This window comes from Nocardiopsis codii (genome assembly GCF_036327455.1).
Lineage (GTDB): Bacteria > Actinomycetota > Actinomycetes > Streptosporangiales > Streptosporangiaceae > Nocardiopsis > Nocardiopsis codii.
In genome coordinates this window covers 57,672-173,014 of sequence record NZ_JAUZMY010000016.1, presented here as the reverse complement: position 1 = coordinate 173,014, position 115,343 = coordinate 57,672, and the positions used below count along the sequence as shown (strand labels likewise).

At 68.1% G+C, this 115,343-nt stretch carries 98 protein-coding genes, 1 tRNA gene and 3 pseudogenes (2 of these 102 cut by a window edge); 58 read left to right on the top strand and 44 right to left on the bottom strand.

Translation table 11 applies throughout. The features are described from left to right. The 4 genes from Q8791_RS17460 to Q8791_RS17445 form a co-directional block, all read right to left on the bottom strand. Positions 1–138, bottom strand: partial view of a M23 family metallopeptidase gene (locus tag Q8791_RS17460; protein WP_330092780.1) — the beginning only. The gene continues 411 nt to the left of window position 1, outside the view; only the first 138 of its 549 coding nucleotides appear in the window; it begins with the start codon at positions 136–138; its stop codon lies beyond the left edge, outside the window. A gap of 313 nt (positions 139–451) precedes the next feature. Next, complete coding sequence (locus tag Q8791_RS17455) at positions 452–1,585, bottom strand: glycine amidinotransferase (protein WP_330092779.1); 1,134 nt, start codon at positions 1,583–1,585, stop codon at positions 452–454. A gap of 103 nt (positions 1,586–1,688) precedes the next feature. Then, positions 1,689–3,023: a preATP grasp domain-containing protein gene (locus Q8791_RS17450; protein ID WP_330092778.1), complete on the bottom strand. Its 1,335-nt coding sequence runs from the start codon at positions 3,021–3,023 to the stop codon at positions 1,689–1,691. An 82-nt stretch (positions 3,024–3,105) separates the two neighbouring features. Continuing rightward, positions 3,106–4,383 (bottom strand): MFS transporter, encoded by a 1,278-nt coding sequence (locus tag Q8791_RS17445; protein ID WP_330092777.1) that lies wholly within the window; start codon positions 4,381–4,383, stop codon positions 3,106–3,108. Positions 4,384–4,842: 459 nt separating this feature from the next. On the opposite strand from Q8791_RS17445, the gene Q8791_RS17440 reads away from it, so the two are divergent. The 3 genes from Q8791_RS17440 (at position 4,843) to Q8791_RS17430 (ending at position 9,311) form a co-directional block, all read left to right on the top strand. Then, positions 4,843–5,922, top strand: a complete 1,080-nt coding sequence (locus tag Q8791_RS17440; protein ID WP_330092776.1) for an RNA ligase (ATP) — start codon at positions 4,843–4,845, stop codon at positions 5,920–5,922. A gap of 192 nt (positions 5,923–6,114) precedes the next feature. Then, the gene (locus tag Q8791_RS17435; RefSeq protein ID WP_330092775.1) at positions 6,115–6,864 is read left to right on the top strand and encodes an ABC transporter ATP-binding protein; all 750 of its coding nucleotides are present in this window, start codon (positions 6,115–6,117) and stop codon (positions 6,862–6,864) included. Then, a complete protein-coding gene (locus tag Q8791_RS17430) occupies positions 6,861–9,311 on the top strand; it encodes an ABC transporter permease (RefSeq protein WP_330092774.1) in 2,451 nt (816 codons plus the stop codon). Before Q8791_RS17435 ends, Q8791_RS17430 begins: the two co-directional genes overlap by 4 nt. Before the next feature lie 35 nt (positions 9,312–9,346). On the opposite strand, the gene Q8791_RS17425 is transcribed toward Q8791_RS17430, so the two are convergent. Both Q8791_RS17425 and Q8791_RS17420 read right to left on the bottom strand, forming a co-directional pair. Beyond that, positions 9,347–10,015, bottom strand: a complete 669-nt coding sequence (locus tag Q8791_RS17425) for a response regulator transcription factor (RefSeq protein WP_330092773.1) — start codon at positions 10,013–10,015, stop codon at positions 9,347–9,349. Between the two features lie 87 nt (positions 10,016–10,102). Further along, complete coding sequence (locus Q8791_RS17420; RefSeq protein ID WP_330092772.1) at positions 10,103–11,605, bottom strand: sensor histidine kinase; 1,503 nt, start codon at positions 11,603–11,605, stop codon at positions 10,103–10,105. 122 nt (positions 11,606–11,727) lie between these two features. Here Q8791_RS17420 and Q8791_RS17415 point away from each other — a divergent pair, with 122 nt between their 5' ends. Both Q8791_RS17415 and Q8791_RS17410 read left to right on the top strand, forming a co-directional pair. Then, a complete protein-coding gene (locus tag Q8791_RS17415; protein WP_330092771.1) occupies positions 11,728–12,195 on the top strand; it encodes an NADPH-dependent FMN reductase in 468 nt (155 codons plus the stop codon). Then, positions 12,152–12,307: a hypothetical protein gene (locus Q8791_RS17410; protein ID WP_330092770.1), complete on the top strand. Its 156-nt coding sequence runs from the start codon at positions 12,152–12,154 to the stop codon at positions 12,305–12,307. Before Q8791_RS17415 ends, Q8791_RS17410 begins: the two co-directional genes overlap by 44 nt. Before the next feature lie 105 nt (positions 12,308–12,412). Here Q8791_RS17410 and Q8791_RS17405 read toward each other — a convergent pair whose 3' ends face one another. Next, complete coding sequence (locus Q8791_RS17405; RefSeq protein WP_330092769.1) at positions 12,413–13,252, bottom strand: DeoR/GlpR family DNA-binding transcription regulator; 840 nt, start codon at positions 13,250–13,252, stop codon at positions 12,413–12,415. 165 nt (positions 13,253–13,417) lie between these two features. On the opposite strand from Q8791_RS17405, the gene Q8791_RS17400 reads away from it, so the two are divergent. The 4 genes from Q8791_RS17400 (at position 13,418) to Q8791_RS17385 (ending at position 18,236) form a co-directional block, all read left to right on the top strand. After that, complete coding sequence (locus Q8791_RS17400) at positions 13,418–14,788, top strand: homoserine dehydrogenase (RefSeq protein WP_330092768.1); 1,371 nt, start codon at positions 13,418–13,420, stop codon at positions 14,786–14,788. Between the two features lie 19 nt (positions 14,789–14,807). After that, on the top strand, positions 14,808–16,250 hold the full coding sequence (locus tag Q8791_RS17395) for a GntP family permease (RefSeq protein WP_330092767.1): 1,443 nt from the start codon (positions 14,808–14,810) through the stop codon (positions 16,248–16,250). A gap of 97 nt (positions 16,251–16,347) precedes the next feature. Then, positions 16,348–17,589 carry a 3-oxo-tetronate kinase gene (gene otnK / locus Q8791_RS17390; RefSeq protein ID WP_330092766.1) on the top strand — a complete coding sequence of 414 codons (1,242 nt, stop codon included), beginning with the start codon at positions 16,348–16,350 and terminating at the stop codon, positions 17,587–17,589. Then, complete coding sequence (locus Q8791_RS17385; protein ID WP_330092765.1) at positions 17,586–18,236, top strand: class II aldolase/adducin family protein; 651 nt, start codon at positions 17,586–17,588, stop codon at positions 18,234–18,236. Before otnK ends, Q8791_RS17385 begins: the two co-directional genes overlap by 4 nt. A 105-nt stretch (positions 18,237–18,341) precedes the next feature. Here the strand turns inward: Q8791_RS17385 and Q8791_RS17380 are convergent, their stop codons facing one another. Then, entirely contained in the window at positions 18,342–19,961 is a 1,620-nt protein-coding gene (locus Q8791_RS17380; protein WP_330092764.1) for a COG1361 S-layer family protein, read from the bottom strand. Between the two features lie 226 nt (positions 19,962–20,187). On the opposite strand from Q8791_RS17380, the gene Q8791_RS17375 reads away from it, so the two are divergent. Together Q8791_RS17375 and Q8791_RS17370 are read left to right on the top strand one after the other, a co-directional pair. Next, on the top strand, positions 20,188–20,598 hold the full coding sequence (locus tag Q8791_RS17375; protein WP_330092763.1) for a VOC family protein: 411 nt from the start codon (positions 20,188–20,190) through the stop codon (positions 20,596–20,598). A 239-nt stretch (positions 20,599–20,837) separates the two neighbouring features. Continuing rightward, positions 20,838–23,231: an excinuclease ABC subunit UvrA gene (locus tag Q8791_RS17370; RefSeq protein ID WP_330092762.1), complete on the top strand. Its 2,394-nt coding sequence runs from the start codon at positions 20,838–20,840 to the stop codon at positions 23,229–23,231. 114 nt (positions 23,232–23,345) lie between these two features. Here Q8791_RS17370 and Q8791_RS17365 read toward each other — a convergent pair whose 3' ends face one another. Then, entirely contained in the window at positions 23,346–23,735 is a 390-nt protein-coding gene (locus tag Q8791_RS17365; protein ID WP_330092761.1) for a TraR/DksA family transcriptional regulator, read from the bottom strand. Between the two features lie 178 nt (positions 23,736–23,913). Next, the gene (locus tag Q8791_RS17360; RefSeq protein WP_407942019.1) at positions 23,914–24,795 is read right to left on the bottom strand and encodes a CPBP family intramembrane glutamic endopeptidase; all 882 of its coding nucleotides are present in this window, start codon (positions 24,793–24,795) and stop codon (positions 23,914–23,916) included. A gap of 39 nt (positions 24,796–24,834) precedes the next feature. Between Q8791_RS17360 and Q8791_RS17355 the strand changes: the two genes are divergently transcribed. Continuing rightward, positions 24,835–25,518 (top strand): TetR/AcrR family transcriptional regulator C-terminal domain-containing protein, encoded by a 684-nt coding sequence (locus Q8791_RS17355; protein WP_330092759.1) that lies wholly within the window; start codon positions 24,835–24,837, stop codon positions 25,516–25,518. Positions 25,519–25,592: 74 nt separating this feature from the next. On the opposite strand, the gene Q8791_RS17350 is transcribed toward Q8791_RS17355, so the two are convergent. Beyond that, complete coding sequence (locus tag Q8791_RS17350) at positions 25,593–26,159, bottom strand: TetR/AcrR family transcriptional regulator (protein ID WP_330092758.1); 567 nt, start codon at positions 26,157–26,159, stop codon at positions 25,593–25,595. Positions 26,160–26,250: 91 nt separating this feature from the next. Between Q8791_RS17350 and Q8791_RS17345 the strand changes: the two genes are divergently transcribed. The 7 genes from Q8791_RS17345 (at position 26,251) to Q8791_RS17315 (ending at position 33,368) form a co-directional block, all read left to right on the top strand. After that, positions 26,251–27,258: an alpha/beta hydrolase gene (locus tag Q8791_RS17345; protein WP_330092757.1), complete on the top strand. Its 1,008-nt coding sequence runs from the start codon at positions 26,251–26,253 to the stop codon at positions 27,256–27,258. Positions 27,259–27,636: 378 nt separating this feature from the next. Beyond that, positions 27,637–29,376 carry an outer membrane protein assembly factor BamB family protein gene (locus Q8791_RS17340; RefSeq protein WP_330092756.1) on the top strand — a complete coding sequence of 580 codons (1,740 nt, stop codon included), beginning with the start codon at positions 27,637–27,639 and terminating at the stop codon, positions 29,374–29,376. Between the two features lie 210 nt (positions 29,377–29,586). After that, on the top strand, positions 29,587–30,474 hold the full coding sequence (locus tag Q8791_RS17335; RefSeq protein WP_330092755.1) for a glycoside hydrolase family 19 protein: 888 nt from the start codon (positions 29,587–29,589) through the stop codon (positions 30,472–30,474). A 318-nt stretch (positions 30,475–30,792) separates the two neighbouring features. Further along, positions 30,793–31,260 carry a MarR family winged helix-turn-helix transcriptional regulator gene (locus Q8791_RS17330; protein ID WP_330092754.1) on the top strand — a complete coding sequence of 156 codons (468 nt, stop codon included), beginning with the start codon at positions 30,793–30,795 and terminating at the stop codon, positions 31,258–31,260. A gap of 421 nt (positions 31,261–31,681) precedes the next feature. Beyond that, entirely contained in the window at positions 31,682–32,440 is a 759-nt protein-coding gene (locus tag Q8791_RS17325) for a hydrolase (protein WP_330092753.1), read from the top strand. 312 nt (positions 32,441–32,752) lie between these two features. Continuing rightward, positions 32,753–33,061, top strand: coding sequence for a GNAT family N-acetyltransferase (locus Q8791_RS17320; RefSeq protein ID WP_330092752.1), 309 nt, complete (start codon positions 32,753–32,755; stop codon positions 33,059–33,061). A 37-nt stretch (positions 33,062–33,098) separates the two neighbouring features. Continuing rightward, positions 33,099–33,368 (top strand): (4Fe-4S)-binding protein, encoded by a 270-nt coding sequence (locus tag Q8791_RS17315; RefSeq protein ID WP_330092751.1) that lies wholly within the window; start codon positions 33,099–33,101, stop codon positions 33,366–33,368. Between the two features lie 282 nt (positions 33,369–33,650). Here the strand turns inward: Q8791_RS17315 and Q8791_RS17310 are convergent, their stop codons facing one another. The 3 genes from Q8791_RS17310 to Q8791_RS17300 all read right to left on the bottom strand — a co-directional run bounded on the left by Q8791_RS17310 (position 33,651) and on the right by Q8791_RS17300 (position 35,261). Then, positions 33,651–33,845, bottom strand: a complete 195-nt coding sequence (locus tag Q8791_RS17310) for a hypothetical protein (protein WP_330092750.1) — start codon at positions 33,843–33,845, stop codon at positions 33,651–33,653. Positions 33,846–34,144: 299 nt separating this feature from the next. After that, the gene (locus Q8791_RS17305) at positions 34,145–34,846 is read right to left on the bottom strand and encodes an AAA family ATPase (protein WP_330092749.1); all 702 of its coding nucleotides are present in this window, start codon (positions 34,844–34,846) and stop codon (positions 34,145–34,147) included. A gap of 70 nt (positions 34,847–34,916) precedes the next feature. Continuing rightward, positions 34,917–35,261 (bottom strand): DUF397 domain-containing protein, encoded by a 345-nt coding sequence (locus tag Q8791_RS17300; RefSeq protein ID WP_330092748.1) that lies wholly within the window; start codon positions 35,259–35,261, stop codon positions 34,917–34,919. 544 nt (positions 35,262–35,805) lie between these two features. On the opposite strand from Q8791_RS17300, the gene Q8791_RS17295 reads away from it, so the two are divergent. Continuing rightward, a complete protein-coding gene (locus Q8791_RS17295) occupies positions 35,806–36,150 on the top strand; it encodes an SUKH-3 domain-containing protein (protein WP_330092747.1) in 345 nt (114 codons plus the stop codon). 355 nt (positions 36,151–36,505) lie between these two features. Here the strand turns inward: Q8791_RS17295 and Q8791_RS17290 are convergent. From Q8791_RS17290 to Q8791_RS31840, 4 genes and pseudogenes are all read right to left on the bottom strand, one after another. Next, positions 36,506–37,255: pseudogene (locus Q8791_RS17290) on the bottom strand (IS5 family transposase). A 125-nt stretch (positions 37,256–37,380) separates the two neighbouring features. After that, positions 37,381–38,013, bottom strand: a complete 633-nt coding sequence (locus Q8791_RS17285) for an ATP-binding cassette domain-containing protein (protein WP_330092746.1) — start codon at positions 38,011–38,013, stop codon at positions 37,381–37,383. Positions 38,014–38,024: 11 nt separating this feature from the next. Next, entirely contained in the window at positions 38,025–40,079 is a 2,055-nt protein-coding gene (locus tag Q8791_RS17280) for a hypothetical protein (protein ID WP_330092745.1), read from the bottom strand. 71 nt (positions 40,080–40,150) lie between these two features. Next, entirely contained in the window at positions 40,151–40,471 is a 321-nt protein-coding gene (locus Q8791_RS31840; protein WP_407942018.1) for a lactococcin 972 family bacteriocin, read from the bottom strand. A 308-nt stretch (positions 40,472–40,779) separates the two neighbouring features. On the opposite strand from Q8791_RS31840, the gene Q8791_RS17275 reads away from it, so the two are divergent. Together Q8791_RS17275 and Q8791_RS17270 are read left to right on the top strand one after the other, a co-directional pair. Continuing rightward, a complete protein-coding gene (locus Q8791_RS17275) occupies positions 40,780–41,295 on the top strand; it encodes an IS630 family transposase (RefSeq protein ID WP_330092744.1) in 516 nt (171 codons plus the stop codon). Between the two features lie 180 nt (positions 41,296–41,475). Continuing rightward, positions 41,476–41,868 (top strand): transposase, encoded by a 393-nt coding sequence (locus Q8791_RS17270; RefSeq protein ID WP_330092743.1) that lies wholly within the window; start codon positions 41,476–41,478, stop codon positions 41,866–41,868. A gap of 8 nt (positions 41,869–41,876) precedes the next feature. Here the strand turns inward: Q8791_RS17270 and Q8791_RS17265 are convergent, their stop codons facing one another. From Q8791_RS17265 to Q8791_RS17235, 7 genes and pseudogenes are all read right to left on the bottom strand, one after another. Beyond that, entirely contained in the window at positions 41,877–42,194 is a 318-nt protein-coding gene (locus Q8791_RS17265) for a hypothetical protein (RefSeq protein ID WP_330092742.1), read from the bottom strand. 594 nt (positions 42,195–42,788) lie between these two features. Further along, a complete protein-coding gene (locus Q8791_RS17260; protein ID WP_330092741.1) occupies positions 42,789–43,535 on the bottom strand; it encodes a hypothetical protein in 747 nt (248 codons plus the stop codon). A gap of 574 nt (positions 43,536–44,109) precedes the next feature. Then, on the bottom strand, positions 44,110–44,523 hold the full coding sequence (locus Q8791_RS17255) for an ISAs1 family transposase (protein WP_330092740.1): 414 nt from the start codon (positions 44,521–44,523) through the stop codon (positions 44,110–44,112). Then, positions 44,433–44,738: a transposase family protein gene (locus tag Q8791_RS17250; protein ID WP_330092739.1), complete on the bottom strand. Its 306-nt coding sequence runs from the start codon at positions 44,736–44,738 to the stop codon at positions 44,433–44,435. Before Q8791_RS17250 ends, Q8791_RS17255 begins: the two co-directional genes overlap by 91 nt. 562 nt (positions 44,739–45,300) lie before the next feature. Continuing rightward, positions 45,301–45,537 (bottom strand): annotated as a pseudogene (locus Q8791_RS17245) (IS5/IS1182 family transposase); the annotation flags it as partial. Between the two features lie 18 nt (positions 45,538–45,555). Next, entirely contained in the window at positions 45,556–45,918 is a 363-nt protein-coding gene (locus tag Q8791_RS17240; RefSeq protein WP_330092738.1) for a hypothetical protein, read from the bottom strand. A 17-nt stretch (positions 45,919–45,935) separates the two neighbouring features. After that, on the bottom strand, positions 45,936–50,666 hold the full coding sequence (locus Q8791_RS17235; protein WP_330092737.1) for a DUF6531 domain-containing protein: 4,731 nt from the start codon (positions 50,664–50,666) through the stop codon (positions 45,936–45,938). A gap of 1,110 nt (positions 50,667–51,776) precedes the next feature. Between Q8791_RS17235 and Q8791_RS17230 the strand changes: the two genes are divergently transcribed. Continuing rightward, the gene (locus Q8791_RS17230; RefSeq protein WP_407942017.1) at positions 51,777–52,061 is read left to right on the top strand and encodes a tyrosine-type recombinase/integrase; all 285 of its coding nucleotides are present in this window, start codon (positions 51,777–51,779) and stop codon (positions 52,059–52,061) included. A 322-nt stretch (positions 52,062–52,383) separates the two neighbouring features. Here Q8791_RS17230 and Q8791_RS17225 read toward each other — a convergent pair whose 3' ends face one another. The 4 genes from Q8791_RS17225 to Q8791_RS17210 form a co-directional block, all read right to left on the bottom strand. After that, positions 52,384–54,510: a GmrSD restriction endonuclease domain-containing protein gene (locus Q8791_RS17225; RefSeq protein ID WP_330092736.1), complete on the bottom strand. Its 2,127-nt coding sequence runs from the start codon at positions 54,508–54,510 to the stop codon at positions 52,384–52,386. Positions 54,511–55,048: 538 nt separating this feature from the next. After that, entirely contained in the window at positions 55,049–58,606 is a 3,558-nt protein-coding gene (locus tag Q8791_RS17220) for a DUF3856 domain-containing protein (RefSeq protein ID WP_330092735.1), read from the bottom strand. A 60-nt stretch (positions 58,607–58,666) separates the two neighbouring features. Continuing rightward, the gene (locus Q8791_RS17215; protein WP_330092734.1) at positions 58,667–59,005 is read right to left on the bottom strand and encodes a trypco2 family protein; all 339 of its coding nucleotides are present in this window, start codon (positions 59,003–59,005) and stop codon (positions 58,667–58,669) included. Positions 59,006–59,413: 408 nt separating this feature from the next. Beyond that, entirely contained in the window at positions 59,414–60,562 is a 1,149-nt protein-coding gene (locus tag Q8791_RS17210; RefSeq protein ID WP_330092733.1) for a protein kinase family protein, read from the bottom strand. Positions 60,563–60,781: 219 nt separating this feature from the next. Between Q8791_RS17210 and Q8791_RS17205 the strand changes: the two genes are divergently transcribed. Together Q8791_RS17205 and Q8791_RS17200 are read left to right on the top strand one after the other, a co-directional pair. Then, positions 60,782–62,455, top strand: coding sequence for an Eco57I restriction-modification methylase domain-containing protein (locus tag Q8791_RS17205; protein ID WP_330092732.1), 1,674 nt, complete (start codon positions 60,782–60,784; stop codon positions 62,453–62,455). A gap of 9 nt (positions 62,456–62,464) precedes the next feature. Beyond that, the gene (locus Q8791_RS17200) at positions 62,465–63,199 is read left to right on the top strand and encodes a PaeR7I family type II restriction endonuclease (protein WP_330092731.1); all 735 of its coding nucleotides are present in this window, start codon (positions 62,465–62,467) and stop codon (positions 63,197–63,199) included. 97 nt (positions 63,200–63,296) lie between these two features. Here the strand turns inward: Q8791_RS17200 and Q8791_RS17195 are convergent, their stop codons facing one another. The 12 genes from Q8791_RS17195 to Q8791_RS17140 form a co-directional block, all read right to left on the bottom strand. Continuing rightward, positions 63,297–64,382, bottom strand: coding sequence for a hypothetical protein (locus Q8791_RS17195; protein ID WP_330092730.1), 1,086 nt, complete (start codon positions 64,380–64,382; stop codon positions 63,297–63,299). Continuing rightward, on the bottom strand, positions 64,379–66,406 hold the full coding sequence (gene fxlM, locus Q8791_RS17190; protein ID WP_330092729.1) for a methyltransferase, FxLD system: 2,028 nt from the start codon (positions 66,404–66,406) through the stop codon (positions 64,379–64,381). Before fxlM ends, Q8791_RS17195 begins: the two co-directional genes overlap by 4 nt. Continuing rightward, the gene (locus tag Q8791_RS17185; RefSeq protein ID WP_330092728.1) at positions 66,399–67,637 is read right to left on the bottom strand and encodes a lanthionine synthetase C family protein; all 1,239 of its coding nucleotides are present in this window, start codon (positions 67,635–67,637) and stop codon (positions 66,399–66,401) included. Before Q8791_RS17185 ends, fxlM begins: the two co-directional genes overlap by 8 nt. Further along, positions 67,634–69,835 (bottom strand): lantibiotic dehydratase family protein, encoded by a 2,202-nt coding sequence (locus Q8791_RS17180; protein WP_330092727.1) that lies wholly within the window; start codon positions 69,833–69,835, stop codon positions 67,634–67,636. Before Q8791_RS17180 ends, Q8791_RS17185 begins: the two co-directional genes overlap by 4 nt. A gap of 62 nt (positions 69,836–69,897) precedes the next feature. Next, on the bottom strand, positions 69,898–70,056 hold the full coding sequence (locus Q8791_RS17175) for an FxLD family lanthipeptide (RefSeq protein WP_330092726.1): 159 nt from the start codon (positions 70,054–70,056) through the stop codon (positions 69,898–69,900). Positions 70,057–70,167: 111 nt separating this feature from the next. Further along, on the bottom strand, positions 70,168–71,025 hold the full coding sequence (locus tag Q8791_RS17170; RefSeq protein ID WP_330092725.1) for a helix-turn-helix domain-containing protein: 858 nt from the start codon (positions 71,023–71,025) through the stop codon (positions 70,168–70,170). Next, positions 71,026–71,550 (bottom strand): DUF6879 family protein, encoded by a 525-nt coding sequence (locus Q8791_RS17165; RefSeq protein WP_330092724.1) that lies wholly within the window; start codon positions 71,548–71,550, stop codon positions 71,026–71,028. Further along, a complete protein-coding gene (locus Q8791_RS17160) occupies positions 71,534–71,728 on the bottom strand; it encodes a hypothetical protein (protein ID WP_330092723.1) in 195 nt (64 codons plus the stop codon). Before Q8791_RS17160 ends, Q8791_RS17165 begins: the two co-directional genes overlap by 17 nt. A gap of 187 nt (positions 71,729–71,915) precedes the next feature. Continuing rightward, positions 71,916–72,173, bottom strand: a complete 258-nt coding sequence (locus Q8791_RS17155; RefSeq protein ID WP_330092722.1) for a hypothetical protein — start codon at positions 72,171–72,173, stop codon at positions 71,916–71,918. A gap of 13 nt (positions 72,174–72,186) precedes the next feature. Continuing rightward, positions 72,187–72,546 (bottom strand): hypothetical protein, encoded by a 360-nt coding sequence (locus Q8791_RS17150; protein WP_330092721.1) that lies wholly within the window; start codon positions 72,544–72,546, stop codon positions 72,187–72,189. Positions 72,547–73,263: 717 nt separating this feature from the next. Next, positions 73,264–73,491 (bottom strand): hypothetical protein, encoded by a 228-nt coding sequence (locus Q8791_RS17145; RefSeq protein ID WP_330092720.1) that lies wholly within the window; start codon positions 73,489–73,491, stop codon positions 73,264–73,266. Next, a complete protein-coding gene (locus tag Q8791_RS17140) occupies positions 73,488–73,970 on the bottom strand; it encodes an ATP-binding protein (protein WP_330092719.1) in 483 nt (160 codons plus the stop codon). Before Q8791_RS17140 ends, Q8791_RS17145 begins: the two co-directional genes overlap by 4 nt. A 221-nt stretch (positions 73,971–74,191) precedes the next feature. On the opposite strand from Q8791_RS17140, the gene Q8791_RS17135 reads away from it, so the two are divergent. From Q8791_RS17135 to Q8791_RS16985, 31 genes are all read left to right on the top strand, one after another. After that, positions 74,192–74,953 carry a helix-turn-helix domain-containing protein gene (locus Q8791_RS17135; protein ID WP_330092718.1) on the top strand — a complete coding sequence of 254 codons (762 nt, stop codon included), beginning with the start codon at positions 74,192–74,194 and terminating at the stop codon, positions 74,951–74,953. Continuing rightward, positions 74,950–75,141 (top strand): DUF397 domain-containing protein, encoded by a 192-nt coding sequence (locus Q8791_RS17130; protein ID WP_330092717.1) that lies wholly within the window; start codon positions 74,950–74,952, stop codon positions 75,139–75,141. Before Q8791_RS17135 ends, Q8791_RS17130 begins: the two co-directional genes overlap by 4 nt. Before the next feature lie 722 nt (positions 75,142–75,863). Continuing rightward, complete coding sequence (locus Q8791_RS17125) at positions 75,864–76,700, top strand: sigma-70 RNA polymerase sigma factor region 4 domain-containing protein (protein ID WP_330092716.1); 837 nt, start codon at positions 75,864–75,866, stop codon at positions 76,698–76,700. Between the two features lie 85 nt (positions 76,701–76,785). Further along, positions 76,786–77,208 (top strand): hypothetical protein, encoded by a 423-nt coding sequence (locus tag Q8791_RS17120; RefSeq protein WP_330092715.1) that lies wholly within the window; start codon positions 76,786–76,788, stop codon positions 77,206–77,208. Then, on the top strand, positions 77,205–79,178 hold the full coding sequence (locus tag Q8791_RS17115) for a hypothetical protein (protein WP_330092714.1): 1,974 nt from the start codon (positions 77,205–77,207) through the stop codon (positions 79,176–79,178). Before Q8791_RS17120 ends, Q8791_RS17115 begins: the two co-directional genes overlap by 4 nt. 41 nt (positions 79,179–79,219) lie before the next feature. Beyond that, the gene (locus tag Q8791_RS17110) at positions 79,220–80,176 is read left to right on the top strand and encodes a PrgI family protein (RefSeq protein WP_330092713.1); all 957 of its coding nucleotides are present in this window, start codon (positions 79,220–79,222) and stop codon (positions 80,174–80,176) included. Continuing rightward, positions 80,176–82,023 carry a VirB4 family type IV secretion system protein gene (locus tag Q8791_RS17105; protein ID WP_330092712.1) on the top strand — a complete coding sequence of 616 codons (1,848 nt, stop codon included), beginning with the start codon at positions 80,176–80,178 and terminating at the stop codon, positions 82,021–82,023. Before Q8791_RS17110 ends, Q8791_RS17105 begins: the two co-directional genes overlap by 1 nt. Continuing rightward, positions 82,023–84,368: a type IV secretory system conjugative DNA transfer family protein gene (locus Q8791_RS17100; RefSeq protein WP_330092711.1), complete on the top strand. Its 2,346-nt coding sequence runs from the start codon at positions 82,023–82,025 to the stop codon at positions 84,366–84,368. Before Q8791_RS17105 ends, Q8791_RS17100 begins: the two co-directional genes overlap by 1 nt. Beyond that, positions 84,365–85,249 carry a replication-relaxation family protein gene (locus tag Q8791_RS17095; RefSeq protein ID WP_407942016.1) on the top strand — a complete coding sequence of 295 codons (885 nt, stop codon included), beginning with the start codon at positions 84,365–84,367 and terminating at the stop codon, positions 85,247–85,249. The genes Q8791_RS17100 and Q8791_RS17095 overlap by 4 nt, the downstream gene beginning before the upstream one ends. Beyond that, positions 85,246–86,313, top strand: coding sequence for a C40 family peptidase (locus Q8791_RS17090; RefSeq protein ID WP_330092710.1), 1,068 nt, complete (start codon positions 85,246–85,248; stop codon positions 86,311–86,313). The genes Q8791_RS17095 and Q8791_RS17090 overlap by 4 nt, the downstream gene beginning before the upstream one ends. A gap of 1,289 nt (positions 86,314–87,602) precedes the next feature. Continuing rightward, positions 87,603–88,136 carry a hypothetical protein gene (locus Q8791_RS17085; RefSeq protein WP_330092709.1) on the top strand — a complete coding sequence of 178 codons (534 nt, stop codon included), beginning with the start codon at positions 87,603–87,605 and terminating at the stop codon, positions 88,134–88,136. 326 nt (positions 88,137–88,462) lie between these two features. Beyond that, the gene (locus tag Q8791_RS17080; protein WP_330092708.1) at positions 88,463–88,981 is read left to right on the top strand and encodes a hypothetical protein; all 519 of its coding nucleotides are present in this window, start codon (positions 88,463–88,465) and stop codon (positions 88,979–88,981) included. 33 nt (positions 88,982–89,014) lie between these two features. Next, a complete protein-coding gene (locus Q8791_RS17075; RefSeq protein WP_330092707.1) occupies positions 89,015–89,773 on the top strand; it encodes an SAF domain-containing protein in 759 nt (252 codons plus the stop codon). A gap of 83 nt (positions 89,774–89,856) precedes the next feature. Beyond that, positions 89,857–90,654 carry a hypothetical protein gene (locus tag Q8791_RS17070; protein ID WP_330092706.1) on the top strand — a complete coding sequence of 266 codons (798 nt, stop codon included), beginning with the start codon at positions 89,857–89,859 and terminating at the stop codon, positions 90,652–90,654. Between the two features lie 5 nt (positions 90,655–90,659). Next, positions 90,660–91,964, top strand: coding sequence for a CpaF family protein (locus tag Q8791_RS17065; protein WP_330092786.1), 1,305 nt, complete (start codon positions 90,660–90,662; stop codon positions 91,962–91,964). A gap of 209 nt (positions 91,965–92,173) precedes the next feature. Further along, a complete protein-coding gene (locus Q8791_RS17060) occupies positions 92,174–92,857 on the top strand; it encodes a type II secretion system F family protein (protein WP_330092705.1) in 684 nt (227 codons plus the stop codon). Next, positions 92,854–93,735, top strand: coding sequence for a type II secretion system F family protein (locus Q8791_RS17055; RefSeq protein ID WP_330092704.1), 882 nt, complete (start codon positions 92,854–92,856; stop codon positions 93,733–93,735). Before Q8791_RS17060 ends, Q8791_RS17055 begins: the two co-directional genes overlap by 4 nt. 59 nt (positions 93,736–93,794) lie before the next feature. Beyond that, on the top strand, positions 93,795–93,953 hold the full coding sequence (locus Q8791_RS17050; RefSeq protein WP_330092703.1) for a hypothetical protein: 159 nt from the start codon (positions 93,795–93,797) through the stop codon (positions 93,951–93,953). Positions 93,954–94,021: 68 nt separating this feature from the next. Continuing rightward, positions 94,022–94,354, top strand: coding sequence for a hypothetical protein (locus tag Q8791_RS17045; RefSeq protein WP_330092702.1), 333 nt, complete (start codon positions 94,022–94,024; stop codon positions 94,352–94,354). Beyond that, the gene (locus tag Q8791_RS17040) at positions 94,351–94,794 is read left to right on the top strand and encodes a TadE/TadG family type IV pilus assembly protein (RefSeq protein WP_330092701.1); all 444 of its coding nucleotides are present in this window, start codon (positions 94,351–94,353) and stop codon (positions 94,792–94,794) included. Before Q8791_RS17045 ends, Q8791_RS17040 begins: the two co-directional genes overlap by 4 nt. Beyond that, on the top strand, positions 94,791–95,228 hold the full coding sequence (locus tag Q8791_RS17035) for a pilus assembly protein TadG-related protein (RefSeq protein WP_330092700.1): 438 nt from the start codon (positions 94,791–94,793) through the stop codon (positions 95,226–95,228). The genes Q8791_RS17040 and Q8791_RS17035 overlap by 4 nt, the downstream gene beginning before the upstream one ends. An 82-nt stretch (positions 95,229–95,310) precedes the next feature. After that, a complete protein-coding gene (locus Q8791_RS17030; protein WP_330092699.1) occupies positions 95,311–97,803 on the top strand; it encodes an OmpA family protein in 2,493 nt (830 codons plus the stop codon). Positions 97,804–99,020: 1,217 nt separating this feature from the next. Continuing rightward, positions 99,021–99,644 (top strand): hypothetical protein, encoded by a 624-nt coding sequence (locus Q8791_RS17025; protein WP_330092698.1) that lies wholly within the window; start codon positions 99,021–99,023, stop codon positions 99,642–99,644. A 109-nt stretch (positions 99,645–99,753) separates the two neighbouring features. Next, positions 99,754–100,365 (top strand): hypothetical protein, encoded by a 612-nt coding sequence (locus Q8791_RS17020; protein WP_330092697.1) that lies wholly within the window; start codon positions 99,754–99,756, stop codon positions 100,363–100,365. 100 nt (positions 100,366–100,465) lie between these two features. Then, positions 100,466–101,140 carry a hypothetical protein gene (locus Q8791_RS17015; RefSeq protein WP_330092696.1) on the top strand — a complete coding sequence of 225 codons (675 nt, stop codon included), beginning with the start codon at positions 100,466–100,468 and terminating at the stop codon, positions 101,138–101,140. An 82-nt stretch (positions 101,141–101,222) separates the two neighbouring features. Next, a complete protein-coding gene (locus Q8791_RS17010) occupies positions 101,223–101,951 on the top strand; it encodes an ArsR/SmtB family transcription factor (RefSeq protein WP_330092695.1) in 729 nt (242 codons plus the stop codon). Between the two features lie 76 nt (positions 101,952–102,027). Next, positions 102,028–102,396: a hypothetical protein gene (locus tag Q8791_RS17005; RefSeq protein WP_330092694.1), complete on the top strand. Its 369-nt coding sequence runs from the start codon at positions 102,028–102,030 to the stop codon at positions 102,394–102,396. A gap of 302 nt (positions 102,397–102,698) precedes the next feature. Then, on the top strand, positions 102,699–103,340 hold the full coding sequence (locus Q8791_RS17000) for a hypothetical protein (RefSeq protein ID WP_330092693.1): 642 nt from the start codon (positions 102,699–102,701) through the stop codon (positions 103,338–103,340). Between the two features lie 68 nt (positions 103,341–103,408). After that, the gene (locus Q8791_RS16995) at positions 103,409–104,341 is read left to right on the top strand and encodes a TRM11 family SAM-dependent methyltransferase (RefSeq protein ID WP_330092692.1); all 933 of its coding nucleotides are present in this window, start codon (positions 103,409–103,411) and stop codon (positions 104,339–104,341) included. After that, the gene (locus Q8791_RS16990; RefSeq protein ID WP_330092691.1) at positions 104,338–104,751 is read left to right on the top strand and encodes a hypothetical protein; all 414 of its coding nucleotides are present in this window, start codon (positions 104,338–104,340) and stop codon (positions 104,749–104,751) included. The genes Q8791_RS16995 and Q8791_RS16990 overlap by 4 nt, the downstream gene beginning before the upstream one ends. Positions 104,752–105,344: 593 nt before the next feature. Next, complete coding sequence (locus tag Q8791_RS16985; RefSeq protein ID WP_330092690.1) at positions 105,345–106,844, top strand: tyrosine-type recombinase/integrase; 1,500 nt, start codon at positions 105,345–105,347, stop codon at positions 106,842–106,844. A 225-nt stretch (positions 106,845–107,069) separates the two neighbouring features. Here Q8791_RS16985 and Q8791_RS16980 read toward each other — a convergent pair whose 3' ends face one another. Continuing rightward, complete coding sequence (locus tag Q8791_RS16980) at positions 107,070–111,125, bottom strand: NACHT and WD40 repeat domain-containing protein (RefSeq protein ID WP_330092689.1); 4,056 nt, start codon at positions 111,123–111,125, stop codon at positions 107,070–107,072. Between the two features lie 474 nt (positions 111,126–111,599). After that, positions 111,600–111,675: transfer RNA gene (locus Q8791_RS16975), tRNA-Arg, on the bottom strand. Positions 111,676–112,234: 559 nt separating this feature from the next. On the opposite strand from Q8791_RS16975, the pseudogene Q8791_RS16970 reads away from it, so the two are divergent. Then, positions 112,235–113,116 (top strand): annotated as a pseudogene (locus tag Q8791_RS16970) (cobalamin biosynthesis protein); the annotation flags it as partial. A 544-nt stretch (positions 113,117–113,660) separates the two neighbouring features. Here the strand turns inward: Q8791_RS16970 and Q8791_RS16960 are convergent. Further along, positions 113,661–114,173, bottom strand: coding sequence for a hypothetical protein (locus Q8791_RS16960; protein ID WP_330092688.1), 513 nt, complete (start codon positions 114,171–114,173; stop codon positions 113,661–113,663). 333 nt (positions 114,174–114,506) lie between these two features. On the opposite strand from Q8791_RS16960, the gene Q8791_RS16955 reads away from it, so the two are divergent. Beyond that, positions 114,507–115,343: the 5' portion of a penicillin acylase family protein gene (locus tag Q8791_RS16955; protein ID WP_330092687.1), read on the top strand. The gene runs 2,094 nt beyond the window's last position; only the first 837 of its 2,931 coding nucleotides appear in the window; the start codon lies at positions 114,507–114,509; its stop codon lies off the right edge, out of view.

Sequence of the window (115,343 nt, the reverse complement as noted above, 5' to 3'; positions counted from 1 at the left end):
CGGGGTGCGGAGGTTGACGGCCGTGATCGCCAGGTCGTCGGCTGCGGCGCCGACCGGGGCGAGCACGGTCAGGAGCATGCCGGCGGCCACGGCGGCGCCGAGCCTTCTGAGAGCGGCTGTGAGACGGGGGGTCTTCAACGGGGGTCCTTTCCTCGCACAGCGGGGGGCTGCGAGATACCAGAGGGACAGGTACCCCGTAGGGAAGTTTCAACTCCCGCCCCGCCATGGAAAAAAACCGCAGCGACACCGTACGTCACCACCGGGACGGGGCGGAGGCCGTGACCTGGTCCGCTCCGGCGGGTCCCCGCCCCGGGTGCGGGTCCGCCGTGGCGGAACGGCCTCGCGCCCGGGGGCGGCCACCGGGCGGCGCGCCGACGCGGCGCCGGCGTCCCGGACCCCGCGCGCCCCTCCTCTCCCGGTGCCGGGAACGGGGCGGCCGTCACCCCGCCGCTCACCCCAGGTAGTCCTGCGGACCCCCTTCCCGCACCGTGTCGAGGGTGACGCAGTGGAACCCCCCGCCCAGGACCCGGGAGTGCCGCAGGCGCCGGGGGACCACCGTGATGCCCCGCCCCTCCAGGAGCCGGACGAGGTCGGTCTGCTCCCCGTCGACGACGGCCGTCTCCTCGTCCACCATCAGGAGGTTCATACCGACCCAGGGTGTGCTGAGCGTGTGCGGCACCGCGGTCGGGCCGACCTCCATCGGCGGACACCACAGCACGTCCCAGCCCTTCAGCGCCTCGGGCACGGTGGCCGGGGTGACGCGCTCGGGGTTGAGCAGCACCAGCCCGGGCCGCAGCAGGCAGATGGTGCTGTCGATGTGGGTGCCCTCGTAGAGGCCGCGCAGGGGGTGCACCCGCACGTCGCCGAGCAGCCGCAGGGTCGACTCCAGCCAGCGCAGCCCCAGCTCGTTGCCGCTGCGGGAGACCTGGTAGAAGACGTCCCGGCCGAGTCTGAGGCAGTTCGCCGCCTCGAACGCGGGCTCCGACTCGCCCAGTACGGGGAAGCCGTCCGCGTCGGACCCGTACAGGGAGTCGTCGAGCATGGGCCGCGGGGCCGAGATCCAGTGGGCGCCCCGCAGGAGGTAGTCCTGGAACAGCGGACGCCAGCCGAACGTCTCGAAGTAGCGGGCCCGCATCGGGCTGGGACTCTCGATGAGGGCGGACCCCACGACGAGGGTGAGGTCCCGGGGGCAGTACGAACTGCGGCCGGTCGTCCGCCAGCCCGGGCCGCCGTACTCGGCGCCGTGGTCGACGGCGGGCGGCCGGTGGACGGTGACGCCGAGGTCCCGGAGAGTGTCGGCCAGGACCGCGAGGTCCTCGTTCGACTCCTCGATGACGTGGCGGGGGAAGAGGCCGGCACGGATCCCGAGCAGCTCGGAGCGCGTCAGCTCCGGGTAGCAGTTCAGCCAGGCCGACGGATCCGACAGCGGGGGGACCCGTGAGTGGGTCGCGTCTCCGACGACCACCTCCCTCAGCCGGGTGAACTCGTTCCACGAGTGGACGGCCGGCAGCACCGGCGGGGCGGAGGGGGCGGGCACGGGAAGGTCCGGACGCACCACCGGTGCGTCCGCGGTTCCAGAGCTCATGTGTTCCTTCCGGGTGCGGGGCTCGCGCCCCCGGGGGACGGCCTCCGGGGCCGCCTCCCCGGGCGGTCGGGTCCGGAGTGCCGGACCGGTGGGGGAGGGGCGCTCAGGACACCGGGTCGCTCAACAGGGTCGCGACGCGCTCCTCCAGGCCGCGTGCGGCGTCGAGGTCCTCCGCGACCGCGCAGTAGGTCACCCGGCCCGTGACCGGCGCGTAGTCGGCGGTGACCACGACGCCCAGCCCGGAGCGCGGATCGTAGCCGAGCCCGGCCCCGTCGAGCCTGCTGAGCGCCTCAGCGAAGGAGGGGACGGCCCATCGCCCCGCGCGCTCCAGGAACACGCGGTCGTCCCGGCGCTCCCGGCCGACGACCCTGTCGACCAGGTTGACGTGCAGGTGCGTGGAGGCCGTGAGCCTGCCGTTGACCTCGGTGAAGAGGAGCTCGCCGTCCGGAGTCCGGATGGCGTCGGCGCACAGCGTCCCCCGGTACCCCATCACCCGGAAGGGCTCGCACGCGCGTCGGCCGATCTCGACCAGTTCCGCGACCTCCCCCGGCCGGACGGACTGGGGCGGGATGACCTCGCCGGTGGCCACGGGCTCCATCAGGATCTCCCCGGCCCCGCGGAACACGCAGCCGTCGTCGTCGGCGACGAACTCCGCGTAGACCGTCGTGGAGTCGGGGAAGTAGCGCTCGATGATCAGGCTGTGGCCCTTGTGTCCCGTGAGCCATTCCCAGCGGTCGGAGACGTAGCGCCGCACGGCCTCCCGGTCCTCCAGGACGACCACGCTGCCCGCCCCCGCCGGACGGACGCCCCCGGTTCGGCTGAGGATCTCGTTGCCCAGGCCGCCTCCGGCGAACTGCTGCTTGACCATCACCGGGGCCCCGTCTGCCAGCAGGGACTCGATCGTGGCCTCCGCGTGCTCGGGCAGGTCCGTGATCACCCCGGGTGCGATGGGGATGCCGTTGCCCGCGGCCACGGCGCGGAACACCGCCTTGCTGTTGACCAGCGCGCCCCCGCCCTGGGCGCTGAAGGCGTGCCCGGGCAGGGCGTCCTGCGCACCGACCGCCGAGGCCATGGCCGTCACCGCGAGGTCGCCGTAGGTGCAGATGATCCGGTCGACGGGCCGGTCCGCGAGGGCCTTCCCCAGGTCCCGGAGGAAGACCGGGTCGACCAGGCGGTCGGCCGTGAGGATGTCGGGGCCGAAACGGCCAGGGGGAGGGATCACGAACCGCAGGGTCGAGGCCCGGGTCCCCGTCAGGCCGGTCACGTAGTCCATGAAGTCCCTGCTCGGGGGAGAGGGCAGAACCAGCACGTCCCCGTCCTCGGCGTACCACAGCATGCGCTGCGCGCCGAGGCCGAAGGCGCGCCGCTTATCCACGGGAATCCTGCCGATGTCCCCGACCATTTCCTCGGGAACGTTGACAATGATCATGGTGGCCATGGAATTCTCCTCTTCCGGGATTCGTCTCGAAACCGGGAAAGGGGAGTCCCGGTTCGACGGAAAGTACGTGCGGACGTCCTGGTCAGGTCCGCATATCGCGATCCGCCTCTTCGGGGGAACGTTTTCCGGAACGCCGTGGAGCCACGCGGAAAAGCAGGGCGGCCACCCCCAGGGCGGTCAGACAGGCGGCGGAGGCGAGCAGGGTGGCCTGCGCGCCGACCGCGAGGACGAGCGGAGCCCCCGCCATGGCGCCGAGCGGGACCGCGACCCCGGTGACCGCCCCGCGGGCCGCCAGGACCTGCGGGAGCGCGGCCGCGGGCGCGGAGCCCTGGAACAGGGCCGTCGTGGTCGAGGGGAACGGGCCCCAGAAGAGGCCGCACACACCGAAGGAGATCCAGGAGACGACCACGGGCAGGCCGAGCCCGAGCGGTGCCAGGGCGAGGCCGAACCCCAGGACGATGCAGATCGTGGTGGGCATCAGGGGCAGGTCGCGCAGGTAGCCGGTGAGGAGCGCCCCCACGACGGCGCCGATCCCGAAGGCCGTGTAGAAGCCCGCGAGGGTGGCCGCCGAGGCTTCCAGGTCCTCCACGACGTACAGGGGGATCGCCACGCTCGACGGGCCGAAGAAGAGGAAGAAGCCGAACGAGAGAGCCAGCAGCCCCAGGAGCCCGGGGTCGCGGGCGATGGCCCTGAAACCCTCGGAGCGGGACGCCCCGGCCCGGACCCCGCCCCGGTCGGAGTCGCGCGGGATCGCGAAGCGGTAGGTCGCGGCGAGGACCGCGAAGGAGAGCGCGACGAGGGCCAGGACGTACTCGGGTCCTCCCCTCGCGATGACGATCGCGGCGAGGAGCGGACCGACGACCGTGGACAGTTCCAGCATCACGTTGACGACGGAGTTCCCGGCCAGGTGGTCCTTCTTGTCGAGGAGTTCGGAGAGCATCGTGTAGCGGCCGGCCTTGCCCCAGGCGCTCAGGACCGAGGACAGGCCCAGCAGCACGACGTACAGCGGGATGCTCAACGAGCCCAGCGCGTGGACCAGGGGGATCAGCGCCAGCGCGCCGGCGCGCAGGAGGGCGTCCCAGCCGGCCAGCTGGGCGCCGCTGCGGCCGTTCAGCAGGCCGCCGAGGAGGAAGGCCCCCACCGCCCCGGGCAGGGTGTACGCCGCGACGGCGGCGGCCACCCAGGCCGCGCGGTGGTCGGCCGGGGCGAGTTCCATGGCCAGCCAGCTGACGGCGATGGAGCTCATACCGCCGCCGAGCGCGGACACGCCGATGCCGGGGAGGACGCGCCGGAGGAGCGGATGGGTGAGCACGGGCCAGTAGGGGGACCTCGTGACCGCTCGTACCACCAGAGACTTCATGGGCGTCCTCGGGATCCCCTTCTCGCCGTGTGGCGGCGGACCGCGGATTTCTCCGCGCCCAAAGGGGCCGGGGCGGCGAAGATGGAATGCCGCCCCGACCCGGACCGTTGATCATTCCGCGTTTTCGCGGAGGAAGAAGGCGTGCTCTAGTACGGCATCTTCATCATGTCGTCCTCCCAACGATTCCGGGATCCCGCACCGATGGTGCGACGTGAAGAATATAAGTCTCCCGGGATCCCGTGACAAGGGTCCCTTCTTTTTTCGAGAACGCGACGAGTGGTGGATGATCATTTACCCGGGCAATTCAGGCGCTGAATCTCCAGGTCACGCATGGGCGCATCCGCGGACACCGGGCCGGGGTATCGCGAAAAGGCGTTGCCCGGCCGGATGCGGTCGCGCCATGGTGAACCGGCCGCGGGAGCGCCGTCCGAGGACGCTCCCCCACCACGGAGGAACAGCATGTCCACCCTGAGGGTCACCGCCGAACGCCTCACGATCCACCCGCACCCCGACGCCGACGCACTGGAGCTCGCCCAGGTGGGCCTGTTCCGGGCTGTGGTGGCGAAGGGGGCCTACCGGACCGGTGACTGGGCGGTCTACGTCCCCGAGAACGCCCTGCTGCCCGACGCCCTCATCGACGAACTGGGGCTCACGGGCAGACTCGCGGGCTCCCGGCGCAACAGGGTGAAGGCCATCCGGCTGCGGGGAGAACTGTCCCAGGGCATCGTCTGCCGCCCCGGGCGGCTGGCGGACGTCGACCTGGCGACGGCGCACGACACGGGGGCCGACTTCGCCGGGGACCTCGGCATCACCAAGTGGGTGCCGGAGGTACCCGTGCACATGAGCGGCGATCTCGTGCCCGCGCCCGACCTGATGCGGTGGATCGAGGTGGAGAACGCCAAGCGCTACCCCGACGCCTTCGTGCCGGGGGAGCGGGTCGTGGCGACGGAGAAGATCCACGGCACCGCGTGCCTGTTCACCCTGGTCGCGGGGTCGGGGGAGGAGTTCGTCTCGTCCAAGGGCCAGGGCGCGCGCAACCTGGGACTGGAGTTCGCCGAGGACAACCTGTACTGGCGGGCGGTGGCCGCCCACGGTGTGGCCGACGCGGCGCGCGAGGTGGCCGAGCGGTTCGGGGCGGACCGGGTGGGCGTGTTCGGGGAGGTGTTCGGCTCGGGGGTCCAGGACCTGGCGTACGGCGAGACCGGCCGCAGCGCGGCCCCCGGCTACGCGGTGTTCGACATCGCCCTCGACATCGGCGGCGCCCGCACCTGGATCGACGCGGCCGACCTGCCGGGGCTCCTCGCGTCGGTGGGTCTGCCCGCGGCGCCGGAGCTCTACGACGGCCCCTACGACGAGTCCGCGCTCCTGGCGGCCGCGCAGGGGCCGGAGACCTGGAGCGGCGCGGCCCTGCACCTGCGTGAGGGCCTCGTCGTCCGACCGGCGCGCGAACGGGAGTCCGGGGTCCTGAGGGGGAGGGCGATCGCGAAGTTCGTGTCCGACGCCTACCTCACGCGCAAGGGCGGCACCGAGTACGAGTAGCCGACCGGGGCCCGCCACCCGAGGCGGGCCCCGGGGCGGCACAGGGGTGCCCCGCCCCTGCCGCGCACACGGCCGCCGGGCGGGGCCGCCCCTGACGAACGTCGGGGCTCCACCCGGTCGGGCGACACTGTCGTCGCCCGACCGCCGCTTCCTAGCGTGGTCGTCACACGACCACCGCGCGGGGAAGGCGACATGAGCGCACCGACCAGGCAGCCAGACCACACACTCCAGGCGTTCGACCTGGTCAAACGGTACGGAGAGGGGGCCTCCGCCGTCACCGCCGTCGCGGGGGTGTCCGTCGGGTTCCGACGGGGGGAGTTCACCGCGGTCATGGGGGCCTCGGGCTCCGGCAAGTCCACCCTCATGCACCTGCTCGCCGGCCTGGACACCCCCACCAGCGGCCGGGTGGCGGTCGAGGGACGCGACCTGTCCCGGCTCGGCGACAGGGAACTCACCGTGCTGCGCCGCGAGCGGATCGGGTTCGTCTTCCAGGCGTTCAACCTCCTGCCCACCCTGACCGCGGAGCAGAACATCCTGCTCCCGCTCACCCTCGCCGGCCGCAGACCGGACCGGTCGCTCCTGGAACAGCTCGTGCGCTCCCTGCACCTCGGCGACCGGCTCCGGCACAGGCCGGGGGAGCTCTCCGGCGGACAGCAGCAGCGGGTCGCGGTCGCGCGCGCCCTGATCACCGGGCCCGCAGTCGTCTTCGCCGACGAACCGACCGGCGCCCTCGACACCGCGACCGGCCGTGAACTCCTCACGCACCTGCGCGCCGCCTGCACGGAGCTGGGCCGCACCGTCGTCATGGTGACCCACGACCCCGGCGCGGCCGCCTACGCCGACCGGGTGCTCCTGCTGTCCGACGGTGCGCTGTGCGGCACCGTCGAGGACCCCACGCCCCGCAGCGTCCTCGACGCCCTGGCCCGGACGGGGGAACGTTGACCGCCCTCGCCTGGTCACAGGTCCGCGCCCACCCCGCCAGGCTGGCGGCGGTCCTCCTGGCGATCGTGCTGGGAACGGCCTTCCTCGCGGCCACCTCGGTCTTCGCCGCCACCTCCGCCGCCGGGCTGCGGGTCGTGGCCGCCGCACCGCTCACCGCCGCCGACGTGGTCGTGGACCATGACCCGGAGGCCGACGACCAGGAACCGGCATGGCCCGGGCTGGTCGCCGACCACCCCGACGTCACCGCGGTCACGCCCGTCCACGCGCGCACCGTCGAACTGGCCACCGACGACCAGCGGGCCACCGCCAACGTCTACAGCGTCGCCGACGCGCCCTCGCTCCGCTGGTTCGACCTCGCGGCCGGCGCCTGGCCCGCCGCCGCCGACGAGGTGGTGGCCGACACGGCGACCCTGTCGACGGCGGGCCTCACCGTGGGCGACACGGTGCGGCTCACCGCCGCGCGGGGGACGGGGGAGGAGTCCCGTGTCACCGTCGTCGGCGCCGCGGACCTGGGTTTCCGTCCACTGACCGGGGTCCAGTACCAGCTCTACGCCTCCGAGGACTTCTTCGGGACGGATACCCCCGTGAGCGCCCTCGCGCGCGTCGCGGACGGTGCGTCCGCGGAGGCGACGGCGGCGGAACTGGACACCGACCTGCCCCGGGGCCTGAGCGCCATGACGGCCGAGGAGCAGTCCGAGATGGCGGCGGACAGGTTCGCCGGAGGGGCGAGGCAGCTCGACCTGCTCCTCCTCGCGTTCGCGCTCGTCGCACTGCTCGCCGCGGCGGTGGTCATCACCAACACCTTCACCGTCGTTCTCGCGCAGCGCAGACGGGACACGGCGCTCCTGCGGCTCGTGGGGGCGACCCGGTCACAGGTGCGCGGGCTGGTCGTCGCGGAGGCGTCGATCACCGGTACGGCCGGGGCCCTGCTCGGAGTCGCCGTCGGAGCGGGGGCCGGGTACGCGGGCGCCTCCATGATGGGGCTCACCGGTGCCGGCCTCCACGTCAACGCCCCCGCCCTGGCCGGATCGTTCCTGGTCGGCGTGGCCGTGACGGTGTGCGCGGCGTGGTTCCCCGCGCGCCGTGCCGCCGGGACGCCCCCGGTCGAGGCCCTGCGCTCGGCGTCCGTCGCGGGCGCGGCCCGGCTCGGTCCGCTCCACGCCGTCGGGGCCGCGACCGCACTGCTGGGCACGGCGGCGATGGTCGCAGGCGCGGCGTCCCACTCACTGCCCTGGGCCGTAGCCGGGGGCTCCGCCGGTGCGATCGGCCTTCTCATGGTGCTGCGCCACGTGATATCGCGCCTCCTGGCGGCGGCGTACCCCCTGCTGCGCCGGGTGGGCGGCGTCGCCGGTCTGGCCGGGGCCAACCTGCGGCGCGACACGGGCCGGGCGGCGACGGCCACTCTCAGCCTCGTTCTCGGGCTCGCACTGATCAGCGCGCTCGCCACCGCCTCGGCCACCGGCCGGGCCACCATCGACAGCGACCTGCGCGACCGCTACCCCGTGGACGTGAGCGCCCGCGCGGACACGGGCAGCGTCGCCCCCGGCACGCTGGACTCCATCGCGGGACTCGACTCCCTGGAGACCGTGGAGGCGGTCCGCACCGCGGAGTCGGAGGTCGGCGGGCTGGGCCCCGTCCTCCTCGTCGGGCTCTCCCCTCACCTGGCGCGCACCACCGGAGCCGACGAGCTGACCGGGGGAGGCTCCGGACCCCCCGTCATGCTCGTGTCCGGCGACCAGTTGACCGCCCTCGGAGCCGCTGCCGGGGAGACGGCGTCCGTGACCGTCGACGGCGCCGCCCGGACCTTCACCCTCGTTCCGTCGGCGCTGGCGACCGCCTCGGGCGTGCCCGCCCCGGTGGTCCGCGCCGACGTCCTGGAGGCCCTGGACCCCGGGGCCGACCGAGGCATGGTGTGGGGTGTCGCCGCACCCGGAGCCGACCGCGACGCGCTGGCCGAACAGATGAGCCGGATCGCCGCCGCCGACTCCGCCGTCACGCTCAGCGGGGCGCTGAGCGAGCGCCGCGACATCACCGAGATCCTCGACGTCCTGGTCGGCCTGTCCCTCGCGATGCTGGCCGTCACCGTGGTGATCGCGGCCGCCGGGGTGGCCAACACCCTCGGGCTGTCGGTCCTGGAGCGCACCCGTGAGTCGGCGCTGCTGCGGGCCCTGGGGCTCACACGCTCCGGGCTCCGGGGGGCGCTCGCGGTCGAGGCCGTGGTCATCACCGTGCTGGGCGCGCTCCTGGGAGTCCTGATCGGGGTGCCCTACGGGGTGGTCGGTGTGGACGCCGTCGTCGGGGACACCGCGCCGCTGGTCGTGTCGGTGCCCTGGGACGGACTGGGACTGGTCCTGCTCGCCTCCCTGGCCGTCGGCGCCGTCGCGACGGTGGCCCCGGCCCGCAGGGCCGTCCGCGTCGCCCCCGCTGAGGGGCTCGGCGGAGCCTGAACGCCGGCGCCCGCCCCGCCCGGCCCGGGCGGGGCCTACCCGGCCCCGCCCCGGTCCGCGACCAGTCCGGCGTCGTGCGCCAGCACCGCCGCCTCGACCCTGTTCCGCACCCGCAGACGCCTGAGGATCGTGCTCACGTGCCCCTTCACCGTGCCCTCCACCAGGAAGAGCCGACGGCCGATCTCCCCGTTGGACAACCCCGCCCCCAGGAGGGACAGCACCTCGCGCTCGCGGACCGTCAACTCCCCCACCCGCTCCCGGGAAAGCAGGCGACCCGTCGACCGGCCGTGGTCCAGTCCGTCGAGGACCCGGCGTGCCACCTTCGGAGACAGGAACGCGCCGCCCTCCGCGACGGCCCGCACTCCCAGGAGCAGTTCCCGCGGGTCACCCGTCTTCAACAGGAATCCGTCCGCGCCCCCGGCCAGCGCACGGACCACGTACTCCTCCTCACCGAACGTGGTCAGGATGACCACGCCCGTGCCCGGTGCCGCCCGCCGTATCCCCGCGGCCGCGTCCAGGCCGTTCATCCCCGGCATGCGGATGTCGACGAGGGCCACGTCCGGTCGGTGGGTTCGCGCGGACTCCACACCCTCCCGGCCGTCGGACGCCTCGGCCACCACCTCGATGCCGGGGTCGGCGGCCAGAATCGCCCTCACCCCCGCGCGGATCATCGCCTCGTCGTCCACCAGCAGAACCCGGATCACCACGGCCCCTCTCGTCAGTGCGTCTGTTCTTCCCGCGGTCGCTGCACGGCGGACGCCCGGCGGACCCGGTCCGCCACCGTGCCCGGATCAGTCGCCCGCGACCTCGGCCGACACCAGGACCCCGGCGTCGAAGCACAACCGGTAGCGGTCGTATCCGCCGCCGAACACGTCGGCGCTCGACCGGTAGTCGGCGCACTCCAGCCCCTCCGGAGCGGCGGGCCGCCCGTACTCCCAGAAGGGTCCCTCGTACAGGTCGCCCTCCGGCAACAGGGCCTCCACCTCGGCCCGGTCCTGGCCGGGGCGCAACCGCTCGAACACCGACGGTTCCAGCGTGGCGGTCGCCGCCTGGTGCGCGGTGAGCGCCACCGTCAGCCCGTATCCCGCCAGCACGAGTGCGACGGGGAGCCCCACCGCGCAGCCGATCGCCCGCCTCGCGCGCCTGCGCGCCCGGCGGTGCGACTCCGGGCTCCCCGGCACGCCGGAGCGGGAGTCCGTCGGCGCACCGCCGTGCCGCGGGCGGTCCCCGCCGAGCTCCGCTCCCGGCCCGCGTGCCGGGATGCGCGCCGACACGGCCCAGCCGTTCCCGTCCGGCCCGGCCTCGAACACGCCCCCCACCAGGCGGACCCGCTCCCGAAGGCCGACCAGGCCGGTACCGCCGCCGGGCGCACGCACCGCGGCGGCCCCCTCCGGTCGGAGCGCGTCATCCGCCCGGGACGCCCGCGGGGCCGCACCGCGCCCCGGCTGCCCCGGCGGCGCCGTGTCGGCCACCAGCACGGTCGCCTCGTCCGCCGACCCGCCGACCACCACGCGCACGGCCGATCCGGGCGCGTGCCTGGCGGCGTTGGTCAGCGACTCCTGGACCACCCGGTGGACGGCCCGGTCCACCATCACCGGGAGGGCGGGGCGCCCGTCCTCCCGCTCCAGGGTCACGTCCATGCCTGACGCGCGGGCCCGCTCCACCAGGGCGGCGACACCGTCCCCGTGGGGGGCGAGGGGCGCGGGACCCGCGTCGGAGCGCAATACTCCGACCGCCTCCGTCAACCGTTCGGCCGCCCTGCCTGCCGTCTCGCGCAACCGGCTGATCTCCTCGCGGCGACCGCCCGGCTCCGCCGCCATCTCCAGGGCGCCCGCGTGCAACGACAACAGGCTGAGTTCGTGCCCGACGGCGTCGTGCAGGTCCTGGGCGATGCGCGACCGCTCGCGCATCCGGGCCCGTTCGGCCACCAGCAGCGCCTCCCGCTCCAGCGTCCGCGCGCGCTCCCACCCCGCCGCCTCCAGGGCGGCGGTGCTGCGCAGGTACAGGCCCACCAGCCAGGGCAGGAGCACAGTGAACAGCACCAGCACGGCGCCCGTCACCCACAGGCCCAGGGGTCGTTCGCCGAGTGCGAGCCACCCCGCCCCGGCGACCGCCCCGGCCGCGCACACGGCCGCCGCCGGACGCGGATCCTCCGCCAGGCGCCCGGTCAGCAGAGCGGGGGCGGGGAGGACCAGGAGCAGGAGCGGCCACCGCGGAGCCAGGAGCGCCACCGCCGCCGCACAGGTCAGGGCGAGGTGGCCGCGGGTGAGGAGCCGGGCCGTGAGAACGCGCATGCCTGGGAAGCTAACCCGTGCCGGCGCCCCACGTCATCTGTCGAAGGACAGGGTGCGGTCCCGCGAGAGCGGTGGACCGGTGTACAGCGGGGGGGGCACTCGCCGACAGGGAGGGACGGGACATGGCGGATCGTGTGGTTCTGGGGCTGTGCGGGAGTCTGAGGCAGGGCTCGCTCAACGCGGCGCTGCTGAGACTGGTCCAACGGGTGGGCACCGGGATCACCGTGGTCGGCGGCGACGTGGCGGGCCGCCTGCCCCTGTTCAACCCCGACGTCGAGAACGACGAGGGTTCCTGGCCCGCGTCGGTACGAGAGCTCCGCGACCTGGCCGCGCGCGCCGAGGGCGTGGTGGTCGCCACCCCGGAGTACGCGCACGGCCCGGCCGGGGTCACGAAGAACGCCATCGACTGGCTGGTGGGTTCGGCGGGGCTGGCGGGGAAGCCGACGCTGCTGGTCAGCGCGTCTCCGGGGCAGGCCGGAGGCATGCGCGCCCACGCACCGCTGATGCCGACGCTGACACTCCTGGGAGCGGTGCTGGTCGAACTGCGTGGTCGTCTCCCGCGCGGGCTCGCGGACGGACGCCGCCGGTGAGTACGACGACCCGTCGGTGGTGGAGCGGATGCGGCTCGCGGTGGCCGAACTGGAGGACGCCCTGGACCACGCCGCCGCGAGGAGCGCGTGGAACCCCGCCGATCCCCGGTGAGCGGTTCCGCTCCGACGGACGGACCACGGGGGAGCCCCGGGTCACGGGGCTCCCCCGGCCGCCGACGGCCGACCGCGCCCGCCGCCGACGGGCGCGGTCCGAAGATCAGACGGAGGCCGTCGGGGCGGGCGCCGCCTCGGTGCCGGGGGCGGACTCCACCTCCGGCTCCGCGTCCCCGCGGGGCGTCACGATGTCCAGGTCGACCCCCAGCTCCCGGATCGCCCGTACGGACGAGTCGGAGAGCCGGTCGTCGGTGATCACCGACGCGAAGCTCGTGAGCGCGGCGACCTTGAAGGTGCCGAAGGCGCCGTACTTGTCCGCGCCGGCGACGAGCACCGACGCCGAGGCCGCCGCCATGGCCGCGCGCTTGACCGCCACCTTCGCCCGCGACGGCGTGGTCGAGCCCCTGCTGAGGTCCCAGGAGCTCGTCGAGACGAAGGCGACGTCGATGTTGAACTCGGAGATGGTGGCCGCCGCGATGTCACCGACGGAGGAGCGGTTCTCCCGGTCGACCTGCCCGCCGATGAGGAAGAGCGTCACGTCGGGGTGGTCGGTGAGGGAGGCCGCGGTGGTGATGTCGTTCGTGATGACGGTGAGGCCGGTGACGCTCCACAGCGACGGCACCAGGTGCCCCAGGGTCGTTCCCGCGTCCAGGTAGATCGTCTGGCCCTCGCTCACGAGGGTCGCCGCCGCGCGCGCCATCGCGCGCTTCTCGTCCACGTCCACGCGCGACTTGTCGCGGTAGGAGGGTTCCGAGCGCACCTGGGAGACCAGTTCGACGCCGCCGGGCACGGAGCGGACGCGCCCCTCCTCCTCCAGTGTCATGATGTCGCGACGCACCGTCATGTGCGAGACGTCGAGGATGTCGCACAACTCCTTCACGCTCAGCACTCCCGTGCCGCGCAGCTCCCGCAGGAGCAGGTCTCGCCGTTGCGCCGGAATCATCGTCCTCCTTAGGGGGTCACCCAGAGGAACCATGGTACCGATAGTTACCAGATGATCCCAAGCGTGAAAATTGTTGACTCATATGTTCCGAGAGTGTTAAACATGGCGAGTTGCCTTCGCGGCCTGCGCATACGCGCCCCTCGCGAGGCGAAAGAAGGAGAAACCATGCAAGGCACCGACGCCACCGCCACACCGCCAGCACCCGTGCGCTACGCCCTCACAGGGGCGCGGGGCGGCTTCGCGCGCACACTGCTCGCCCAGACGCTGCGGATGGACCGCCTGCACCCCTCGGTGCTGTGCGACCTGGACGCCGAGGGGACCGTCGCACTCTGCGCCGAACTCGGCTACGCCCCCGACGACCTCAGGGTCTGCACCGGCCCGGACGAGGTGTCCGCGCTGGCCGACGGCCAGATCGCCGTCATCGCCGACGCGGGCCTCCTCGCCGGGGCCGACTACGACGTGCTCGTCGAGGCCACCGGAAGCCCGGAGGCGGGAGCCGCGGCCGCGCGGACCGCGATCGAGACCGGCCACCACGTGGTCATGGTCTCCAAGGAGGTCGACTCGGTCGCCGGAGTCTCCCTCGCCGACGCCGCCCGGGCCCGGGGCGTCGTGTACACGCCCGGGATCGGGGACCAGCCCGCCAACCTCATCGAGTGGTACGACCGTGCCCGCGTCCTCGGACTCGACGTCGTCGCGATCGGCAAGTCCGGCGAGTACGACCTGGTGTTCGACCCCTCCACGGGACGCGTCCGCCAGCTCGACCAGGAGATCGACGCCCCTGAGCTGGCGGACCTGCTGGCCCTGGGAGAGGACGTGCCCGCCACGCTCGCCGCGCGCGCCCGGGCCGTCGACGGCCTCCAGCGCTCGGCCGCGGCCGACTACTGCGAGATGGGCGTCGTCGCGAACAACACGGGCCTCGTCCCGGACGTGGAGGCACTGCACTACCCGGTCGCCCGCGTCGCCGAACTCGCCGACGTCTACTCCCTCGCCGAGGACGGGGGCATCCTCGGCGGCCCCGGCGCCGTGGACGTCTTCAGCGTGCTCCGCCTCCCCGAGGAGGCCTCCTTCGCCGGAGGGGTCTTCGTCGTCGTCCGCACCGGGGACCCCGTCTCCTGGGACCTCCTCGCGCAGAAGGGCCACGTGGTCTCCCGCTCGGGACGCTACGCCTGCCTCTACCTGCCGTACCACCTCATGGGCGTCGAGACGCCCCTGAGCCTGCTCGACGCCGTCGACCACCGCCGCGCGGTGACCTCACGCCCCCCGGCCCCGCACGCGATCCTCGCCGGACGGGCCAAGGAGGACCTCCCCAGGGGCACCCGGCTCGACATGGGCGGGCACCACCACGACGTCCGGGGTGTGGCGCCGGTCCTGCTGGACGCCGCTCAGGCGCCCGCCGACGCGGCCCCGCTGTACCTGGCCGCCCACACCACGCTCGCCCGCGACGTCGCCGCCGGAGAGCTCCTCCGCCTCGACGACCTCGCGGACCCCAGTGCATCCCTCCTGGACGCCTGGCGTCACACACGCACCTACCTGTGAACGTGAGGATCCAGTCATCATGTCGGACATCTACATCCTGCTGGCGTTCCTCGCCGCCATCGCCGTCCTCGTTCTCTTCATCGCACGGTTCAAGGTCCACCCCGTGGCCACGCTGTTCATCGTGGTCGTGGCACTGGGGCTCGTCCTGGGCATGGGCGGCACCGGAACCATCGAACTCGTCACGACCGGCTTCGGCAACACCCTCGCCAACGTCGGACTGCTGATCATCTTCGGCTGCGTCCTCGGCAAGATGCTCGAACTGAGCGGCGCCGCGCTGAAGATCACCGAATCCGCCCTGAGCCTGTTCTCCCGGAACAAGGTGCCCTGGGCGATCGCCCTCGCGTCGACCGTCCTCGGCATCCCCCTCATCGCCGACACCGCCGTCGTCATGCTCATCCCGATCGTCTCCGCCCTGGCCTACCGCACGGGCATCTCGATGATGAAGCTCGGCCCGATCCTCTACATCGGCGCCTACGTCATGACCTCGGTGGTCCCTCCCGGCCCCGGCCCGCTCGCGTCGGCGTCCCTGCTCGACGTCGGCATGGGCGAGGCCATCCTCTACGGCCTCATGGTCGGAATCCCCGGCGTCATCACCGCGACGATCTACCTGTCGCGGACCAAGACGCACGTGCCGCCGAAGCCGGAGTTCGTCGAACACCTGGTGGGCGGCCCCGACGCACCCGGCTCCGCCGGAGAGGGCTCCGCCACCGGCTCCGCCACCGGCTCCGCCGGGGAGGGCTCCGGTTCCGGCGGCACGGGTGCCGCCGCGACCTCCGGCGAGGACACCGCACCGAGCACGGTCGGCCTGACGGGCGCCCTGCTGCCCATCCTGGCCCCCATCGTCCTCATCGTCTTCGCCTCGCTGGCGGGCCCCGCGCTCCCCGAAGGGGCGTGGGTCACCGACGCCGTGCTGTTCGTCGGCGAGCCGACGACGGCGCTGTTCATCGCGTGTGTGCTGGCCCTGCCGCTGTTCCGCGGGCGCTGGCGTGACAAGTCCACCCTGAACGACCTGTTCGAGGCCGGACTGAGGATCGCCGCGATGCCCCTGGCGCTGACCGGCGTCGGCGGCGCCCTCGCCACCATCATCAGGGAGACGGGGGTGGCCGAGAACATCGCGACCACCATCGAGAGCACCGGTATGTCCCCGGTCATCATCCCGTTCCTCATCGCCGCCGCGGTGTGCACCATCACCGGATCCAACATCCTCGGCGTCATGACCTCGGCGGCCATCATGCAGCCCCTGCTGCCCGCACTCGGCCTCGACCCGCTCGTGGTGTACCTGGCCTGTGCGACCGGTGCCCAGCTCATGAAGCACGCGAACTCCTCCGGCTTCTGGGTCACCACGACGCTGTCCAACATGACGGTGGGCCAGGGCATCCGCTCCATCGGTGTCGCCTCCGTCATCTCCGGCATCACCGGCTTCATCGTCCTCAACATCCTGATCGCGACCGGCGTCCTCTAGACCCGCCCGCATCCCACGCGGGGCCGGTCCCCGGGAACGCGGCCGTCGAGCCGCGGCGCCCGGGGCCGGCCCCGACCACCCGACCACAGGAGAACCCATGGCGACCCTCGGCGCGATCGCCGACGATCTCACCGGCGCGACCGACGTCGCGATCGCCCTCACGTCCGCCGGCTACCGGACCACCGTCGTGCTGGGCGCGGACGCCCCCCACGACGGTGACGCCGTCGACGGGGCCGACGCCGTCGTCGTCGCCCTCAAGTCGCGCACCATGCCCGTCGACGAGGCGGTCACGGCCTCGCTGCGCGCGCTCGAACGGCTGCGCGGGGCGGGGTGCGAGCGGTTCTACGTCAAGTACTGCTCGACGTTCGACTCCACCCCGGCGGGCAACATCGGCCCGGTCTCCGAGGCCGTCCTCGAAGCCCTCGGAGAGTCGGTCACCGTGATCGCGCCGGCCTTCCCCGCCAACGGGCGCACCGTCTACCGGGGCCACCTCTTCGTGGGGGACGACCCCCTCGACGAGTCCCCGATGCGCCACCACCCCCTCACACCCATGACCGACTCGAACCTCCTGCGCCTGCTCGCACCGCAGGTCAGCGGAGGCGAGGCCGACGTCGCGCTGGTGCCCTGGCCGACCGTGGCCCGGGGCGCCGAAGCGGTGCGCGACGCCATCGGCCGGGCGGGCGACGCGGGGGCCCGGTTCGTGGTCGTCGACGCCCTGACCGACGCCGACCTCGCCACCCTCGCGCGCGCGACGGAGGGTCTGCGCCTGCTCACCGGCGGCAGCGCCCTCGCCCAGGGGCTCACGGGCCCCCGGACCTCCGGGCGCACCCCGCTCACCCTCCCCGAAGGACCGCGCGTCGTGCTCTCCGGCAGCGCCTCACGGGCCACCCAGGGACAGGTCCGCCACGCACTCGCGGTCGGAGGGGGACGCCAACTGCGCCCCGCCGAACTGCGGGAGGACTTCGAGGCGACCGTGTCCGGCGCGGTGGCCCTCGCCCTGGACTCCGGGGACGGCACCCCCTTCGTCGTGTACGCGACCGCGTCCCCCGAGGACGTCGTGGACACCGCCGACGCCCCGCTCATCGAGGAGGCGCTGGCCGAGGTCGCCGAGCGCCTGGTGGCCGCGGGAACCCGATCGCTCCTCGTGGCGGGCGGTGAGACCAGCGGCGCCGTCGTGCAGCGCCTCGGCGTCGCCTCCCTGGCCCTGGGGCCCGAGATCGACCCCGGCGTCGCGTGGATGCTCGGCCAGCGGGACGGCCGGGACATCCACCTCATGCTCAAGTCCGGGAACTTCGGCCGCGAGGACCTCTTCGTCCGCGCCTGGGAGGGAAGCCGGTGAACCGCGAATCACGCGAGGCCGCGCGAGAGCTGTGCGAGGCGGGACGCCGAGCCGTCGACCTGGGGCTGAGCCCCGGAGCCTCCGGCAACGTGTCCGTGCGCGCGGGCGACCACACCCTCATGAGCCCCACCGGGGTCTCCCTCCGGGACCTGGACCCCGAGGGGCTGGCCGTCCTGGACGAGGCGGGGGAGCACGTCTCCGGCCCGCCGCCGTCCAAGGAGTATCCGCTCCACCTGGCGATGTACAGACGGGTCGAGGACGCCCGCGCCGTCGTCCACCTGCACTCGCCCCACGCGACCGCGGCCTCCTGCCTGCCCGCCTGGTCGGCCTCGTCAGCGCTCCCGCCGGTCACGCCCTACCTCGTCATGCGGGTCGGTCAGGCGCCCCTGGTGCCGTACGCGGCCCCGGGCAGCGACCGGCTCGCCCTGAACCTGTCCGGCCTGACCGGCACGTTCCGCGCCGCTCTGCTCGCCAACCACGGTTCGCTCGTGGCCGCAGCGGACCCGGCGGCCGCCCTGGACGGCGCCGTCGAACTGGAGGAGGCCTCGCGCATCGTCATCTCGCTCCGGGGGAGCGAGTACTCCGTGCTGTCGGCGGAGGACGTCCGCGAACTGACCGAGCGCTACGGGACGACGTGGGAGCTGTGACCCCGCGCCCGTCCTCACGGGGCTGACACGCGGTTCGCCCCACCCTGACACGGGGGCCGGGCCCGACCTCGCGGTCGGCGCCCGGCCCCCGTGCCGTGTGCGCGGTCAGAGCCTCCGACGGGTCGTCCAGAGCACCGCCAGGCCGGACCCGACCAGCACCAGGGCCGCCATGACGAGGCCGAACAACGGCGCTCCGGCCAAGGCCAGCGCCGGCGGGTCGTCACCGTCCGACCCGTTGTCGGGCGGGTGATAGCCGCCGGGGCCCTCGGTGGGTGTGGGGCCGGGTGTGGGTTCGGGGCTTTCGGTCGGGCTTTCGGTGGGTGTGGGGCCGGGTGTGGGTTCGGGGCTTTCGGTCGGGCTTTCGGTGGGTGTGGGGCCGGGTGTGGGTTCGGGGCTTTCGGTCGGGCTCTCGGTCGGTGTGGGACCCGGCGTGGGGGTCGGCGTCGGGCTGGGGGTGGGACTCGGGTCGGGATCATCGTCCACGATCTCCGTGTCGACGCAGACCGCGTGCGTGTCGGGGTCCAGCGCCCGGGTCGGCTGCTGCACCGCGGCGCAGTTGTGGATGTGGTCCCCCGGCGACCCGTCCGCGCGGAAGACGAAGTCCAGGACCGCCGACTCGCCCGCCGCCAGCTGACCGAGGTCGCAGACCAGGGTGTCGCCCTCACGGGTGCACTGCTCGGGGATCACCACCGGGGTGGCCTCGCCGACGTCGATGGGATCGACGACGATCACGTCGCCGCTCTCCTCGGAGCCGTCGTTGGTGACCGTGACCGAGTAGGTGACCTCTCCGCCCGGCGCCGTCGTCTCGGGTCCCGTCTTCCGGATGCTCACGTCGTCGGTGGGCACCACGATGGGCGGTCCGGTGTCGTCGTCCACCACCGTTTCCGCGCAGGACACGTTGTTGTTCATGTCGGTCTCGCGGCTGCCGGTGTAGATGGTCGCGCAGTTGTCGATCGTGGTGCCCTCGTCGAGCTCGGACCCGGCTTCGACGACGAAGGTCAGCTCCACGCTCTCCCCGGGTGCGAGGGTCCCCAGGCCGCAGGTGATGGTCAGGCCGGAGGGAGGGCACGAATCCGGCAGGTCGGTGATGGTGACCAGGTTCCCGTTGGTGGGGTCCTGGACGGTCACGTCCACCGCGTCCGAGGGGCCGTTGTTGGTGACCACGACGGTGTAGGCGATCTCGCCGCCGGGCAGGACCGTCGCCGGACCGCTCTTGGAGACCTCGACGTCGGTCTGCGTCTGCGCGATCGTGATGAGCTGCGTGGAGCCCGGGGATGCGCCCGGAGTCGAGGACGTCGCCTCGGCGCGGTTGACGATGTTGTCCCCGTCGGACAGGGAGGGGTCGACCTCCACCGGGAGGGTGTAGGTGACCGACTCCCCGGGGCCCACCGTCACCCCGCCGTCGCCGCCGCACACGACCGTCGCACCGGTCGCCTCGCACCCGTCCGGAAGGTCCCCGGCCGTGATCCCCGTCCCGAGAGTGTCGGTGACGACCACGTCCTCCGCCGGCTCGTCGCCGGTGTTGGTGACGGTCACGGCGTACTCGGCCGTTCCACCGATCACCAGGGGGTCCGGTACGACCGTCTTGGTCACCTGGAGGGCGGGCGCGAGTTGCGCCACCCTCTCGTCCCCCGGCAGGCTCGGCGCCGTCAGCGCCGTGGCCGCCAGCGCCGCCACCACCGTTCCCAGAGTCCCTCTCAACGCCTTCGATGTCGGTGGCAGCACGCAGTTCCTCCGGAGTCTTGCCTGGTCGGTTCAGCACAAGATCAGCACGTCACACGCCCGGAGACACGTATGGACACGGTGTTCACCGGGGCAACGTGAAAGAACCCGGCGCCTGCCGCCACCGCCGACATCCCGGCAGCCCCGTCCTCCGCTCCGGACGAGAGGTGACCAGACCGGTCAGGAATCGAGAAGCGCCGTTCACCGGCCCGAAGCTAGCGTGAATCCCATGGACATCACCATTCACACGAGCTTCCTCCCGCACGAGGACCCGGACGCGTCCCTGGCCTTCTACCGCGACGTCCTCGACTTCGAGGTCCGCAACGACGTCGGACAGGGCCGGATGCGCTGGATCACCGTCGGCCCCGCCGGCCAGCCCGACACCTGCATCCTTCTGGCCCCGCCGGCCCTCGACCCCGGGATCACCGAGAACGAGCGCACGACCATCGCCGAGATGATGGCCAAGGGCACCTACGGCTGGATCCTCCTGGCCACCCCCGACCTGGACGGGCTCTACGACAGGGTCCGGGCCACGGACACCGAGATCGTCCAGGAACCGACCGAGCAGCCCTACGGCATCCGTGACTGCGCCTTCCGCGACCCCGCCGGCAACCTCGTCCGCATCCAGGAACTGCGCTGAGCCGTCCCACGGACACCGCCCGACCTGCGCGGACGGTGCCGTGCGGCAGTCCGCCGCCACCGCCGGTCCGCGGCGCGGGGCGGGGCCCCGCGCCGCGGACGAACCGGGGCGACAGGCCGGGCTCCGTGCCCGCGCCGACAGAGGAGAGCCGGCCGTACCGTGGGAAGCCGGTACGGCCGTGCCAGGAGACACCGACCGAGACCGCGAAAGCAGCGGCCCGGACAACACAGGGAGAAACGATGAGCACGGCCCCGAGGACGCACACGGAGCAGCCCGCGCGGCACGCCGCCGACGGCCACGACCTGATCCGCGTCCAGGGCGCGCGGGTGAACAACCTCCGGGACGTCAGCGTCGAGCTCCCGAAACGCCGACTGACGGTGTTCACCGGAGTCTCCGGCTCGGGCAAGAGCTCCCTGGTCTTCGGCACGATCGCCGCCGAGTCGCAGCGGATGATCAACGAGACCTACAGCGCCTTCGTGCAGGGCTTCATGCCGACCCTGGCGCGGCCCGACGTCGACGTCCTCGAAGGGCTGACGACCGCGATCATCGTCGACCAGCAGAGACTGGGCGCCGACCCCCGCTCCACCGTCGGGACCGCCACCGACGCCAACGCGATGCTGCGCATCCTCTTCAGCCGGCTCGGGCAGCCCCACATCGGCTCACCCCAGGCGTTCTCCTTCAACGTCGCCTCGATCAGCGGAACCGGGGCGGTCACCCTGGAACGCGCGGGCAGGAAGGTGAAGGAACGCCGCGACTTCAGCATCACCGGCGGGATGTGCCCGCGCTGCGAGGGCCGGGGCACGGTCTCCGACATCGACCTCACCCAGCTCTACGACGACTCCAAGTCCATCGAGGAGGGCGCGTTCACCATCCCCGGGTGGAAGTCGGACAGCTGGTGGACGGTGCGGACCTACGCCGAGTCGGGCTTCCTCGACCCCTCCAAGCCGATCCGCGACTTCACCGAGCGGGAGATGCGGGACTTCCTCTACCGGGAACCGGTCAAGGTCAAGGTCGAGGGCGTCAACCTCACCTACGAGGGGCTGATCCCCAAGGTCCAGAAGTCGTTCCTGTCCAAGGACGTCGACGCGCTCCAACCGCACATCCGCGCCTTCGTGGAACGGGCGGTGACGTTCACCGACTGCCCCGACTGCGGCGGCACCCGGCTCAACGAGGCGGCGCGGTCGTCGAAGATCGGCGGAACCGGCATCGCCGACGCGTGCGCGATGCAGATCAGCGACCTCGCCGAGTGGGTCCGCGGACTGGACGAACCGTCCGCGGCGCCCCTGCTCACCTCACTGGGGCGGACCCTCGACTCGTTCGTGGAGATCGGGCTGGGCTACCTCTCGCTCGACCGGCCGTCGGGCACGCTGTCGGGGGGCGAGGCGCAGCGCGTCAAGATGATCCGCCACCTCGGCTCCTCCCTCACCGACACCACCTACGTCTTCGACGAGCCCACGATCGGCCTGCACCCCCACGACATCCGGCGCATGAACGACCTGCTGCTGCGACTGCGGGACAAGGGCAACACCGTCCTCGTCGTCGAGCACAAACCCGAGACGATCGCGATCGCCGACCACGTCGTCGACCTCGGCCCCGGCGCCGGGACGGCGGGCGGCACCGTCTGCTTCGAGGGCACGGTCGAGGACCTGCGGTCCGGCGACACCCTCACCGGCCACCACCTCGACGACCGGGCCTCCCTCAAGAAGACGGTGCGTCAGCCCTCCGGAGCGCTGGAGATCCGCGGAGCCGACGCGAACAACCTGCGCGACGTCGACGTCGACATCCCGCTCGGGGTGCTCACCGTCGTCACCGGTGTCGCGGGCTCCGGCAAGAGCTCCCTCGTGCACGGGTCGATCCGCGCGGGTGAGGGAGTGGTGGCGATCGGCCAGGGCGCGATCCGCGGATCGCGGCGGAGCAACCCGGCCACGTACACCGGACTGCTCGACCCGATCCGCAAGGCGTTCGCGAAGGCCAACGGTGTGAAGCCGGCGCTGTTCAGCGCCAACTCCGAGGGCGCCTGCCCCACCTGCAAGGGCGCGGGCGTCATCTACACCGACCTGGCGATGATGGCCGGCGTCGCCACCCTCTGCGAGGAGTGCGAGGGCAAGCGGTTCCAGGCGTCGGTGCTGGAGTACCGCCTCGGCGGGCGCGACATCAGCGAGGTGCTCGCCATGCCCGTGTCCGAGGCCGAGGAGTTCTTCGGAACCGGGGACGCGCGCACACCCGCCGCCCACGCGGTCCTGCGCCGCCTCTCGGACGTGGGGCTCGGCTACCTCAGCCTCGGCCAGCCGCTCACCACCCTGTCCGGCGGCGAGCGCCAGCGGCTCAAGCTGGCCACCCACATGGGCGGGAAGGGCGGCGTCTACATCCTCGACGAGCCGACCGCCGGCCTCCACCTCGCCGACGTCGAACACCTGCTCGGTCTGCTCGACCGGCTCGTCGACTCGGGGAAGACGGTCATCGTCATCGAGCACCACCAGGCGGTCATGGCGCACGCGGACTGGATCATCGACCTCGGACCCGGTGCGGGACACGACGGAGGCCTGGTCGTGTTCGAGGGCACGCCCGCCGATCTCGTCGCCGCCCGCTCCACCCTCACCGGTGAGCACCTCGCGGACTACGTCGGCGCCTGACCCCAGACCCTTGGCCCCGCGGACACGGCGGGGAGCCCCGCCCCGGCACCGGTGCGCGGGCCCGAGGACGCGTGCCGGTCCAGCGAGCCCCGGGTTCCGCCCCGGGGCACGGTCTCATCCGCCGGCCCTGCTCGCACAGCCGATGCACGTCGCGGCGGTGGGCCGGGCGACGAGACGGGCCTCGGCGATGGGGCCGCCGCACCGCTCACAGATCCGGTAGCACCCGTCCCGCAGCCTCCGGGCCGCCCGGTCGAGGGCGTCGATCTCCCGGTACACCTGATCGCGCGTGGCCCGGATCCGCTCGCGCTCGTAGGCGACGGTGGACCCCTCCGGATCGTGCTCGTCGTCGTTCGCCGTGAGAGCGGACGCCTCGACGACGCCCTCCCACTGCCGGGTGAGGGACTCGGCCAACAGGGCGGCCTCGGCCCTGGCCAGGCCGATCCGTTCCGCCGTCCCGTGGTCGCGGGCGGCGGGCTGCTCCGGGCCGCACGGTTCTCGCTGCATACAGTCGGTCACAACGGTGTGCGCGGGCCCCCTATTTCCGGGGACTCCCGCGGCCACCGCGCGGGCCCGCCGTCCCGGGTACGGGGGCGGTGACGCCGCGGGGCGCCGGGACCGGTGGTCCTACACCGGTCCCGGCGCCCTTCGCCGTGCGGGCGCAGGAGCCGCCCGCGCTGTCGTGTCAGCGCCCGGTACCCCCGGAACGCCCCAGCCCCAGACGGCCGCGGGTGGCGGTCACGAGGACCACCGCGACGAGGGAGACCAGGGCGACCTCCGTCACCCCGGCGGGATCGCCCATCAGGGTGGCCTTGAGCCCCGAGACGACGTTGACCGCGGTGTGGGCGAGCACCACGGCGAGCACGCCGCCGCGGGAGGCGTTGAAGACGTGTCCGAGGACGACCGTGAGCCCGACGCAGAGAAGGGCGTAGGCGGGGAAGTACACCTGGGACTGGGCCGTGCCCGCCATGGAGAACAGGGGAGCGTGCCACACCGCCCAGATCGCGCCGAGCACCACGTTCGCCGCCAGCGGGGGCAGCGCGCCCTGGAGCCGCGGCAGTGCGAACCCCCGCCATCCCAGTTCCTCGTTCCCGCCGCCGGCCACCGCGATGAGCAGGAACTGCACCGGGACCGTCGCGAGTGCGGCGTTCAGCAGGGTCTCGTCCACCGTCGCTCCCCGCAGGTGGAGGGAGATCGCCCCGGAGGCCGCGATGGCCAGGACGACGAGCACCGCGATCGCGTACGGCGCGATGCCGCCCCTCCGCGGGAGCGAGTACCGCCGGAAGAGGGCGCCGACCCCGGACCACCCCGAGGTGGCGGCGGTGACGACGACCGCGGCCACCATCGGACCGAATCCGCCGGCGATGACGACCAGCATGGGGTTCGCTCCGGCGAGTAGGTGGGTGCCCGCCCACCACGCGGTCCAGGAGAAGGCGAAGGCGATCACGAGGAAGGCGGTGAGGCCGCGCGGTGCGACGACGGTCGTGCGCGCCTGGTCCACGGTGTCCGTGGGTTCGTGGGGGTGGGGCCGGGTGGAGAGGTGATCGTTGACCATGCGGAGAAACATACACTGTTGGATGTAATCCTACAACGTAGGATTACTTGTATGCTGTCTGACATGGCCGAACCAGGATCCGACCAGCAGTTCGACAGCGTCTTCAGCCGTCCGCAGCGCCGCCGCCGGACCCAGCCCGCGCTCACCCGGGAGCGCATCGTCGCCGCCACGATCGCGCTCCTCGACCGCGAGGGCGCGCCGGGACTGACGATGCGCAAGGTCGCGGCCGAACTCGGCGTGCACGCGACGAGCCTCTACTGGTACGTGGAGCGCCGTGAGGACCTCGTCGACCTGGCGGTGGACGGGATCCTGGCCGAGGCCGCCGAGGTCCTGCCGGGCCCCGACACCCCCTGGGACACCGCGGTCAAGGTGACCGCCCGCCGGTTCTACGCGGCACTGACGGCCCACACGTGGGCGGCGGAGTTCGCCGGCTCGCGGCCCCTGATCGGCCCGAACGCGATCGCCCTGTCCAGGCGGATCATCGGCGCGATCGAACGGGCCGGCGGCGAGGAGGAGGCGCAGGCGATCGCCATCCGGGCGCTGTCCAACCAGATCCTCGGCGCGGCCACGTCAGCCGTCGCGGTACGCGTGATGCGAACCGGCTCCTCGGACAGGCACGACGAGGTCGTCGCCTCCGCGGTGTCGGCCTCGGACGCCCTCGCGGTGGAGAACGCCTACTTCGACCAGGTACTGGACCTGGTGGTGGAGGGCATCGAGGCCCGCCGCGGCCGGTAGCCGGCCGCCTTCCCCGGCCGGGGGCCGGGGGCGAGCCGTTCCGCGGGCGAGAGGCGCAGGCCGCCCGGCACTCCTCAGGGCGCGACCCGGTCCACCTCGGCGCGCAGGGTCTGTTCGGCCTCTTCGGCGGAGAGGCCGCCGATCAGGACGCGCATGGACAGGCCGTCGGCGGTCGCCATCAGCGACCGCGCCGCCGCGCGGGGGTCGTCGAGGCCGGGGGCGATCCTGCCGAGCAGCCGCGCGGCCTCGCTCTCCTCGCCGTCCTTGGCCCGGGCCAGCATGCGGGCCAGGACCGGGTGGTGGAAACCGGCCGCGACGTACTGGTGGAACACGGACACGCCGACCCGGGCCGACTCCGCCCGGGGGATGGGGTGCCCGATCAGCTGCCACAACGCCTCGCGGTCGTCGGCGCCCCGGGTGGCGACGCCGTGCAGTTGTGACGCGCTCGACAGCATCGCCTCCAGGCTGGCCCGGAGGAGTTCGTCCTTGCTCGGGAACCAGTACTGGATCCGTCCCACCGAGGCCCCGGCGGCCGTGGCCACGTTGCGGATGGACACCGCTCCCATGCCGCTCTCGGCGATCACCTGCCACACCGCGTGGATGATGGCGGTCCGGCGTTCGTCGGGTTCGGAGCTGTTCATGCCGCCATCATAGCCAAGGACAATACGAATGTATTGAACGGCGTGTACACTCGTGGCACGGTCCAATACGACTGTATTTCCGGGAGTGCTCATGAGTGACAAGCCGAACCGCCGAGCCCGGCGACGCCGCGTGCTGCAGGTCCTGGCAGCGCTGGTGGTGGCCTGGCTGGTGCTGGACAAGACGGTCTCGGTCGCCGCACCCGCGCCGCGGGTGGGGCACTGGCGCAGCCAGGAGGGGTTCGCGTCCTACCGCGCCGCCTACGACGAGGTGATGGCGACCCTGCCCGCACCGACCCGCACCCACGACGTCGCCACCGGGTACGGCGCCGTGCGCGTGTACGAGTGGGCGGCCCCCGGCGGAGGGGAGGGTGAGGATCTGCCGGTCGTGCTGCTGCCCGGGACGCGCTCCGGCGCACCGATGTGGGGCGACAACCTCGGCCACTGGATCGGCGAGCGCACCGTCTACGCCATGGACGCGGTCGGCGACGCCGGAATGTCGACCCAGTCGGTGCCCTTCGCCTCCTTCGACGACCAGGCCACGTGGGTGGAACAGGTGCTCGCGGGCCTCGACCTCGCCCGCGTCCACGTGGTGGGGCACTCCTTCGGCGGGGCCGTGGCCGCCACCCACTCGCTCCGCCACCCCGACCGCGTGGCCTCACTGACCCTGCTCGAACCGGTGATGGTGCTCCAGGGGCTGCCGGCCTCGGCGTACCTGTGGTCGACGCTGCTGTTCCTGCCGGGGCCCCAGTCGTGGAAGGACCGCGCCCTGGCGGAGATCGGAGGCGTCTCGGTCGCGGAGGTCCGGGAGCGCACACCGATGTCGGTGATGATCGACAAGGGGGCCCAGCACTACGCACCCGTCTCCCTGGTGCCGCGGACCTTCACCGATGAGGAGTGGCGGTCGTTGCCGATGCCGGTGCGGGTCGACATCGCCGCGGACAAGTCCCTGGCAGGCGGTGGCGGGGCCGCGGACCGGGCCGGGGCACTGGGCGTGGACCCGGTCACCGTCTGGCCCGGGACCACCCACTCCCTGCCCATGCAGGTCGCACGGGAACTCGGGTCGGAGCTGGAGCGGTACTGGTCCGCCCACGACCGCTGAAGGGTCGTCCTCCGGAGGCGACCGGGCAGGAGTCCTCGCCGGTCACCGGCGGACCCCGGCGGTGGGCTCCGGCCACCGGTGGGTCCTGGCGCGTGCGGACCGACAGACGTCCGCGGCCCGGAGGGGCAGGTCAGGGCCGCGCGGCGCCGGTGCGAGTGCCGCCCGGTCGCGACCGTCCACCACCGGTCGAACCCTCGTTCCCGACGGGGAGCACGACAAACCGGTCAGGGTGTACGCGGAGCGACTCGATGATGGACACAGCTCGTTCGAGGGAGGGAACCTTCGGGCGGATGACCCCGACGAGTCCGAGACGCACATCAACCCTGAACGTCGGCACTGGCAGGGCCGGTCGGACCCCGGGGATGAACCAGGAGAACCATGAAGACAGCCCGTAGATGCCTGCCCGTGGCGGGAGGCCTGATCGGCCTCCTGCCCCTCCTCCTCCATCTCGTCCTCACGTGGGCCGGAACGTCTCACGTGTCGGCTCCGCCGTACGTGCTCTACGGACCTTGGGTCGCCACGGTTCTGTTCGTGGTCTCCTGGTTCCGGGACGTGCGGGCGGAGGCCGATGAGGCCTCCACGGTGAGGTCGGTCCTTCTCTGGGCGGCTCTGGGGGGCGCGGTCCTGGTCGTAGCCGTCGCCTTCTCCCACATGAGCGGTTACTCGGAGGCCGAACTCTTTCCCGGGGAGCGGTATCGGCTCATGCCGACCGTGGCGGTCACCGCCGCGGTAGGAGGCCTCCAGGCGCTCGTCGCGGCGGCCGCGATCCTGCTCGACCGCAGGGAACACGGTGTTCCCGGGGGAGGAGCGGTGTTGTTCCTGGCCTCGGCGTCGACCCTGGTGGTCTTCGCCGGAGCAGGCGTGGTGGCAGAGGGGGCGCTCCGGCCTCCGTCGACGGGTCCGGAACATGTCACCGCGAGCGTCGAGCCTCCGGCCCGTGGGATTCCGGCCGGGATCGAGGGCGTGCCGCGTCCGTTGGACCTCCCCCAGGACACGGTCCGAGGGCTGCAGGCGGTCACCTCGGGGGTTCTGTTCCAGCTCGGGGACGGGGTGATGGTGGTGGATCCCCTCACCGGTGACGAGTTGTGGCGTTACCGCACGCCCGGATCGGACACCCGGACTCTGGTCGCTCCTGAAGGGGACTCGCTCGTACTCGAGGAGTACCCTCCCCCGACCGATGACGACCCCGCCCCCGAGACGGTGAGGGTCACCCTCGACACGATGAGCGGCCGGATCCTGCACCGTTCCGAGGATCTCCAGAAGCTCCTGACGGACGAGGTCGCCGCTGTGGCGCACGACTCCGGGAACGCCGAACCCCTGGAAGGCGAGAGCGTCGTCGTGCGGACGGGAGCGAGTGCTCCGCTGGAGGTGTACGGAGCGTCATCGGGCGCCCTGCTGTGGAGGTTCGAGGAATCATCCGGATGTGTTCCCGACGAGGAGGACGCCGTTCTCGACCTCGAGGTCACACACGACCAGGTCCTCGCCTCGGTCCGGTGCCTCGGTGAGGGCGGTGGGGCGGGTGGGGCCGTTCCCGTGGTGCACGCTTTCGATTCGGTCACCGGTGACCTGCTGTGGACGCACGAGGCCGCGAATCAGAGCGGCCCCGCCGGCAGTGCTGTCACAGCCTCCTCCGACGGCTCATTGCTCCACCGCTACGACGTCCATTCCCACGCGTACTTCACCGTCGACACCGGGACGGGTGAGGAACTCGCTGCCGGAACGTGGGAGGACCCCCGTCCGAGCGGGGAGGAACTGGAGGAGGACCTCTGGGAGGACGTGGTCGGAGACGGCGTGCTCCTGGGGGAGGACCCGACCCTGACCCTCACCGACGCCCGCGGAGAACCCGAGCACACGCTGCGACTCCCCTCCGCGCACGGGCAGCGGAGGTTCGCCGCCACGGACGAGGACCTCTACGCGGTCGAATGGCCGGGGAGCGGTGGCCGGGCGGTGGAACTGACGGTCCGTCCCTGGGACGGCACGGCTTCCCGCACGGTCGAGGACGTCCTGGGCCGGGAGCTGTCCGAGGAAGAGGCGGCCGGGGTCCGTGTGGTCCCGGGGGCCGTCATCGTCTACGCGGTCGACTCCGGCACGGTCACATCCGCGGTGGCGGTGTCCTGAGTCCTGGACCGATAGCGGAACACTGCAGGCCCGGGGTCCGGATTCCCTCCGCGCGGAGAGGCTGGTACGCGACCAGTCGGGGTCGTTCTGTCACTGTATCTTCACAAGCTGTGGTCTAACTCTTGACAGGTCTAGACCAGCTTGCTTAGGTGACAGCACCCCCTGCGGCGCGCGGTCGGACGTCGCGCCGCATCCTAGGAGTGTGATCACGTGATCCGACGTCTCCTGAGTCAGCTGGCCGCGCTCGGCGCGCTCGCGGCTGTGCTCATCGTCCTCCCCGCGACCCTCGCGCAGGCCGCCGCTACCTGTGCTCCCGCCTGGAGCAACTCCGCCGTCTACACCGGTGGCGGCCAGGTCTCCTACAACGGCCGCAACTACACCGCCAAGTGGTGGACGCAGAACGAGCGTCCCGGCGCCTCCGACGTCTGGACCGACCAGGGCGCCTGCGGCAGCGGCGGAGGCGAGGAGCCGAACCCCACGGCGTTCGTCGTCACCGAGGCCCAGTTCAACCAGATGTTCCCGAACCGGAACTCCTTCTACACCTACAGCGGCCTCACCGCGGCCCTCAGCTCCTACCCGGGCTTCGCCAACACCGGCAGCACAGAGGTGAGGCGCCGCGAGGCGGCGGCCTTCCTCGCCAACGTCAGCCACGAGACCGGCGGGCTGGTGCACATCAGGGAGACCAACGAGGCCAACTACCCGCACTACTGCGACTGGAACCAGCCCTTCGGCTGCCCGGCCGGCCAGGCCGCCTACTACGGACGCGGTCCGATCCAGCTCAGCTGGAACTACAACTACAAGGCCGCCGGTGACGCCCTCGGCATCGACCTGCTGAACAACCCCTACCTGGTCGAGCAGAACGCCTCGGTCGCCTGGCGGACCGGCCTCTGGTACTGGAACACCCAGACCGGACCCGGCACGATGACTCCTCACAACGCCATCGTCAACGGCCACGGCTTCGGGGAGACGATCCGCTCGATCAACGGTGCGATCGAGTGCAACGGCGGCAACCCGGGGCAGGTCCAGAGCCGCATCAACACGTTCACGCAGTTCACCCAGATCCTCGGCACCACCACCGGATCCAACCTGAGCTGCTGATCCTCCGGTAGGCGAAGCCCCCGTGGAGAACATCCGAGAGGGGGTGCGCCCGGCCACGCGGCCGGGAGCACCCCCGCTCCGGAGTTCCGGGCGCGGGGGGGCGGTCCACGTTGCACCGATCCATGACGGGGTCCGGGACGCGCCACACCCGTCCTCCACCTCCACGGCCGAGTCGGGAGCCCCACCGGTACCTGGCGTCGAGGACCGCTCCCCGCCGCAGGCCCCCTCGTGTGGCGCCCTCGGCAGGAAACGAACCCGCGGCCCTCGGGTGAGAAGGCCGAGTGGATGAGGCGTCAACGATTTCGTTACACTGCGTCCATGAACGCGACGCCACGCTGGCTCGACACGGATGAGAAGGCCGCCTGGGACAGCTTCATCCACATGCAGGAGACGCTCATCGGACGGCTGTCCCGCCTCTTGCAGGCCGACTCCGGGATGTCCGCCTCCGACTACATCGTGCTCGTCAACCTCACCGGAACGAGCGACGGGAAGATGCGCTTCCTGGAACTGGCCAGGCTCGTGAACTGGGAGAAGAGCCGCATGTCCCACCAGGTCACGCGGATGACCAAGCGCGGACTCGTGGCCAGGGAGGAATGCCCCGACGACGCACGCGGAGCATTCATCGTCGCCACTCCGGCGGGCTACAAGGCGATCGAGGACGCCGCCCCCCTCCACGTCGAGCACGTCCGTCGGCTGTTCATCGACGCCCTCACCCCGAACCAGCTCAGCACCTTCGCCCGGCTCACCAAGCGCGTCTCGGACCACATGGAGAAGCAGCCGGACTGAACGGGTGGCACGGCCTCGCCCCGCGGGGGAGCCCCTGCGCCGACTCGGCGAGGGCGTCCTGGTGCTCCGGGTTTGCGCAGAGTCCGCGGCGGGCCCGCTCACCCGTGAACCGCCGGCCCCGGACCAGTGGGTCCGCGCGGAGGCCGAGCATCCCAGGGGTCTCCCCGGGCGTGCGGTGGTGTACCGCCCGGACCGGTCGGCTGCCGTCGCGAGATCCTCGAACCGCACCTCACGACGACCGATGACGTCTGCATGAGCGGTGCCCCGCATTCCCCGTGGGCGCCATGCCCAGACATAGTTGATGCGTCATCAAAATAGTAGATGATGAATCAACTTTGCAACGGCCGACTTCCCTTGCGTGTCCGGCCATGGGGCCCCGGGCCAGCATTGGTTGACATATCAAGTACCGACATTAAAGTAGATGACGCATCATCTACTTGGGCTGAGGTGGGCCGTCGCCGGCGTCGAGATCGACGGTCTCCTGTCCGAGCCCCCCGAACACGAACACCTGGAGAGGGACCCCATGAGCACCGAAGCGAAGAGCGGACTTCAGGCACTGCTGACGCCCGAGGAGAGCGTTGTCGTCCTGATCGACCACCAGCCGTTCCAGTTCGCCAACCTGAACAGCCACGAACCGTCGATGATCGTCAACAACGCCGTCGGCCTCGCCAAGACCGCCAAGGCCTTCGACGTCCCGACAATCCTGACGACCGTGCTGGAGGAACGCGGCGGCTACCTCATTCGGCAGCTGCAGGACGTGTATCCCGAGCAGAAGCCGATCGACCGTACGTTCGTCAACACCTGGGAGGACCAGCGTGTCGTCGACGCCGTCAAGGCGACCGGCCGGAAGAAGCTGATCATCGCCGGCCTCTGGACGGAGGTCTGTGTGGCCATGCCGGCGATCCAGGCGGCGGGTGAGGGTTTCGAGGTCTTCGTCGTCACCGACGCGTCGGGTGGCGCCTCGGCGGAGACCCACGACATGGCCGTGCGGCGCATGGTCCAGGCCGGCGTGGTGCCGATCACCTGGCTGGCCGTGGCGGCCGAGTGGCAGCGCGACTGGGCCCGCGAGGAGACCATGCAGGGCATGGTCGATGTCCTGTCGGAGCACGCGGGCGCCACCGGTGTCGCCTTCGCATGGGAGACGCAGTTGCTGGCCGGGCGCGCCAGAAGCGGCGTCTGACACGGCTGCGGGACGGACTCCGATCCGCGTCGGTTACCGCCTGTCTCCGGTCGGTGCCGGACGCGGATCGGTCCGTCTCGCCCACGAGATCTGGCGCGAGGGCGTCGACGCTCGCGGCGGACGGCTCGGCCGTCCGGTCGGGTTCCATCGACCGCAGGAGGTGTCGGGGTGGGGGATGACCTGCCTCGGCCTGGCATCGCGGGCTTCGGATGACCGGTGGTCGGCTGCGGTGCGGATCGGATTTTTGTGTTGATGTATCAACTGAATCCGGTTAATGTGGTGGCCCGGCGGACCGACCCAGGAGGAGAACGCATGGCAGTCGAAGTGAGCGATGTGCCCGAGGCGAAACGCTACGAGGCCCGTGTCGACGGAGCGTCCGAGGTCGCGGGCGTCGCGGAGTACATCCGTACTGCGGAACTCGTCGCGTTCGTGCACACCGAGGTCGCTCCGGAGTACGAGGGCAGGGGAGTCGGGTCCGAACTGGCGCGCACCGCCCTTGACGAGGCGCGGGCCGCTGACCTGCGGGTGCTGGCGACCTGTCCCTTCTTCGCGGGCTGGATCGCCCGTCACCCCGAGTACCGGGACCTGCTGTACCGGTCCCGCAGCAAGGTCAGCGACTGAACAGTCGGAGCCGGACACGACAGTGACGGAGGTCGTCATGAGCGGCGAGTCCGAGAAGAAGGCGTACGAGGGGCGGTCGATCACGGTCACCTTCGAGGGCGGGCGCTGTCTGCACGCCGCCGAATGCGTCCGCGGCCTGCCAGAGGTGTTCGACACGGCCCGGCGCCCGTGGATCCAGCCGGACGGTGCCTCTGTCGATCGCCTGGTCGACGTGGTCGAGCGCTGCCCCTCGGGCGCGCTGCAGTACCGACTCGCGGACGACGGGACACGGAGCGCGGACCGGCCCGCACGGACCACGCCGGGGTGAAGATCGCTCGGTCATGGTCGCGGACGCGAACGTGGTCGTGGACGCGTGGCGGGATCGTGCGGCAGACGTTTCTGCGGCCTCGGGGCGGGATCATCAGCGTTTCGACAGCGCACATGCTCTCCCCGGGGCCGCTCTGCTGTCTGCCGAACGCCACGATCCCCGGTCGGTTCGACGAGCCGACCGAGGACACGGGTCACGTCTCAAGCCGGGGGCGGGCCGGGCGCCCGGTCCCCTGCTGTGCGCAGGGGCTCGGCGTCGGCGAACGCCTCACGCGCGGTCGTGCTACTCGGAGCGCCGGTGCGCTTTCCACGTTCGGTGGAGGTCACTCCGACGCTCGTATTCCTTTTTCGCGCGCTGCAGCGGATCGGTTTCGGGGGTCAGTGCCGCCGGGCCCATGACGTGCAGGAGCGCGTAGTTGATACGGAATCCCGTCCTGTACAGCAACGAGAACGAGTCTTTCCCACGCGGCTTGTCCATGGCCGTCCACCTCACTGTTCGCCGGGATCGCGGACACACACCGCGAGAATGCCATCGGGCAGAGAATCCATCGCCGTGAAATCCGCGGCCTTCCCCGCTCAGCAGCGTACCCGCACGGTTTTCGCCGTCCCGGTCGGCCCGCCCTCCACGGTGTCTCGCACCGCATCCCTGCCTCCTCGGGAGCGATCTGTCCGAGGCGGGGCGTCGCACGAACCTGCCGGCGGCGGTGAACATCGCCTCGCACGCGCGGTTGCCGTCGTGTTCGACCCGAACGGCGTGAGTCCGACCAGCCGGTGCCACTAGGTATCGGACATCACGAGTTCCAGCTGGACAGGGGGCGACTCCATCGCGGTGTGCAGGGGGCTACGGGTATCCGCGCAGCGACCGAAACGGATCCAGGCCAGCTCCTGCGCCCGGCGCCGGTCGAGTGAGAGCAGACTGCGCACGCCCGGCGCGAATGCCGACGGTCCGTGCCGGGTGGCCGCGCGCAGCCGTCGCCAGCGCCGCGAATGCGCCCGGTGGCTGCGCTCGGTCACTCGCCGCCCCCGGGCGTTCTGCCCGATCCGGGCCTCCTGCGGGGTGGCGTCGATCATCACCACATGCATCTCGTACCGGCGGAGCCGACAGAGCAGGGCGAGCAGCACGCGGACCGGGCTCCGAGTCCCGCACTCGTGCAGCACCACCGGGCCGCCGCGCAGCGCCGAGGCCATCCGGACCAGGTGCAGTACGTGCACCACCCAGCGCCACAGGGGGTAGGGGATCCGACCGAGCAATGGTCTCAGCTGGTGCCGCGACTGTAGCGAGTCGATCACCCGCACACCCTCCGCGGTGAGTACGGTCCGCTCCTCGTTCTCGCGGAGTCCGAACAGGCGCCGCAGCAGGGTGCTCTTCCCGGCCCCGGGCACCCCGGCGACCAGGACCAGGGATCGCCGGGGGTAGACCATGCCGCGCACTGTCGCGCCATTCACCGTGGGCAGATACGGCGCCAGCCCCTGGAACATTCTCGGTAGCTCCTCAAAGCCGACCTTCGCGCCGGTGAGGCGCGGCTCTGTAGTGGCCGCGTCACCAATGTCATGACGCTACCGGGCATCGACGCCTCCGAAAAACGCAGGAGACTCCACTACGGCGGGTGCCAGGATCGTCTCCCGGTACCCGACGTGGAACGTTCGTGCGACAAGCTGGACAAACGTCGGCCCCCGGCAGGAGTTCCGAGGGCCGACGTGGTGTCGGAGGTTCAGCGGCATTGACTCTCCACCTGGCAGAGGAAGGTCTGCCACTCGAGGGGGAAGGCCAGATGCGCGTCGTCGGGGGCTGGGACTCGCGCACGGCGGAACTGGTCGGCAGCTCCGCCACTTCGACGCGGTTCTGACGTCCACCGCGGCTGCCGGAGGGCTTGCGCCATGACAGGTTCTGCATCCGTGTTCGCTCGCCAATGCCGCCAGGACACCCTGGAGGTACTCGCGTGACCGAGCTGGAGCGACGCAGCATTGTGTACCGCGTGCCATGTCGCGTTGTACCGTGCCAGCTCAGGACCGGTTTCTGCGGAAAGGCCATTCGTGGGGGTTTCGGAATGCCGGCCATGGAAGTCGGTCGTATTCCATGCTGCGGTCATGTCCGTGGTCGTCGAGTGGGTGCCACACATGTCAGCGTCGTGGAATCGGAAGCTGGGATCTCCGAGAGGGTGCGTCTACTATGGTAGAAACAGGCACAGTGAAACTGCTTCGGGTGAGTTGGGCGAAGTTTCTAGCAGAACCGGGCACCATAACGGGTGCGCTGAAGTTCATTGTCTGATCCAGGCTCAGGAGAGCGAAGGATCGGAGGCGATTCGTGGTGGCAGTGTGTGCACCCTGCAAACGCGGAATGAGCAGTCTTCCAGGGGGGTAAGTATGGAAATATTGGAGTTCCATTCGGCAGGCGTCGGACTCTGATTGATGAATTGAGTATTTCATACTGAGGTTGCATGCTGAATTTTGGGAGAATTAACCGTGATGTCCTGGTGGCTATGGAGAGTGTCGGGTGGTATTCGGGGAGATTTTTGAAAGAGGCGGAATCCTGGTATGGAGAGCTGTGTGGTGCAGGGTATGCGGAAAATCCAGTTGCTCTGGATTTTCTTAAAGAGTTGGGGGGTCTTGTTATTGACCCCATTGAGAGCGAAGGGGCTCGTTTTGGAAATTATGAGCCCTTGAATATAGACCCGTTCTCTGCTGATGCCATGGGTGTTTCATTTTTCGAGGAGATGTCAGATCTGGTTCAGGAGCCCTGTTTTCCCGTAGGAGAGTGGCTGAGCTATAGTTCTGTTTTTTGACGGTGTCTGGCCGTATGATGGCCGGTGGGCTCGGCTACGTCTGGCTTTTAGGTGGTTCTCCAGAGACAGGATTGCAGCAAGCTGTTGCGGCGGACCGTGATCTGGTGTGTATTCATGCGGATGAAGGACTTTCGCCTTGGCCTAAGAGCTCATCTCAATAGCCCCGCGAGATGCTCCTGAGCCTGGCATGATCACACCCTGTGAGGGATGCGCTGCCCGGTGGGCTCTGGGAGATCGTTCAGCCGCTGCTGCCTTCCGCGCTGAGGACTGGCCGCCCCCGCGCCGACTGGAGAGCGGTCATGGCCACCGTGCTGTTCGTCCAGGCCTCGGGCTGTTCCTGGGATAAGAGCTCATCTCATTTGGTGAGTCTGCGGAAGCAAATCAACGTGCAGGCGATGCCGGCATCCGGCCAGCCAGGCCATGGTGCGCTCGACCTGCCACCGGTGCCGGCCCAACCGCTTGGAGGACTCCACACCCTTGCTGGCCAGGCGGTGGATGATCCCGCGTTCGCGGAGCCGGCGGCGCAGGTGGTTGTAGTCGTATCCCTTGTCTCCGTGCAGTTTGGCGGGCCTGCGCCGCCGCGGCCCGCGGCGGGAGCGGATCGGAGGGATCCCGCGGACCAAGGGCTGCAGGGCCTGGCTGTCGTGGGTGTTGGCCCCCGAGATCGCCACGGACAGGGGCTGACCGGCCCGGTCGGTGATCAAATGGATCTTCGCGCCTTTCTTGCCCCGGTCGACAGGATTCGGACCTGTCAGCTCCCCCCTTTGAGGGCACGCATGTTGACCGAGTCGATCGCGCACCGCGACCAGTCCACCTCGCCGCGGGCACCGAGTTCGTCCAGGACCAGACGGTGCAGCTTGACCCGGACCCGGGCCCGGCTCCACTCGGTGAAGCGCCGGTGTGCGGTGGGCCCGGAGGGGCCGAACACCGGCGGGAGCTGCGCCCAGGTGCAGCCGCTGGTCGCGACGAAAATGATCGCGGCCAGCACCTGGCGGTCCCCGTGTCTGCGCCGTCCACCGCCTTGGGGACGCGTGGGTGCCTCGGGCACCACTCGCTGGAACAGTTCCCACAGCTCATCCGGCACAAGGCGTTCAACCATCGACACGCGCCCAGGTTACCGAGAATCCAAATGAGATGAGCTCTAAAGAACCCGGTACGAAACAGCCCGTCGGGATAGGCCTTGCCTGCTACGGGTTGTCACGGCTTGCCTGACAGGCTGCTGCCACTACCTCAGGTAGTCGTCGACAACTCCTGCGAGGACACATCGAACACTGCGTTGCACGCGTCGCGCACTGTGTCGTTGTGAGTGGCGATCACTACCGCGCATCCTTCGCGGGCCATCTCTCGCAGGATGTCGATGACCACCTGCCCGTTGCCTTCGTCCAGTGCCCCGGTGGGCTCATCGGCGAGCACCAGGGTTGGCTTCTTGACCAACAGCCGCGCCAAGGCGACGCGCTGCTGTTCTCCGCCGGACAGATAATGCACCTTTTCCTTCTCGCGTCCGGACAGGCCGACGCGCTCGAGAGACCGGGTTTGGGCGGCGAGGTTTTTGGAGGCTACGTCGAGGTTCTGGCGGATGGTGGCGTTCTCGATGAGGGCGTAATTCTGAAACAGATAGCCCAGGTGGTCGCGGCGGAAGTGGCGCTGCCCACGGGCACCCAGGCGGGTAATCTTCTTGGTGCCATGGACGATGTCGCCCTTGCTGGCTTTCTCGAGCAGGCCCAGGCAGTTGAGAAGGGTGGTCTTGCCTGATCCGGAGGGGCCTACGAGGGCGAGCATCTGCTGGGCGCGGATGTCGAGGTTGACGTCCTCCCACAGAGTGCGGTCGCCGAAGGACTTAGCCAGGTGGCGGGTACTAATCATAGGAAAACCTTTCAGGCCTGCGAGGCGCCTTCACGGACGATCTTGCGATGGAAACGGGCGAGCACAGCGCTGACGATGATGACCACAGCGGTGCCGATGGCGCAAGAGATCACTAGGGTGAGCCGGGCGCGGACGATATCTTCGATGAACACACCGTTGACTATGTCGTCGAATGCGCGCACCAACGCGATCATGTCGCCAGCGGCCCAACCGATGAGCGCGGCCGCTAACATTGCCTCGACGATTAGCATCAGCCGATGTGTGGCGCCGAAAGTCCATCCGTTGATATAGCGGGCGAAGATGTGCTGGGACCGGGCTCGTGTGTACACCAGGCAGGACGCCACGCTCGTCATGATCAGGACGGTGGTCACCACGACCAGGTTGACCGTGCTGATCCGAAGTTGGGCGGTGTAAAAACGGTTGGTGTTGGCGAGGGTGGTGGTGACCGGCTCCACGCCAGTGACGTAGAACGCCAGATCCTGCTCGGCCACTTGCTGTTCGGCGGTGGCCCCGGTGAGGAACATCAGGTTTCCACCTCTCGCTTCCATGGCGTACCATTCCGCGTCGAGGTAACCGTTGGGTAGGGCGACTACGATTGGGTCCTCGACGACCGGGCGCTGACTCGATGTCACAGGATCGACTGTGCCGTAGGTAAAGAACGTGCGCCCGTCGGGATACGGGAATATTCCGATGTCGTCCGTCGGCAGGTTATCTCCGTGGAAGCTGATCCATTTGTCGGTCCCTTCGCCCAGGTTGCCTGACATCGGCATGCGGGACTGGGGGATGAACAGCCTTACACCATTATTGTCGGGGGTGTCGATGTCATCTAGGACGTTTTCCTGCTCCAGATAGGTGTCATTGACGACCAGGACCATAGTGTCCGCGCTGCGCTGACCAGAGGGGAGGAAGTTGTCCGGATAGTCCTGGTGTGCGAGAACCGTTTGTTCCTGGGTATCGGCATCCTTTAGCCAGGGGCCGATGATGCTCCGGTCCGCTTCGCTTTGCTCTTCGTAGTCGCGGACCCCTCCGATGTAGAGTCGCGACACTTGCTCGGCCTGCTCCATCTCCTCGGCCCCGGAGGCGTAGTCGTTCACTCGCTGCAATCCGGTGACCGTGGCGGTGGCCGCCATCACGGCGATGATCACTGCTACCAGCCGCACCGCGTACACGGTGCCCGCGACGCGGCGGGTCGGCAGGCGACCTTTGAGCGCATCCGAAAGGCCGGTTCGGTAGAGGAGACTGAGAGCAGCGGCGTGTACGGCAATGGCCAGCGCACTCAGGGTCAAGAGGATCTGCGCAGTGATACCGGCAAGGAGGTCCACTTGCGCGAAACCGTTGTAGAAGAACAGGAAAGCAACGTAGCAGGCAGCAACGGCGGGAAAAAGCACGACCCACCACCGGCCGATCTGTGCCATGTCCGAGCCGAGGATGCGCAGGTAGGAGTGTCCAGCCAGGCGTTTTACGGCGTAGGCGCGGGCATTGAGCAAAACCCCAGCACCGGCGGTAGCGATGATACAGATCACCGTGACTGCAACTGTCAGACCGGTGTTGTAGTTGAACAGCATCTCGGTCCACGTGGCGGGCTCCGGAGCGGTTCCGACGCCCCCGCGCAGCCCCAACGGCTCCACTGCGTTAAGGAATAGTTCAGCCTCGTCCCGTGTAGCGAATCCGCCGAAGTTCAGACGCAGGTCGTTAGTGGTCCACTCTGTAAGGGGGTACACCTCAATGTGGGGTTGTGTGCTGAAGTTCGGGTAGCCGTCCTCCAACCACGTGTGCATGGGGTTGGACGGATCGGAGGAGACAGCGTAGTAGTTCCACGCTCCGTCGAGGTCGTGCGGGTCTGGCTCGCTGACAGCAACCGTCATCTGGTGCTGCTGGATCAGATCCTCAGCCGCGGCGACGACGTCGCCTGGAGTTGCGGTTCCATCAGTTTGTTCAAGACTGACGTAGTAATCGCCATGGTTGGTGGTGGTGAGCGTCTCGTGCAGGGTGAACAGGGCAAGGAAGCCCAGTAGCAGCGCCATCGCGATGACGGCGGCGTGAGTGAATACGATAATCCTGTGCATGGTTCCTAGCAATGGGAGAGGACCCCGCACGAGCGGGGTCCTCCTAAATGGGCGGGCTGCCCGATGGATGGTCAGCAGGCGTCGTTCCAGTAGGCATGCTCGACGTTACTGATGCTGTTTCTCATAGAAGCACGGGCCCAAGCGCCCGGGTGTGCGCTCGCGGAATTACCGGAGATGACGTTGCCGTAGCTGTCCAAGCGTCGGACAGTGGCGGTGTGGCACTTGCTAGGGTGATGGTAGTGGGAGATGACGGAGGCATGATTCGGTCCGTACGTCCACGTACCGCCGCCAACATTCACCGTAGTCGCGGCCCAAGTGCCAGTTGCGCTGGCGCTGACGACAGTGATGGCAAACAGCGCGGTCGTGAGAGCGCGCTTAATTGTCCTTGGCACTGTTTATTCCGTTCTTATTTGAGGGATTGCCGACCCTGGGGCAATGGTCGAAAACATCCAGGGGCGGTGGGCGCCGTAAACCGGTGTGCACCGTGTTAGTGCGTTCGGAGAGAAGCTAGCGGTAACCGGACATTTCCAGCAATCAGATCAAAGCGCACGCGCCCACATGGTTCCCGCTGGGACCCAGTGCCAACTGCGGTTATGCGTTTCCATGGCCACTTCTGGACATTCGGGTTCCGTACACCTCCCTACTGGGTTTTTCGTTAGTTGTGTGGGCAGGAAAAGCTCGGTCGTGTGAGCATGACGGCATGCCCCTCCGAGCTGAACCCGACACCCCCGCAGAAGCCGTCCCGCCGCTGACCCGCCCCCAGGTGGCCGAAGCCCGACGCATGCGCGCGGTCGAACTCCTGGACCAAGGCCACTCCCAGGCCCAGATCGCCCGCCTGCTCGGGGTCACACCCGAGAGCGTGCGGCGATGGCAACGTCGGATGGAACAGGGCGGAACCGCGGCGCTGCGCCGCCGCCCGCCCACCGGGCGCCCCCGCAAGCTCACCGATGAGCAGGTGGAACAGATCCGTGTGGCCTTGGAGGAGGGCGCGGTGGCGCACGGGTTCGCCTCCGATCTGTGGACGTTGGAGCGCGTGGGTCTGGTGGTCGAGCGCACGAGTGGTGTGCGTTTGTCGCGGGCCTCGGTGTGGCGGCTGCTCACCGTGCGGTTGGGATGGAGCTTGCAGCGGCCTCAGTGCAAGGCTGTGGAGCGCGATGAGGCCGAGATCGCCCGGTGGGTGGCGCACGAGTGGCCGCGCATCAAAAGGGGGCCTTGAGAAACCGGGCATGGATCGTCTTTCTCGACGAATCGGGCGTCTCGCTGCTACCTCAGGTGCGCCGCACCTACGCGCCCCGCGGCTGCACCCCCACCTTGGTTCACCGGTTGAACTGGAAGCGAGCAGGGATGGCCGCCGCGCTGGGGCTACCACGCCGCCGACCCTGGATGTGGGGCCCGGTTGTGCTTCGACCTGCGTCCGGGCAGCTATGACACCGAGGCCCTCATCGGGGTGCTCGAGCAGCTCAAAGCCTTCTACGAAGGCGAAAACGTGGTGTTGGTCTGGGATGGGCTGAGCGCGCACTGGAGCCGGGCCATGCGCGCCTGGGTGGAGGGTCAGGATTGGCTCACGCTGGAGCGGCTGCCTGCCTACGCCCCCGAGTTCAATCCCGTGGAGATGCTGTGGTCGTCCATCAAGACCCGGGAGTTGGCCAACGTGGCCGGTGATCATCTGGCAGACGTCGCCGACGCAGCCGAACGAGGCATCAACCGGGTCTGCGAAGACGATCGTCTCCCCTGGTCCTTCCTTGCTCATACCGGGCTGGAGGTCCATCCTCCAACCCCACACAACTAACGAAAAAGTCAGTAAGAGGAGTTGTCCACGCGCACCTCGCGGCCGTGGATGACGGTGCCGCCGGAGACGTTGCCGTTCACCGTATTGACGGTGTCGCTTCGATCATTTGAACTTGGAGGTGAGGCTGGGGCGGGGGAGGGAGAAGTGGTAGTCCAGACAAGGGCGGTGACGATCAGCGCCAGTGCGGCGGTGACGCCCGCTGCCCAGGACGCGGCTTCCCACCCTTCTCGTGTGGTGGGGCCACCGCCGAACCACAGCCCGGCTCCTAACGCGGCCAGGATTGTGATGGTTGCCGCTGTTGCCCAGATCCACCTCGTCTTGGTCATGGACCGATTGTGGCGCGGGAACCTATGTGGCGTAAGGGATTTCGGCTGGATCGTCCGTATCCGGCCGGTGGGGCGATAGTACGTGCCCGGGGTCCAGCGCCCCACGGGGCGGTGTCGGGGCGGCTGTGGGGCGCTGGTGGGCGGGCACGGGGTCGCCCACCAGCGCCCCACGGTCACGGAACGCCAAAGTGCTCCGCGAGGTGGTCGCCCACCTGTACTGTCCCTTGAACCGGGGAGCACGCATGGAGCACGTCAGGCCCCGAACAACGAAGAGGACCTCTTGCGAGGTCCTCGAGAACCCCGTATGACCTGGGGTTTTGTGGTGCACCCGGCAGGATTCGAACCTGCGGCCATCGGATTAGAAGTCCGATGCTTTCGTGCCCGTACGTGCCAGGGGGTGACGTTTCGTCCCAATCCATCCGAACACTGCTGTCGTTTCGTGTCAAGGGGTGCCGCCCGATGCCGTCCCAGTGCGAAACTGCGGAGCATAAACGGAGCACACACCGGCCGTTAGTGGCGTCCGATGGCACCTTGAGAGGTGCGTGGAGACGGCTCGTTTCCTCGGAGCGTGTGTTGGAACGCCCTGTGCGGGGTTTATCCCAGGCGTGGAACCCAGCCCTGGGGCCGGCCGTGCCCGGCGGGCTTGACCCCTGCATCGAACCCCTTGACCAGGCCGGTCGCTCGTGCCACCGCCAGGGCTGCGGATATGTCGAACTCGTCCTGCTGGCGGCCCAGGTAGCGCGAGTCCTTACGGGCGGCGAAGACCAGGACCGCGTCCAGAGCCTGGCGCCACCCCTCTTCGATGCTGGTGCCCTGCTCGGCCAGTTGCAGTACGCGATGCACGAGGTGGGACCCTTCCTCCCACTCGTCCGTGGAAGGCCACAGGTCCAGAAACTCCAGAACCTTCTCAGTTGCTTCCACCGCGGTGGACAGGTGGGTCAGCAGCAGGTCCAGGCCGTCATTGTCGATGAGGTCCGGGTAGTCGATGCGGTCCCAGGAGGAGCCGCCCCACCAGTAGGCGAACCCCTGCTCGCGGTTGTTCTCCAGTGCGGTGAACCAGGTCCAGGGCAGCCAGTCGGGGCCGGCATAGGGGTCGTAGCCCTCGATGTCCATGTGATACCCGCACTCGTGGTCCACGCCGACGAGGACCCCGCGCCCGCCCTCGATCCGCGCGAGCTGCCACTCGTTGCCGCCCCCGTCATCGTGGTGCACGACCGCGTCGGCGTAGACGTGCTGGTTCTCGCTGCCGCCTGCCTCCAGAGCGGCCAGTGCAGCGGCGCGGGCCCAGAGGACACCGAAGGGAGGCAGGTCCTCTGGTCGTCCTGGGGCGTGAAACTCCATGGCCGAGCCTTTCAGACGGTGGGGGCGACTGTGCGGAGAAGCTACACGGCGGTTCCGACAGCCCGAGCACAGTCTCCGCACAGGTCGAACTTGTGTGTCAACGATTTCGGTGTCCGCTCGTCGTCCAGAATCGAGTGGACGATGGAGTCGCGCCAGGCGCCCCACGTCCACAGGTACCGCCTAATCCGTCCCTCCTCCACCATCTCGACCCTGCGCATAACGCTTCCAAAGGACTGATTCTCCGGAGGGCGCGCCCAATATCCTCATGAGCCCCAGATCGTCCAAACCGAGGCGGATTCGGAGTTCGGCGAATTCACTGCCGAGCCCCTGCCCTCACAGGTCCGCTCGCAAGGACGGGTGCCGAACGGACTCCGGGGCTCCATAGACCCGGAGTAGGTCGTCGGTGTCGGTGGGGCGCAGTTCCTGAAAGGTGAGCCTGCCGCTCGAGAGCTCAACTGGGCGCATGTCCGGCAGGCTAACGGCCCGAAGCCAGCACCGAGGCGGGAGTTCAGTTGTAGGCCTCGAACTCCTGACGGAGCCGGTCCATAGCCTTGCTGTGGGTAGTCCGGGCCGCTTAGAGCTGGGCGAACAACGTCTTCTGGTTGCGTTTGACGGTCAGCACGTAGTCGGCGTGCAACTCCTCGACCAGGTGTGTGGCGGTGTCGGTCTGGGTGTGCAGGGCGTCGGCGGTGACTACGACACCGGCCAGGTCCACGCCTTCCAGCAAAAGGGTGAGGGCGTCGATCTCGCTGGTGCCCGCCGGCACCCGCACCTGCGCGGCCAGGCGCCGGTCGGGGGGCAGGGCGGCGAGCAGGTGCACCGCCGCCTCGGTGGGGGTGGCCGATCCGCGCAGGGTCTTGCCGTCCACCGCCACCACCTGAAGTGTGTCGGGCCTGGTCAGGGTGGCCAGGGTCTCGGGAGCCAGGGCGAGCAGGACCCGGCGGATGGTGCGGTGCGTGCGCCCAGAGCCACGCAGGTGATCCGGCATCCCAACCGGATGAGGGTGTGCTGGGGTGCGGCGTCGGCCCACTGGCCGATCGCCCGAAGGTGGCGGGCTCCGGCGAGCATCGCGCACAGGGCGCACAGCAGGGCGCTGGCCAGGCTGTGGCGGCGGCCCCGCGGCGAGCGGGGATCGGCCAGTGCGGCGAGCTTGCTGAGAAGGTCGACGGGGGCGGTGACGGGCATGGCAAACTGGGGGCGCAACGGAGTCCCTTGGAAGTCAGAGATGTGAGAGTCCCTGATCTTCTAGCGGGCTCCGTTGCTTGTTGGTGGGGTCTTCGACCGGATCGCTATGAGGCTGTGATCAGCGCTGATGGGTCACGATCCCGACTTTGAAACAGCCCTGCTTCTGGTGTGCGTCAGGGTGGGAGTAAAAAGGGGAATGGAATTTATGCCGGAGGAGGGTTTCCGAGTCGACAAGATCGTTATTACGTGGAAACTGATGTTTTCCCAACTCCTACTGGAGGGCGTCGTCCGGACGGTCGCTTGGTCCATGGTGCCGCAGGTGATGTATATTATTCTCCGGTGCATTATGAAAACTTTGCGCAGGTCAGGGCTCCTGGTTGCTCCTGCATGTGGTGATGAAAGAAGGCAAATGATTGCTAAGAGTGTTTTTCGCTGAAAGATCTTGATCGATTTTCTCGAGGCGGGTGGCACCGTTCGGCGATATCGGTGCCTTGGGCTGATCTCGGCGTGCTGCTCCCCTGGCTGGGGGATGAGCCCTACTTAGTGAGCAGTGAAAAACATGAATCCCTTAGAGCTCATCTCAAAAGCCATCGGCGTGCTTGGCGAGGTGTTTGTAGCAGATGAAGATGCAGGCGATGCCGAGCATGGCGAGGAACGTGGAGGCCTTGCGTTCCCCGCGCACGTTCAGTCTGCGGTAGGAGCCCAGCCAGGCGATGGAGCGCTCGCCCTTGTACCAGTGCCTTCCCAGCCGTTGGGAGGACTCGATACCGAGCCGGGCGATGCGCACCCCGATCTGACGTTCGCGCAGCCAGCAGCGCCGGTCGCGGGAGTCGGATTAGAAGGGTTGCTCATCCAAAAAAGACGACCATGAAGAGCTTCGTATTTCTCCCAGAAGGCGGAAGGCTCTCTCTCTTACCACTTCCCACTGTTTCGCCGAGGTCATGGACTCAGGGCTCCACAAATCCGGGTCGGCGTCGATCAGTCTCGTGAAGAGATCAAGAATTTCCTCGATGCCCTTTTCGAGGAACTCGGGGAATTCTTCCTTCTCGTCATGTGTGACACGGCTTTTCACTGCAATGTAGAAATCTTCCAACTGGAGCACGATCTCGTCCTCAGCGAAGCCTGTGCGTCTGATCCATTCGAGTTGGCGTTCCCCGCTCCAGGACGCCAGTTCGATCGAGAACATGAGGCTCTTCATGTTCGGTGTTTTATCGATCACTGAAAATCCGGGGGAAGATCGGTCCAGTCCGGCCTGCTGTCCAAGTAGGTCACCCTCCAGTAAGGAACATTTCCATGATGCGCACTCCCGGGATGCCAACGGATCATCGTACCCGACTGGGCCCCATTAGGACGGTACTCGCGGTAAGTCCAGCCTCGCCCTTCATTCCGCCCGCGCCCCAAGGCTCCATGGCCCCAGCTTGGGTTCGATCCCATCGCGGACCTAACCCGGTCCACATCAGCACCTCTGATTATTTCAGGATTGCGCAGAATATCATCCACGTTCTGGATCGAACCGACAGGACCTGCCTCGTGGCGCAGCGCTTCACGCAGGCGGGCGCCGTTGGCTGCGCTGGATGCTCCTCCGGGGCCGATACCTTGCAGGTCTGCTTCACGGAGGGCGGTGCTCGGAGCACCGCGGAGTTGCCCAAAGCGGCTCCAAAGCAGGCTTCCAACCCCACCCCCCAATGCTCCCAAGAGCAGGTCTGCTGGTCCGGTGGGGCGGCACTGGATGGTGTTGGAGGCCCAGGTGAACCCTGCGCCCACCGCGGCGTTGACTCCCGCGGACACCACGACCGAGCGGAGACCGGTCAGGCTCAGAGAGCGGGCCGCGAGGTTGCCCGCGCCGGGCATGATCGCCCCGCCCACCGCTCCGATCAGCGCGCCTCGTCCCGCGGCCTGGGCCAGGCCGCCCCAGGTGGTGTCCTCGGTGGTGTAGGCGTAGATGCCGCCCTCGATGACCCCGCCCAGGACGGCGCCGATGCCCATGCTGATGCAGATCGGACAGCGCCCCGAGGGGTCGCTGAGGGTGGTGGGCAGGTTCTCGGCGTAGGCGTAGGCGCTGGTATAGGCATCGGCGGCCGAGCGGGGGGCGGGGTCGGCGCTGGTGAAGCGCCCCAGATCGGGGCGGTAGTCGCGGTCGTGCAGGTACAGGCCCGCGCCCGGTTCGTCGTACTGCCCGATGTACGTGAAGGGGTTGGCCGGCGCGCCCTCGGCTGCAGCGGTGTGGGAGGCGCTGCCGAAGCCGGTGTAGGCGTACTGGTGCTGGGGGGTGCCGGTGGCGTTGGTGGTGTCGGCGACGGAGCCGTGCCAGTCCCGGTGGTACTGCTGGAACCCGGCCGCGGTGTGGTTTTGGGTCTGGACCTGGCCGTGGGGGTTGTAGGTGTAGGTCGCGGCCAGGGCCCCGGCGCCGTTGTGCTCGCTGATCAGCTGGGGCAGGGGGTGCAGGATGTCCCAGATGCCGGTGCGTTGGAGTTGGCCGTCCAAGCTCGCCGTTGTGCGGTTGCCGTCGGCGTCGTAGGAGTAGTCGTAGGTGCCCTCACTGGTCTCGGCACTGGTCAGGCGCCCGGGGGCGTCGTAGGTGTAGGAGGTGGCGCCGTCGAAGGTGAGGTTGCCGTCGGCGTCGTGTTCATAGGTCGTGCTGGTCTGGCCGGTGGTGGCGGTGGTGATCTGGTCGGCGGCGTCGTAGGCGTAGGTGGTGCTCTCAGGCCCGGTCTGTTCGGTGAGGCGGTTGCCGACCTGGTCGTAGGTGTAGACGCTGGTGGCCTCGCCCTCTTCTGGGCAGGTCTCAGCCTCGGGGGTTGTGGTGCACTCTCGCGCCAGGCGGCCGTTGGCGTCGTAGGCGAAGAGCTGGCTGCTCTCCTGGCCGGCCCGGGTCGCGTCCACGCGCAGGGGTTGGCCGTTGGGGTCGCGGTCCACTTCCCACGAGGACAGCACACCGGTGCCTCGTGTGGTGGTGGCGCTGTCCAGGCGTCCGGTCGGGTCGAAGGTGCGGGTCTCGGTGTGTCCGTTGCCGGTGGGGCTGGTGACGGTGGTGAGGTTGCCCGCCGGGTCGTAGCCATAGCGTGTGGTGTGGCGGAGTGCGATGTTCTGGGAGGACCGGAGGCCGTCGTCGTTGTAGGTGTAGGTGGTGGTCTGGTTGTTGGGGGTGCGCAGGGACGTGATGTTGCCGGCCGCGTCGTAGACGTAGGCCATGCTCCCCTGGGCACCGGGCAGGGTGATGGTGCGGGGGCGGCCTTCGCCGTCGAGGTTGGTGAAGGTGCGGGTGCCGGTGCCATCGGTGACCTGGATGGGTTGGCTGGTGGCGTTGTAGGCCAGGGAGACGGTGGGGGTGCCGTCGGAGTAGGCGGCCTCTGTGGTGCGGCCCAGGGCGTCCACCTGGTAGGTGGTGGTGTGGCCGCGGGCGTTGCCCTCTGCGACGAGGTTGCCCTCGAGGTCGTAGGCGAGTTCGCGCACGCGCTCGAGAGGATCGGTCACCGAGGTGAGCCGCCCCACGGGGTCGTAGCCATAGCGGGTGGTGTGGGCGTTGGCGTCAGCGCGCGAAGCGACATTGCCGGCCGCGTCGTAGGTGTAGTCGGTGGCGCCGCCGTCCGGAGCCCTCACCTGCTCCAGACGCCCCAGCACGTCGTAGGCGTAGGCGGTGCTCTGACCCAGGGCGTCGGTCGCCTGGGTGAGCAGCCCGCGCTCGTCATAGACGCTGGACTGGGTCTGCCCCAGCGGGTCGGTGACGCCGGTGAGCTGGCCGGCCTCGTCGTAGCTGTAGGCCCAGGTGAAATCGGCGGGGTCGGCGCCCTCGACGTTGCCGCGCGGGTCGACCGCGCTGGCGGGCAGACCGTCGGCATCGTAGGTGTAGGTGGTGGCCGCTCCGGTGGGGGTGCGCTGCTCGAGGAGGTTGCCGTCGGCGTCGTAGGCGTAGGTGGTGTTCTTGTTGAGCCGGTCGTTGACGCGGATCAGCTGCCCGGCGTCGTCGTAGTAGCGGTTCTCGACCCGGTTGTTGCCATCCACCACGGTTCGGACCAGGCCGCCCTGGTCGTAGGTGGTCCTGCGGACGATGCCACGGGCGTCGGTGGTCTGCACGACGTGGCCGTCCGCGTCGTAGGCATAGGCCGTGGTCTGGTCCAGCGGGTCGGTGACGGTCGTGTTCTGCCCGGCCTCGTCGTAACCGAAAGCCCAGGTGAAGTCCTCGGGGTCGGTGCCCTGGATGTTGCCGCGCGCGGTCACCGTGGTGAGGGGGCGGTCTGCTTCGTCGTAGGTGTGCCAGGTCGTGCCGCCGTCTGGGGCGGTGACCGAGGCCAGGTTCCCGGCACCGTCATAGGCGTAGGCGGTGGTGGCCCCGCCCGGTGCGGTCACCTCTTCTACACGTCCGGGGATGTCGTAGGTGTAGGAGGTGGTGCGCTCGGCCGCGTCGGTGAAGGTCTCCACCTGGCCGTAGGCGTCGTAGGTGTAGCGCTCGGTGCCACCGCTGCCCGGCAGGGTGAGGGAGGTGATCCGGTCGGCGTCGTCGTAGGTGAAGCTGGCGGTGTACCGCTGCGGATCCTCGCTGTCCTGGGCGCGCGGGTCGGTGACGGTCAGCACGCGCCCCGCGGCGTCGTAGGTGCGTTCCTCGCGCGCCCCTGAGGGGCTGACCACAGCGCTCTGGTTGCCATCGGCGTCGTATTCGAAGCTGGTGGTGTTCCCGCGCGGTGTGGTGGTGCTCTCCAGCAGACCGCCATCGGTGTAGGTGAACGTGGTGCGGTTGCCCAGGTCGTCCACCGCGGCCTCGAGTTGGCCCTCGGCGGTGTACTCATAGGAGACCGCTCGTGAGGCGCCGTCGGTGGCGGTGGCGATGTCACCGTCCGCGTTGTAGGTCCACGCGGTGCTGGACGCCCCGGTCGAGGCGCGGGTCAAACGTCCCGTGGTGTTGTAGGTGTAGGTGGTGGTGCGGCCGAGCGGGTCACGAACCGCGGTGCGGTTGAGGTTGGCGTCGTAGGTGTAGTCGGTGGCGTTGCCGAACGGGTCGAGCTGCGCGAACAGGACGTTGCCGCCGTAGATGTCGGTCCAGATGCCCCCGGAGGGGGTGGTGACGTTCGTGGTGTCGAAACCGTGGCTGGTGGAGTAGTCGAACCCGGTCACCGCACCGGAGGCGTCGGTCTGCTCGCTCACCCGCCCCTGCGAGTCGTAGACCAGTCCCAGCAGCTCATGGCCGTCGGGGCCGGTGATCTGGTCCAGGAGTCCGTCGGGGTCGTAGCCGTAGCGGGTGGTGGCGCCGTCCAACCCGCGCACGCTGGTGAGCTGGCCGCCGGTGTAGCCGTACTGGACGTACCGGCCATCTGGGAGGGTCACCCGGGTGAGGCGGTCACCGGCGTAGTCGAGCTCGTAGTCCCGCCCGGAGGAGTCGGTGACCAGCGAGGGCAGGTTTGCGTCGTAGGTGATGGCGAGCTGTCGCTGGCCTCGGTTGCTGACCGAGGACAGGCGCCCCTGGGAGTCGTAGGACAGGGTGCGCCGGTCAGGGGTGGTGAGCTCCCACCCCTGGGCGGTACTGCGCAGCACGGACCTGGCACCGGTCGGCGCGGTGTAGGTATCGCTGTTACCAGGGGTGAAGGTCAGTTGGGAGCCGGATTCCTCCCGCAGAACAACCGCTCCGTCGGAATCCATCGACAGGGAGGTCTCCCACGGCAGGCTCCACCCCGCTCCGAGCGCGCCTCCTGGGTTGCCCGAACTATAGGCGCGATCCACCGCGAATGGAGTGTGCGCGGACGCGAGTGAAACGTCCTGGAAAGAGCTGGTGTAACCGCCGGTGGCGGTATTGACACCTGCGCCTCGCGCGTTGGTCGGCTGTGTCAGACCACCGGTACCGGAGCACGCCGGAGAACAAAGAGAAGCAGCATCCAACTGTGGCGAAATATTTACAGTGAGGCTGCCCAAAAAAAATGGGTCCGGGTGGACTTCTCCAGAGCCATCGTCCACCATTTGCAAAACTGAATGGATAATCACCGTGTCTCTGGCGCTTCCGCAGTCGACCTCTTCTGGAATCGGGAGAGTTGCGCTGACGGAAGGGGGGGTGGCATCTACGTCTGCAACGTATGGGGCGCTGACTACCTGTTCGAAATCGTGATAAATCCCCTCCCATGTGCGGTAGCAAGGCGACACTCGCCATGCGACTGACACATCTCGCCAGTCTTCTGGGTCATCGGGAGTTGTTCCATAACCCGTGTGTCCGATGAGTGTGTCCACGTTGATCGATGCTCGCGCGGGGGCATTTATCAATCCGTGTCTTTTCTCAGCCCACGGGATGTTTCCCCTGATTCCCCACGAGGTTGGCATTGCCGGATTTTCATTTACCGCTGGGCTGGGGGAATCCGTATCGGGTAGAGGGGATGCTTCCAGGGGAGGTTCTGGTGCATCCGCTTGCTCTTCTCCCGTGGCATCTTCTAACTGTTCCTGTCGATCAGTAGAAGACATGGCGTTCTGAGGTGGAGTCGGCTCCGGTCCAGACTCTGACACCGTCTCCAGGGGACCGGAATTGAGGTCTTGAGATCGCATATCTGATGCCAGCATCATCAAAGCGACCAAGACGACCAGAATCCGCGCACGCCAAAGAGTACGAAGCATCAGCAACCCCTACCGGGGTTGCCCCCGACCGCGAACAAGTGTCAGCCATGAGGCAGTCTTCGCCGTCGCTGTCTTGCCCTCAAGGGCAAGTGGAAGAGTCTCCTCTGAGGCCTGGAACAAAGTACCCAAAATCGGATGAACGGTAAAGAGTGATTGGAATCACTTTCTGAAGCGGAGCTGAAAGTAGGTGCACGAAGATTTCTGGCACCTGGCCAGACTCGGATCAAGAGTCTTCAAACAGCCATTGATGGCCGGATGTGGACATGTCTTGCTGGTTCTCGGGTGATTATGTTTGCGTGTTTCGGGCCTGAATGACACAGGAACGGGCTTGCCATTTTCATCGCCGATGGTGTAAGTCCAAGCATTGCGACGCGCGCCTGCTCGCGACTTGGTTCAGCAGGCCGAAGCGGTGGGAAGACGCCGACCTGGCCGGGGGTGCGGTGCGCATCGCCCGTTAGCTCCAGTCGAATGCATGATCTGCGCCATGGGGCGGCGACGTTGGCGTTGGCGGCGGGGGTGGAACTGAAGGTGGTGCAGGCGATGCTGGGGCACGCGAGCATCGTGCTGACGGCGGACACCTATTCCAGCGTGTTCCCGCAGGTCGCGCGAGAGGCGGCCGAGCGGACTGCGTGGCTGGTGCTGCGCGACTCCGGCAGAACGCATCAGCGGGGGCGGGCACGGAGGGTGAAAGCGAGGCCGGTCCCATCTCGGTCCCACCCTGGCCCCATCAGTGCGACGGCTCCTCGGAGATGAAGCAGTGCACCCCGTATGAACTGGGGTTTTGTGGTGCACCCGGCAGGATTCGAACCTGCGGCCATCGGATTAGAAGGTGCTTTCGTGTCTCTACGTGCCACAGGGTGCCGTTTTGTCCCTTTCTATCCGATCACTACCATCGTTTCGTGTCAAGAGGTGCCGCCCGGTGTCGTGTCAGTCCGGAACTGCGGAGCACAAACGGAGCACACACCGGCCCCTGGCGGCGTCCGATGGCACCTCACGAGGCCCTCGCTGCGTGGCCGTTGAGACCAGACCTGTGCCCGGATACCTCGGGGCACCTCGAAGGAACGTTCGTATGTCGCTACGCACCCCCGGGCTTCAACTCTTCGTCTTCCGGCATGGAGTTCTGGAACTCTGTGCGAACCTCTCTCAACCGGCGTCCGTCCGCCACGGACCAGAAGTACCACCCGTTCGTGGCCTTCTTACGCAATGCGTATCCGGCAGCCGAGGGCGTCGTGTAGCGCTTACCGGCCAGTTCAATGGCACCATCGGCGGTCAGAGTGGCTTCCCTGCCCTTGAAGTCCCGGTGCGTTGCCACCAACTTGTCACCAGGAGCGAGAAGTCCTGCCTCGATGAGGTGCTTCAATTCGACCCAGTCACCGGCCTTCGTCTGCGGGTCGACCACCTTGCCGTGATGGCCCCCCGGAACCGGCCACACCTGAAGGATCCGATCGATCAGCTCCGCCGTCCGCTCGTCGATCAGCTCCTCATCCCAAGCATGGTGCTCGGTCCGCTTGATCACCCGACCCGTGAGCGTGATCGTGTTGTGGTCCATCAGCGCCGACCGCTTCGCCGACCACGGTCCGTTGGACACCTTCGCGTTGAGCGACGTCGTCAGAAGCGTCAGGTTGCCCAGACGGTGGACGCGCAGCTGCCGCTCCTCAATGTCCTCCGGCGCCGATACGGGCCAGGTGTCGTGCCACTTCCGCGGAAGCAGGTGCTCGATCGGATAACCCTTCCGCTCGATCTGCGGCTGGCCCGTCTCCGCCCGGTAGAGGTCCTCCACCGCTTCGAGGACCATACGCAGTCGCCCCCGCGGGAACCGCGAGTAGGCCGATTCCGTGGCGAGCGTCCTGCGAACTTCCTCATCGCCCGGCCAATAGGTGCTCGTGACGTTCAGCCGAGCAAGGTGCCCGATAACGCGCTCCACGAGTTCACCGGCGGGCACAGCGGAGATGACCGCGATGAGGTCGGCGACGATGCGCCCCAGATCGCTGCCGGACAGGCGAAGAAGCTGGCGACGGACGACCCAGCTCTCGGCCACCCGGATGATCTGATCGACAGACTCCCGCGGAAGGTCGCGGCCCGGCTCGTGCAGCCAGATGAGCAGTGGCTTGAGCACCTCGACACCGCCGGCCTGCATCCGGTACACCGCCATCTCGGCGGAGTCGAGGCTTCCTCCGGGACGGGTAGCGGCTTCGGTCCAGGCCTCGTATTGCTGCGCCTGTTGCTTGATCACAGGCAGCAGGCCGGTCATCTTATGACCGGACTTGAGCTCCACGTAGGACTTGAACCGGCTGAACGTCGACTGCGGGCTGATCTCCTCGCCGGTACGCGACACGAGCCACTGGTTGAGGAACAGCGAGCTGCGGCTGATGAAGTTGCGCCCGACGCTGACCTCCTTCATCCAGAACCTGGTCTCGAACGGCCAGTCCTCCCGGTAGGCCTTCTCGGTGTCTGCGCCTTCGGCTTCAAGCCGCTGGAACACGAAGTTGCGCACGAGGTCGGCCGCGGTGAGCGGGGTACCGCGAGCGTTGAGCGTCTCGAAGATCTCCTGGGAGTTCTCCGAGGCCTCCAACTCGATGGAGACCAGCTGAAGGCCGTCCAGCAGAACGTCGGTGAGATTCTTGGCGTTGACGGTGTACTCGTCCGACTCGGGCGGGCCGAGCCACTGTTCGACGACCGTGGAGAAGTAGGCGTGCGCGGCGACGATCTGGGAGTCGGAGTGGGTCAGAGCGGTGTGGTCGACCGGCGGCTCAGCTGACATCACTTCGTCGAACGCTGCCCGGTCCTTGTTGAGATGGCGCACCTTCAGCCGGATGTCGCCATCATCGACGTAGACATCGTCGTTGTGGGTGAGACGTCCGAGCTGGCCGGCGAGCCGCTCGTTGCCCGACTGCGCCAGGAGCGCGCACGTGGCGTCCGCGAAGATCTGCAAGGTCGTCAGCCGCTGTTGGCCGTCGATCACGTTCCACGTCGTGAGCCGCTTGCTCTGAGCTTCATGCGACTGGATGACCACCGCGCCGAGGAAGTGAGCGGCGTTCAGATGGGGCTCGTCGATCCGGAGTTCGGCGATGCGCCGGATGTCCTTCCAGAGCGGCTCCCACTGCTCGTCCTCCTTCCAGACGTAGGGGCGCTGGAACAGCGGGATCACGAAATGCTGCGGCAAGTTGAACAGTTGCAGCGGCGTCCGCTTGAAGGTCTCCACATCTCCCATCATTCCGTACCCGCCGGACAATTCGGGCCGACGTGCCCAGGGTGCATCGAAGCGTGGGGTGGTGTGTTGGCTCATGTCTGGAGGGCGGAGCACGCCTGGGGAGTGTAGCCAGGGAAGCGGCCGAAAAGACCGCGTGGCTGGTGCTGCGCGATTCCGGGAAGGCCTGTCGGTCTGCACAGGCGCGGCGTCTACGCCGGGGTTTGGCCCCAGCTTGGACCCATCAGCGTGACAGCTCCTCTGTGGTGAGGCTGTATATCCCCGGTTGGCCTGGTGTTCCGTAGCGCACCGGGCAGGATTCGAACCTGCGGCCATCGGTTAGAAGCACCGCGCGATGTCGTGTCAGTACGGAACTGTGGAGCACAAACGGGCGGTGGGCGGTGTCCGATGGCACCTCGTGCGGCCGTTGAGCTGGCTTCCTGTCCGGAAACCTTGGAGCACCTCCTCAGGCAGCGGAGCACGAGCGCAGGATTTCTTCGCCTTGAAGGTGCGGATTCCAGTTCGCTGGTGACTCGGCATGTCCTTCCCCGAGTCAGTCTCCTTCGGGGTTGCCCAACCTTTTGACCCACTCCAGCACCCGACGCGATTGCTCCCACTCGTCTTGATGGACAGCGGGCCTAGCTTTCGCGAGAGCACTCCTGATCTTGATGGCTTCCTTGATGACCTTAAGAGCTTCTTCGATTCGCCCTAACTTTCCCAAATGGATGGCTTGGTTGTTCAGGGACCCTGCGAGGCCAGGGGAGTAGGCGTCGGGGTGCTGTTCGGCCAGGGTGCGATAGTGGTGGACGGCTTGGGCGATGGGCTTCAGGGCCTCTTCGTGCCGTCCCAGGTCTCGCAGACGGATGGCTTGGTTGTTCAGGGATCCCGCGAGGCCGGGGAGGTGAGCATCGGGTCGTTGTTCGGCCAGTTTCCGGCGGATGTGAACGGCCTGGGTGATGGTTTCCAAGGCTTCTTCGTGCCGCCCCAGGTCCCCCAATCGGATGGCTTGGTTGTTCAGGGCCATGGCGAGGTGGGGCATGTGGGTGTCGGGTCGTTGTTCGGCCAGGGTGCGATAGTGGTGGACGGCTTGGGCGATGGGCTCCAGGGCTTCTTGGTGCCGTCCTAGGTCCCCCATTTGGATGGCTTGGTTGTTCAGGGCCATGGCGAGGCCGGGGAGGTGAGCATCGGGTCGTTGTTCGGCCAGTTTCCGGTGGATTTGGAAGGCCTGGGTAGTGGCGACCAGGGCTTCTTCGTGCCGCCTGAGCTCTCCCAGGTGGCCAGCTTGGTTGTTCAGGGCCACAGCAAGATCGGGGAGGTAAGCATTGGGCTGTTGTTCGGCCAGGGCGCGGTAGTGGTGGACGGCTTGAGCGATGGGCTCCAGGGCTTCTTCGTGCCGTCCCAGATCCCTCAGCTGGATGGCTTGGTTGTTCAGGGCCATGGCGAGGTCAGTGAGGTGGGCGTCAGGTCGTTGTTCGGCTAGTTTCTGGCGAATGTGGACGGCTTGGGTGATGGCATCGAGGGCTTCTTCGTGCCGTCCCAGATCCCTCAGCTGGATGGCTTGGTTGTTCAGGGATCCTGCGAGGCCGGGTAGGTGATTGTCGGGGTGTTGTTCGGCTAGAGCTCGGTAGTGGTGGACGGCCTGGGTGATGGCCCTTAATGCCTCTTCGTACCGCCCTAGATCTCGTAGACGGGTGGCTTGGTTGGTTGTGGCCATAGCGAGGGCAGGGAGATGGGTGCTGGGGTGTTGTTCGGCTAGGGCTCGATAGTGGTGGGTGGCTTGGGTAATGGCTTCCAGGGCTTCTTCATACCGACCCCAGTGACCCAGGTGGATGGCCTGATTGCTCAGAGCCATAGCGAAGTCGGGAAGGTGCGTACCTGAGCGCTGTTTAGCCAATGCATGGTGGATACGGACGGCCTCAGTACTGGCATCCAAGCCTGCTTCGTGCGACCCCAGAATTCCGAGGCGGACAGCTTGATTGTTCAGGGCAATAGCAAGACGGGGCCGGTAGGTATCGGGTCGTTGTTCGGCCAAAGCACGGAGGATCTCGACCACGCGATCGACCAGCTGGCCAGTCCAAGCGGCCAGTCTCTGGCTGAAGTGCGGGAGCGCGTCATGAAGGCCCATCAGGACATCCAGAGAAGCCTCAGGGCTGACTGTGGCTTGCTCCAAGGCCCGGACGAGCGGGGCGGGGTTTTCCGTGTGGGTGGCGACTTCGATGACCGTGGTCCCCAGCACCTGGATATGGCGCTCGCACAACTCGGTGAGGTGTTCAGCCAGGGCCGTGGCGAAGGCGGGATGTGCGGCCGCCCGTGCGTAGAGAGCTACGAGCCGCTCGGCGTCCGCCGCACTGATGCTGTCGAGGAGGGGGTCGAAGAGGTCGGGGTTGCGCAGGAGTTGCTGGCCGAGGAAGTGCTCCAAGAGCCGGTCCGGCTGCACCCGGCCCCACAGCACTCCTTCGCCCTTCTTGTCTTGGGGATACAGGTCGATGATCCAGCGGCGAACCTGCTGTTTGAGAGCGGTGGTCTGGCCTCCTAAGGAGGCGACGTTTCCCACGAGCGCATCCGCAGCTTCGATAGAGCCTGTGGTCAGGGTGAACGCTGCGGCCAGTACGTTACGCAGTGGCTGTTCCAGTTCCGGTGCGCTCAGCCCTCGGGCGGCGGCGGTGTGGCTCCAGTACCGATATTCGTGGGCCAACACCCTGCCCTCCACCGCGGTGTCAGGAGTGACGGTGGTGGAGGGCTGGGTGGCGTCCAGAAGGTCGGCCAGGGCACGCATGTGCACGCTCAGGACCGTGCCCCACTCTGTCCCGGACAGATTCGGATCCGGAAGGTCGGCTGCGACCTGGTGCCAGTCGGCCTCGACCGAGGTGCGAACAGAGGGTAGTGCCTGGGCCAAGTGAGTCAGGGCGGTGCGGTACTCGTGTTGGCGGTTGACCACGAGGGGGGCCAGCGGTGGCAGCGGAAGGCGTTGGGTGACATCGGCCAAGAGGTGGTTGGTGTCGGTGTTGACCTGTTCCCACCACTCACTCACGGTACGTGTCAAGAGTAGTAGTCGGATGGGCGCACTTCCCGGGGGGCGGTCGCACAGTTTGAGAAGACGGGTCAACTGTGCGGTACGGCTTTCGGCGTAGTCCACTACCAGCAGCAGAGGAACGGCCACGTCCTTGACCGGCGTCAACTCCTCGGCCGTGGCCTCGCCCGTGACCCACACGGTCGCCCACCGCCGCCGGCGGTCGGGCTGAGAGAGCCGCTTGGTGAACTCGTGGGCCAGCCGGGTCTTGCCCTGCCCGCCCGGGCCGTGTACCACAACCGCTGCGATCGGCTCATCGTCAACGCACCAGTCCAGGAGGGTGTGAATGAGTTCGTCGCGACCGTGGAAGGCGACCACCTGACGGTGGGCTTCCAGCAGCGAAGCCGGTGAGAGCCGGCGCGACAAGAAACCGGGCCTGTGGTCCAGGTGGGCGAGTTCGACCGGTTCCAATACCTGGGGCACGCCGTGGTCGTCGAGGACGGTGCGGAAGGTGGGGTCGTGGTGCAGCACGTAAGCGGGCACGGCCTCCAGTGCCGCGTGGCCTCGGTGGGCGGGATCGGTGGCGACCACCCCCACCAGCAGGTCCTCGCACATCAGGGCGGCTCCGGAGAGGCCGCCCCAGGGGGAGCCCTCCTCGTCCCAGTGGGGTGGGTGGCTGGTGATGTCCATGGCGTACCGGTCACCGATCATGCGGGTGCCGGGGTTGATCGTCCCCAAGAGCTGGGCTGTCTCAACGTGACGTCCTTCGCGTTGGACCAGATTGGGGTATCCCCAGGTGTAACACGGCGTTCCTGGCCGGTCGGTGACCAGGCGCCCCCACTGCATCCGGACCGGCTGAGCGGGCCAGACCGGGTCAGTGACTTCCACTAGGGCGGCGTCGTCACGACCATGCGGGGTGCCCCGCCACACCACCCGGCCCGCGTATACGTGCTCGTCGATGGCGGTGAAGAACGACACCTCCTCACCACCGGGTTCGGGAACCACGTGGGCGGAGGTCAGCACCAGGCGGGGCGCGATCAGGCACCCTGATCCGGTTCCAGTGGGGCTGATGATGCGGGCAATGCGCGCAGCCACAGGCATCGGCACTTCCTGAACGGGCGGGGGTTTAACACGAGCAGATAGATAGTGAGGGTGAGCTGGTCAACGTCCGATGTGTCCGGTCCGGCCACCAGGGCCGGTGTTCTGGTGAGTGCTGTGGATGGACACGTCGCCGTTGGGGCTGGACTTGCTGCGGGGAGTGAGGGTGAAGGACACGCGGTGGGTACGGGTACGACCTGCACCTCCCTCGACCTCCCCAGAGGCGATCCATGTGGCGATCTTGCCCTTGGCCTTGGCATCAGCGCGGAACGCGACCTCGAACTCCATCCCGATCGGCCCGATGTCGAAGGTGATGTCGGAGCTTTGGGCTTCGGCTTCCTCGACAGCCTCGGTAAGTTCCTCGCGCAAAGTTCGGACGGCATCGGTCAGACGTAGCTCCACACTGGTCTCCTCACACAGGGGGCGGGGGTAAAAGGGTGCAGCTCTACGGTTGCAGAAAGCATGCTGCGGAGTGGGGTGTGTGCGGTGTTGGCCGTATCCGGCCAGCCCCCACAGGTTGCAGATCATCCGTGCTTACGGGCGTAGGGGAAGGGTGTTTCGTGCCGAGAGCGATGGAGGCTCGGGGGGGCGGGATTGCCTCCCGGCACTCACGGGAGCGGGGCATCGCTGAACTTAGGGCAGCAGTCTCCCAGTCGGCGCGGTGTAGTTGCTGACAAGATGGGATGGCGGGCGGGACTGACGCTGCGGGGCTCCGACCAATCCCCAGCACAACGGTTGAGCTTGATCGCCACGGCCAGAGCATGCCACGACCCTTCAGAGAAGCCTCATCCACTGACACGTACTAATTCGCTAGGGCATCGCTTGCTTCGGCGGTGCCTCCAACCGCTCAACGTCTGCGATCAAATCGGCGACATTCTGGTAGCGCTGGGCGAGGTCGTTGACGGCGCACCTGTGAATAATCCGCCCCACAGTGTCATCAGCTGTGGGGAGTGACTCTCTGCCTTTGAAGATATAGGCCAGGACATGCGCGATCGAGTACATCTCGTTCACGACCCCGTAGTCCTTGAAGCTGCGGAGCATCGGATCCCGGATCGTCCCCTTCATCTCGGTCTGGGTCCGGGTGAACTCGTTCGCCTGATCCTTCACGAGCCCAAAGTCCGAGAGCTTCACCAGAACGGCCTCGGAATCGAAGACTTTCAGCAGTATGTTCTGGAGGCTGATGTCACGGTGCAACAACCCCTGTAGGTGAAGGTAGTTGATTCCGTAGAGGAACTGCAAGGAAATGCGCTTGCGAGTTGCGAAAGACATCGTGGAGTTTTTCTTACTGATGTGCTCCCGGAGCGTTGTGTCGCAGTACTCCATCCGGTACTCGTTTCGCGTCTCGTCATAGCGGTAGGCCTCAACTACGTAGGGAAAGCTCAGCTTCTTAAGGACCTCAAACTCCTGCTTGAAGCGGTGCAGTTCGCGCTCGTCCAGGTTTTTCTTCGCCCGCTTGACCGCAAACTTGATGCCGTAGTCAGGGTCGACATAGGAGTAGACGTGGGCGTAGGACCCGCTCCCCACCATCTTCAGCTCTACGGCAGCCTCCTGCTTCTTGAGCTTCACGCTTTTAGCCACGTGGGTGAAGACTTGCTCGTAACGGATGACCTCGATGATCTCAAAGTCCTCCGGCACCGTACTGCCCCCGCTTGGCGAAAGCCATGGCCGACATCGATCCAGCGCATCCTGGTAGGAGTCGGTCAGTGCGACCTCAATGCCTGCTCTCTTCAGGGTATGCAGGTCGAGCTCGATCTCCTCGATGAGCGCAAGCAAGTCCCTGCTGCTGTCGGCCCAGTAATGGTGAGTGGTCTTGGCACGACCGTTGATATCGGTGAAGTGCTCGTTCAGCCGCCTATGGAGGACTGCAAACATGTGCCCCCACTCGGTGTTGTCGTAGAGGCGAGCGAAGGCCCGTGCGGCGGGCATCGCCTCATACTTCTCTCGCAGGTCGGCCAGCATAAAATTCACCCGATCGGCCACCGTATCCTCCCCTCTCACTACACCGCCATGATCCCATCGCACCGAGGTGAGTTACTCCTCCTCGTCTCGTGCCGCTTGCAGTGGAGGCTACGTCGTGGGCTGAGATTGCTTCCAGCTGCCCTCGACCCCTGAGGCATACGTCGAAGCCATGATTTCCGCCGGGAGCGGGCCAGTGTAGTAACGCTATAGGGTCGTCTCGTGACTACCGTTGACCTGCGAGATGCCACCGAACGACTTCCCTCCTCGATGCGTGAAGCCATCACCCATGGGGAAGTCTTCACTCGCGGATGGGTCGTTGAGCTCATCCTGGACCTGGTGGGCTACACCCCCGAGCGCGACCTCGCCACGCTGACAATCGTGGAGCCCGCGTGCGGAAGCGGAGCGTTCCTCGGCCCGATCGTGCAACGGCTCAGCGACTCCTGCAAGGTCCACAACCGTGACCTGGACGAAGCCAAGCAAGCGCTACGAGCCTTCGACCTGCTCGAAGCAAACGTCAAGGCCAGCCGGGACCTGGTCCGCACTCAGATGCAGGACCAGGGCTGGGAGGAGTCGACGGTCGAGAGTGCTGTTCAAGCCTGGATCACCCAAGGCGACTACCTCCTGACACACCACCGCGGCCAGGCCGTGGACTTCGTCGTCGGTAACCCGCCCTACATCCGCCTCGAAGACGTTCCCCGCGAGCGCATGGCGCGATACCGGGCAGCATGCCCCACCATGGGTGGCCGAGCTGACATCTACGTCGGCTTCTACGAAGCAGCCCTGCGCACCCTCCAGGAACAGGGGCAGCTCGGGTTCATCTGCGCAGACCGATGGATGCACAACCAGTACGGAGCACGTCTACGCGAGCTCGTGACCTCCGGCTTCAGCGTTGACTTCGTACTGACCATGCATGACGTGGATGCCTTCGAAGAACAGGTGGCTGCTTACCCCGCCATCACCATCATCAGCAAGCAACAGCAGAGCAGCGCTGTGGCAGCCGACACCCGGAAGGGCTTCTCCCAGGCTGAGGCACGAGAGCTCTACAACTGGAGCCTGGAGCCTGAGAGCCAGGTCATCGAGAAACCGACCTATCAAGCAGCACGGCTGCCGCACTGGTTCTCCGGAACCAAACTCTGGCCCGCGGCTTCCCCAGCACGTCTGGCCATGCTGGAAGACCTCAACGACCGCTTCAGCGTTCTAGAAGACCGCCCGGCCGGCACACGCGTCGGCATCGGAGTGGCGACCGGCGCCGACAAGGTCTTCATCACCGCCGATGCCAACCTGGTAGAGGAAGACCGGCTCCTGCCCTTGGCCATGGTCCGCGACACCAAGACCGGCACCTACCAATGGCAGGGAAACTACCTGGTCAACCCCTGGACCCGGAACGGAGAACTGGTTGACCTGACCCGGTTCCCGCGCTTGCGCTCCTACCTCGCACAGAACGCTCACCTACTCCGCAAACGCTACGTCGCGGTCCAGCAGCCCGAGCGCTGGTACAAGACCATCGACAAGGTCGACCATGCTCTGGTGGGCAAACCGAAGCTGTTGCTCCCGGACATGAAAACCACCATCCACCCGGTCCTCGACAAAGAGGGCGTCTACCCCCACCACAACCTCTACTACATCGTCTCCGACGCCTGGGACCTGGAGGTTTTGGGAGGTCTGTTGATCTCCAAGGTCGCGCAGGCCTTCGTTCAGGCCTACGCGGTCAAGATGCGTGGTGGCACCCTGAGGTTCCAAGCCCAGTACTTGCGCAAGATCCGAGTTCCCCAACCGTCCGACCTGAGCGATAAGGTCCGGTGGCAACTGGCCGAGGCCTTCAGGAACCGTGACGTCGAAGCAGCAACACGGGCGGCGCTGGATGCCTACGGCCTGGATCATATTCCCGACTAGGAGGACAGGTTGGCGGTTACCCGTCAGGACTTCGAGGACGCCATCGCTCAGTACTGGGGCGTGAAAAGCACCCAAAGCGACCTCTCCAAGATCAAAGGCGCGGTCGGCGCCGGGACAGCCAGCTCTGTCAGGGCCGGTAAACACTTCGATAGTGTCGCAGGGCTGATCGCGAAGTTCTTCCTAGAAGCTGGTTACCCCGAAGAAGCTATTCGTGTTGACCGCAAGCAAGGGCTGGAGCTTCCCGGCTACTTTCGTCCACAGAAACAATGGGACGTGGTCGTCAGTATGGGGAACACGCTCGTGGCAGCTTTTGAACTCAAAGCTCTCGGTGGACCCTCGTTCGGCAACAACTACAACAACCGGGTGGAAGAGGCTCTGGGGAGCGCCGTAGACCTTCGGCACGCCGCCCTGGCAAAGCTGTATCCAGGAGAGAAGCCATGGTTGGGGTACTTCTTCATTATGGAAGACGCTGAAGGTTCCCAGCGTCCAGTCAGCATTGCGAAGAAGGCCGCTCTCCCGCCTGAGCCCATCTGGCATGGGACTTCATACCAGGACAGGTTCGGTATTTTCTGTCAGCGTCTTATCGACGAGTCGTTGTATGACTCTGTCTGTTATGTCACCTCATCAAAAGAATCTCCGCACCCAGTCGAGCCAGTGGATCAGCTCGACTGGGTACATTTTGCAGCTGGGGTGCGAAGCAGGATCTGCTACCTGGGGGAGTTGGGGTACCCCAACGAGGGGTGAAGCGGTTTCGTCTCCCACGATGCCGTTTACGTTCCTCTACCCTAGACAAGGGAATGCAAGCAGGTCCCCGCCGCCCTTCAGCTACGGGGGCCGTCCGTCATGTAAGAACCGAGTGATCACCGAGTCTTTGGCTTGCTTTGCTGATTGCAGCGCGGAGCTCGTGGAACAGCTGCTCAGGGAGGGTTTGCCTGTCAATGCCGGAGGATTCGAGTACAGGGATCAAGCTGCCCATCTGATCGGATGAAAGCTTTCCTCCCCATGCGGTGAGCAGGTCTCGGGCCGCGTACCCGTCCTGTGCGCGGACGATGGCGACGACCAGCTGCGAAGCGAGCTCAGAGGCATCCCCTTGGAGACCTCCGAGGAGCTCCGTTGCGACGATTCCGAGCCGGGTCGTGAACACGACCCGGCCGTTGTCGACATCACGGACACGCCCCAGAGCCGTCTCGACGTCGGCGGCCGTGACTTCGACGGATTCCCTGTGACACCACAGGACCAGGACCGCCTGGACGGCTCTCTCCCACGGTTCCCGAACTTCGCAGTTCTCGGCCATGGCCAGCGCAGTTCTCGGATTGCCCCCGGTGAGCGCGGCGATGATGGCGACCTGGCGGCCGTCGAAGAGACGGTCACCGATCCCGCCGTGCTGCCGAGCCTGCTCGGCGGCTTCCTGCCATCTGCCTTCGGTGGCCAGGGCGCGCATCCCGTCTCCCAGGCACACCGTCCACAGCCAGCGGTGCAACTCCGCCCGCTCCTCGTCGGAGACGACGATCCGGCCCAGGGGGAGTTCGTGGCCGTCGATTACGGTGGCTGTGGCCGTGCACACCCCTTCGCGCAGGGCGGTGAGCATCGCGAAGGCCTCTGCGCCGTTGCCCGCTCGGATACGGAGCCGGGCCAGGTTGACCACCGGTTCCAGGGCACGTTGGGCCATGGCGGCGTTCAACGGCAGGTGCGCCAGGTACGCCTGGGCATGCTCCCAGCACCAGTCGCGGGCCAGGTCGGGCATTCCGACGTCGGAGGCGAGCAGGGCCGCGCCGTTGTAGACCTGCGCGGCGGCGGCCAGAGCCTCCTCACCCGAACCGGAACGTGCGGTCCGTCCCGCCGTGGTCAGGCGTTCCACGCGCGCGTTCAGGCTGTCAGCCGGCGGGCGCGGCCGGGGGATCAGCGGGAACCAGCGCACGAACCTCATGCGGGCTCACCCCAGCAGACCATCAGGGTGGAGTGGGGCCGTGCCAGCACCCGTCGCGTGGCGGTGGAGGGTTCCGGGACAGGGCTGTAGTGCAGGGCGAAGGAGAGTTCCTCGGTGCGGTGGGGTTCCCAAGCCCGGATGTGCTCGGCCATATGCTCGGCCAGCTTCTGACCGGCGGGGGAGTGCCCGATGACACCGACCTCGTGACGCCCCTGCTGGCCTTGGCCCGGGCGCATCGTCAAGTACGCCAGCCCCCGCTCGCCCGCGGGGACACTGGCCATGTCACCCCAAGGCAAACCGGGCGAGACCAGGCCACTGGCCACGGCTTGGGGCTGCACCGGCATACGTGAGGCGCGGTTGTCCAGGCGGGTGGCCAGCCACAGCCACATCGGGTCCAGGGGCTGGCCCTTGCCGAAGTCCACCCCCGTCCAGGTGGTGGTGCAGGGCTCGGCGAGCACGTGGTCCACCTGCTCGGAAGCAATGCTCTGGTCCTGGTTGGTCTGGAGCAGCACGGTGGCATCAGCGTCCAGAGCCAGGACAGTGCGGGGGTCGTCGCCGATCCCACCGCCGCGCAGCGGCATGAACGTGCACAGCTGGCTGTCGGTGCTCGCCCAGTGGTTGCCGTCGGCTTCGAAGACGATGGAGCGGGAGACGTCTCCGGCGATGCGCACCGGGGCGATGAGCCTGCCGCCGGGGGCGAGCTGGTCCACCCAGGCGCGGGGCACGTCGTGGCAGCCCACCGTGGCGATGATCCGGTCGAACGGGGCTGTGTCGGGGTGGCCGAGCGCGCCGTCGCCCAGGACCACGGTGACGTTGGCTGCGCCGTTCTCCTTCAGTCGGGCCCGGGCGCCCTCGACGAGGTCCTGGTCGACGTCGATGGTGGTGACCGACCCGGCTGGTCCGACCAGGTGGCCGAGGAGGGCGGCGTTGTATCCGGTGCCGGCGCCGAGCTCTAGTACGTGCATCCCCGGTTCGATCTGGGCCTGTTCCAGCATTGTCGCGACGACTCCGGGCTGGGATCCGCAGCTGATGGAGGCGCCGTTGCCATCGTGCTTGATGTGTACGGGCGCGTTGGTGTAGGCCTCCTCCAGGGTGGCATTGGGAACGAAAGCGTGGCGCGGCACCGAGCGGAACGCTCCCTCCACCGCCTGGGTGGTGAGGGCACCGTTCTCCCGCAGCTGCTGGATGAGGGCCTCGCGCAAGGCGTCAGCGGTTTCTGGTGCGGTGTTGTGGGTGGTGTCGGTCATGGCGGCCTTTCTGGCGGTGTGGGACAGGATGTGCTGGTCCCGGTAGGGCAGGCCCCACCGGTTGAAGGCGAAGATCAGATGATGGGTACACACCGCGCGCAGACCTCGGCTCAACCTGCCCTGGGCAGCGAGATCAGCGAGGGCGGCTCCGGCCGCGGTGAATACCTGAGCCCAGCTGCTGGTGTGGTGCAGCGGCCCCGACGCGGCAAGAGGACGCGGGTTGAGGGTCATGAGGGTGCGTGCCGAGGAGAGCAGCCCCTCTTCCAGACGGAAGGGCTGGGGGAGGGCACGTAGTGCGGCGATCTTGGCCCAGACGTCGGCCTGCTCGAACCAGTCCAACCGGGCACCGCGCAGGAAGGCGCTACCCAGGAGGAGGGCGAGTTCACGGCGGCCGAGTTCCGTGCCGGACGTCGTGCTGCGGTGCCCCAGGTAGGCGAGGAGGTGTCGGCTGTCCTCGCAGAACACGGCGTGGGCCAACGCCATCCCCGCCGATCCGCCAAAAGCCCCAGTTTCGGATTCGTAGATGCCGTGCACCCACCGGGCCACGGCTCCCTCGCTGTGGAGGCGCTCCAGTTCGGTGTCCAGGAACTGCCGGGCCGGGCGGCCTCCGGTGTAGCGCAGCCGCCAGTGGGGCCTCTTACGGACGAACCACCACGCCGGGACGAGTCCCTCCTTGCGCGCTCCTTCGAGCGCCGGGCCCAGGCCGTGAACGCCCCAGTGCTCGGCGGCGGCCCAGTCGGCCCACTGGATGAGGATCTGCGGCTGCTCGTCACCCATCAGCGTGGTGCTTCTGGCGGTCGAGGAGAAGGAAGGTAGCCCATTCCATGTCGGGGGAGGGGGTGTGCAGCGTGTGCAGGGCGGTGGCGATACCGGCTGCCCCCTCCAGCAGACCGATCCCGGCTCCGGCGAGCAGTTCATCCGCCATCGCTTCGGCATCGCCGTCCGAGAGCGCGGCGCACAGCCCCGGAGCGTTGCCCAGCGCGGTGGCGTGGGCGAGCACTGCCAGACCGGTACGGCCATGGCACAGCGAAGAGTCCAGCGTCATGGGCTCCTCGGTGAAGACGCGGGCGAGAGTGCTCTGCGCGGCGGCGTAGCGTCGCTGGTCTCCCAGGGCGTCGGCAGCGAGCAGTTGCGCGCGGGCCGCACCGGCGGCGCCGTAGCACCACGAGGGCCGCTGTGGGCCGACCGGGCCGCGGGTTTCGTCGAGCTGTGCGCGGGTGACCCAGTACGGCCACCACGCCCCAGCCGGAGACGACCGTTGCCAGGTGTCGAGCCAGGCCAGGATGCGCTGGATAGCTTCCGCGTGTCCGTCCGCCTTGATCCCGCGCCGCAGGGCGGCTGCGAGGAGTGTCAGGGGGCCGGCGATGCCGTGGGCCATGCCGGTGTTGGCGTGCCCACCAGGGAATGCGGCGTCGACTCTTCCTCCTGGGCCGACCGGACTCCACCAGCCGGGAAGCGTACGGCCGTGGAGGGTGACCGGCTCGGTCAACCGCACCAGGTAAGCCAGCACATCGCGAAGAAGTAGGCTCTGCGGGTCGCGGGCCAGCAGCAGGGCGCCCAGCCCCGTCAGGCCCCGGATGGTGTCGAACTCCGAAAGCAACGGAAGCCCACCGGCATCCATCCGCGCACGCGCCCGCTCCAGACGAGAGACCACGATCCGGGCCACGGCCTTGTCCAGCCGGGCAAGCTCACGCTCATACCCAGGACGGACTGTCGCGGCCTGGTGTAGGACGAACGCCACCGCAGGCGCGCCGTAGTACAGGTGCGCGCTGGGGGAGGAGTCCACGCCCTCGGCGACCGCGCAATCCAGCCACCGCTGGACGCGGTCCCACGGCCCGTGACCGGTGCGGGCGCGTTCGATGTGCAGCAGCACCACCCCGGCCGCACCGTGTGCCAGCGACTGGGGCCACCACCGGTCTTCGGCCAGAGCACGCCCTTGCTCGGGTGTGGCCAGGCGATCGGCCACCAGTCCCGCTATCTCCGTCGCTTCGGTGGTCGCGGTGTTCACGCGACGACCTCTTCCCGGCAGAGCTGAACGAGAACCTCGATCGGTCGCCCCTCGCACCATCCGGACGAGCGCGGGTCGGGAGCCTCGGTGAGGACCGTGCCGCCTTCCTTGTCGACCTGGGCGCGCAGCAGGAACAGGTGTGCTGGTTCGGCAAGGTCCAGGCGCAGGCGCTGGTCGCCTTTGCCCAGGTCCACCACGCCGGGCAGGTTGCGGCGCTCAGCCCAGAGCGCCCACTCTCGCCGCCACCGCGGCCACGACGCGGTATGAGGGGGGAGGTCGGCGGCTCTGACCCGCCACCGGGCGTTGGCCAGAACCACGTTGCCCGAGCGCACACGGGGTAGGAACGGCAACGAGGAGGCAGCGCCCCAGTCGAACCCGATGACCACCGCGCGTCCGGCACGGGGGAGTTCGGCCAGGAACCGGGCCAGCAACGGGGCGTAGCGCAGGTTCAGTGCGTGTGGCACGACAGGCTCGACCCTGCGCGCCAGGATGCGTGAGAACAGGAAGAGGCCGCCGTCATCGCACCCGATCGCGAGATCGTCCACACCCAGCTGTCCGGGCACTGAAGCGGGGTATTCGCCCACGCTGATCAGGTGATCGAGAAGCCTCTCCGAGCGGACCAGGTGGGAGCTGCGGGCTCGCAGCGGCGGGAACGACAGCTGCACCGGCACCGCCCCGGCGGAGGTGGTGCGCGAGACGGCTTCGCGCAGGTCGTCCCGGACACCAGCCAGAGCGGCGAAGCGTCCCGCCATGGTGGCCGCGCTGCGGGAGGCGCCCAGCACCGCGACGCGGAACCGGCCGCTGTCCAGCGCGGCTCGTGAGGGAGACTCCACACGCAGGTTCAGTTCCGTGTGCCCAGGAGGCAGCGCGGACTGCCGACCGGCCAGTTCGTCCAGAAGCGCGTCTGCGCTGATCTCCCGCCGGCCGTCCAGGGCGGCGGCCTGGGCCTGCTCCAGCAGCCAACGGACACGACTGGTGAGGAGCTCGGCGCGGCCTTCGGCGTCAGCGGTGGCGTACCCGGCGGGAAAGCCCAGCCCGGTCTGGGGGTGCACAACCTCGCGGACGGGCACGAATGCGTCGCCGTACCGGTCGGCGAACCGCTCCCGGTACGTGTGCCACGCGGGCAGCCCGCCCGGGTGAGGGGACAGGACGGCCAGCATGTGCGCGGCCTGCTCCGCCGCGCGCGCCACCGCCATGGGCAGCGCCAGATCGGCGTCCACCCGCACGTCCACCCCCAACGGCTGGACCCAGGACACGCGCGCGACCGCCTCGTCGGCCTCCCTCCGCGCGTAGGGACCGCCATCGCGGTTGTGCTCCTCCACCGCCGTGTGCGCCTCCTGAAGAAGTGACACCAGCGGTCGGACTTCGGGCAGAGCGCAGCCGTTGATCTGGGCGAGGGAAGAGACGAGGCAGCCGAGGGAGTCGGTTTCGGTGGACGCAGGGGCGAGCGAGGTGAGCAGCGCTCGCACCTGGACCAGCCGGGCGAGCATGGCGTCAGTACTCACGGCAGATTCAGCGGGGTATTCGGCGGCCAGTTTGGCCCGGAGCGTCGACCACGGCGCGGGCTGACGTGCTGTTTCCAGGACCAGGCGTATGGCGCTGTTGATACGGATCTCGACCTGCTTCGTGTCCGACCCGGGCGCACCCTGGCCGGGGCGCGTGTATTGGGGCACGACGAGGTGTCCGCACTCTTCGACGGCGGTGTTGTTGACTACGACCAGCAGGCGCTCACGCACCACAGGTAGGGCCTCCAGAGCGCTGACGACCTCGGCCACCCATGCCCCGCCGGGGGAGACCACCTTCCGGTGGGCGCCACCCCACACCACTCGTGTGTGTTCGGAGAAGGTCGCGGCAGTTACGCCGGCGAACAACCCGAAGGGAGTGGCGCGGCTGTCGGCCCGCAGTACGTAGCGCAGAACGGAAGCGGTCGCCTTCCGGGCCCGGCGTACCCGCACCGCAGCCGGATCCTGGTCGAGCAGAGCATCCACACCGGCCGCCAGGTCGGGCGAGGTGTGTCGGATCGCTTCGGTCAGACCCGGGTGCTCCCGCACGCGGCGCAGCCACTCCAACCACGGACGCGGATCACTGCCGCTCAGATCCGGTACGCCGCTCGTCGGTAGGCCGCTGAGCAGGCTTGCCCGCACCAGCGGTCGGCCGACCACACGCCAACACCCGTGCTGCTCCTTGCCGGAACCCATTTCCCCTCCTCCCTGGAGTCCTGGTCGGCACCGGTGTTCGGGACCGGTGCCGACCGTGCCGATCAGTCCGAGGCGCTCGTGGTGCAGGAGTTGGGGCAGCTGGAGCCGCAGCCATCGTCGGTGAGGTTGATCAGCTGGGCCAGGGAGTCGCTGTTCTCGATCAGCCTGATGTCGAGGGCGAAGGGAGATTCCGACCTGGGGCTGTCCTGCGTGTTCTGCACAGGTCTTTCCTTTCTCATGGGGTCCTGTGAGCACAGCTCAGATTAGGGACCCGCACAAGGCAGGTGAAGAAGTTTCCCGCTAGGGAATAAATTCATCCGCAGTGGTGCCGGTTATGCCCGGTTGCGGTATTCCTGTGCGAGGTCGCGCAGGAATGACCTGGTGTTTTCGCCTTCGAGTGCGTGTTCGTGGAAGAAGGCGAATATCTCCATGCTGTAGGAGACGTCCTTCGGGTCGCGCAGGGCGAGCTTGCCCGTGAACACCTCGACGGTCACCAGGCGGTCGTCGTAGACGGTGAACCCGTTGAGGGGGCCGCTGGGCACGGGGGGATCGGCGGGCACGACACGGATGTCCACGCTGGGCAGTTCGCTGAGCGAGGCGATCCGGTCCATCTGCACCGCCATCGCCTCCGGGCGACACAGCGGCCAGCGCAGGGCGGCCTCGGTCAGGACGAACACGAAGCGCTTCCCCTCGTCGTAGAGCACCGTCTGGCGCTTCAGGCGTCGAGCGAGCGCCGTCTCCCAGCTCGCACCGCGATTCACCAGCGTGTGCGACAGGGTCTGGCGGGCGTAGTCCGGGGTCTGTAGAAGCCCGGTGATCATGCAGGGCAGGAAGAAGCGGATGGCGGACGCCGAGGCCTCGATCGCGGCCAGGTCCCGCTGCGTCTCCCCGAGACCGCGCTGCAGCGCGGTACGAAACCCCTGGTAGTCGGTGTTGGCCACACGGGTCAGCTCCAGCAGGCGCGCGGCCTCCTCCTCCCCGAGCGGAACGTCGAGCGCACGCAGGATGCGCTCGACGTCCAGCGCGGAGGGTAGTACGCGGCCGTTCTCGATCTTGCTGACCTTGGCCTGGCTCATCCCGCTGCGGACGGCGAGCCGCGCGCCGGTCAGCCCCGAGGCGCGGCGGAGGCTGCGAAGAGCCTCCGCCAGCTCGCTACGCGGGTGTTGGGCACGGTCGGGATCAAGCGTCAATCAGTCGGCCTTGTAGTACTCGGTGAAGGGGACGGCGTGCTCCAGGGCCAGGTTCTTGTAGGCGACGTAGGGGGCGGGATCGGCCCCCTCCAGGAGTTCCCGGCCGGTCTGGGTTCCGTCGGCAGCGTAGTGCATGAGCACCACGTGGGTGTCGTCGAAGAGCCAGAAGTCCTGCCGCGGCAGCCCGGGGTCGGGGGTGGTGGTGAAGTCGAGGATGTTCACCTCTTCTCCCGCCTGCACGCTGAAGGCATACCCCCATTCGAACTGGAACCGCAGGTGATCGCCGAGGGGACTGGTGAGGGTGTGCACACGGTGGATCCGGCGTCCGGACTCGATGTGGTTGCGCACCCGGAGCAGGTAGCTGTCGGTGTGCAGCTCCTCGGATGGGCGGGTCTGGCCGGCGAGGAACTGCCGCAGCTCCTGCTCCTCCTCGGGCACCGTGTAGCTGGGCAGGGTCTCCAGCCGGAACGCCTCGTGCTGGAAGGAGTCGAAGAACTCCCTCCATGCGTCACCTTCCAAGCGCACGGGCGGCCTCCTCGATCAGATGGAGGGGAATCTCGACGGCGGCCTCGCCTGGGGAGGGGGTGAGGCCAGTGGTGTCGGTCAGTAGGTCGCCTTGGACGACGACGGTCCCCTTGCCGGTGGAATAGATACCTGGACAATCATCCCGGTTGCAGTCACCGGCAAGCTTCTCGAACTTCATGGAATGGCCCTTTCTGAAAGGGTCGAAACGATATTTACAGTAGAGATCGACGCAAGGGTGGTCAACGATCTGCAGGTTATTCGCGCCTGAGAATAATCTGACTTCCGTGCGGTCTCCTCGTGTCAGAGGGAATGCAGAGGTCTCACACTGAGATGGAGCACGGAGCAGCAGATCGGGCTCTGGCCGCTCATGGCAGGGAGCGCAGGTTGCACCACTGGCGCACTGCCGTCCTCAAGTGCGCAAGCCCCACGGTCGTCACTTCCGCTCGCGCAGCATCGAGGCGGCCCTGCGCGGCGTTCAACCGGACCTGAGCTGCCGCCACCTCCTGCCGGGCCGAGATCTCCACGAGCTTGGCCAGCCCGGCGGCGGCGTCGGCCGCTGCCCGGGCTCGCGCTCGCATCACTTCCGGCGCGAGGCGTTCGGCGTGCTCGGTGTAGGGGCGCATGAGCGGGGTTCCGTCACTGGCCGGCGTGCTCACCGGTTGTCCCTTCCTGTAGGCCGTGCTCGGTGTGGGCGGCGGTGATGAGCCTGGCCAGCTCGCACGGTCGGTCGGCGTTCACCACGACTACCCCGGGGTACTGCGCCCACAGGCCGTCCAACCCCTCCACGGGCGTGTTGCGGATCAGGAACCCCAGGTACCAGCCGGGGTTGAGCCCGTCGATGCGCTCGAGCTCCTGAAGGTCCGCGCGTACCTGTTCAGAATCCAGAGCGCGGACCGTGATCCGCTCCTTCTCCCACGGGCGGCGGAAGCCCACCGCCGGGTCCCCGTTCGTGTGGGTCTCTTCGATGTGCCATGTCAGTGAGGGGCGTCGGGTCATGAGGGCTCCACGTTGCGCGGGGTGTCGATGAGGGCCGTGTACTCGGCGTCGCCCACCGCACCGATCTCCAGCGCAAAGGCGTGGACCTCCTTCAGGGCGCAGACGGCCTTGCTGCTGCCCGTTTCCGCATGCAGGACGTGGGAGATCTGCGACCTGGGGTAGCGGCGGTGGTCGTGCGGTGTCTTGACCGAGCTGAGGAGGCCGTCCTTTCCCGGTGGGTGATGGTCTTGGGGCCGATCCGGAACGAGCGGGCAACCTTGGTCGGGCGTGAGGGGGCCTCGGTGCTGTCCATGAGGTCGGACCGGAGAGTGGAGGCTGGCACGTATCCAGAAGCGGGTCGGGGCCGGTCCGGGGAAGTACGACCGGCCCCGGGAGGGTGGGGCTACCGAGTTTTTTCGTCGGTGGCCCTGCGGGCCCGGTGACGTCTCACCTGGCGGAGCTGCCCCACGTGCGCAAGTGGGGGTGTGTGGTGTGAGACCCGGGTCAGGGAGAGCGCGCCTGCAGGGGCGCCTGGAGAGCGGAGGCCAGATTCGCCTTCGTGTACCTGCGGGTTCCACCAAGGGTACGGAAGGGGCGTAGGGCCTTGTCCCATGTTCCCCGTCAGAGGGATCTGGGGTGCACCCGGTAGAGGTCAGTGACCTGGCCGGGGGTCAGGATCTCAGGAAGCCCCGTCAGCAGGGCGGACACGTCGGGGTCGGGCATCGTGGTAGTTCCTTCTCAGGGGGTACGGCCTGCGGCGACCCGGTGGGCGACGTGCCGCATGTGCTGGGAGAGCTCGTCGGGGTCCGTGTATCGGAGCGGGGTCACGGTGGCAGAGCCCAGGTAGAAGGCCACCCACGCGCGCAGGGAGTAGGACCACATCACCCACCAGTGCGGGGCGTGGTGGCGGGTGAGAGCGCCGGCGGTCTCCTGTTGGGCACGGTCGTGCCCGGGGTTCCACTTCACGGGTTCTCCACCACCGCGCGGATTGTGAGGGGGCCCATGGCGGTGGCTTTCCACTCCCAGTGCCATTCCCAGTACAGGGCGAGTTGGTCGACCAGGTGCAGGCCCGGGAGCGGGGCCTGACGGGGGTCCCCCAACCGGGGGTAGGGGATGACAGTCTCCCGTCGGGGACCGCCGTCGGTGACGGCGACGCCGATGAGGAACGGGTTGATGTCGACCACGACCCGCACGGTTCCGCCGGGGTCCCCGGACCGGGTGTGGCGGTGGGCGTTGGACACGAGGGCTTCGGCGATCTGCTCGACCCCTTTGGCTGCCCCGCGCGGGGCCACGGACCACACCCAGTTCATGAGGCCTGTGTAGTCACGGGTGTGGCCGAGGACGATGCCGTGCTTGTGGGGCTCGGTGAATGCGATGCGGTGCGGGTACGGGACGCCGGCAGGGTCGGGGTCTTGGGATGGCGCGGTGGTGTCGATAGACTGCATTCGTTTCACCTCGGGGCTTTCGGGGTGGGGCACCTTGCCTCGGCAGCCGCTCTCGACTTCGGCTTCCGGGGCTTTTCCGTGCCCGGGGAGGGTGCCCTGGCCCTGGCCAGGGCACGGTGTCATAGGTCCAGAGTGCCCCCTGAAAAAGCCGTCTCAAAGCGTTCGGAATAATTTTGGGATCCCTTGATTCCATCCGGGTCACTCTTGCTAATCTGGCACACATGATGCTTACCCCCTTCCAGGAATCTCTCATCAAGTTCCGCGAGCTAGCCGGTTTTACCCAGCGGCAACTGGCTGACCGGAGCCGAACATCGCATTCGAGCGTGAATCGATGGGAGGGTGGGATGGGTACGCCAAAACGGGATAATGCTGCACTGTTGGACGACGCCCTTGGGGCTCAAGGCGTTCTTCTCGCCGCATGGCGAAGGACCACGGAAGGTACCGGTCTACCCGACTGGGCGAGAGACCTGGAATCCATAGAACGCACGGCGAGGCACCTCACGGTGATCACACCCGCGCTGGTGCCGGGCTTGCTCCAGTGTCCGGGGGTTGCCCGTGCCGTGTTCCGAGCGGGGATGCCCGGGGCGTCTCCAGGGGATCTTGCACGCTTGGTCGCGCTGCGTACGGAACGGCTGGGTGAGCTGCCCGACATGGATGTGACAGCAGTATTCTCCGCAGCGGCAGTCGCAGGACTCCCCACCGACCTGCGCCAGGCGCAAGCCGCGCATCTCATCGAGTGGGCGGCTACGGGCCGGGTGACCCTGCATCTCGTGCCTGAGGGGACGACTCTCCTCGTACCTGCAAGCCCGCTCATGCTGTTCCGGCTGCGGACGGGAGATCTCGCGGTCGTCAGCGATCACGCCGACGGTAACGTGATTCACGAGGACACCTCGCACGACAGACTTTCCGGCGAGGCTACGGCCGCCCTTGCTTCCTCCCTGCCAGTGGGCCTCTCGTTGGACGTACTTAGGAAGATGACATGAACACCACCACCGAATGGCATGAGTCCAGATGGCACAAGTCCAGTTACAGCGCAAACGGAGCGAACTGTGTGGAGGTTGCGGAGGGTCCCGTGGCCGGTGTCCGCGATACTCAGAACCGGCAGATGGGCCACCTCGTGGTGCCCGCTACCGAGTGGGCAGCGTTGGTGAACGCAGTGCGCGGCAGGTAACACCCCCATACGGGAAGAGAACCGCCCCCTGTCAGTCCTAGTGACAGGGGGCGGTTCTTCGCGTTCAACCCCTTCAGGGTATCCCAGGGCCACAACAAGCCATCAGGACCAGAGTCCCGAGCGTCTCCCATGCGCCTCAGGTTTGTCGAGCGGCGCCTTCAACCAGTCCTCGTCAGGGCGGGCTTCAACCTGCCACTGGTGGATCGGAGCGCTGACCACAGGGAGGGCGACGTGATCGCCTCACCGCCCAGAGGTTGACGCATGGAGAACGAGAACCGTGCGGCTTTCGATTCCTTTGGTTCTGAACGAATCCTGTCGAACCTCCAAAAGTCGTTGCGTCAGCCTTGAGGAGCGAATGAGAACAGGGAAGACGGATTCCCATGGGTGTGTGAGTAACGTGTGCGGATTATTGTGACGGTGTGGGTGTGGCTCCACCTCCGAGAAATGATCCTCTCTCTGATCTGAGATTGTGCTCAGGCGCCATGGAAGTTGCTCACGGTAGGCGCATGATCCCATTTTGGGTGCATTATAGACCCAATGCGTAGCCGTATCTGTGGCGGGAACCCCAGTCCTGGTCGGTGTACATTTTACCCCTCGTTTAATATATGAGAGCGCTGTGAGTATGGTCTGAGTGTGGAATGAGAATGCTTTGAGAAGGGCATGATCGTGTGCTGGTGTTGAGTTGGGGTGTCGCTTCTCGATGGCATTTTTGAGGGGGCTCCATGACTTTTTCTCCTTCACCGCTCGCTGTGGTCAACACCGCCTTTGCCGAGCTGGCTCCTACACACCTGCTCCTGCACGGCGCGGCCTGCCATTCCTGGCTCCAGGACCGCACCTACTCGCTGTACGAACTCCGTGACGTGCTCATGGACGAGGGCACTCCGCACGAGGTGCGCGATGAGGTGTGGCGGCACACCATCCGCGCGGCCCGCCTCTCGCAAGACTGGATGGTCGGCGCACTCGGACTGTGCATCCCCGCGCTGCGCTCCACCGCCCGCCGTACCTGCCGGGGGCTGGACCCGGGTGGGGTGGACGCTGTGGAGTCCGCGATCGTGTGCGAGGCCATCCACCAGGTCCGCACCATCAACCTCAATTACGCCCGCATGGCCTGGTACCTGACCCGGCCGGTGCACCGCGCGGCACTGACGGCGCGCAAACGTGAGAAGGACGCGCCGATCCCCACCGGCGACCCGGGCCGTCAGGAGGATCTGGACCCGGGGGCCGCGGCCAGCCCCGAGCTGCTGTTGGTGTCCGCGGTGCGGGTGGGGGTGCTCTCGCGGTCGGAAGCGCGGCTTATCGCCCGCACGCGTTTGGAGAACGCGCCGCTGGCCGAGATCGCGGAGCAGGACGGGGTGTCCTACAAGGCGCTGGCCAAGCGTCGCGAGCGCGCCGAGGCCCGTCTGGTGGCGGCGGTGCACTCGGGTGGGGTGGTGATCGCTGACGCCCTCATCCGCCCGGATGATCTGTCCGCTCACAAGCGCGGGTCCCTGCGGCTGCTGGCCGGTGCGCCGACTCGGGGGAAGTCGTTGTCGCATCCGCCCTTGCCGGTGGCTTCTTAGGGGAGCAAGTACGGGCACTGGGCCTCGGACATCTGATGCCGCGGCCCGGTGCCCGGGACAGGGCGCGACACCAAGGGGGGCGGATATGGCGGCAGCGGCGCGGGTGCGTGGGGTCCGGTGGATACCGGTGGTCGTGGTGGCGGGTGTGCTCACCGTGTGGTGGGTGGTGGCCGGCGATGGCGGGGCATGGGTGTGGGCGGAGTCCACGGCTGATCTGGCAGGCAACACAGAGGCGGAGTCAGCAGACCAGGAGACCGCTGACCTGCGCGCGGTCGTGAGCCGAATCCGGCTGGTGCTCATCGCTTTGGGGTCGGCGCTGGGGACGTTGTTCCTGACGATCGCGGCGGTGCGGTGGATGATGGCCAACGGCGAGCCCGGTGCGATCGACGGCGCGAAGCGGGCTCTGACCGGGACGGCGATCGGGTACGGCATCGCGATCTTGGCCACCGTGCTGATGGACATCTTGGACTGGGTGGTCCGCGCGGGCGTGAGTGGGGACGGCCAGTGAGCCTCGCACCATCGGGGTGGCGGGTGCCGCTGGCTCCGGACCCGCCGCCCTCCGATGACCCGCTCCCGGCACCGGAAGACCCCGGCCCGGAATCGGCCCCCGAACCTGAGAGCGGACCGGAGGCGGAGCCCGGCCCGGAGCCGGAGATCACCGACGAACCGCTCCCACCACCGGAGGACGCGCGCGAGGATGAGCCGGCCTTACGCGACCAGCAGGATCCTTCCGAGGAATCGGTCGAGTTGGACACCGAGGGGGAGGTGTTCGACTGCGGCCTGGTCGACCCCGGCTGCCACGTGTCGAACTGGTTCGCGGACTTCGTCGTGTCCGGTCTGAACCCGGCCCTGGGGTGGCTGGCCCAGCACGCCTTCTACACCCCGCTGCCGACCGAGGGCATGAAGGCGCTTCACAGCGGGATCCTCACCACCGGTAACACCTTGTTCGTGCTGTTGGTGGTAGCGGGCGGGCTGGTGGTCATGGGCTACCAGAATGTGCAGAGCCGCTACTCGGCCGCCGACATTCTTCCTCGGGGCGTCTTCGCGTTCGTGGCGGCGAACTTCTCGCTGTGGGTGACCACGGAGATGGTGCGCGGCTCCAACCAGATCTCGGCTGCGATCGGGGCGCAGGGCATCGACGCCCAGGCAGCTGCGACCAACTTCCGGGACCGGTTGAACGTGATCCTCGAGGAAGCGATGGTCTTCACCATCCTGCTCCTGGTGGTCGTCGTGGTGATGCTGGCGGTGTGGATGCTCACCGAGGCGGTGCGGATCTGCATGGTCATCGTCCTGGTCATCGCCGGTCCGTTGCTGTTGATGTTCCATGCGCTGCCGCACACGAACCGGATCGCGGAGCTGTGGTGGAAGTGCATGGTGGGGTTGTGCGCGATCCCGATCGCTCAGTCGATCGTGTTCATCGCCATGGCCAGGTTGTTCTTCGAGGGGCAGATGACGATCTTCGGGTCGCTGCGCGAAACGGCCGCTTCCGAGCACGACCCCGCCCTGGTCCTTGACACCGGTACTGGGCCCGAAAGTGTCACGTTGGCCAGCAGCGTGATCGCCTCCCCCGTCGAAGGGGATGTGGGGGACGCGGGCTGGTTGATGAACATCATGCTGCTCCTGGTGCTGCTGTATGTGCAGATCCGGATCAGCTCCTGGGTGATGAAACTGGTGTGGCAGCCCAACCCCGGCACGTCACCGCTGGCGGCGATGTTGAAGAACATCGCGTGGATGATGGCGTTCCGCTCCCTGGGGAACGTGCGGATGCCCGTAGCCCTGCGAGAAGGCTTCGACCTGGGCATTCGGCGTCCTCAGCGCGGATGGCCCAAGCACACCCCCGGCAAGCCTCTACCTCGGCACACGCCCACACCTTCCAAAGGCCTGCAGCCCTTGCAGTCGCAAGCGTGGTGGTACCGGCACCGCCACGACCCACCCGATCCGGTTGGTGACCTCACCACCGGCGGAAGGCGCGCACTTCCCGGGCCCGGCAGTGGTGCGGGCCCCTGGCCACAACCAGGCCCCAGACCAGGCGGGCCACCGGCCCTCCCCGGGCAGAAAGCACTGCCACCGTTGCCGCCGCCGCGCACGGCACCACCCGCACCTGCCCGTCGAGTGCTGGAGGAAGGGCGTATGCCCGGATCACCCAAGGTCGGCCAACAGACGTTGTTCCCACTACCGACACCGTCACCGAAACCGACAGGGTCGGTGCCGGGCTCCTCACCCCAACGCCGCTGGAGGCAGGGCGTGCTGCCGACCCCGCCACCGGTACGAGTGCCGGGTCGGCGCGCACCGGAGCGTCTCGGGCTTGCGAAACCGGACCCGCGGCCGGCGGCGGGGCTGCGCCACCTGCCCGACATGCCAGCCGTGACGTGGGGGACACCGCCGCACGTCAAGGGCCAAAGGCCGTTGTTTCCGAACCCGAAACGCGTGTGGAAGCAGTACGGGCTCTTCCCGCCTCCGAACCGCGCCAAGAAGTGACCAGCCGTCCAAGAACACACGAGTGAGATGGAGGGGCGCTTGTGACATCCGACGAAGCACCAGGGTGGCGGGGACGCATCCCCGCTGACATCGACCGGCCCGAACCCCTGGTGTTCGGCCTGACCGCACGCCAGTGTCTGATCATCGCCCCGGCCCTGGTCGGAGGGTGGGGGACCTACCTGCTCCTGCGCGACCACGCGCCATCGTGGGTGATCGCGATGGCCCTGGCCCCGGTGCTGGGCGCGGTCATCGCCGTCGCTTTGGGCGAGCGCGACGGCCAAGGCCTGGAACGCGTCGCCGCCTACGCGTTGGTATGGGCGCGCTCACCCAAGCACCTGGTCCCCGCACCGTCGGGGCAGGTTCCGGGCTTGCCCCGGTGGGCGCCCCGGCTGCGTCGAGCACCCCGGTTGGAGCCGCTACGCCTCCCCGCCTCTGCCGTTACTCAGGGCGGGATGATCGATCTGGGTGGGCGGTGCGCGGTGATGATCGCCTGCACCACGCTGCCGTTCCAGCTGGCTTCGGGTCGGGAACAGGACCAGGTGCTGGCGTCGTTCGCGGGGGTGCTGGACGGGCTGTCCGATCCGGTGCAGATCTTGGTGCAGCGCCGCAGCGCCGACCTGTCGGGGTTCACGAACATGGTGCGAGCCAACGCCGACCACCTGCCCGATCCAGCTCTGTCCGAGGCCGCGGTGGCGCACGCGGACTTCCTGGACGAGCTGGCCGCCACCCATGAGCTCTCGCACCAACAGGTGGTGGTCGTGGTCACCGCACCCGGGAGCGCACGCAAGGCGGGGGCGGCGCTGCGACGCAGGGCTGAGGACACCGCGGACCGGCTTGCCGCCCTGGGCATCCGCACCCAGGTCTTGGAAGGGGAGGCCGCCGAGCAAGTGCTGCGCGCCTCGATGGCCGCCCCGGGCGTCCACCTCACCGACCCCGACCCGGCCGAAGAAGGCCCAGGCACAGAGGACATCCACGAACGCCAGAAGGCGGAGGGTTGATGGTTCTGCACACATGGTGGACACGCTCGGGGTCACCCGCGATGGGTGGGCCGGTCGTCCAGGTGGGGGCACACCACCTGACAGTTGAGGGCGGGGTGTGCCAGACCCTGGCGGTGACCGGGTACCCCAGGCAGGTGTCGGTGGGGTGGGCTGAACCGTTGCTCACCTACCCCGGCCAGCTCGACATCAGCTTCCACCTGGAACCGGTACCGGCACCGATCGCCGCCACCCGGCTGCGCAAACGCCGGGCCCGGTTGGAGTCGGCATATCGCAGCAGTGTGGGTCAGGGCCGGGTGGAGGATCCGCACCAGGTCACGGCGGCGATGGACGCCGCCGAGATCGCCGACCGCATCGCCACCGGCCAGGGCCGCTTGTTCCGGGTGGGGGTGTACATCGCCGTGCACGCCCCCACCCTGGAGGTGCTGGAGGCTGAACTCCAACAGCTCAAGGCGCTGTGCGCGTCTCTGCTGGTGGATACGGTTCCGGTGACGTTCCGGGCGTTGCAGGGGTGGATCTGTACCCTGCCGTTGGGCACCGACCTGGTGGGGATGGGCCGATCCATGGACACCGACGCCGCCGCGACACTGCTCCCGTTCGCTTCGCCGGAGCTGGTCGCGGACCTGGGCGAGACCACCGTGGTCTACGGCACCAACACCCACAGCAGCGGCCTGGTGGCCTGGGACCGGTTCTGCGGCGACCTGGACAACCACAACAGCGTGATCCTCGCACGCTCGGGCTCGGGAAAGTCCTATCTCGCGAAGCTGGAGGTCCTCAGGTCGTTGCTGGTGGGGGTGGAAGTCGCGGTCATCGATCCCGAGGGCGAATACCTTCGCCTGGCTGAGGCGGTGGGCGGCACCATCATCCGCCTGGGCACCCCGGAAGGGCGGTTGAACCCGTTCGCCCTTCCCTCCGAGGCCACCGATGCGCAGGCGTTCACGTCCCGGGCACTGTTCCTGCACACGCTCATCGCAGCGATGGTCGGCGGACTGTCAGCCACGGACAAGAGCGTGGTGGACCGGGCGATCGTTACCGCGTACGCCGAAGCCGGGATCACCCGTGATCCGGTCACGTGGGGGCGGCCCGCACCGGTTCTTGCGGATCTGGCTGCCTCGTTGGAGGAGTTGGCGACCGACCCCGGTGCGGGGGAGGACCTCTGCTCTGTGGCTCAGGAGCTGGCGGGCAGGTTGGAGCCCTTCGTCCATGGTTCGCATGCCACCTTGTTCGACGGCTCTTCCACCGGCCAGGTCGGCGGTCACCTGACGGTGGTCTCGCTGAAGGACCTGCCGGACGAGGTCCGGTCGGTCGGGGTGCTTCTGGCGGTGGATGCGATCTGGCGGCACGTCACCGCGCACGGCCCGGCCCGCCCTCGGATGGTCGTGGTGGACGAGGCCTGGCTGCTGCTGCAGGATCCGGCCGCGGCCCGCTATCTCGCGCGGCTGGCCAAAGCCGGACGCAAACACTGGGTGGGGCTGACCCTGATCACCCAGGACGTGGGAGACGTGCTCGGCTCGGACCTGGGGCGGGTGGTCATCGCCAACGCCGCCACCCAAGTGCTGCTCAAGCAGGCCCCGCAGAATGTGGACCAGGTGGCCGAGACCTTCCACCTCTCAGCGGGAGAGACCCAGCTGGTCAGCACCGCCCCCCGAGGCTCTGCCCTGCTGGTCGCCGGGCACCAGAGAGTCGGTTTTCACCCGGTCGCCTCAGCGGTGGAGCACCGGCTGATCACCTCCGACCCCGCCGAGCTGGCCGCCATCCGAGCCGAGGAGGAACCAGACGAGAACGACCAGCCGGAGCACGAACCCGGTGATGAGTTGGGCGCGTTCCAGGACACGGAGGCGGTGGCTTGATGGTGGAACTCCTGCTCAGCGGAGGGTTCTTCCTCCTGCTCGGACTCATCCCACTAGCCGGTGCGGTGGTGTGCGCGGCCGTGCTGGGGGTGCGCCTGGCCCAACACCGCTACCTGTCCCAGGAATCGCGGGTGGTTCAGATCCTGCCCCCGCCCGAAGCCACGCTGGAGAACGCGACCGCGTTCTGGAACCACACCATGGGGTTGCTCAGGCCGTTCTGGTCGCGGTGGCTGGTCCAATCCCACCTGGCGATGGAAGTCATCGCGTCAGCGGCCGGGGTGCGGTTCCAGGTATGGGTGCCCGGGATCGTGCCGCCTGGCACGGTGGAGCGGGCGATCTCCTCGGCCTGGCCCGGAGCCACCACCTCCATCCGCCACCTCGCCTCTGGCGAGTCGCCCCTGCCCACGGGGGCCCACACCACGGGTGGCCATCTGCGGCTCGGTCGCGCCGAGGCGTTCCCGCTGCGCACGAAGTTCGACGACGACCCCTCCCGCCCGCTCCTGGGCGCGCTAGAAGACCTGGTGGAAGGAGAACACGCCCTGGTGCGGATCACGGCCCGCCCGGCGACGGGGCGGCGTGCGGCGCGAGCCCGCCCGGCGGCGGCCCGCCTCCAGGGCCACAACGGGATGGGGACCTATCTGGTTGATGCCCTGGATCCCACCGCCCACGGCACCGTTCGGACGCGCCCTGCAGCATTGCCGGGGACAACAGATGACGTGCGGGCGATCCTGACCAAAGCGTCCTCACCCCGCCTGACGTGCGATGTCGCCTACATCCTCACCACCACCCACACTGGAGAGGAAGCCAAGGAAAGGCTACGGGGGCGGGCTCACGGGGTCGCCTCTGCGTTCGCCTCCTACACGTCGGGTACCAACCACCTGCACCGCCGTTTCATGATCCGGCCCGGCTGGTGGGCTGCGAACAGGTTCCTCGGCCACGGGTTCCTGCTCTGCACCGCCGAGTTGGCCGGCATCGCGCACCTGCCCACCGACACCACTGTCCCCGGGCTCCTGCGGGCGGGGGCGCGGCCTGCGGCACCGAGTCCGCAGGTGCCGCGCGGGGGCGAGAACACCCGGGTGGTCGGTGACAGCGACGCCGGCACACGGCGTCCGGTCGCCTTGGGGGTGGTCGAGGCACGTCAGCACACCCACATCCTCGGCAAGACGGGCTCGGGCAAGTCCACGCTGCTCGCCAACCTCGTCCTCCAGGACGCCGAAGCAGGCAGGGCAGGGCTGGTGATCGACCCGCGCGGGGACCTGGTCACCGACATCCTGGCCCGCCTGCCCGAACACGCGGTGGACAAGGTGGTGCTGTTCGACCCCGACGACAAGGCGGCGCCGCCTCGGTTGAACCTGTTGCAGGGCGGGGATCCGGATTTCACCAGCGACACGGTCGTAGGGATCTTCCGCAGGATTTACGCCGAGTACTGGGGGCCCAGGACCGATGACATCCTGCGCGCGGCCACGCTCACCCTGACCCGTGCCAGCGACCCGGCTCTGACGTTAGGGGACGTGCCGCGTCTGCTGGCCGACGATGTCCTGCGAGAGGAGGTGATGGGTAAGGTCACCGCCCGCACCGGCCCGGACGAAGCGCTGGAGGATTTTTGGGGCTGGTACTCCGGGCTCACGATCTCGGCCCGCAGCGCGGTGACGGGACCGGTGCTGAACAAACTCCGCACGGCGTTGTTGCGTCAGTGGGTGCGCCAAGTGGTGGCCTCAGGGCCGTCCACGGTCGACTTGCCCACCCTGTTCGACACCGGCCACCTGGTGCTGCTGCGCCTTCCCAAGGGTCGCCTTGGTGAGGACACCAGCTCGCTGATCGGATCGTTCGCGTTGGCGGCGACCTGGCAGGCGGTCACCGCCCGCATCCACACCCCCGAGGCTCAGCGCAAGGACCTGTGCGCATACGTGGACGAGTGCCAGAACTTCCTCAACCTGCCCGGCTCGCTGGAGGACATGCTGGCCGAGGCGCGTGGTTACCGGCTCGGACTGACGCTGGCCCACCAGGAGCTCGGGCAGCTTCCCGCGGACCTGCGCAAAGCGGTCTCGGCGAACGCCCGGACGAAGGTGTATTTCTCGGCCTCGCCCGATGACGCGGTGAGCCTGCAGCAGCACACTCTGCCGGTGCTGGGGGCCTATGACCTGACCCATTTGGGTGCTTACCAGGCGGCGGTGCGCCCGCTGGTGGGGGCGAAGGAGCAGGGGGCGGCCACGGTGCGCACCCGCCCGCTGCCGGACGGGATCAAAGGGCGGGCCACTCAGGTGCGCGAAGCCGCACGTGAGCACGGTGCTCGCAAGAAACAGCCCGATGTTGAGGTGCGGGAGCAGAACGGGGGCATCGCGTGAATCCACCGAATCCGGCATCGGGTGGCGGGACTGGGTTCGAGCGCTCGCAGTACGGGGCGGCCCTGGTGCGGTTGGCCCCCAGGGTGACCCCCCGGGACAGGGAGATCCTGGCCGGACTGTACGACCACCACGTCATGACCACCGGTCACCTCCACCGTTTGTTCTTTCCGCAGGCAGGGGGACGTCGTGTTCGCCTAAGGATGCTCCAGCTGCATCAGTACGGGCTGGTTGACCGGTTCAAACCGTTCCCGGGACGACACATCGCCGATCACTGGGTCCTGGCTCCGACGGGGGCGGCGCTGGTGGCCGAACATCGAGGTGTGGAGATCAGTGAGCTGGGGTTTCGCCACGATCGCGTCCTGGCCTGGGCGCACTCGGGACGCCTCGGCCACATCCTGGGCCTCGTCGAATGCCTGGCGTTGACCACCGAGGCCGCCCGCGCTCTGCCCGTCGCCCAGCTCGTGCGGTGGGACAACGAGCGCGAGTGCGCACGTCGATGGGGCCGCCACATCCGCCCCGATGCCTACATGCGCTGGCACCAGGGCCGGATGGGTCTGGATGCCTTCTGGGAGTACGACACCGGCACCGAACCTTTGACGAAGGTGCGACGCAAGATGGGTGGGTACACGCGTTTGGCGCGGGAGACGAAGTTGCCCTCGATCGTGCTGTTCGCGGTCCACTCCGACCGGCGCGAAGAACACCTGGCCGCCAAACTGGCCGATGCCGTCTCGGCCACGGTGGGCGTGTACGTGAGCACCCACGCCCGCCTCGGCGCACAGGGTCCGGCCGAAGCGGTATGGCGGGCTACGGACTCCCCCGGCCGGCTGAGGCTGGTGGATATCGCCCGCCGCCACCCCGCCTCGACGGAGAGCCAGGAGTGATCCGTCTCGCGACCGCGAGCGCGGGAGCACTCCTACTGGTGCCGGTGGTGTTCATCGGTGTGATGGCCGGCGACGACCAGCACCTGTCCGCGGTGCCACAGGGGGTGGAGGGCATTCCGGACGTGGTGCTCCTCGCCTACGCCCAGGCCGCCACGCGCCTGGAGAAGGAGCAGCAGGAGTGTACCGGGATGACCTGGCCGGTGCTCGCGGGAATCGGGAAGGTCGAGTCCGACCACGCGGGAGGGCGTGAGGTCTCCTCCGCCGGAAAGGTGGACCCGCCGATCTTCGGTCCCCGCCTGGACGGGTCGGGCGCCGGAGGCAACACCACACCCCACATCGACTCCGACGAGGGGGCATGGGATGGGGACACCGAGTTCGACCGGGCGGTGGGGCCGATGCAGTTCCTGCCCGCCACCTGGACCACCCACGGGCTCGACGGGTCGGGGGACGGGGTCGCGGACCCGCACAACGTCTTCGACGCGGCGTGGAGCGCGGCGGTGTACCTGTGCGCCAGCGACCCGGAAGCGGGCGAGATCGACTTCACAGACGAGGACGACCTCGAGAGGGCACTACTGTGCTACAACCGGTCGAACTCCTACGTGCGGAAGGTGCGGGGGCACATCGACCGCTACACCGAACTCGCCGCCCGCGCTGCCGCCGACGTTGCAGTGGTGGGCTCGGGGGCCAGCAGCGAGCAGGGGCGGGCGGCAGCGGAGTGGGCGCTGGCTCAGGTCGGCAAGCCGTACCTATGGGGCGGAACGGGGCCGCACGCTTTTGACTGCTCTGGGCTGACGATGCAGGCGTGGGCCGCGGCGGGAGTGGGCATCGGGCGAGTGACCACCGACCAGGTCAACGCCGGCACTCGGGTGGACCTGGCGAATCTGCAGCCGGGAGACCTGTTGTTCTACGACACCGGGTCGGGGGCCCCGCCCTCGCACGTGACCATGTACGTCGGGGGCGGCCAGATGGTCAACGCGCCCCGCACAGGCCAGGTGATCCGGGTGGAGTCGGTGAACGGCGATTACTACAGCGCCCGGTTCACGGTCGCCGTTCGGCCGGGCTGACCGGCCCCCACACGGGGGCAGGCCCCATCCGGCCAGGCATGTCGGTCGGCCCGGTGGGGGCGCGTGTGGGGCCGCTACGAGGCCGCGCGGGTGTTGTCGCCCGCGCAGCCCCCCTTTTTTTCGGGCCCCGTGACTCTTCTGAACAGAACGGGTTGAAACTTCTCGCGAGTATGGGGAAACATCGCAAGCGCAGTTCAACCCGGGTGAACGCGCCGCCATTCTCTTTGTCCGTCTTTTCTCGTATGCAAGAAAAGGGGTTATTTGTCATGCCCGCACGCGCCGCAGGGATCTCCAGATCCGACCTGGCTCCGAGGGGCGCAGGGGTCGGATAGCGGGCCCCAGGGCCGCTTCGGGCGAGGTGAGGAAGCGCAGCCGGGCAGGGGCGTACGACCCTGCTGAGGCCATTGACACCCGCCCCGCCCCGGTGGGCGGCCCTCGCAGGAGAACAGAGAAGACAGAAAAGGAAGGCGCCTCGGGAGGTGTTCCCGCACCACCCGAGGCGTGATCCCCCACCTGAATCAGCCAGGAGGAAGATCTATGGACAAGGGTACGGGTCGCCACCGCAGGCGCCGCCGGGGATGGGCGAGCCGAGCGCGATGGGCGATAGGTGCGGTGCTCGCGGCGATCGTGGGAGCGCAGACCTCGACGCCCTCACACCCGGTGCTGCCAGCCGGGGAGAAAAGGGTTCGCGCACGGCGCGATGTGAGGCCGGTCTCTGCGCCCTCGCCGTTGGGGAGGGAACCGGAGTGGGTGCGGCGCTATGACCGGTCTCGGCGCGAGCACGCGGGCCGGACTCGGCAGCTCTACGTCGGCGGGGACGCCACGGTCTCGCCGGTAGCTCCGACCGCCTTGCCGGAGCCCGGGTGGTGCGTGGACGAGGACGGGGTGCGAGGGGTTCGTCCATACCTGGTCGCACACGAACAGCGGGTGCGGGCCAGGTCTTCTGTAGCGGCCCCGTCGCACCGGGGCGTATACCCGCCGGAGACCTCCACCACGGCGGGCGGTGCGCAGGCGCCCGGGGTGTGGGACGAACTGGCGGTGTTGGTGCGTCAGTGGGAGGCGTTGCAGCGGCCTGTGGCCTGACCTGGGCAGGGAACGTTCGGGGCTGTCTCCGTGGGGAGGCGGCCCCGTTCCGATTCGTTGCCCGAGGTGTTTGTGCAGGTGGGGAGTGCGACATCGAAACCCGGTGGTTCTCTTCACATTTTTCGTCACCGTGAGTATCGGCAATCGGGTTGTGCTGTAACTCTGCGTGTGGCTAGTGTCACTCTTCGGAAGCACGGTGTTAGGCCGTGGCCTATGGGGAACACGGTGGTGGCATGCGTGCACGGGCGGTGTGCTGTTCGGTGGTAGCGGCGACGGTGGTGCTCACCGGATGCGCGGCCGAGGAGAGCGATCCCGGGACCCAGCCCTCGCGTACACCGCCCACTTTGGCTGTGCCTGCCAGCCCGCTGCCTGAGGAATCGGCTCTGGAGGCCTATCGCGGTATGTGGAACGTGGTGGTCGAGGGCTCTCATGAGGGTGCGGTCGGGCATCCGGATCTGGAGCTGTACGCCTCGGGGCAGGCGCTCGAGCTCACCACAGCGATGCTGCGCGGTGTGGTGGCCACAGGACAACCCGTGATGAGTCCCGAAGTCGTCGATGTAACCGACGGCGCCTCGGTATCGGTCGAGGATTGCATTGATGACTCTGCGTGGACGGTCCAAGAGCAGACAGCAGACACTACGGGGGAAAGCGGGCAACGGGTGGTGACCGCCACAGTCGTTGCCCATGGGGGCCGGTGGTTGGTTGACGATCTCTGGCTGGAGGACTACGGCTCATGCTGATCCGTGGACGCTCTCGTCCTTGGGGTGTGTGGTTTGCCGGTGCCCTGGTGATGGCGGCCGTAGCCTTTCCGGCGCGGGAAGTCGCAGCTGAAAGCGGCTTCTTCGCCACCACCGATTGTTCTGGCGGGGAATGCAGCGTTGGCGCGGGTTCGTCCCGCACGTCCCCCGGCTCGGGCTCGGGCGAGCAGAGCCCTCGGGAAAGCACGAACCGGGACTCGACAGAAGATGAGCGGCCGTGTGTGTTCACTGATGCTGAGTTCTTGACGTCTGGCCAGGAAGGGCCGCTCCAACTTCCTCGGGGGATGGCCAGGTGCGAGGGCACAGGGGTGAGTGGAAGCAGGGAGGCGACGCCGTTCGACCCCCGGGTGCTGGCGGAGCAGGCGCGGGCGGTGATGCGCCTACCGGATCCAGACATCGGGACCGCCCCTGCTCTGGGCAAACCGCGGTTCGTGAACATGGCGTCGTGGATGTGGGTGGACGCCGCTGACTGGGATCCGGTGTCGGCCACGGCGTCGGTGAGCGCAGGGTCGGTGACGGTGGTCGCGACCCCGACCCAGGTCGTGTGGGACACCGGCGACGGACACGAGGTGGTCTGCGAAGGGCCCGGAACCGTCTTCTCCCAGGCGGTGTACCGGGAGGCGGGCTCGCTGGACTGCGGTCACACCTATACCGCCCTACCTCCAGGAGGAGCCGGGGCGAAGGTCGACGTGACAGCGGTATGGGAGTGGGGAGTGTCCTGGTCCACCACTGACGGGCGAGGCGGTGACCTAGAGGATCTGTCCACGTCGTCGACGGTCGCGGTGCCCGTGAGCGAGATTCACTCGGTGGTCACGCACATCCGCTGAAATCGCTGAATTCATTCTTGAGAAAGGGGTGGGATGGTCGCGCTTGCGAATCCTAAGCAGAAAAACCAAAAAACTGGAGATACCAACCCATCTGCGTTCGGTGAGTGGGAGTCGGTGCGGTTGGCGGCGACCTCGCGCCGCCGGTGGAAGTGGGGCTTGTTGGCCGGAGCGTTGATCGCGACGGGGGGTGTGGCGGGCGCTTGGGCGGGGTTGGCGGGCGAGGAGACGCGCACGGTCGCTGTGCTCACCGCTGATCTGCCCGCTGGGCATGTGATCAGCGCTGACGACGTCACCTCGGCCGAGACCGTAGTAGCCGAAGGGCTGCGGCTGCTGCCGCCGGCCACGGTGGAGGGGATGGTGTTGACCAGGCCGGTGCCCGCCGGGTCCCCGCTGGTGGCGGCATCTGTCGCGGACAGCGCCTTGTGGCCTGAACCGGGGCAGGCGGTGGTCGCGGTGCCCGTGAGCACGATCCCCCAAGACCTGGTCGAGGGGACGACCGTGGACCTGGTTCCCACAGGGATTGCACCAGCTGAGGTGGCCGAAGGAGACGGCGGTCAGGACAGCGGTACGCAGGCTTCCTCCGGGGTGGTGACGGGGCTGGTGCACCGGGTCGTCGCGGATGAGGGCGACGGATTCAGCGCAGGACAGCAGGTGGTGGAGGTAGTCCTGCCCCGGGACCGGGCCGCTGACCTGTCACGCGCGGTCGCGGGTGGACAGGCACAGGTCGCGGTGGTCAACCCGCAGGAACAGGGACAGGCGCGGGCGGGCACGGAAGGGGAGGACCCCGAATGATCGTGGCGCTGTGTTCTTTGAGTGGGGCGCCGGGGGTGACGAGTCTGGCGACCGCCGTCGCGGCGTGCTGGCCGAGTGGGTTGTTGACGGTTCCGGTTCTGGTGGAGGCCGACGCCTCGGGTGGCGACATCTCGGCCTGGCGCGGCCTCGACACCGGCCAGACGGGACTGGTGTCGTTGGCTGCCGCCTCTCGGATGTCTGTTCCTGTCCAGACACCGATCACCGCTGACGCCTGGGCGGAAACGGGGGTGGTCAACGCATCAGCGGCTGACGCGACCCTGCGCCATGCGGTGGAGGTACCCGGCGGACTACGGGTCGTGACTGCGCCCGCCGACCCGTTGGAGGCGGGCAGGGCGGTGGCCATGCTCGCCCACAACCCGAGTCTGCTCCGCGCGGGGCACGTCACGGTGCTGGATGTGGGGAGGGCGGTGCCAGGGTCCGCGGGGGCGGCTCTGCTCCGTCACGCCGACGTCGTCATCGCCCTCACCGATCCGGGGGAGGTGGGGAACGCGGCCCGGCTACGGGCGTGCGCACCAGTCCTGGCCTCACTACGTGAGGAAGGTATCCGGGTCGGTCTGGCCGTCGCCGCCTCCTGCCCGCACCCGGACCATGAGGTCTCCCAGATCGCCTCCGGACTGCCCGTGTGGGGACGCATCCCCCACGACCCCACGGGAGCAGCACTCGTACGGGGCGAACACCACCCGCCCACACGGGTGCGCGACCGTGTGGCCGCGTGGCGGTCCCAGCGACGCGACCCCGACTCCTTGGAGTGGATGCCGCTGATCAAGGCCGCCAAAGCACTGGCGGAATTGTGCGACGACTTCTCCTGGATTGGTCTGGACAGCAAACCACAGCGTGCAGTGGAGGTGAGCGCGGCGTGACGACGATGCACGACACGCCCCGACTCGCCCCCCTTCCCGGGCAGTCCCCGGACGAGGACGAAGTGCGCACGGCTGCGGTGGCGCTGGCCGGCCGGGTCTCCGAACAGCTCATCACTCACCCCGACGAGACGGTGAGCAGTGATCAGGTGGGCCGACTTGTGGACACCCTGCTGGAGGAGCGAGCACGCACCGCCCTGATCCGGGGCACGGCAGTACCGGCAGACGAGTTCCGGTTGCGCCAACTCGTCTTGGACCATGTTCTGGGGCTGGGGCCGTTGGAGGAGCTGCTGGCCGAGCCCGGCGTGCAGAACATCCACATCACGGGCAACGACCCGGTGGTCGTGGACTGCGGCGGAGGCCACCGGGAACGCCGCCCCGCCGTGGTGGACACGGACACCGACCTCGTCGCGTTGGTGCAGCGGGCCGCTGTCCGCGCACCGGGTGGGGAGAGGCGGTTCGATGTGGCCGCGCCGATCCTGTCCATGGAACTCGCGGACGGGTCACGGTTGTCGGCGGTGATGCCGGGGGTAGCGGCCCGCCCGACCGTGACGATCCGCCGCCACCCCGCCCGGCATCTGCGGTTGGGGGATCTGGCCCGGTCGGGCATGGTCGACCAGGGGGCCCAAGACCTCCTTCTTGCGGCGGTCAGGGGCAGATTGAACATGATTGTCTCCGGGGCGACGAACGCGGGCAAGACCACGTTGCTTCGGGCGCTGTTGGGCACCGTCGGGAACGAACGGGTCATCACGGTCGAGGACTCCCTCGAACTGGGCCTGCACCGCCATCTCTCCGACGCCGACGTGGTGGCGTTGCAGGGCCGTCCTGCGAACGTCGAAGGCCTGGGAGAAGTCAGCCTCGCGGAACTGGTGCGCGCAGCGCTGCGGATGTGCCCGGACCGGGTCATCGTCGGAGAGACCAGGGGGCCGGAAACGCTGGCGCTGCTCAACGCGATGAGTATGGGCACCGACGGGTCGATGTCCACGATCCACGCCTCCTCCAGCCAGCAGGTGTTCGCGAAGCTGGCCGCGTACTGCGCCCAATCCTCGGAACGCCTGAGCACCTCGGCCACCGCGTTGCTGGCGGGGACCGCTGTGCACCTGGTGGTGCACATCGACACCACCCCGGACGGGGAGCGTGTCGTGGCGAGCGTGCGCGAGGTCGTGGGCTCGGAGGGGGACCAGGTCATCTCCAACGAGCTCTATGTGCGAGAACCCACCGAACCCACGGGAGCGGTGGTGTGTGCTCCGTCCGGTCTGGTCGCCCAACGGTTGGGGCGCGCGGGGTATGCGATGCGGGGGTGGACGTCATGACGCTGTGGTGGGACTGGGGTGTGGGCGGACCTGCCCTGGGAGGGGTGCTGGTGGGGGCCGGTATAGCCTGCGCCGCGTACACGTTCACTCTCCTTCCTCGGCGCACAACCCCGGATGTGGTCTCCCCGCCACGGTGGACGGCGGCACTGAGCCAACGCCGAACACGGCTGCGTCTGGCGGCCTCCGCTAGTACCGGGGTGGTGGTTGGTGTGGTGACTGGGTGGCCGGTGGGGGCGGTGCTCGCCGCGGCGGCCGGGTGGTGGATGCCCGCCCTGCTCGGCCCCGATACCACCGCCCAGACCGAGGCCGACCTGGCCGAGGCGTTGGCGTCCTGGGCCGAGCAGCTGCGGGACATGATCACCGGGGCCTCGGGGCTGCACCAGGCCATCACCGCGACCGTGCCGGTCGCCCCTGAGCTGATCCGAAAGCCGGTTCAGGGGTTGGAGGCGCGGCTACGCACGGGCCAGTCCATGGAACAAGCGGCTGTGCTGTTCGCCCGCGAGGTCGGCTCCGACCTCGGCGATCTGATAGCCATCACCCTGACCATGGGTGCGTCCCGCCACAGCGGGGAGGTCGCCGGGGCGCTGTCGCGTTTGGCCGAGGCCGCTCGGGAGCGGGCGATCACGGTGGCGAAGGTGTCGGCCTCGCGTGCGAGGGTGCGGTCCTCGGTGCGGATCATCGCCGGTGCCACCACGTTCATGCTGATGGCGATGGTCGCGTTCAACCCCGGCTTCCTTCAACCGTTGGGTACCTTCTCCGGACAGCTCGTCCTCGGCGTGGTCGGAGGATTGTGGGCGGTGTCGTTCTTGTGGCTGGCACGCTTGGCCTCGCTGCCCCGGCAAGCACGTCCCTTCACACCTGTACCAGACGATGCTGTTGGGGGTGCCTGGTGAACGCGGCGATGCTGGGCCTGGCCGGAACCATGGTCGGAGCGGGGGTGTGGGCTGCCGCCTACGGGTTGCGCCGCCCCGCCCTGGCCGAGCGCCTCACCCCGCGCCCCGAGCCGCAGCCACGGTCCGCCCCTGGCGGGGGGTGGGCACGACGGGCCGGGCAACGCGCGAGCGGCCTGCTCGCCAATGCGGGTATCCCGGGGCCGGTCATGACCAGGACGCTCGCGGTAGCGGGTACCCCGGTGGAGGATTACCGGGCGGAGAAAGCTGCTGCGTCCGGGCTCGGGCTCCTCCTCACCCTCGTGCTGGTCATCGCGGTCGGTGTCGTCCTGCCCGGCGCAGCATCTGCCGTGCTGCTCGCGGTCTCGGGCGCGGTCGTCGGTACATGTTTCTTCGCCCCGGACCTGGCGGCTCGCAGCGCCGCGACCGAACAGCGGGCCGACCTTCGCGCTACGACGTCGGCGTTGGCAGACCTGGTCGTGATGGGGCTGGCTGCCGGAGCGGGCAGTACAGGGGCTTTGACTACGGCACTGCAGCACGGGCAGGGGCGGGCGCCAGAGCGCATTCGCAACGCGGTCAACGCCGCGACCCTGCGACACCAGCCCCCGTGGGAAGGGCTCGAAGCCCTCGCGCGGGAGACCGAGGTGCGGGAGTTGGCGGAGTTGGCGGCGTCGTTGCGGCTGGGCGGGACCTCGGGGGCGCGCACCCGGAGTTCCCTGACCGCGAAGGCCGCCTCGCTGCGGGCCCGCCGATTGGCGGAGGCCGAAGCTGCGGCGCACGCGGCCACCGAGCGGATGACCCTGCCCACCATGGGCCTGGTCAGCGGCTTCCTCCTGTTGATCTGCTTCGTCGCCCTCACCCACGTGATGGCCGGTTTCTAAAGGGGTTCAGGTTGAAAGGTGTTTTTCGGCGTACACACCATCGTGCACGCACATGGTTCATGCCACCACGCAAAGCCACGTCCGATGCGGGGTCGGCTACCACGGAATGGGTCCTGACGATCATGGTGGCCATCACCATCGCCACCGTTGTCGGAGCGATTCTGGTGGGGGAGTTCACCACGGCGGCCGAGTCCATCGACCTGGGCGTGAACCGGTGACCAGGCTGAACCGACTGCGTGTCCGTCGAAGGTGGGCGAGCCGGAGCGACCGAGGCAGCGCTGAGCCCTTGTTCATTCTCCCGATCACGTTCGTGATGGTGCTCGCCGTGGTGCAGGTGGGGTTGTGGGCGCACGCCCAGCACCGGGCCCAAGCGATCGCCTCCCAGACCCTGGCGGCAGCCCGCGCATTCGACGGCACCACCGCCGGGGCGAATGAGCGGGCCGAGCAGGCCCAGGAGCAACTCGGCGGCGGGGTGCTACGGACGATGGAAGTCGACATCGACCGCAGTGCGTACCTGGCCCGGGTACGGGTGACAGGCAAGGCGGTGAGTCTGCTGCCGGGGATGGGAGTTCCGGTGGCCTCTGAGATGTTCGGTCCGGTCGAACGCCTCGTCCCATGAACTTTCCGACACGGCAACCGCAGCGCAGACGGTACCTCCGCAACGACGCGGGGAGCGCGTCGGTGGAACTGACCCTCCTGGTTCCGGTTCTGCTCCTGGCTTTGGTGTTGATGGTGGTGGCGGGCCGTCAGGTCTCGGCCGCGTTGATCACCCAGGACGCCGCAGCGGCGGCGGCGCGGGCCGCGTCCCTGCAACGCGACCCTGCCTCCGCCCAGACGCACGCCCACCAGACAGCCGAGCGGGAGCTGGCGGGTCGCGGGGTGGTCTGCGCCCGCTTCACCGCCTCGGCGGACGCCACCCGTTTCGCCCCCGGCGGGACGGTTGAGGTAGCGGTGGCATGCACGGTGACCCTCGTTGACCTGGGCGGGTTCGGCGGTCAGCGCACCCTGTCCGCGGCCGCCACCTCCCCGGTCGACCCCTACCGGGAAGGGGCCCCATGACCCGCGTCGACCCAGTACGCCACCACCGCCGCAACCGTGCCCGTCGCAGCGACGATGGGCACGCGTCGGTATTTCTCATCATGCTCATCCCTGTCATAGCGGTCGTGTTCGCTCTCGTGGTCGAGGCCGGCCAGGCCCTTGTTGCCAAGTCGGAGCTGCTGACCGTCGCGCACTCGGCAGCCCGGGTGGGCGCCCACCAGGTCGATCCAGCGGCGACCCTCGGCGAGGGCGCACCAGTGCTGGATCCGGACGGTGCCCGCCAGGCGGCCACCGACCACCTGCATGAGGCGGGGATGAGCGGTCAGGTCTCGGTCGTCGGAGAGCGGGTGGTAGTGCTGGCCCGCACTGCGTACACCCCGAATCTGCTCCCGATCGGTGAACAACAGATCGAGGTGCAGGCCAGCGCGGCGGCTCTCCAACCCTCGCCAAGATGACGCCCTCACGAGAAGTGGTGTGAGGCGTTCCAGGACCAGTCCGACACAGAAAGGCAGAGGCATGCCGCGAAGCCCTTGGTCCGTGGCGGGCGAAGCCCTGGTCACGGTGGTGATGCTGATCGGGCCGGCGTGGTTGGCCACCCGGTTGGGATGGCCGATCGAGGAAGAGACCACCTGGACCTGGTTCTGGCAGTACCTACGCGGGGGAACCGTCCCCGACGAGCTCGTCATCGCCGCTCTGGTGGTGATCCTGTGGGGGCTATGGGGAGCCCACCTGGTCGTCGTCGTCCTGGACGTCATCGCTCTGCTCCGCGGCCTGGTGCCCAGGGTGGGGTTGGTGCGGCTGATATGGGTGCTGCTCGCCGGCGGCACTACCGCGGCCAGCACGCACACCTCCGCCCTCGCAGCGCGGACCGACATCGTGGCCGAAGCCCCGGCCCAGCACGAGCCCGGCCACGGACCGCAAACGGAGCACGCAACCGGCAAACAGGCCGGGGATCAGGAGAGCAGGGTGGTTGACCGTACCCGCACCCTGTCCGGGTTCGGCTTCGACTCGGACAAGCTCAGCCCTGAGATGAAGGAGTCTCTCGAACCGACCCTCGGCATGATCAACGACTTTGGTGCGCCCGACGTGCCGGTCACGGTCACCGGGCACACTGACCCCGTCGGCGCCCCCGCTTACAACCAGTACTTGTCCGAGCAGCGGGCTCAGGCGGTCGCGGGCTACCTCGCCCAACACCTGGGGGAGGAGGTCGAGTTCGAGGTCCTGGGGGCGGGATCCACCCAACCACCAGACGACCCCCAGGTGTCATACGGGGAGTATCGGCGAGTCGATGTCGCTTACGCGCTCCAGCCACCCATTGCTCCAGAACCGGCGGAAGAGTCTGAGGTCGACCAGGCCCCTGACACCGAGTCTGTCCAAGAACGGGTGCGGCTGGACGTGGCGACCGCGAGCGGGCAGAGCCCCGGCCCCAATGCGGCCCTGGTCGGTACCGTGGCCGGGGCCGCTGGTGTGGGCGTGGGGTACGTGGCCGGACGCCGGCACGGTCGCACCCGCCGCGAACAGCCCGCGAGGGAAGCCCAGGCACCCGACGACGCGGGAGCAGATCTCGCATCGTTGGCCACCGCGGAGCCCGTACCGGGTGAGAGTGGACTGCTGCGCGAGGACCCGCTCGGGCTCGACCGCGGTGTTATCGACGAGGACGGGTACGTGCTCGTCTCCGACACGGTCCGGGTGGACGGTCGCGGAGGGATCGCGTTCGTCGGAGCCCACGCTGTGCCGGTTCTGGCAGCGGTGGTGACCGACCACGCTCCAAGGCCGGTGGTCGCTACCCGCGCTGCTGTGGCGAGGCTGGGCGGGGCCGAGGCACTTCCGTCGGGTCTGCGGGTCGTGGCCGATATCCCCGGCGCGCGGATCGCGGTGGAAACGGAGCTCCTCACCGCCGAGCGGTGCAGCTTGGACGAGGAGGACGGCCCACGCGGGGACGGGCAGCCCTTGACAGTTCACCCGAGGATGCTGGTGGTGTGTGAGGCCGGCGACCTGGACACCGGAGCGGATCTGCTCCAGATGCTGACCGCTACCCCGGGGACGGTAGCCGGCGTGCTTGGTGACCCCGGACCGTTGGGGGCCGTCGTCCAGTGCGATGACCTCGGCCGGATCCACCTGCGTTCACCACAAGGCGAAACCGTCCTCCCCCTACCACTGCGGTATCGGGTCCGGTCCGCCACCGACACCAACGCCGTGGCGCCGGACCCGGCGCGTCCGGAGGCCGCACCCGTACCAGAGGCCACACCTGGCCCTGTCGCAGAGTGTGAGGGCGAGGAGAGTGCGAGCGAGACTCCCCACCGGGTACAGGTGAGGTTGTTCGCCTCAGAGCCTGTGCTCACCTTCCACGGGCAGCCCGTGACAGGGCTGCGCACCGTTGCCCGTACCCTCCTGGCCTTCCTCGCCCTGCACCCCGAAGGGGCCGACGCAGAGCAGATCGCCGATGTGTGCTTCGCCGATGCCGACCCGGTCAAGGTCACAGCCCGCCGCCGCAACGCCATTCACAGTCTGCGCGCCACCCTGCGGGAACTACTGCATATCCCTGGTGAACAGATCATCCTGAACGACCAGGGCTTGTACCGCATAGACGAGTCAGTCTTCGACGTCGACCTGTGGCAGTTCCTCCGGGCGACTTCTGCGCTACGCAAGGAAGAAGGAAATGCACCTCAAGGCCACCGAGAGAGGGTTCTGGGTATGCACAAGGAGAACCTCCTGTGCGGGCGCCATGAGGACTGGATACTGCCAGCGCGGGAGCGGTGCGTTAAAGAAATCGTCGACGTGTGCGTCAACCTCGCGGAATCCGCCGAACTTGGATCGGATAGGATTCACTATCTAGAAAAAGCAATTTCGTTCGATGCATGCAATGAGCCGCTCTATCAACGTATAATGGTGGCCCACCGGGACATCGGGTCTCCCGAAGGCGCCCATCGGTCCTACCGTGCCCTGAAAGAGAACCTCGAAAGCCTCGGAGAGAGCCCCAGCTGCGAGAGCCGACGCATCGTCCGCGACTGCGCCCCCACCTCGCTGTAGGGCCTCAGGATCCGGCTCACCACACTCCTGCGAGGCCCGCCCCCGCGAGTGAGAGCGCCGTGAGCCTGGCCCAACAGGGGGGCCAACGACCGGTCCAGCGGCCGGTCCACGCTCTTGGAGCACCCCACCAGGCTTATCGATGCAGGTCAGGGGCTACTCAGGTGGTCCACCGCGTGCCCAGACTTATACCCGGTGGGTAGTTAACTCCACGTAGGGGCGGGCCGCCCCCTCCTCCAGCGGCGGGTCGACCTACCGGCCGACCCGCCCCTCCCCCTGGCCTACGGCCTACCCCTCCCCTCCTCCTCTTCCTCCCTCTCCATTTTCCACACACCAAATAACCACTCTAATAACCATTACTGTAGTGCGTGATGATCGCCCAGATTCGCGCCACGAATAGAAATGGTGATCACCCAGGCCGGCCTCTGGCATGCCCCGAGCCGGCCTCACACGCGCGCACGCGCGTAGGCGCGCTTCCTTCCTTCGGAACGCGCGCCGAAAAATTCTTTGAAAAAGCACGCGACACGAGTTGACAGCCCCCCGTTGGCCAAGTTGCTATTGGGGTGTTCCCGAAACGGAAACACGGTTCCGGGGTGACGGGAAAAATTTCCCGCGACGCGAGTTGACAAACCCGCATCACCCAAGATCACATTGGGTTCAACCCCGGAAAGCACGCCGTTCACGGGGTAGGTGAAAAAAGGTTCGCGACACGACTTGACAATGACGGGTCACCAAGCGAACCTCGGACCGCCAAAGCAAAACAACCGGCCATTATAGGGGGTTTGCCAATGCGCACATTGCGCGTTATCGGATTCATGTCCGGGCGGGTTTTCGCCCGTTCGAGGCCGCCCACGGCGGCCCAGATCGCGAACCGGGCCCGTGCCCGACGGGCGGCCCAGGTGGCCACCGACTATGAGGAGGCGATCGCCCGAGAGTTGGCCGCTAGGGGACACGCGGTGCACCTGTACCGCACCCAGGGGGCCAGCGATCGGGCCCGCCGGGCGGCGCAGGACCACGCTCGCGCCGAACGGCACCGGGAAGCTCTCGGGGACACGTTGTTCCAGCTCCGAGCCCACCGGACCATTCCGGCCTGAGCGGGCCGGTCCGAAGGTAGCCGCCTTCGGACCGGCCACACCACAACACCCGCGCCCACCCCACAAGGTGCGAAGCCCAAAACGGTGGGCGCGGGCCCAACACCACCAACGAAATTGGAGTGTGCTGTGAGCACGAGTATGCCCTACATCAGCCCGATCGAGGTCACGGTCGAACAGGTCTCCTACCTGCGCCACCTGGGACCTGGCAGCCTCCTGATCTGGATCGAGCCCACCGGACGGGTGCAGGTCTTGCCGCCCACCGGCGAGCTGGGAGGCCACCGGATGATCATCGCCTCGGGGTGCGCCCTGGACGGCCTCACCGAGATGGCAGAGGAGGACGGTAGGCACTGCGACGACGCCACGCTGGCCTCGGACTTGAGCGACATCGCCAACGACTGGCTGTGCGACTGGGCCCAGGTACGGGCGATGACCCCGATGCTGACCCCGATTCGCCGCAGGCTGGACAGGCAGGGCATCTACCCGGCCGCAAGTGTCGAATTTCGCCACGACGGCACATGCCTGCCGACCATCACCGACACCTACGCCCGACCCGACGGCAAGGCGGGGGTGCGGGTCACGGTCCCGCTCGGCTACGCCGAACCGGTGCAGTTCCACACTCGCACCACCACCGATCACAGCACGGTGATCGACCACGAGCTCCAGCTCGACTACATGAGCACCACGGCTGAACACAACGAGGCACTGATCGCAGCCACGGTCGCCGCTTGCCTGACCCTGGGCAACGTCTGACCGCCTGCCACCTTCGGGGCCGCCCCTGCACACAGGGGCCGGGGCGGCCCCACCACCCACACACTTTCGCGCCGAGCGCTGTGTTCGGCGTGCCCGAAAGGAACCTGTTGTGAACGACTTGACACGCGGTCGGTTTCACGGCCAGGAGGTCACGGTGGCCATGCTCCACGAGCTGCGCCGTACCGGACCGGGCGGCCTGATCGTCGCCGACGGCCCGATGGCACCCTTCGAAGTCATCCACTCCCGCGATATGGACCTGGGTTGCCCGAGCCAGGTCATCATCTACGGCCATGGCGACCTGACCCACGAGCTGGCCTGTGAGGAGGAGGTCTGGGCCCAGGTGGCAAGTGAAGCCACTGATAACGCCTACGCACACCTGTACCGGTGGTTTTTCCACAGCGCAGGCCGGATGGTGCGCACTCTGCGCGAGGACATGCGCAGCCGTGGCATGGACCTCACCAACCGCCCCGTTGTCGAGCAGACCGAGGACGGGGTGAAGCAGGTACAGGACATCTACGCGCTACGGGGCGAGCCCCGCATCACCTTCAACGCGGACTGTGTCCAGCGGCATCGGGACAGTTTCCTGGTGTCCCTGGCCATGCATGACGAGGGACGGTTCGTGACCTCCTGGCCCGAGCGCGTCACCCTTACCGGCAGGGCGCCCAGGACTGTGCGGGAGGCGCCCTCCCGGGCGGCCCTGTACCTGGAGACCCACCCCTAACCCGCACGGGGCCGCCCTGTCACGGGGCGGGGCGGCCCCACCACCCACACCACCTCGCGCCGAGCGCTGTGTTCGGCGTGCCCACAGGAAGGAACTCACCGTGTTCGAGAACGTGCCCGCCGTGACCGTGTCCGACTGGTTCGCCTCCGCCGAGATCACCCCGCGCATGCTACGCACCCTGAACAACATCGGCCCTGGCGGGGTGATCATCGCCGACCTGGACCGGCGCGACTACTACGCCACCCACTCGCGCTCCCTCGACCCCGGCAGCCAGATGCACTTCATCGTGTACGGCTACCACGACCTGGTCATCGACCTGGACGTGTACACCTGCCAGTACGGGGGCCGGGCCTGGGAGGAGCTCGTCCCTGCGGTGGACTGCACCGCCTGGGAGTGCATGGACGAGCGGGCCGAGAACATCACCGGTACCGGGTTCGTCGCCACCCGGATGCGCCAGCACATGCAGCGCCACGGGTTCGACCTGACCAGTACCCCGCATTTCTACTACCGGTACGCCAGCCCCGGTGACTACGCCGGTCCCATGAGGGCGATGGTGCGCGACCGCTACGCCGACCGCACCAACCCGGCCATCACGGTCACCGTCAAGAGCCCCGTCGATGAGAAGAGCGGGGGGTTGTCCCTGATCACGATCAGCGACGGAGACCGGCACGTCACCGGATGGCCCGCGCGTATGCGCAACCAGTTCATCGCGGCAGTCAACGCCCGACGGGCGCGCGAAGCCGTTGAGGCCGACCTGCGCCGCACCCGCACCTAACCGCCACCTGACCCCGGGCCGCCCCGCCATGCGGGGCGGGGCGGCCCCCACCACGACCGCTCCGCGAAAGGACACCTGCGCCATGACCACGAACACCACTGCGGCTCCGCGCCGCTCGGCCACTCACACCCGCGACCTGATCCTGTCCACCCTGGCCGGGGCCGACGAACCCGTCACCGTCACCGAGCTGGCCGAGAGGGCGGGGATGGGCAAGTCCACCCTGAGTAAGCACCTGCCCGCCCTGGAAGGGGACGGGCTGGCGGTACGCGCCCGGGGCGGGCGCGAGGGTCGTCGCCGCCTTCCCGACACCTGGCAGGCCGCTACCACCGCCCCCTTCACGCCCGACACCGCCGCGGAGGAGACCGAGGTGGACGTTCTCATCTCGGCAACGCAGGAGACCTCTGCGCAGGTGACCTCCGAGCAGGCCACGGAGGACGAGGCGACCGCGTCCGACAACCAGAGTTCGCCCGCCACAGGCACTCCGGTGCCGCCCATTTCGCCCCGGCCCGACACCGCCGATGGGGGCACTGCCACGGCGACCGTTACCCGTGTTGGTGCCGCAACCGAGCAGGACCTGAACCCGGTGAGCGGGTCGACGAGGCTCGCACCGGGCGAGCTCAAGCTGATGGTCAAGGCGATCTTGGATTCCGACCCGGGCGAGGAGTTCACCGCGACCGCGATCAGCCACATCCTCCAGGGGCGCTCCATCGGCGCGATCCAGAACAACCTCGCCCGTCTGGCTAAGGAGGGGCGGGTGGTCCAGACCTGCGCCCGCCCCCGCCGCTACCGCTCGGCCCAGCACTCGGCCTGAGCCGTCACTAACCGGGGGTGCGGGCCCCTGGGAACAGCCCGCATCCCCACCTCGCATATACCCCTAGGGAGTATTGATGTTCGATGATGCCTTGACCAGTTTCGATCTCGGGTGTGCGGAGTGGGAGTACACCCTGACCCTGATCGCGTTGTGTGTGGGCGCGACCCTGGTCGGGATCGTCAACCGCACCAGCCGCCTGCTGGACACCTACTACGTGCGCGGCGACTGGCCGGGAATCGTCCACCGAGAGGACACCGGCCCCGGAACGGTATGCGGGCCTTGCGGTCACCACCTCGCGGTACATGACCGGGCTACGGGCCGGTGCTGCCACGGGACCCCGCTGGACCACCTTGCCCTGATCATCGCCCTGCCCATGCCCCTGATGTTCCGGGACCTGGTGCAGGCACCAGGATGCCCCTGCCGCCTGAAGGGTAGGCGTGGCTGACCCCCTGACACGGACCGGGTGAAGGCCCCGGACCCGCACCAGCCCCGAGCTGGTGCGGGGCCGGGGCCTTCAGCATGCTTCGGCTTCCCCCGGGTTTTTCGAGTCCTGTGTCGCATCGGCGAGGGGGACGTCTTCTTAGGGGTTCATCAGGGCGAGAAGAAAGAGGGGTGCTCCTGATGACACACACCCACCACGACACCAGCACGGGCAGGCCGCCCTTGGCGGTGTGGCCGTGCGCACCGCACACCCACCAGCCCGTCCGCGAAGCCGCCAACGACAAACCTGGGGACGAGGTGGTTTCAGTGGAGCTGGCCCGACGCCTGCTCACCGAGTACACCCGACCGGGCGGGGCGGTCGCGGACTTGACCGGGCCTGGCGTGGTCGCCGCCCAGGCCGAAGAGGTGGGGCGCACCGGTGAGGTGCTCACCCGCACCTTCACCGACCGCGCCGACCATGAGGTGGGCGGTGTGGCGTGGGCGGACCTGGCCGTGGTGACCTCACCTGCCGATACCGCCTTGTCCTGGCAGGTACGGGAGCGGCGGTTGCGGGCGCGGGTGGTGTTCGCTGCGACGCTCACCCGGCCCGGGGGGATTGTCGCGGTCATCACCGGACTCGGCCGCGGCCCCGGCGGGGCGGTGGTGGACCCGGCCCCCGGGGTGGTCCGCGCTGCGACCTGCGCGGGGCTGGTCTACCTGCAGCACGTGATCGCGCTGACCGCGCCGATCTGCGAGGCCGGGCTCGGAGCGACGTTCCCCGCTCGGAGTCAGGAAAGCAACCCCGAACTCGCATGGGGGATGGAGGAGGTGGATATGCCGTTGCCGGCCTCGGCTGCCGAAGCGGCAGCCACGATCACCTCCCCCGCCCACCTGAACGTGTCGGTGTTCCGATTGCCGAACCGAGGGCGCACAGCCACTGCGGGCACGTCCTGGGAGGTGGGCGCGTGAACCGGAGCCACGACGATGAACCCACTCCCGCCCACCTTCAAGGGGAGTGCGGGGGGTGCGACCACGAAGTGCGGCACGAGAGCCCCGCCGGAGGGGATGGTGCTCGGGGTGCGGGCTGGTCGGTGTGGGCCACGGGGCAGCAGCAGGCCCGCCAGCAGCGTGGCAACAGGTACTCGCGCCTGTCGGTGGAACACCCCGGACGGATGCTTCCGGCCATCGCGCGCCACGCCATCACCACCTACACCCGACCCGGCCAGGTAGTGCTCGACCCCATGTGCGGGATCGGCACCACCCTGGTCGAAGCAGCCCACCTGGGCAGGGACGCGGTCGGGATCGAGCTGGAGCCCAAGTGGGCGTCCATCGCCCGGCTGAACCTGGAGACCGCGACCATCCAAGGGGCCTGCGGGGAAGGTCAGGTGCACACCGGTGAGGGGGCCGAGGTCGCCACCCGCCTGGCCTCGACCTCGTTGGCGGGCCGGGTCTCCTTGGTGCTGACCTCGCCCCCGTACGGGTCCATGACCCACGGCCAGGTCCGCTCACGCCGCGACGGTGCCGAGGCGGTGGAAAAGCACGCTCACCGCTACTCGCGGGATCAGGATCGGCGGGCGGCCAACCTCGCCTACCAGAAGCCGGAGCAGCTCGTGGATTCGTTCACGCGGATCATGGTCGCTTGCCGGACTCTGCTTGCTCCGGGTGGGGTGGTCGTGGTGACCACCCGCCCGTACCGCAAGAGCGGTCGGCTGGTGGATTTCCCCGGGCAGGTGGCCGCGGCCGGTCGTCGGGCCGGGCTGGTGCAGGTGGACCGGTGCGCGGCGCTCCTGTGCGCGGTTCGCGATGGCGAGGTGGTTTCGCGCAACTCGTTCTTCCAGCTCATCGAGACCCGCCGGTTGCGCAAGGCCGACTGGCCAGTGCACGTGATCCAGCACGAGGACGCACTCGTCTTCACCAACCCCGTCCCAGCCCAGCAGGGGACCGGCATCGAAGAAGGACGCGCTGCATGAGGTGGACCGCCGAAGACGATGAGCACGACCGGGGTGAGCTGGCCGGCGGCCTCCGTGAGGAGCAGGTGGAGGACTTCACCGATGCGGCAGGGCCAGCGCTGAGGAAGCGGATCATCGCTGACATCCGGGCGTTGGCCGATTTCCTCGACGAGCACCCTGACCTGCCCATGAGCCCGCACACGAGCGTGGACGTGTCCTACTTCCCACGCACCAGCGAGGACGAGATCGCGTTCGGTGAGGTGGCCGCAGCTGGTGCCCGGCTGAGTCGGATGCCTGCGTGGGAGGGCGAGCACTACGTGGTCGAACACGCGCACGGTGCGGGCCGCTACCGGGTGGTGGCCATCCCCGCGCGGGTCCGGTCCGACTACCGGGCGTGGTTGACCTACACGGGCCACGTGCGCCCCGACTAGGCCGGGACCCGCCAGGGGTTCGGGGCCGCCGTGGGGCGCTGTAGGCCCCCACGTCGGCCCACCGCCCCGGACCGGCCCCCAACCCCCAGGACGGCGTTCATGGGCGGACAGGGGGCGTTGGAGTCCCTGAACTGGGAAAACGGCATTACGCCTAAAACGGGTGGTGGGAAATGGGGGAGCGTGAATCCGATAGTGAACATGTCGAATCCGCTTGACCACCTCTACGAGGTCGAGCGTGGATGCGTGGTGCCCCGCAAAATGCGGGGCCGCGCACCGCAAACGTGCAGTTCACAGGTGGTAGGGAGGTGGGTTCGGTGAGGTCGGATACTCCGGTCCGGTTGGACGAGATCGGACAGTTGCCAGTGGTATTGGGGCCGGTGGAGGCCGGGCGGATGCTCGGCATGGGCCGCACCACCACCTACCAACTCCTCCGTGACGGGGTCTTTCCGGTGCCCGCCCACAGGGCGGGCCGGAACTGGATTGTCCCCACTGCGGGGATTCTGACCCACCTTGGCCTGCCGGGGTCTTCTACCTCGAGTGGGTGCTCGGGGTGTGGTGCGCGCAGCGACCACGATAAGGAGGGGGAGTCGTAGATGGCTTCTCATCAGGGACGGGTGTTCAAACGCTGCGGGTGCCGGGACGAGAACTCGGGTCGGGCTTTGGGGGTGCGTTGTCCGAAGTTGCGTCGTCAGGGTGGGGCGTTCAACCCCCGCCACGGCGACTGGGGGTACCAACTCGAACTGCCACGTACCACCGAAGGCAAACGCCGCCAGGCCCGCCGCACCGGCCTGGAAACTCAGGAACAGGCATGGGAGGCCTTGGACCACCTCAAAGCCCTCCTCGACTTGGCCGAAGGTGAGGGGGAGATGGAGGTGCAGATCGCGGATCTGATCCAGGATGCGTTGCGCGCACGCCGCTCGTTGCCGCCGGTGGAAGAAGTGCGCAAGCGTGTGGGAACCGGGGTGGACGTGCGCTCCGAGCCACCCACCACCGCAGTGTGGCTGACCGAGTGGCTGGCGGGGAAACCGGACCTGGCCCAGGGCACCCGTGCCTCCTATGCCGGGCACATCCGCAAGTATTTGATCCCGCACCTGGGCAAGATCCGTCTGGACCGGCTCAAGTCCAGCCAGGTCGAGGCGATGTTCGACTCCGTCGAAACCACCAACGAGCACATCATGGAGTGCAAGGAGTCCGAGGACCCGAAGGTGCGAGCGTCAGTGCGGGGTCAGCGGGTGGTGAGTCTGTCGACCAAGCACCGCACCCGGGCCACGCTTCGCAGTGCGCTCTCGGAGGCGGTGCGCAGCCCGGAGGTGGCGGTGTCGGTCAACGTCGCCTCCCACGCCCGCCTTCCCTCATGTCCGAGGAAACGCCCGCTGGTGTGGACACCGGGCAGGGTGGCCCAGTGGGACAAGGACGGGACGATCCCGGGGGAGGTGATGGTGTGGACCCCTGAGCAGACCCGCACCTTCCTGGAGCACGCGCGCAAGTACGTGTGGCTGCACCCGTTGTTCCATCTGATCGCCCTCAAGGGTCTGCGTCGGGGCGAAGCGGTGGGCCTGCCCTGGGCGAACACCCGGCTCACCGACGCCGAGGCCGATATCCGTACCCAGGTGGTGCAGTTGTCCTGGGAAACGTTTACTTCGACGCCGAAGAGTGAGGCGGGTCAGCGCACGATCACCCTGGACGCCGACACCGTGAAGGTGTTGCGGGGGTGGAAGAAGTTCCAGAACCAGGCCCGACTCCAAGCCGGGGCCGAGTGGGCGGATTCGGGGTTGGTGTTCACCCGACAAGACGGCTCAGGGTGGCGCCCCTCGCATGTGAGTGACTGGTTCGCCCGCATTGCCCGAGCAGCCGGACTCCCATCGATCACGTTGCACGGGCTCCGCCATGGGGCGGCCTCGATGGCGCTGGCTGCGGGAACGGACGTGAAGGTGGTCTCGGCCGAGCTGGGCCACTCCACCACCCACTTCACCCAGGACACCTACCAGAGCGTGTTCCCGGACGTGGCCAAGGCAGCGGCCGAGGCCACAGCAGCGCTGCTGCGTGGAGCGGTGGCGCCGGCTGGGTCGGGTGGTCTGGTCCCGGTGCGGTAGCCGGTTCCGGGGAGCACACCAGGAGCACCACGTGGTGCTCAGCCCCGGGCCGGGGTGCGGGTTCGCCCGTCCCGGCCTGGGGTTTCCTCGTGATCAAAGTGCGTTGACCATCGGATCAAAGGTCTGATGGGGGGATCCTTTCTTACGCGGCGGGTTTCGTTTAACGGGGCCTCGGGAGTGACCCATTTGATGCTGCTCCTGAGGGAGATCGGCCATGGACACTTCTCAAGGGAATTCCCACAAACGCGCGGTGCCGTCGTCGCTGCCGGTGGCGATGGTCGTGCCGTTGGGGCTGAACGCCACCGAAGTCACCAAGCCGTTGTGGGTGAGGGGGTCGGTGGTGGGTTGTCCGGTGGTGGTGTTCCATAGTTGGACGGTGCCCTTGTTGTCCTCGTGGTTGTTGCTGGTGGTGGCGAGGGTGGTGCCCTCGGAGTTGAACGCCACAGGTCCCACCGAGTTGTTGTGGGTGAGGGGGTCGGTGGTGGGTTGGCCGGTGGTGGTGTTCCACAGTTGGACGGTGCTCTTGCCGTCGTTGTAGTCCCAAGTGGTGGTGGCGAAGAAGTTGCTGTTGGGGCTGAAGAGCAGCGGTCCCACCGAGTTGTTGTGGGTGAGGGGGTCGGTGATGGGTTGGCCAGTGGTGGTGTTCCACAGTTGAACGATGCCCTTTTCGTTGTAGTCCCAAGTGACGAAGTTGAGGGTGGCGGTGGCGATGGTCGTGCCGTTGGGGCTGAACAGCACGGATGTCATCCGGCCGTTGTGGGTGAGGGGGTCGGTGGTGGGTTGTCCGGTGGTGGTGTTCCATAGTTGGACGGTGCCCTTGTTGTCCTCGTAGTTGTTGCTGGTGGTGGCGAGGGTGGTGCCCTCGGAGTTGAACGCCACAGGTCCCACCGAGTTGTTGTGGGTGAGGGGTTCGGTGGTGGGTTGGCCGGTTGTGGTGTTCCATAGTTGGACGGTGCCCTTGTTGTCCTCGTAGTTGTTGCTGGTGGTGGCGATGAGGTTGCTGTCGGGGCTGAACTTCACCGATTCCACCGAGTTGTTGTGGGTGAGGGGGTCGGTGGTGGGTTGGCCGGTGGTGGTGTCCCACAGTTGGACGGTGCTCTTGCCGTCGTTGTAGTCCCAAGTGGTGGTGGCGATGAGGTTGCTGTCGGGGCTGAACAGCACCGATTCCATTGGGTTGGTGTTGGGGTTGAAAGCGATCGGTCCCACCCAGTTGTTGTAGATGAGGGCGCCGATGGTGAGGGGTTCGGTGGTGGGTTGGCCGGTTGTGGTGTTCCATAGTTGGACGGTGCCCTCGACCTCGCCGTTGTCGTCTTCGGTGTAGCCGGTGGTGGCGATGAGGTTGCTGTCGGGGCTGAACTTCACCGATTCCACCGAGTTGTTGTGGGTGAGGGGTTCGGTGGTGGGTTGGCCGGTTGTGGTGTTCCATAGTTGGACGGTGCCCTTGTTGTCCTCGTAGTTGTTGCTGGTGGTGGCGATGACGTTGCTGTTGGGGCTGAACAGCACCGACCCCACCGAGCCGTCGTAGTCGGTAAGGGTGGCATTGAGGTCTCTGATGTTTCTGCCTGCCACGTCCCACAGATGCACTCGCTGGCCTGCGGTGACGGCTACCGTCCGACTGTCCGGACTGAACGCCACAGTGTTCACCTCCGTGCCGAGCGGTAGTACGTCACCATCGAAATAGCGCACGGAGGCCGTTCCCATGATAAACACCGCTGCTGCGAGGGTGCCCGCGCGAAACAACAAGAGGTGAACTCGAGCACGAGGACGCCGACGAACACCGAGCCAGTGGGGACTGAACCATCGGGTCAGGGATGAGTGTCGCTCTAAGGGCCATTGCCCCGCTAGGTGTGTACGCAGCAATTCATGGCGGAGCTGGTAAGCGGGTCCTATTTGGCGGAGGACTCCTTTTTTGTGTGCAGTGCGCAGGAATGGAACCAGGCGCCAGGGAAGCCATCCTCGGCAGGCGAGATACAGTCGGGCGACCGTGTACGAAAGCCAAGTCGAACCGGAGCCTACAACGACCACCGCCATGATCGCGAGACCGATAACACCACCGAGCCCCCACTGGTAAATCGTGAGACCGGGGATCCCTCGCTCGTCAATGGTAAAAGCGATGAACCCTAATGCGGTGAATACTCCGCTCGACAAGGCCGCTGTAATTAGTGCTGTGCGATCACCGCGGAGCACTGAAATTGGCGAACTTGCTTTGTGTTCCTCGATGGGCACCGCCAGCCATCGAACGATGCCCATGGGCATGCCTACCAAGATGGCCACAAAGGCGAAAGCACTCATATTCAATTCTGAGTAATTGAGATCGCCAGCCATTAGCTCGGGGATGACCCACACCGCCGCGCACGCCAGTCCCAGGGCAAGTCCTGATGTCATGCTAGACAGAAGGCGTCGCGCTTGCGGTGTGCTGCGTTTCGGAGTGCCCGAACGAAAACCCAGTAAGGTAATGACCAATGTTGCCTGACAGGCCAGGAGGGCAGTCGGTACAGCTTCCAGCCATGCATGGCTGCTGAAATTTCCCAACTTAAAGAGTGTCATCGCGACAATGAAGGCGATTTCATCCACAAAACTTCCGTCAGCTATCCACCCTCCGATAATAATAAGGGTGCCTAGGAAGCAAAAAATGATGACCAGAGATCGGATAATCGAAAGTGAGTCGCTGAGTAATCCGAACCACCTAAGGTGCGGTATCGGAGGCGTGGATGCTTCGAGAGAACGTGCGGTTCGCAATCCCCCTAAGAACCCCACGGTGGCCCCCAGGATGGCTCCGAATGCTGCCCCTTTCCAGGGGTTGTCGATAGCAGATGCATCCGTATCCACTAAATAGAAGACCGAAGCGAGCCCGAATAGAAGCGATCCAAGCATCGTTGAAAAAAGGACGATTGGAAGGATGAGTAGCCAATTTGGCACGGCTCGAGCCAGATGCCACCATTCGAAGTTTGGGTCGCCTTTTTCGTGCAGGTGGTGTGACAAGAATGACAGCCAATGTTGCACTTTATCATGCTCACTGGCTGTAAATGCGGTGGGAAGGTACTTCTTGAGGAGGTGGTTCGTTATTTCCGTCGTCGTGGTGAACTTGGCGAGTTCTTCAGGGTTCCTGCTTGATGGCAGATAGATGGAACGCGCTAAGTTGATCATCAGTGGGGTCGACAAGGCGTGCGAGAGCGGCCCGGTGGGTTCCTTTCGCATCTGCTCAATGACCGCGCTCCAACGGCGCGTGTTCGCCACCTCCGGTTCGGTCAGGTAGGCAGCGGTGTCTTCGAGCCGAATGGATTCGATGTCCATGACGGCTGCATGGGAGAGAGCGCCACGGTCATGGACAGCCTGTTCGAATTCGGTGCTGCGGCAGGTCAGCACCATTCGCAGGCCGATTTCCGCAGCGCGATCTAGATCGGCAAGTGCCGTGCCCAACGCCGGGCGGGGCATCTCGTCCAACCCGTCCAGCACCGGGACGATGCGACGGTTTAGGAGTAGATCGGATACCTGGTTCGGGTTGAAGGTGCCGTTGACACCGAAGCCGGGGTAGTCCTCGGCTATTCGACGAACGCACCAGTCTTCGATCCGCTCGGCTGGGTCCCAACCCGCTATTGACAACAGGACCGGCACCGGACCTTCGTCCGTGTCCTGGTTAATGACGGCCAAGGTGAACAAGACCGCCAGAGTGCTCTTGCCTGCACCTGGCGGGCCCAGTACCACCAACTGCCGACGTGACATGTCCTGGAACGCCGAGGCGAGAGCGTTCGCCGAGTTCAGGTCATCGTCTGCCTGGACCAGTTCCCCTCGGATGAGGTCGGCGTCTGGGTGTTCAGTATCCGCGTACGCCCTCTCGACAGGGCTCGAGGTCGGTCGCCATCGCAAGCGAAGGGGGCGCGGCCGGTGCAACCCACGATTGGCAGCCTCGTTCGACCACTGTGTTCGGACCTGGGTGCGCAAGCGGTTCAGTGCTGATTGAGTGGGGACTGACCCTTGCAGTCTCTTCCACAGGAGCCACGCGACGAGGAGTAGGACGGCGGCACCGATCGCTACTACCCCTGCGGTGACCGCCAGGCGCTCCCCGGGGGCGATGTTCCATACGCCTACTGCCAGGACGATGGTGACTGCGAAGGTGATCAGCGCGCTTGTGGCAGGCCAGAAGAGTCCGGGGCGATGGGGTGTGTGAAGGTGGATATCACCCTGAATGCTCCCGGTCTGAATCACCGGGCCCGAGATGGTTCCTGTTGTTTCGTTGCGCACGGTCGGATGAGAAGATGCCCGTTTGCTCGGCTCAGACATCTACCGTTCCTCCATGGCTGCGGAGGCCGCCGCTGCGATGGTGCTGATGATCTCGCCGCCCTGATGGGGGGCTTAGCCGAATCACAGTGCGCCGACCGGTACGGCCGGGGCCGCGCAAGTTGCTGCCTAGGCCGACTCTGACTTGTTGATGGAACGATTATGGGGGGCAATCCCCCGTCCGGTAAGGGGTTTCGGCGGAACCGGCCGCATGTGGCCGGTGGGGCTGCAGGATGTGCCCGGCCTCGTGGTGTGCCTATACGGGGGCGTCGGAGCGGCGGTGGGGCGCTGGCGGGCGGATGTGGGACCCCCGGTGCGTCGCTGCCATGGTCACGGAACGGCAAAGTGCTCCGCGAGGTGGTCGCCCACCTGTACTGGACCTTGTACTGGGGAGCACACACGGAGCATTTCAGGGCCCGAAACACGACGAGGACCCCTCGCGGAGTCCTCGAACACCCCGTATGACCTGGGGTTTTGTGGTGCACCCGGCAGGATTCGAACCTGCGGCCATCGGATTAGAAGTCCGGTGCTCTATCCACTGAGCTACGGGTGCTCGATTCAATTGTCGCCCGCCAGGCCAGGTCGAGACCACGTCGTGACCCGTGGTTCCGGTGAGATGCTGCGCGCCGGGGCGGGGGCGAGGACGGCCGGTGGGCCTACGGTCGAGCTGGGCCCGTGCCGTGGCGCCGATGGCGTCCTGGGCAGACATTCTAGGGTATTCGTGCGATGTCGCCCACACCTGGTCAAAGTCTGACCAACTACGGTGATTCGTAGTTGCTTCTCGTTACCACGCGGGTTCCACCAAATCGGTCCGTTTGGGCTTCCTGCACCACGTTACCGGTGATTAACTCCAGGTGGGGTGCGCTGCCGCTGGCGTTTCGTGAAGTCCTGTCGGGTGTGTGCCACATGCGGGGCGGCTGTGGAGGTTCAGAAGATCCACCACTGACCCAGGAGGATCGCCACCGACACCCACCCGACGAGCACTCCGGATCCCCTTCGCCGTCGACTGTATGGCGCTCTAGGTGTATGGGCGAATGCAATGCGTAACAAACACAGGTTTGCCTCGGTTTGGTGTCCGTTGGGGTTCCTGTTGACCCGGTTAACGTGGTCGGGTGCGATCTCTGGGACTGACAGCGGGATTCCTGCTCGACATGGTGGTGCCCGACCCGCGGCGGGGGCATCCGGTCGCCCTGTACGGGCGGGCGGCGGGGCGGTGGGAGCGGGTGGTCTACCGCGACTCGGTCGCCGCGGGCACCCTGTTCGCGGCCGGAGCCGTGCTGCCCGTGGTGGGGGCGGGGCTTCTCGTGAGGGGCGCGCCGGCGACGGCCGCCGCGACCTGGGCCGCTCTCGGCGGCAGCATGCTCTGCCGGGAGGCGGAGCGGGTCGCCGACGCCCTGGAGGGCGGAGACCTCGAACGCGCGCGTGAGCTCTTGCCCAACCTGTGCGGACGGGACCCCTCCGGGCTCGACGCCGCCGGGATCGCACGGGCGGTCGTCGAGTCGGTCGCCGAGAACACCTCCGACGCCGTCGTAGGCCCCCTCGTCTGGGGTGCGCTGGGCGGGGTCACAGGGGTGGCGGGCTTCCGGGCGGTCAACACCCTCGACGCCATGGTCGGTCACCGGAACGCGCGCTACGGACGGTTCGGCGCGGCCTCGGCCCGCCTGGACGACGTCGCGGGATGGGGGCCCGCGAGGCTGACCGCGGTGCTGGCCGTCCTGGCCGCGCCCCTGGTCGGCGGCGGTGTGCGCGAGGCGTGGCGGGTGTGGCGGCGCGACGGCGACCGGCACCCCAGCCCCAACGCCGGTCAGTGCGAGGCCGCGTTCGCCGGGGCGCTGGGCAGGACGCTGGGCGGCGCCAACGTGTACGCCGGCCGCGAGGACCGGCGGCCCACGATGGGGGACGGCCCCGCTCCGGGGGTCGAGGACATCCGGAGGGCGGTCCGACTGGCGAAGGCGGTCGGCGTGGGCGCGCTCACCGTGGCTGCCGCGGCGGCGGCCGCAACGGACCCGCCCCCGACCATCCACAGCTCTTCCCGTTCCCCGCGATCGGCCCGCCTCCGGCCCCTCGCGCCCCGTCCTGGGTGTTCTGCCGTGGTCGGACGACCTGGCACGGAGCGCTGGAGAACGACGGATTCCGCCGGGCGTTCCTCACCGGGGTCGCCGCTGTGACGGGGCGGGCCTTCGTCCCGTCCGGCGGAACGGACTGCGCGGCGGCGAGGGAGGCTCGGCTCGACGCCCTGGGTGACCTGGTGGAGCACCGCCTCGACACCGGCGCCGTGTGGCGACTGCTGAGGGAGGGGGCGCCCGCGGGGCTGCGGGTGATCCCCCCGGCCGGGGGGTCGGCGCGGGGGAGTAGCGGCAGCGCCGGCGTTCCCTCCCGGAACAGGGCCCGTACCCCTTGACGGACTGCTCCGCCGCACCCCGTCCCTCCCGCGGGCCGCCGACGCGACAGCCGGTCACCCCGCCCACCCCGTTCCCGGACCACCTTCCGCGGACCACCGTCCCCGGACCCTGTGTGGGAAGGGGCGACAGTCCCGGCTCAGGCGAGGTTGCGGGCGTAGTTCACCTGCTGGTGGATCTGGCCCACCATCCCCGGGTGGGTCACCAGGATCGATGTCGTGTAGTGCTTGTCGTGCCCCTGCACGCTCACCTGCACGTGGCCGGTGGTCTTCTGCTCCTTGACGAGCAGGAAGAGCAGGCCCAGCAGGCAGGTCCACCAGAACACGAGGATCGCCACGATGACCGCCCAGGTGGGGGTGGTCCGCTCGGTGCGGCTCATGTCGTTCACCGTCCACACCGTCCCCCGGATGGGGAAGCGGCCCACCGGGGTGATCACGGTGGTCTGGGAGAACGCGATCTCGCCGATGGCGCCGAGCGGGGCCTCGCCGCCCGCCGGGGGCTGCTGCCCCATGGGGTGGTAGCCGCCCGTCGGCGCGCCGTACGGCTCCATCGCCCCGCCGTGGTGCTGTTCGGGGGGAAGCCCCCATCCGGGGGTCTCACCGCTGGGCTGGTGCCACGGCTCACCCGGGTTGGGGTTGGGGTAGTGGTTCATGCGGCGATTCTGTCAAAGCCGCCGGAAGGCGGGAACGGTCTCGGTGAATCCGGTGCGCTTCCGTCTCCTGCATCCGCGCGGGCGGGGCCGGGTGCGCGCGAAAAGTTGTGGCGGACAGTGGCCGGTTGTGGCCACGCCGTAGTGGCCGCCCCGTGCTTCCCGGGGCGCCTGCCGCGGGGTTCGCCCTGCGTGTGGAGTCGGCCGTCCCAAACCCGCGGTGTGCCCGGAGCGCCGTCCCCGGAGGCCGTAAAACATGAAACTCTTTCGCGATTTCCTTACCCGTGCGTAACATTTCGCTGATCCATCGCCCGCACCCCCAGGTGGTGACAGCTCTTGTTCCCCTCACTCCGCCGACGGCTACGCACCGGTGCCTCGGGCATCGCGCTGGCGGTGACGGCCGCCACCGTCGCCGCACTCCCCGCCACCCCCGCCCTCGCCGAGCCCGGTCCCCTCGCCGACTACTGCGCGCCCGAGGGGTGCCACGACATCCTTCCCCCCGGCCAGAACGGCAGCGCCACCCTGGTCGAGATCCTCGGCCACCAGGTCTTCGGCACCAGGCCCAAGCACTCCTCCAGCCAGCTGGACATGTACGACAACCTCGTCCACCACTACGACGGACTCACCGAGGAGGGCCTGGACGACTTCTTCGTCGACGCCACCTTCGGGGTCGACCCCGACGACGTGGACCGCCGGTACCAGCCGCGCGAGGACGTCACCATCACCCGCGACAAGGGCCACGGGATCCCCCACATCCAGGGCACCACCCGCGAGGGCACCATGTACGGCGCCGGATACGCCGCCGCCGAGGACCGGCTGTTCCTCATGGACGTGCTGCGCCGGGTCGGCCGCGGAGAGCTGACCTCCTTCGCGGGCGGGGCCGAGGGCAACCGCGGACTCGAACAGGACCTGTGGCGCACCGCCCCCTACACGGAGGACGACAAGCAGGTCCAGATCGACCGCGTCGCCGACAGCGGAGAACGCGGCGAGCAGGCGCTCGCCGACGTCGACGCCTACCTCGAAGGAGTCAACTCCTACATCGACGAGGCCGACGGCGGACGCTACTTCCCCGGCGAGTACGTCCTGACCGGGCACAAGGACGCCATCACCAACGCCGGCGAGATCGAGCCCTTCACCCCCACCGACGTGGTCGGCATCGCCGCCATGGTCGGC

What these genes read in the sequence shown, in the direction of transcription:
- Q8791_RS17455 (WP_330092779.1), bottom strand. Translation starts at nt 1,585, where the DNA reads ATGAGCTCTGGAACCGCGGACGCACCGGTGGTGCGTCCGGACCTTCCC.
- Q8791_RS17450 (WP_330092778.1), bottom strand. Translation starts at nt 3,023, where the DNA reads ATGGCCACCATGATCATTGTCAACGTTCCCGAGGAAATGGTCGGGGAC.
- Q8791_RS17445 (WP_330092777.1), bottom strand. Translation starts at nt 4,383, where the DNA reads ATGAAGTCTCTGGTGGTACGAGCGGTCACGAGGTCCCCCTACTGGCCC.
- Q8791_RS17440 (WP_330092776.1), top strand. Translation starts at nt 4,843, where the DNA reads ATGTCCACCCTGAGGGTCACCGCCGAACGCCTCACGATCCACCCGCAC.
- Q8791_RS17435 (WP_330092775.1), top strand. Translation starts at nt 6,115, where the DNA reads ATGAGCGCACCGACCAGGCAGCCAGACCACACACTCCAGGCGTTCGAC.
- Q8791_RS17420 (WP_330092772.1), bottom strand. Translation starts at nt 11,605, where the DNA reads ATGCGCGTTCTCACGGCCCGGCTCCTCACCCGCGGCCACCTCGCCCTG.
- Q8791_RS17415 (WP_330092771.1), top strand. Translation starts at nt 11,728, where the DNA reads ATGGCGGATCGTGTGGTTCTGGGGCTGTGCGGGAGTCTGAGGCAGGGC.
- Q8791_RS17405 (WP_330092769.1), bottom strand. Translation starts at nt 13,252, where the DNA reads ATGATTCCGGCGCAACGGCGAGACCTGCTCCTGCGGGAGCTGCGCGGC.
- Q8791_RS17400 (WP_330092768.1), top strand. Translation starts at nt 13,418, where the DNA reads ATGCAAGGCACCGACGCCACCGCCACACCGCCAGCACCCGTGCGCTAC.
- Q8791_RS17395 (WP_330092767.1), top strand. Translation starts at nt 14,808, where the DNA reads ATGTCGGACATCTACATCCTGCTGGCGTTCCTCGCCGCCATCGCCGTC.
- otnK (WP_330092766.1), top strand. Translation starts at nt 16,348, where the DNA reads ATGGCGACCCTCGGCGCGATCGCCGACGATCTCACCGGCGCGACCGAC.
- Q8791_RS17375 (WP_330092763.1), top strand. Translation starts at nt 20,188, where the DNA reads ATGGACATCACCATTCACACGAGCTTCCTCCCGCACGAGGACCCGGAC.
- Q8791_RS17370 (WP_330092762.1), top strand. Translation starts at nt 20,838, where the DNA reads ATGAGCACGGCCCCGAGGACGCACACGGAGCAGCCCGCGCGGCACGCC.
- Q8791_RS17365 (WP_330092761.1), bottom strand. Translation starts at nt 23,735, where the DNA reads ATGCAGCGAGAACCGTGCGGCCCGGAGCAGCCCGCCGCCCGCGACCAC.
- Q8791_RS17360 (WP_407942019.1), bottom strand. Translation starts at nt 24,795, where the DNA reads ATGTTTCTCCGCATGGTCAACGATCACCTCTCCACCCGGCCCCACCCC.
- Q8791_RS17355 (WP_330092759.1), top strand. Translation starts at nt 24,835, where the DNA reads ATGCTGTCTGACATGGCCGAACCAGGATCCGACCAGCAGTTCGACAGC.
- Q8791_RS17350 (WP_330092758.1), bottom strand. Translation starts at nt 26,159, where the DNA reads ATGAACAGCTCCGAACCCGACGAACGCCGGACCGCCATCATCCACGCG.
- Q8791_RS17345 (WP_330092757.1), top strand. Translation starts at nt 26,251, where the DNA reads ATGAGTGACAAGCCGAACCGCCGAGCCCGGCGACGCCGCGTGCTGCAG.
- Q8791_RS17340 (WP_330092756.1), top strand. Translation starts at nt 27,637, where the DNA reads ATGAAGACAGCCCGTAGATGCCTGCCCGTGGCGGGAGGCCTGATCGGC.
- Q8791_RS17330 (WP_330092754.1), top strand. Translation starts at nt 30,793, where the DNA reads ATGAACGCGACGCCACGCTGGCTCGACACGGATGAGAAGGCCGCCTGG.
- Q8791_RS17325 (WP_330092753.1), top strand. Translation starts at nt 31,682, where the DNA reads ATGACGCATCATCTACTTGGGCTGAGGTGGGCCGTCGCCGGCGTCGAG.
- Q8791_RS17320 (WP_330092752.1), top strand. Translation starts at nt 32,753, where the DNA reads ATGGCAGTCGAAGTGAGCGATGTGCCCGAGGCGAAACGCTACGAGGCC.
- Q8791_RS17315 (WP_330092751.1), top strand. Translation starts at nt 33,099, where the DNA reads ATGAGCGGCGAGTCCGAGAAGAAGGCGTACGAGGGGCGGTCGATCACG.
- Q8791_RS17310 (WP_330092750.1), bottom strand. Translation starts at nt 33,845, where the DNA reads ATGGACAAGCCGCGTGGGAAAGACTCGTTCTCGTTGCTGTACAGGACG.
- Q8791_RS17305 (WP_330092749.1), bottom strand. Translation starts at nt 34,846, where the DNA reads ATGTTCCAGGGGCTGGCGCCGTATCTGCCCACGGTGAATGGCGCGACA.
- Q8791_RS17300 (WP_330092748.1), bottom strand. Translation starts at nt 35,261, where the DNA reads ATGCAGAACCTGTCATGGCGCAAGCCCTCCGGCAGCCGCGGTGGACGT.
- Q8791_RS17295 (WP_330092747.1), top strand. Translation starts at nt 35,806, where the DNA reads ATGCTGAATTTTGGGAGAATTAACCGTGATGTCCTGGTGGCTATGGAG.
- Q8791_RS17285 (WP_330092746.1), bottom strand. Translation starts at nt 38,013, where the DNA reads ATGATTAGTACCCGCCACCTGGCTAAGTCCTTCGGCGACCGCACTCTG.
- Q8791_RS17280 (WP_330092745.1), bottom strand. Translation starts at nt 40,079, where the DNA reads ATGCACAGGATTATCGTATTCACTCACGCCGCCGTCATCGCGATGGCG.
- Q8791_RS17275 (WP_330092744.1), top strand. Translation starts at nt 40,780, where the DNA reads ATGCCCCTCCGAGCTGAACCCGACACCCCCGCAGAAGCCGTCCCGCCG.
- Q8791_RS17265 (WP_330092742.1), bottom strand. Translation starts at nt 42,194, where the DNA reads ATGACCAAGACGAGGTGGATCTGGGCAACAGCGGCAACCATCACAATC.
- Q8791_RS17260 (WP_330092741.1), bottom strand. Translation starts at nt 43,535, where the DNA reads ATGGAGTTTCACGCCCCAGGACGACCAGAGGACCTGCCTCCCTTCGGT.
- Q8791_RS17255 (WP_330092740.1), bottom strand. Translation starts at nt 44,523, where the DNA reads ATGCCGGATCACCTGCGTGGCTCTGGGCGCACGCACCGCACCATCCGC.
- Q8791_RS17240 (WP_330092738.1), bottom strand. Translation starts at nt 45,918, where the DNA reads ATGAAGAGCCTCATGTTCTCGATCGAACTGGCGTCCTGGAGCGGGGAA.
- Q8791_RS17235 (WP_330092737.1), bottom strand. Translation starts at nt 50,666, where the DNA reads ATGGTGGACGATGGCTCTGGAGAAGTCCACCCGGACCCATTTTTTTTG.
- Q8791_RS17230 (WP_407942017.1), top strand. Translation starts at nt 51,777, where the DNA reads ATGCATGATCTGCGCCATGGGGCGGCGACGTTGGCGTTGGCGGCGGGG.
- Q8791_RS17220 (WP_330092735.1), bottom strand. Translation starts at nt 58,606, where the DNA reads ATGCCTGTGGCTGCGCGCATTGCCCGCATCATCAGCCCCACTGGAACC.
- Q8791_RS17210 (WP_330092733.1), bottom strand. Translation starts at nt 60,562, where the DNA reads ATGCTGGCCGACCTGCGAGAGAAGTATGAGGCGATGCCCGCCGCACGG.
- Q8791_RS17195 (WP_330092730.1), bottom strand. Translation starts at nt 64,382, where the DNA reads ATGAGGTTCGTGCGCTGGTTCCCGCTGATCCCCCGGCCGCGCCCGCCG.
- fxlM (WP_330092729.1), bottom strand. Translation starts at nt 66,406, where the DNA reads ATGGGTGACGAGCAGCCGCAGATCCTCATCCAGTGGGCCGACTGGGCC.
- Q8791_RS17180 (WP_330092727.1), bottom strand. Translation starts at nt 69,835, where the DNA reads ATGGGTTCCGGCAAGGAGCAGCACGGGTGTTGGCGTGTGGTCGGCCGA.
- Q8791_RS17160 (WP_330092723.1), bottom strand. Translation starts at nt 71,728, where the DNA reads ATGAAGTTCGAGAAGCTTGCCGGTGACTGCAACCGGGATGATTGTCCA.
- Q8791_RS17155 (WP_330092722.1), bottom strand. Translation starts at nt 72,173, where the DNA reads ATGCGCCCCTACACCGAGCACGCCGAACGCCTCGCGCCGGAAGTGATG.
- Q8791_RS17150 (WP_330092721.1), bottom strand. Translation starts at nt 72,546, where the DNA reads ATGACCCGACGCCCCTCACTGACATGGCACATCGAAGAGACCCACACG.
- Q8791_RS17140 (WP_330092719.1), bottom strand. Translation starts at nt 73,970, where the DNA reads ATGCAGTCTATCGACACCACCGCGCCATCCCAAGACCCCGACCCTGCC.
- Q8791_RS17135 (WP_330092718.1), top strand. Translation starts at nt 74,192, where the DNA reads ATGATGCTTACCCCCTTCCAGGAATCTCTCATCAAGTTCCGCGAGCTA.
- Q8791_RS17130 (WP_330092717.1), top strand. Translation starts at nt 74,950, where the DNA reads ATGAACACCACCACCGAATGGCATGAGTCCAGATGGCACAAGTCCAGT.
- Q8791_RS17125 (WP_330092716.1), top strand. Translation starts at nt 75,864, where the DNA reads ATGACTTTTTCTCCTTCACCGCTCGCTGTGGTCAACACCGCCTTTGCC.
- Q8791_RS17120 (WP_330092715.1), top strand. Translation starts at nt 76,786, where the DNA reads ATGGCGGCAGCGGCGCGGGTGCGTGGGGTCCGGTGGATACCGGTGGTC.
- Q8791_RS17105 (WP_330092712.1), top strand. Translation starts at nt 80,176, where the DNA reads ATGGTTCTGCACACATGGTGGACACGCTCGGGGTCACCCGCGATGGGT.
- Q8791_RS17100 (WP_330092711.1), top strand. Translation starts at nt 82,023, where the DNA reads ATGGTGGAACTCCTGCTCAGCGGAGGGTTCTTCCTCCTGCTCGGACTC.
- Q8791_RS17075 (WP_330092707.1), top strand. Translation starts at nt 89,015, where the DNA reads ATGGTCGCGCTTGCGAATCCTAAGCAGAAAAACCAAAAAACTGGAGAT.
- Q8791_RS17065 (WP_330092786.1), top strand. Translation starts at nt 90,660, where the DNA reads ATGCACGACACGCCCCGACTCGCCCCCCTTCCCGGGCAGTCCCCGGAC.
- Q8791_RS17050 (WP_330092703.1), top strand. Translation starts at nt 93,795, where the DNA reads ATGCCACCACGCAAAGCCACGTCCGATGCGGGGTCGGCTACCACGGAA.
- Q8791_RS17040 (WP_330092701.1), top strand. Translation starts at nt 94,351, where the DNA reads ATGAACTTTCCGACACGGCAACCGCAGCGCAGACGGTACCTCCGCAAC.
- Q8791_RS17035 (WP_330092700.1), top strand. Translation starts at nt 94,791, where the DNA reads ATGACCCGCGTCGACCCAGTACGCCACCACCGCCGCAACCGTGCCCGT.
- Q8791_RS17010 (WP_330092695.1), top strand. Translation starts at nt 101,223, where the DNA reads ATGACCACGAACACCACTGCGGCTCCGCGCCGCTCGGCCACTCACACC.
- Q8791_RS17005 (WP_330092694.1), top strand. Translation starts at nt 102,028, where the DNA reads ATGTTCGATGATGCCTTGACCAGTTTCGATCTCGGGTGTGCGGAGTGG.
- Q8791_RS16990 (WP_330092691.1), top strand. Translation starts at nt 104,338, where the DNA reads ATGAGGTGGACCGCCGAAGACGATGAGCACGACCGGGGTGAGCTGGCC.
- Q8791_RS16985 (WP_330092690.1), top strand. Translation starts at nt 105,345, where the DNA reads ATGGCTTCTCATCAGGGACGGGTGTTCAAACGCTGCGGGTGCCGGGAC.
- Q8791_RS16980 (WP_330092689.1), bottom strand. Translation starts at nt 111,125, where the DNA reads ATGTCTGAGCCGAGCAAACGGGCATCTTCTCATCCGACCGTGCGCAAC.
- Q8791_RS16960 (WP_330092688.1), bottom strand. Translation starts at nt 114,173, where the DNA reads ATGAACCACTACCCCAACCCCAACCCGGGTGAGCCGTGGCACCAGCCC.